At 58.8% G+C, this 96191-nt stretch carries 92 protein-coding genes, 2 tRNA genes, 2 pseudogenes and 2 riboswitches; of the genes and pseudogenes, 35 read left to right on the top strand and 61 right to left on the bottom strand.

Going from position 1 to position 96191, the window contains the following annotated elements; all coding sequences use genetic code 11:
- The 3 genes and pseudogenes from HHJ19_RS01625 to HHJ19_RS01615 form a co-directional block, all read right to left on the bottom strand.
- Window positions 1-233, bottom strand: a pseudogene (locus HHJ19_RS01625) (serine/threonine protein kinase); the annotation flags it as partial.
- Window positions 230-982: a metallophosphoesterase family protein gene (locus tag HHJ19_RS01620; RefSeq protein WP_296903494.1), complete on the bottom strand. Its 753-nt coding sequence runs from the start codon at window positions 980-982 to the stop codon at window positions 230-232. The gene HHJ19_RS01620 and the pseudogene HHJ19_RS01625, both read right to left, overlap by 4 nt.
- Before the next feature lie 319 nt (window positions 983-1301).
- The gene (locus HHJ19_RS01615; protein WP_296903493.1) at window positions 1302-1679 is read right to left on the bottom strand and encodes a carboxymuconolactone decarboxylase family protein; all 378 of its coding nucleotides are present in this window, start codon (window positions 1677-1679) and stop codon (window positions 1302-1304) included.
- 483 nt (window positions 1680-2162) lie between these two features.
- Here HHJ19_RS01615 and HHJ19_RS01610 point away from each other — a divergent pair, with 483 nt between their 5' ends.
- Window positions 2163-2792 carry a peroxidase-related enzyme gene (locus tag HHJ19_RS01610; RefSeq protein ID WP_296903491.1) on the top strand — a complete coding sequence of 210 codons (630 nt, stop codon included), beginning with the start codon at window positions 2163-2165 and terminating at the stop codon, window positions 2790-2792.
- A 72-nt stretch (window positions 2793-2864) separates the two neighbouring features.
- Here the strand turns inward: HHJ19_RS01610 and HHJ19_RS01605 are convergent, their stop codons facing one another.
- The 8 genes from HHJ19_RS01605 to HHJ19_RS01570 all read right to left on the bottom strand — a co-directional run bounded on the left by HHJ19_RS01605 (window position 2865) and on the right by HHJ19_RS01570 (window position 10093).
- Window positions 2865-4097 carry a beta-ketoacyl synthase gene (locus HHJ19_RS01605; RefSeq protein ID WP_296903490.1) on the bottom strand — a complete coding sequence of 411 codons (1233 nt, stop codon included), beginning with the start codon at window positions 4095-4097 and terminating at the stop codon, window positions 2865-2867.
- The gene (locus HHJ19_RS01600) at window positions 4094-4411 is read right to left on the bottom strand and encodes an acyl carrier protein (protein ID WP_296903489.1); all 318 of its coding nucleotides are present in this window, start codon (window positions 4409-4411) and stop codon (window positions 4094-4096) included. The genes HHJ19_RS01605 and HHJ19_RS01600 overlap by 4 nt, the downstream gene beginning before the upstream one ends.
- Entirely contained in the window at window positions 4408-5742 is a 1335-nt protein-coding gene (locus HHJ19_RS01595) for an NAD(P)/FAD-dependent oxidoreductase (protein WP_296903483.1), read from the bottom strand. Before HHJ19_RS01595 ends, HHJ19_RS01600 begins: the two co-directional genes overlap by 4 nt.
- Window positions 5742-6497, bottom strand: coding sequence for a methyltransferase domain-containing protein (locus HHJ19_RS01590; RefSeq protein WP_296903481.1), 756 nt, complete (start codon window positions 6495-6497; stop codon window positions 5742-5744). The genes HHJ19_RS01595 and HHJ19_RS01590 overlap by 1 nt, the downstream gene beginning before the upstream one ends.
- A 46-nt stretch (window positions 6498-6543) precedes the next feature.
- The gene (locus tag HHJ19_RS01585) at window positions 6544-7605 is read right to left on the bottom strand and encodes a 3-oxoacyl-[acyl-carrier-protein] synthase III C-terminal domain-containing protein (protein ID WP_296903479.1); all 1062 of its coding nucleotides are present in this window, start codon (window positions 7603-7605) and stop codon (window positions 6544-6546) included.
- Window positions 7606-7845: 240 nt separating this feature from the next.
- A complete protein-coding gene (locus HHJ19_RS01580) occupies window positions 7846-8268 on the bottom strand; it encodes a thioesterase family protein (RefSeq protein WP_296903477.1) in 423 nt (140 codons plus the stop codon).
- Window positions 8269-8293: 25 nt separating this feature from the next.
- Window positions 8294-9196, bottom strand: a complete 903-nt coding sequence (locus HHJ19_RS01575; protein ID WP_296903475.1) for a DMT family transporter — start codon at window positions 9194-9196, stop codon at window positions 8294-8296.
- A 114-nt stretch (window positions 9197-9310) separates the two neighbouring features.
- The gene (locus HHJ19_RS01570) at window positions 9311-10093 is read right to left on the bottom strand and encodes an SDR family oxidoreductase (RefSeq protein ID WP_296903473.1); all 783 of its coding nucleotides are present in this window, start codon (window positions 10091-10093) and stop codon (window positions 9311-9313) included.
- A gap of 123 nt (window positions 10094-10216) precedes the next feature.
- Here HHJ19_RS01570 and HHJ19_RS01565 point away from each other — a divergent pair, with 123 nt between their 5' ends.
- Both HHJ19_RS01565 and denD read left to right on the top strand, forming a co-directional pair.
- Window positions 10217-11923, top strand: coding sequence for an electron transfer flavoprotein-ubiquinone oxidoreductase (locus HHJ19_RS01565; protein WP_296903471.1), 1707 nt, complete (start codon window positions 10217-10219; stop codon window positions 11921-11923).
- Window positions 11924-12115: 192 nt separating this feature from the next.
- Window positions 12116-13141 (top strand): D-erythronate dehydrogenase, encoded by a 1026-nt coding sequence (denD, locus tag HHJ19_RS01560; protein WP_296903469.1) that lies wholly within the window; start codon window positions 12116-12118, stop codon window positions 13139-13141.
- Window positions 13142-13148: 7 nt separating this feature from the next.
- Here the strand turns inward: denD and HHJ19_RS01555 are convergent, their stop codons facing one another.
- Window positions 13149-14465: an MFS transporter gene (locus tag HHJ19_RS01555; protein WP_296903468.1), complete on the bottom strand. Its 1317-nt coding sequence runs from the start codon at window positions 14463-14465 to the stop codon at window positions 13149-13151.
- Between the two features lie 374 nt (window positions 14466-14839).
- A riboswitch (glycine riboswitch) is annotated at window positions 14840-14943 on the top strand.
- Window positions 14944-14964: 21 nt separating this feature from the next.
- Window positions 14965-15066, top strand: a riboswitch (glycine riboswitch).
- A gap of 137 nt (window positions 15067-15203) precedes the next feature.
- On the opposite strand from HHJ19_RS01555, the gene gcvT reads away from it, so the two are divergent.
- From gcvT to HHJ19_RS01535, 4 genes are all read left to right on the top strand, one after another.
- On the top strand, window positions 15204-16280 hold the full coding sequence (gcvT, locus tag HHJ19_RS01550) for a glycine cleavage system aminomethyltransferase GcvT (RefSeq protein ID WP_296903504.1): 1077 nt from the start codon (window positions 15204-15206) through the stop codon (window positions 16278-16280).
- A gap of 51 nt (window positions 16281-16331) precedes the next feature.
- Window positions 16332-16703, top strand: a complete 372-nt coding sequence (gcvH, locus tag HHJ19_RS01545; protein ID WP_296903466.1) for a glycine cleavage system protein GcvH — start codon at window positions 16332-16334, stop codon at window positions 16701-16703.
- Window positions 16704-16735: 32 nt separating this feature from the next.
- Window positions 16736-19630, top strand: coding sequence for an aminomethyl-transferring glycine dehydrogenase (gene gcvP, locus HHJ19_RS01540; protein WP_296903465.1), 2895 nt, complete (start codon window positions 16736-16738; stop codon window positions 19628-19630).
- 126 nt (window positions 19631-19756) lie between these two features.
- A complete protein-coding gene (locus HHJ19_RS01535; RefSeq protein WP_296903464.1) occupies window positions 19757-20167 on the top strand; it encodes an FKBP-type peptidyl-prolyl cis-trans isomerase in 411 nt (136 codons plus the stop codon).
- Window positions 20168-20192: 25 nt separating this feature from the next.
- Here the strand turns inward: HHJ19_RS01535 and HHJ19_RS01530 are convergent, their stop codons facing one another.
- From HHJ19_RS01530 to HHJ19_RS01495, 8 genes are all read right to left on the bottom strand, one after another.
- Complete coding sequence (locus HHJ19_RS01530; protein ID WP_296903463.1) at window positions 20193-21068, bottom strand: alpha/beta fold hydrolase; 876 nt, start codon at window positions 21066-21068, stop codon at window positions 20193-20195.
- Between the two features lie 36 nt (window positions 21069-21104).
- Complete coding sequence (locus HHJ19_RS01525) at window positions 21105-21998, bottom strand: NUDIX hydrolase (RefSeq protein WP_296903462.1); 894 nt, start codon at window positions 21996-21998, stop codon at window positions 21105-21107.
- Between the two features lie 447 nt (window positions 21999-22445).
- A complete protein-coding gene (gene arfB / locus HHJ19_RS01520) occupies window positions 22446-22850 on the bottom strand; it encodes an alternative ribosome rescue aminoacyl-tRNA hydrolase ArfB (protein ID WP_296903461.1) in 405 nt (134 codons plus the stop codon).
- A 40-nt stretch (window positions 22851-22890) separates the two neighbouring features.
- Window positions 22891-23346, bottom strand: a complete 456-nt coding sequence (gene aroQ / locus HHJ19_RS01515) for a type II 3-dehydroquinate dehydratase (RefSeq protein WP_296903460.1) — start codon at window positions 23344-23346, stop codon at window positions 22891-22893.
- 101 nt (window positions 23347-23447) lie between these two features.
- Window positions 23448-24233: an alpha/beta fold hydrolase gene (locus HHJ19_RS01510; RefSeq protein ID WP_296903458.1), complete on the bottom strand. Its 786-nt coding sequence runs from the start codon at window positions 24231-24233 to the stop codon at window positions 23448-23450.
- Between the two features lie 8 nt (window positions 24234-24241).
- Complete coding sequence (locus HHJ19_RS01505; protein WP_296903456.1) at window positions 24242-24640, bottom strand: carboxymuconolactone decarboxylase family protein; 399 nt, start codon at window positions 24638-24640, stop codon at window positions 24242-24244.
- A gap of 344 nt (window positions 24641-24984) precedes the next feature.
- Window positions 24985-26082 (bottom strand): chorismate synthase, encoded by a 1098-nt coding sequence (gene aroC, locus HHJ19_RS01500; protein WP_296903454.1) that lies wholly within the window; start codon window positions 26080-26082, stop codon window positions 24985-24987.
- Window positions 26083-26120: 38 nt separating this feature from the next.
- The gene (locus HHJ19_RS01495; RefSeq protein ID WP_296903453.1) at window positions 26121-26576 is read right to left on the bottom strand and encodes a CBS domain-containing protein; all 456 of its coding nucleotides are present in this window, start codon (window positions 26574-26576) and stop codon (window positions 26121-26123) included.
- Window positions 26577-26808: 232 nt separating this feature from the next.
- Here HHJ19_RS01495 and HHJ19_RS01490 point away from each other — a divergent pair, with 232 nt between their 5' ends.
- Together HHJ19_RS01490 and HHJ19_RS01485 are read left to right on the top strand one after the other, a co-directional pair.
- Window positions 26809-28110 (top strand): O-acetylhomoserine aminocarboxypropyltransferase, encoded by a 1302-nt coding sequence (locus tag HHJ19_RS01490; protein WP_296903452.1) that lies wholly within the window; start codon window positions 26809-26811, stop codon window positions 28108-28110.
- Window positions 28110-28928 carry an alpha/beta hydrolase gene (locus HHJ19_RS01485; protein ID WP_296903502.1) on the top strand — a complete coding sequence of 273 codons (819 nt, stop codon included), beginning with the start codon at window positions 28110-28112 and terminating at the stop codon, window positions 28926-28928. Before HHJ19_RS01490 ends, HHJ19_RS01485 begins: the two co-directional genes overlap by 1 nt.
- A gap of 93 nt (window positions 28929-29021) precedes the next feature.
- Here the strand turns inward: HHJ19_RS01485 and HHJ19_RS01480 are convergent, their stop codons facing one another.
- The 3 genes from HHJ19_RS01480 to HHJ19_RS01470 form a co-directional block, all read right to left on the bottom strand.
- Entirely contained in the window at window positions 29022-29372 is a 351-nt protein-coding gene (locus HHJ19_RS01480) for an HPF/RaiA family ribosome-associated protein (RefSeq protein ID WP_296903451.1), read from the bottom strand.
- Window positions 29373-29802: 430 nt separating this feature from the next.
- A complete protein-coding gene (locus HHJ19_RS01475) occupies window positions 29803-30009 on the bottom strand; it encodes a hypothetical protein (RefSeq protein WP_296903450.1) in 207 nt (68 codons plus the stop codon).
- A gap of 140 nt (window positions 30010-30149) precedes the next feature.
- Window positions 30150-30443 (bottom strand): GYD domain-containing protein, encoded by a 294-nt coding sequence (locus HHJ19_RS01470; protein WP_296903449.1) that lies wholly within the window; start codon window positions 30441-30443, stop codon window positions 30150-30152.
- Here HHJ19_RS01470 and HHJ19_RS01465 point away from each other — a divergent pair.
- A complete protein-coding gene (locus tag HHJ19_RS01465) occupies window positions 30442-30573 on the top strand; it encodes a hypothetical protein (protein WP_296903448.1) in 132 nt (43 codons plus the stop codon). The genes HHJ19_RS01470 and HHJ19_RS01465 overlap by 2 nt on opposite strands.
- 278 nt (window positions 30574-30851) lie before the next feature.
- Here HHJ19_RS01465 and HHJ19_RS01460 read toward each other — a convergent pair whose 3' ends face one another.
- On the bottom strand, window positions 30852-31247 hold the full coding sequence (locus tag HHJ19_RS01460) for a thioredoxin family protein (RefSeq protein WP_296903446.1): 396 nt from the start codon (window positions 31245-31247) through the stop codon (window positions 30852-30854).
- A gap of 80 nt (window positions 31248-31327) precedes the next feature.
- Window positions 31328-32542 carry a YihY family inner membrane protein gene (locus tag HHJ19_RS01455; RefSeq protein ID WP_296903444.1) on the bottom strand — a complete coding sequence of 405 codons (1215 nt, stop codon included), beginning with the start codon at window positions 32540-32542 and terminating at the stop codon, window positions 31328-31330.
- Window positions 32543-32575: 33 nt separating this feature from the next.
- On the opposite strand from HHJ19_RS01455, the gene HHJ19_RS01450 reads away from it, so the two are divergent.
- The 8 genes from HHJ19_RS01450 to xth are packed head-to-tail and all read left to right on the top strand — an operon-like array spanning window position 32576 to window position 37841.
- Window positions 32576-32965, top strand: coding sequence for a DUF2069 domain-containing protein (locus HHJ19_RS01450; RefSeq protein WP_296903442.1), 390 nt, complete (start codon window positions 32576-32578; stop codon window positions 32963-32965).
- A complete protein-coding gene (locus HHJ19_RS01445) occupies window positions 32962-34464 on the top strand; it encodes an FAD-binding oxidoreductase (protein WP_296903440.1) in 1503 nt (500 codons plus the stop codon). Before HHJ19_RS01450 ends, HHJ19_RS01445 begins: the two co-directional genes overlap by 4 nt.
- Window positions 34465-34491: 27 nt before the next feature.
- Window positions 34492-34761, top strand: a complete 270-nt coding sequence (locus HHJ19_RS01440) for a type II toxin-antitoxin system CcdA family antitoxin (protein WP_296903438.1) — start codon at window positions 34492-34494, stop codon at window positions 34759-34761.
- A 3-nt stretch (window positions 34762-34764) separates the two neighbouring features.
- On the top strand, window positions 34765-35079 hold the full coding sequence (locus tag HHJ19_RS01435) for a CcdB family protein (RefSeq protein WP_296903436.1): 315 nt from the start codon (window positions 34765-34767) through the stop codon (window positions 35077-35079).
- Window positions 35079-35912 (top strand): thymidylate synthase, encoded by an 834-nt coding sequence (locus HHJ19_RS01430; protein ID WP_296903434.1) that lies wholly within the window; start codon window positions 35079-35081, stop codon window positions 35910-35912. Before HHJ19_RS01435 ends, HHJ19_RS01430 begins: the two co-directional genes overlap by 1 nt.
- A 13-nt stretch (window positions 35913-35925) precedes the next feature.
- Window positions 35926-36423, top strand: a complete 498-nt coding sequence (locus HHJ19_RS01425) for a dihydrofolate reductase (protein ID WP_296903432.1) — start codon at window positions 35926-35928, stop codon at window positions 36421-36423.
- Between the two features lies 1 nt (window position 36424).
- Window positions 36425-37015 carry a DUF4337 domain-containing protein gene (locus HHJ19_RS01420; RefSeq protein WP_296903430.1) on the top strand — a complete coding sequence of 197 codons (591 nt, stop codon included), beginning with the start codon at window positions 36425-36427 and terminating at the stop codon, window positions 37013-37015.
- 43 nt (window positions 37016-37058) lie between these two features.
- On the top strand, window positions 37059-37841 hold the full coding sequence (gene xth / locus HHJ19_RS01415) for an exodeoxyribonuclease III (protein ID WP_296903428.1): 783 nt from the start codon (window positions 37059-37061) through the stop codon (window positions 37839-37841).
- A 252-nt stretch (window positions 37842-38093) separates the two neighbouring features.
- Here xth and HHJ19_RS01410 read toward each other — a convergent pair whose 3' ends face one another.
- The 13 genes and pseudogenes from HHJ19_RS01410 to HHJ19_RS01355 form a co-directional block, all read right to left on the bottom strand.
- Window positions 38094-39713 (bottom strand): gamma-glutamyltransferase family protein, encoded by a 1620-nt coding sequence (locus HHJ19_RS01410; protein ID WP_296903426.1) that lies wholly within the window; start codon window positions 39711-39713, stop codon window positions 38094-38096.
- Window positions 39710-39844 carry a hypothetical protein gene (locus HHJ19_RS17985; RefSeq protein ID WP_366929371.1) on the bottom strand — a complete coding sequence of 45 codons (135 nt, stop codon included), beginning with the start codon at window positions 39842-39844 and terminating at the stop codon, window positions 39710-39712. The genes HHJ19_RS01410 and HHJ19_RS17985 overlap by 4 nt, the downstream gene beginning before the upstream one ends.
- A 26-nt stretch (window positions 39845-39870) precedes the next feature.
- Window positions 39871-40303, bottom strand: a pseudogene (locus tag HHJ19_RS17980) (tripartite tricarboxylate transporter substrate-binding protein); the annotation flags it as partial.
- Window positions 40304-41119: 816 nt separating this feature from the next.
- Complete coding sequence (gene ntrC, locus HHJ19_RS01400) at window positions 41120-42643, bottom strand: nitrogen regulation protein NR(I) (protein WP_296903424.1); 1524 nt, start codon at window positions 42641-42643, stop codon at window positions 41120-41122.
- A gap of 47 nt (window positions 42644-42690) precedes the next feature.
- Window positions 42691-43788: a nitrogen regulation protein NR(II) gene (gene glnL / locus HHJ19_RS01395; RefSeq protein ID WP_296903423.1), complete on the bottom strand. Its 1098-nt coding sequence runs from the start codon at window positions 43786-43788 to the stop codon at window positions 42691-42693.
- A gap of 37 nt (window positions 43789-43825) precedes the next feature.
- Window positions 43826-44338: a hypothetical protein gene (locus HHJ19_RS01390; protein WP_296903422.1), complete on the bottom strand. Its 513-nt coding sequence runs from the start codon at window positions 44336-44338 to the stop codon at window positions 43826-43828.
- 197 nt (window positions 44339-44535) lie between these two features.
- Complete coding sequence (gene glnA, locus HHJ19_RS01385) at window positions 44536-45951, bottom strand: type I glutamate--ammonia ligase (RefSeq protein WP_296903421.1); 1416 nt, start codon at window positions 45949-45951, stop codon at window positions 44536-44538.
- Between the two features lie 234 nt (window positions 45952-46185).
- Window positions 46186-47010, bottom strand: a complete 825-nt coding sequence (locus tag HHJ19_RS01380) for a molybdopterin-binding protein (protein WP_296903419.1) — start codon at window positions 47008-47010, stop codon at window positions 46186-46188.
- Between the two features lie 17 nt (window positions 47011-47027).
- Complete coding sequence (locus HHJ19_RS01375; protein ID WP_296903417.1) at window positions 47028-47954, bottom strand: EI24 domain-containing protein; 927 nt, start codon at window positions 47952-47954, stop codon at window positions 47028-47030.
- 129 nt (window positions 47955-48083) lie between these two features.
- Complete coding sequence (locus tag HHJ19_RS01370; protein ID WP_296903500.1) at window positions 48084-49049, bottom strand: sterol desaturase family protein; 966 nt, start codon at window positions 49047-49049, stop codon at window positions 48084-48086.
- Between the two features lie 5 nt (window positions 49050-49054).
- Entirely contained in the window at window positions 49055-49933 is an 879-nt protein-coding gene (locus tag HHJ19_RS01365) for a polysaccharide deacetylase family protein (protein WP_296903415.1), read from the bottom strand.
- Window positions 49899-50927: a selenium-binding protein SBP56-related protein gene (locus tag HHJ19_RS01360; RefSeq protein WP_296903414.1), complete on the bottom strand. Its 1029-nt coding sequence runs from the start codon at window positions 50925-50927 to the stop codon at window positions 49899-49901. The genes HHJ19_RS01365 and HHJ19_RS01360 overlap by 35 nt, the downstream gene beginning before the upstream one ends.
- A gap of 289 nt (window positions 50928-51216) precedes the next feature.
- The gene (locus HHJ19_RS01355) at window positions 51217-51954 is read right to left on the bottom strand and encodes a 16S rRNA pseudouridine(516) synthase (RefSeq protein WP_296903498.1); all 738 of its coding nucleotides are present in this window, start codon (window positions 51952-51954) and stop codon (window positions 51217-51219) included.
- A 362-nt stretch (window positions 51955-52316) separates the two neighbouring features.
- Here HHJ19_RS01355 and HHJ19_RS01350 point away from each other — a divergent pair, with 362 nt between their 5' ends.
- Window positions 52317-53063, top strand: coding sequence for a hypothetical protein (locus HHJ19_RS01350; protein ID WP_296903412.1), 747 nt, complete (start codon window positions 52317-52319; stop codon window positions 53061-53063).
- A gap of 85 nt (window positions 53064-53148) precedes the next feature.
- On the opposite strand, the gene HHJ19_RS01345 is transcribed toward HHJ19_RS01350, so the two are convergent.
- Window positions 53149-53310: a hypothetical protein gene (locus HHJ19_RS01345; RefSeq protein WP_296903411.1), complete on the bottom strand. Its 162-nt coding sequence runs from the start codon at window positions 53308-53310 to the stop codon at window positions 53149-53151.
- Window positions 53311-53672: 362 nt separating this feature from the next.
- Here HHJ19_RS01345 and HHJ19_RS01340 point away from each other — a divergent pair, with 362 nt between their 5' ends.
- The 4 genes from HHJ19_RS01340 (at window position 53673) to HHJ19_RS01320 (ending at window position 60102) form a co-directional block, all read left to right on the top strand.
- Window positions 53673-55004: an integrase family protein gene (locus tag HHJ19_RS01340; RefSeq protein ID WP_296903409.1), complete on the top strand. Its 1332-nt coding sequence runs from the start codon at window positions 53673-53675 to the stop codon at window positions 55002-55004.
- The gene (locus HHJ19_RS01335) at window positions 55001-55414 is read left to right on the top strand and encodes a hypothetical protein (protein WP_296903407.1); all 414 of its coding nucleotides are present in this window, start codon (window positions 55001-55003) and stop codon (window positions 55412-55414) included. Before HHJ19_RS01340 ends, HHJ19_RS01335 begins: the two co-directional genes overlap by 4 nt.
- Before the next feature lie 437 nt (window positions 55415-55851).
- Window positions 55852-58188, top strand: a complete 2337-nt coding sequence (locus HHJ19_RS01325; protein ID WP_296903404.1) for a VapE domain-containing protein — start codon at window positions 55852-55854, stop codon at window positions 58186-58188.
- A 1101-nt stretch (window positions 58189-59289) separates the two neighbouring features.
- Complete coding sequence (locus HHJ19_RS01320; RefSeq protein WP_296903403.1) at window positions 59290-60102, top strand: hypothetical protein; 813 nt, start codon at window positions 59290-59292, stop codon at window positions 60100-60102.
- Between the two features lie 237 nt (window positions 60103-60339).
- On the opposite strand, the gene HHJ19_RS01315 is transcribed toward HHJ19_RS01320, so the two are convergent.
- Window positions 60340-61374: a TauD/TfdA family dioxygenase gene (locus HHJ19_RS01315; protein ID WP_296903401.1), complete on the bottom strand. Its 1035-nt coding sequence runs from the start codon at window positions 61372-61374 to the stop codon at window positions 60340-60342.
- Window positions 61375-61463: 89 nt separating this feature from the next.
- Here HHJ19_RS01315 and HHJ19_RS01310 point away from each other — a divergent pair, with 89 nt between their 5' ends.
- The 4 genes from HHJ19_RS01310 to HHJ19_RS01295 all read left to right on the top strand — a co-directional run bounded on the left by HHJ19_RS01310 (window position 61464) and on the right by HHJ19_RS01295 (window position 69570).
- Window positions 61464-62468 carry a hypothetical protein gene (locus HHJ19_RS01310; protein ID WP_296903400.1) on the top strand — a complete coding sequence of 335 codons (1005 nt, stop codon included), beginning with the start codon at window positions 61464-61466 and terminating at the stop codon, window positions 62466-62468.
- A gap of 6 nt (window positions 62469-62474) precedes the next feature.
- Entirely contained in the window at window positions 62475-65807 is a 3333-nt protein-coding gene (locus HHJ19_RS01305) for a UvrD-helicase domain-containing protein (protein WP_296903398.1), read from the top strand.
- 258 nt (window positions 65808-66065) lie between these two features.
- Window positions 66066-67130: a PIN domain-containing protein gene (locus HHJ19_RS01300; RefSeq protein WP_296903396.1), complete on the top strand. Its 1065-nt coding sequence runs from the start codon at window positions 66066-66068 to the stop codon at window positions 67128-67130.
- Window positions 67131-67434: 304 nt separating this feature from the next.
- Window positions 67435-69570, top strand: a complete 2136-nt coding sequence (locus tag HHJ19_RS01295) for a hypothetical protein (RefSeq protein ID WP_296903394.1) — start codon at window positions 67435-67437, stop codon at window positions 69568-69570.
- Between the two features lie 622 nt (window positions 69571-70192).
- Here the strand turns inward: HHJ19_RS01295 and HHJ19_RS01290 are convergent.
- The 4 genes from HHJ19_RS01290 to HHJ19_RS01275 form a co-directional block, all read right to left on the bottom strand.
- Window positions 70193-70810, bottom strand: a complete 618-nt coding sequence (locus HHJ19_RS01290) for a hypothetical protein (RefSeq protein ID WP_296903393.1) — start codon at window positions 70808-70810, stop codon at window positions 70193-70195.
- Between the two features lie 428 nt (window positions 70811-71238).
- Window positions 71239-72537 (bottom strand): Y-family DNA polymerase, encoded by a 1299-nt coding sequence (locus tag HHJ19_RS01285; protein ID WP_296903391.1) that lies wholly within the window; start codon window positions 72535-72537, stop codon window positions 71239-71241.
- Between the two features lie 11 nt (window positions 72538-72548).
- Window positions 72549-72989, bottom strand: a complete 441-nt coding sequence (gene umuD, locus HHJ19_RS01280) for a translesion error-prone DNA polymerase V autoproteolytic subunit (protein ID WP_296903389.1) — start codon at window positions 72987-72989, stop codon at window positions 72549-72551.
- A 77-nt stretch (window positions 72990-73066) separates the two neighbouring features.
- Window positions 73067-73999 (bottom strand): DNA/RNA non-specific endonuclease, encoded by a 933-nt coding sequence (locus HHJ19_RS01275; protein WP_296903387.1) that lies wholly within the window; start codon window positions 73997-73999, stop codon window positions 73067-73069.
- Window positions 74000-74104: 105 nt separating this feature from the next.
- Between HHJ19_RS01275 and HHJ19_RS01270 the strand changes: the two genes are divergently transcribed.
- The 4 genes from HHJ19_RS01270 (at window position 74105) to HHJ19_RS01255 (ending at window position 75730) form a co-directional block, all read left to right on the top strand.
- Window positions 74105-74398, top strand: a complete 294-nt coding sequence (locus HHJ19_RS01270; protein WP_296903386.1) for a hypothetical protein — start codon at window positions 74105-74107, stop codon at window positions 74396-74398.
- Window positions 74395-74646, top strand: coding sequence for a hypothetical protein (locus HHJ19_RS01265; RefSeq protein ID WP_296903385.1), 252 nt, complete (start codon window positions 74395-74397; stop codon window positions 74644-74646). The genes HHJ19_RS01270 and HHJ19_RS01265 overlap by 4 nt, the downstream gene beginning before the upstream one ends.
- Entirely contained in the window at window positions 74631-75131 is a 501-nt protein-coding gene (locus HHJ19_RS01260; RefSeq protein ID WP_296903383.1) for a hypothetical protein, read from the top strand. Before HHJ19_RS01265 ends, HHJ19_RS01260 begins: the two co-directional genes overlap by 16 nt.
- A gap of 86 nt (window positions 75132-75217) precedes the next feature.
- A complete protein-coding gene (locus HHJ19_RS01255) occupies window positions 75218-75730 on the top strand; it encodes a hypothetical protein (RefSeq protein WP_296903381.1) in 513 nt (170 codons plus the stop codon).
- Window positions 75731-75835: 105 nt separating this feature from the next.
- Here the strand turns inward: HHJ19_RS01255 and HHJ19_RS01250 are convergent.
- The 5 genes from HHJ19_RS01250 to HHJ19_RS01230 all read right to left on the bottom strand — a co-directional run bounded on the left by HHJ19_RS01250 (window position 75836) and on the right by HHJ19_RS01230 (window position 79687).
- Window positions 75836-75911: transfer RNA gene (locus HHJ19_RS01250), tRNA-His, on the bottom strand.
- 34 nt (window positions 75912-75945) lie between these two features.
- Window positions 75946-77883 (bottom strand): SurA N-terminal domain-containing protein, encoded by a 1938-nt coding sequence (locus HHJ19_RS01245; RefSeq protein ID WP_296903379.1) that lies wholly within the window; start codon window positions 77881-77883, stop codon window positions 75946-75948.
- 76 nt (window positions 77884-77959) lie between these two features.
- A tRNA-Val gene (locus tag HHJ19_RS01240) sits at window positions 77960-78035 on the bottom strand.
- Between the two features lie 17 nt (window positions 78036-78052).
- Window positions 78053-78325: an HU family DNA-binding protein gene (locus HHJ19_RS01235; protein WP_296903378.1), complete on the bottom strand. Its 273-nt coding sequence runs from the start codon at window positions 78323-78325 to the stop codon at window positions 78053-78055.
- A gap of 255 nt (window positions 78326-78580) precedes the next feature.
- The gene (locus HHJ19_RS01230) at window positions 78581-79687 is read right to left on the bottom strand and encodes a tartrate dehydrogenase (protein ID WP_296903376.1); all 1107 of its coding nucleotides are present in this window, start codon (window positions 79685-79687) and stop codon (window positions 78581-78583) included.
- 617 nt (window positions 79688-80304) lie between these two features.
- Between HHJ19_RS01230 and HHJ19_RS01225 the strand changes: the two genes are divergently transcribed.
- On the top strand, window positions 80305-81264 hold the full coding sequence (locus HHJ19_RS01225) for a LysR family transcriptional regulator (RefSeq protein WP_296903374.1): 960 nt from the start codon (window positions 80305-80307) through the stop codon (window positions 81262-81264).
- Here HHJ19_RS01225 and HHJ19_RS01220 read toward each other — a convergent pair.
- The 3 genes from HHJ19_RS01220 to uvrC form a co-directional block, all read right to left on the bottom strand.
- Complete coding sequence (locus HHJ19_RS01220; RefSeq protein WP_296903496.1) at window positions 81227-82111, bottom strand: DMT family transporter; 885 nt, start codon at window positions 82109-82111, stop codon at window positions 81227-81229. The genes HHJ19_RS01225 and HHJ19_RS01220 overlap by 38 nt on opposite strands.
- Before the next feature lie 46 nt (window positions 82112-82157).
- On the bottom strand, window positions 82158-82724 hold the full coding sequence (pgsA, locus tag HHJ19_RS01215; protein WP_296903373.1) for a CDP-diacylglycerol--glycerol-3-phosphate 3-phosphatidyltransferase: 567 nt from the start codon (window positions 82722-82724) through the stop codon (window positions 82158-82160).
- Window positions 82725-82863: 139 nt separating this feature from the next.
- A complete protein-coding gene (gene uvrC / locus HHJ19_RS01210) occupies window positions 82864-84804 on the bottom strand; it encodes an excinuclease ABC subunit UvrC (protein ID WP_296903371.1) in 1941 nt (646 codons plus the stop codon).
- Between the two features lie 42 nt (window positions 84805-84846).
- On the opposite strand from uvrC, the gene earP reads away from it, so the two are divergent.
- The 3 genes from earP (at window position 84847) to HHJ19_RS01195 (ending at window position 87675) form a co-directional block, all read left to right on the top strand.
- A complete protein-coding gene (earP, locus tag HHJ19_RS01205) occupies window positions 84847-85986 on the top strand; it encodes an elongation factor P maturation arginine rhamnosyltransferase EarP (RefSeq protein ID WP_296903369.1) in 1140 nt (379 codons plus the stop codon).
- Window positions 85987-86114: 128 nt separating this feature from the next.
- A complete protein-coding gene (gene efp, locus HHJ19_RS01200; protein ID WP_296903367.1) occupies window positions 86115-86669 on the top strand; it encodes an elongation factor P in 555 nt (184 codons plus the stop codon).
- Between the two features lie 142 nt (window positions 86670-86811).
- Window positions 86812-87675, top strand: coding sequence for a TIGR00730 family Rossman fold protein (locus tag HHJ19_RS01195; RefSeq protein ID WP_296903366.1), 864 nt, complete (start codon window positions 86812-86814; stop codon window positions 87673-87675).
- Here the strand turns inward: HHJ19_RS01195 and HHJ19_RS01190 are convergent.
- From HHJ19_RS01190 to HHJ19_RS01150, 9 genes are all read right to left on the bottom strand, one after another.
- Entirely contained in the window at window positions 87663-88889 is a 1227-nt protein-coding gene (locus HHJ19_RS01190) for an MFS transporter (protein ID WP_296903363.1), read from the bottom strand. The two genes, HHJ19_RS01195 and HHJ19_RS01190, sit on opposite strands and share 13 nt — an antisense overlap.
- 10 nt (window positions 88890-88899) lie before the next feature.
- Window positions 88900-90408: a DNA recombination protein RmuC gene (gene rmuC / locus HHJ19_RS01185; RefSeq protein ID WP_296903361.1), complete on the bottom strand. Its 1509-nt coding sequence runs from the start codon at window positions 90406-90408 to the stop codon at window positions 88900-88902.
- A gap of 7 nt (window positions 90409-90415) precedes the next feature.
- A complete protein-coding gene (locus HHJ19_RS01180) occupies window positions 90416-91402 on the bottom strand; it encodes a D-glycerate dehydrogenase (protein ID WP_296903359.1) in 987 nt (328 codons plus the stop codon).
- A gap of 31 nt (window positions 91403-91433) precedes the next feature.
- Window positions 91434-92846 carry a sodium:proton antiporter gene (locus tag HHJ19_RS01175; protein WP_296903358.1) on the bottom strand — a complete coding sequence of 471 codons (1413 nt, stop codon included), beginning with the start codon at window positions 92844-92846 and terminating at the stop codon, window positions 91434-91436.
- Between the two features lie 65 nt (window positions 92847-92911).
- A complete protein-coding gene (pncB, locus tag HHJ19_RS01170; RefSeq protein WP_296903356.1) occupies window positions 92912-94108 on the bottom strand; it encodes a nicotinate phosphoribosyltransferase in 1197 nt (398 codons plus the stop codon).
- An 86-nt stretch (window positions 94109-94194) separates the two neighbouring features.
- Window positions 94195-94551 carry an FKBP-type peptidyl-prolyl cis-trans isomerase gene (locus HHJ19_RS01165; RefSeq protein ID WP_296903354.1) on the bottom strand — a complete coding sequence of 119 codons (357 nt, stop codon included), beginning with the start codon at window positions 94549-94551 and terminating at the stop codon, window positions 94195-94197.
- Between the two features lie 36 nt (window positions 94552-94587).
- Window positions 94588-95229: an ATP-binding cassette domain-containing protein gene (locus HHJ19_RS01160; RefSeq protein WP_296903352.1), complete on the bottom strand. Its 642-nt coding sequence runs from the start codon at window positions 95227-95229 to the stop codon at window positions 94588-94590.
- Complete coding sequence (locus HHJ19_RS01155) at window positions 95222-95998, bottom strand: ABC transporter ATP-binding protein (RefSeq protein WP_296903350.1); 777 nt, start codon at window positions 95996-95998, stop codon at window positions 95222-95224. Before HHJ19_RS01155 ends, HHJ19_RS01160 begins: the two co-directional genes overlap by 8 nt.
- Window positions 95998-96191: hypothetical protein (locus HHJ19_RS01150; RefSeq protein ID WP_296903349.1), on the bottom strand; the 194-nt coding region annotated here is incomplete at its 5' end. The genes HHJ19_RS01155 and HHJ19_RS01150, both read right to left, overlap by 1 nt.

Raw genomic sequence — 96191 nt, 5'->3', positions numbered from 1 at the left:
GCCACTGGGGGGCCCTTAAACACCGTGAGGATTTGCCGCTCCACTTCAAAACCGACGATGTTTTCAGCGCCATCGCCCTGGGTCATGCGCGGCACTTTCATGACCATCGGAAAAGGCGCGCGCCGCGACGCATCGGCAAAACTTGCCTGATAAATGTGCGCCATGCCGCCAGCATGCAGGCAGTCCCCCACCAGAAAGCCATCCATGAGCGTGCCGGCTGTGAGCAACTTCACAATCCCTGCTCCAGCCTGCGGGCGAAAAATTCCGGCAGGCCCGCCGCGCGGATATCCTGCGCAGCGGCCAGGTGGTCATACGCGACCCGGTGAAAAGTCAGCTCGGCGCGGTCCGGATCAAACATGGCATACATGGCCAGTGGATTGCCGTCGCGCGGCTGTCCGACCGAGCCGATGGTGGCAATCCAGCGGCGGTGCGGCAATACCGGAATAGGGACTTCGGGGGTGGGCATGAAGCGCATGAGTTGCTGGCGCAGACCGCGAAAATAAAGCGTCTGGTGATGCACATGGCCGCCAAAGACATAGCGAATGCGCGCGTCCGCACAAGCCGCGTCAAGGCTGGCCGCCGCCCGGTGCTCATTGTCCACATAGTGCCAGCGCTGTGGCGCATCGGCACTGGCATGCACCAGGAAAACCGAATTGTCGCTCGCGGTCAAGGGCAGGCCCGCCAGAAATTCCAGCTCTGCCGCGCCGAGCTGCGCATGCGTCCAGGCGGCACCGCCCTCGTCAGCGGCGAGCGCCTGGCCGGACAAGCTGACGGCCAGCGCGTCATGATTGCCTTGCACCACCAAAGCGCCCGCGCGAGCCAGCGCGCGGACCCGGCGCACCACGGCGGCGGGCTGGGCTCCGTAACCTACCAGGTCGCCCAGCACGGCAAAACGGCTTGCGCCAGACGCCTGGGCATGCGCCAGACAGGCGTCGAGCGCTCGAAGGTTGGCATGTATGTCAGAAAGCAATGCAATTTTCATGATGCGCTCTGAAGTTGTTTCCACAATCGGGCGGCCGGCTGATACGACGCTTTCTGCGCCGAACGCAGACCGTCGTGAGCGGCTCCGCGTCACCCTGCTGAAGCCTTGCCCCGATGGTAGCGCCGCGAGCCGTTCCGGCGACCCGCCAGGCTGCCCTGACACCGCTGGCCGCCAGCGAACGGCAATTCCCCCAAAGGCGGTATATTGCTATAAATTAAATAGCTGAACATAGCCGTACTTGTTGGACCTGCGGCCAAAAACACTCCTAAAACCAGTCAAAGCCAGTGTCAACCGGTCCAAACCGGATCGCCCGGCTGGCTCATGCTTTTCGCGGACCATCCACCACCTCGGCAGCCGTCCTGAACGCTTCGACCGCCGTCGGCACACCGCAGTACACGGCGGCGTGCAGCAGCACTTCCTGCAACTCGGCAGGCGTTGCGCCGTTATTGAGCGCACCCCGCAAATGGCCCTTGAGCTCATGCTGCCTTCCCAGCGCCGTCAGCATCGCCACCGTGATCAGGCTGCGGGTTTTGAGATCCAGGCCCGGCCGCTGCCAGACATCGCCCCAGGCCTTGGCGGTGATGTGCTCCTGGATCGGCCGGGTGAAATCGGTGATGCCCGCCAAAGCATTGGCGACAAATTCCTCGCCCATCACCTGCCTGCGGGTGGTCAGGCCTTTTTCGTAGTCGGATTCCATGCGGCAATTGCTCCTGAAAAACTGCCAGCATAACGGCCGGTTTCAGGTGTTTGCTGACGAAAGCCTTAAATATTGACGGATGAATGCGCGCTTGCCGTGGCGAATGAGCCTGACCTCAATAGTCTTTAGCCAATAGCTTGAGTCCATGCGCAACAACCGAACCACCAGATTCCGGTCAACAGCAACCACCGCGATGGTGCGATGGTGCGGTGGCACGATGCGGGTCGGCAACACTAACGGCAGCCGGATTGGCGATGAACCCAACAGGCACGGTCGACCGCAGGAGCAGCCTGACTCTGCAGAGCCGCCATGCTCAATCGACGGGGCTGCCGACCCCTGGAACCACCCGCATTGACGACTATTATTATTGGTAAACAGACAAGCTGTTTTTACCGCCCTGCGCCTTTTTGTTGAACATGCCGCGCGCTTCCAGAACGTATCATGGCCAGACCAACTTTTGCCCAAACCGGAAAGAGACAAGACATGCCAGTTCGCTACCCCGCGCCCGATTTGAACGACCTGCCCGACGACATCAAGGCCAAGGTACTTGAAGTCCAGGAAAAAGCCGGTTTCGTGCCCAATGTGTTTCTGGCGCTGGCCCGCCGCCCCGCCGAATGGCGTGCGTTCTTCGCCTACCATGACGCGCTGATGCTGAGGGAGGAAAGCGGCAACCCCGAGGGTTCATTGACCAAGGGCGAGCGCGAAATGATCGTCACCACCACGAGCGCGGCGAACCACTGCCTTTATTGCGTGGTGGCGCATGGCGCAATCCTGCGGATTCACGAAAAAAAACCGCTGGTGGCCGACCAGGTCGCGCTAAACCATCGCAAGGCCGACATCACGCCGCGCCAGCGCGCCATGCTCGACTTCGCGATGAAGGTCTGCCTCGAATCCGAGCAGATCGAGGATGCCGATTTTGATACGCTGCAGGCGCACGGCTTTAGCAACGAGGATGCCTGGGACATCGCTGCCATCACCGCCTTCTTTGGCCTCTCGAACCGCATGGCGAACTTCAGCGGCATGCAGCCAAACCCGGAGTTTTACCTGATGGGGCGAGTGCCGAAAACGGCCAAGCCGGTGGCCGCTGAAACGGGTTCCCCCGCCAGCCATTGACGCTGACAGCGTGTCTGCCCTGCGGCAAAACGCCGCAGGCCCGGGCCAGAATCGCTACGCACCGAAAGGGCCTCAGGGCGCCGCCCGCAAGGCCAGTACCGCATTGGTGCCGCCGAAGGCAAAAGAGTTTGAAAGCATGGTGCGAATCGCAACGCCTTCGCGCGCCACATTGGGCACATAGTCCAGATCGCACTCGGGATCGGCAACCCGCAAGTGCATTGTCGGCAAGGCCACCGAGTGCCGCATCGCCAGCAGCGACAGGACAAGCTCAAGCGCCGCGCTGGCGCCCAGCAAATGACCATGCACGGCCTTGGTCGCACTGATCGGGATGCGAGGCGCGCGGTCGCCAAATACCGCCTTGATCGCGGCGGTTTCAACGCTGTCATTGGCCCGCGTCCCCGTGCCGTGCGCGTTGATCGCATCAATCGCGGACACATCAATTGCCGCGGAGTCAAGGGCCGCGCGGATCGCGGCCGCCTGCCCCGCCACGCTGGGCTGGGTGATATGGCCGGTGTCGGTGGTCAGCCCATAGCCCACCACCTCACCGTAGATCGATGCGCCCCTGGCCACTGCGCGGTCCCAGGTCTCGAGCACCACCACGGCGGCGCCCTCGCCCAGCACCATGCCGCTGCGATTTTTCGAAAACGGCTTGCACGACGTGGCGGGATCATCGGCATCGATGCTTGCCACGGTTCGAAGCGCTTCCCAAGCTTTCAGTGAGCCCAGCGTAAGCGGCGCCTCTGCGCCACCGGCAACGGCAAGCTCAAGATCGCCGCGCCCCAGTTTTTGCCAGGCCTCGCCAATCGCCACCGCCGATGAAGAACAGGCGGTCGAGTACGTCAGGTTCGGCCCCCCGAAGCAGTGCTCTATACCGATCCACGCCGCGGGCGCGTTGTGCATGCCCATGAAAATCATGAATGGCTTGATGCGGTCTGAGGCTTCTCCGTAAAGAGTCTGGTAACCGCCGTCCAAGGTGTTGATGCCGCCCATGCCCGTGCCGAGGAAAACGCCGGTGCGGGTGCGGTCGGCGGCTGAAAACCCGGCGTTCGCATCGGCAAGCGCGCGCCTTGCGGCCACCAGGGCGAACTGGCTGACGCGATCAAGCATGCGCAGCTTGGGCGGCTCGAAATGTTCGGCCGCATTGAACTGCACGGTCGCGGCGAGCGGAGTGACCAGCCGCTGCGCAAACGGCAGATCGAGCCGGTGAATGGCGGACCGGCCAGCGCGGGCAGCATCAAAAGCTTCCTCCGCGTCATGGCCGAGTGGCGAAACCACGCCGACGCCAGTCACCGCCACCCGCCTCATGACGGATCGGGCTTGAGCAGGCCGGTGTCGCCCGCTGACGGACCCGCCACACCCGGCTCCGGCGCATCCGGGCGAGTTTTGCTGGCCAGGATCAATGCGTCGATGAAGCGGACCACATCGCCCACCGTCGGCAATTCGACCGGTTCCGGCGGCAAAGTGATGCCAAATTCGTCCTCGACATTAAACAGCAGCTCGGCCATTCCGAGCGAATCTATGCCCAAGTCAGCAAGCGGCGCATCGAGGGCCAGCTTTGACGGTTCGATCTTGTATTCCGCCACCAGCATTTTGCAAAGCCAATCGTAAGTTTCAGTCATGAAATGCCTTCCTTGTTCACTGAGGTGACTTGTACCGCGTCGGGCCATGCCAAAACCGGCTCTGCCGGTTTGCCGGCCAGGCCAGCCGCCAGCCATGCGATGCTTGCCGGCGTGGGCGCACAGCGCAGTTTGCCGCTCCAGCGTGCACCCTGCGTCAGCAGCGATGGCCAATAGCTTAAGCCCGCCAGCAAAGGTGCGCAAACAGCAGGCCGCATCGCCAGCTGCGCGAACATGGCGGCCCAGCGCAGGCGGGATGTGAAATGGTGACGCCAGTCAGCGTTGTAGCGGACGCGCACGTCGCGCGCCCATTGCGGAGCCGGGGTGTCGGTTTTCCGCGCGGCCGGACGCAAAAGCCGGGCGCACAGCAACCAGGCAGACTGCATGGCCATGCTCATGCCTTCGCCGATGATCGGGTGGGCCTCGCCCGCGGCGTTTCCGATGCGAAACAAGGGGTCGTCATCGCGCAGCCGGATGCCGGGATCAATCGGGCCCGACGCCAGCCAAACGCCGCCACGCCGCGCGGTGGCCAGCGCCTTGGCAACACCCTGGCACTCGCGCTTCAGCATGGCCTCGACCGCCTCCCCCGCACTCAGTCCCGGTGCCGCACTGCGGCAGGCCTCCCGCCGGTCCTGGCGGATGCAGCAAGCGAGTGTCAGGGTGCCCTGATCGCCGACCACCATGCCGCCATAACCACCCTTGAACGAAAGCACTGGCAGCAAGCCATCGGCCAGGCTTGCGCCGCTGAAGTTGGCCTTGAAAGCAAACAGGTCAGCCGGCTTGCGGGCAAAGCGCCGGCTTTGCCGGCCTGAGGGCAGCGCTTCCCACGAGCCGTGGGCGGCAATCAGCACCGGCGCATGAAGTGTGTCCTTTTCGCCGGACTCCACGCAGCGGATCTCGCAGCGATGGTCACCTGCCGACCCGCCGAGCGCCTGCACCGACCAGGGCTGCAGCACCACGGCCCCAGCCGCCCTGGCCTGCTCCAGCAGCAGCGTGTCCAGCGTTTCACGCCCCAGCGCCCTGCCCCACGCATGACGGGGGTCACTGGCAGCCGGCAGGTCGGCCATGATGGCGCGTTTGCCCTGCATCAAGGCCACCCGCCGCAGGGGCGGCCCGGCCAGGGCATCGAATCCAGCGCCAATACCGAGCGCGTCAAGCAGCGGCAGATTGCTCGCCGCAATGCATTCCCCGCAAACCTTGCGCCGTGGAAAGCGCTGCTTTTCGACCAGCGCCACCGACCAGCCAGCCCGCGCCAGCAGGATGGCAGCCGTCGATCCCGCCGGACCGGCGCCCACGATAACGGCGTCGAAACGGCTTGGCCGGTCGTTTTGCATCAGAAGGTTCTCCCGTTTTGGTTCGAGCGCCGCAAGGCCGAAAAACAGTGACTGAAAAAGCCGGCTGAATAATCCTTCAGCATCCACTCGGCGCCGCCTGGCGGCCAGAGCGCCGAAATCTCCCCTTGCTGAAACCCGGCGTGAACGCTCAGTACGGCGTCTTCACGCGTGACGGCGTTGGCACCCATCACGCCGACCAAGTGGCTGCCAGCCAGTGCAAGCACGCCACGGCGCGGTTCACAGGCCAGGAAGCTGTTGGTGCGCGTCGCAATCGCGCCCAGCAGCGCATCCAGCTGGACGCCCTCGAAGTGGTGAAGGAACAAATTCACGATGATGACATCCCAGCGTGGCTCAGCCCTTGCATCGTGCGGTGCGCTGTCACTGGCAACCCAGTCGAACACGTCGCATACCCGGGCGCTGGCGTGCCAGCCCAGCGCGGCATAGCCTGCCAGCGTCGCAGTGCTGACAAGGTTCTGCCGATCCAGCAGTTCCAGCCGTGCGGCTGGCCCATTCTTTTTCAATGCGCGGGCAACACACCGCATCAGGGTGCCATCACCGGCGCCGAGTTCAAGCACGCGAAGTGGCGCGGCCGCGCGGCGAGAGGCCGTCAGTTCGCGCAGCGCCCGCGCCACGATCCCGCGCGTCCCCATCGCCAGGTGCACGCGCTGCAGGTCGCGCCTGGAACGGATCGCGGACGGATCGTCTGCGGCCAGCCCGTCCAGTGTTTCAGCAGCGACGACCCGGCGCATGCTCATAAAAATTCCCCATGTGCTGGCCAGCGTCCGGCTTGCGTCGGGCGCCTCAAGTTCGTACTTCCAACAATGCGCCATGACAGCTGAAGCCGGCGCCGAATGCTGACAGCCACCACCATCCGTCGGGTGCGTCGTCGGCCAGTGCGGCCTGCAGCACGAAATAGACAAAAGCGCTCGACAGATTGCCGTATTCGCGCAGCATGGCGGCGCTGTAACGCAAATCCTCGTGCTGCAGACCAAGGCTGCGCTCCAGCGTGAGCAGGACGTCGCGCCCACCGGCATGCATGATCCAGGCGCTCATGTCGGCGCTGGCTAGTCCCGCGCGCTGAAGCACCGTGTCGCGCACGCGGACGGCATATTGGCCAGCCAGCGCCGGCACGCCGCGGGTCAGGATGTTGCGCAGCATGCCGGCGCGCTGCTCGAACTTCAGCGCGTCGCGCTCGGCCGGCTCGATCAGCGATGCGTTGTCCATCCATTCAATACGTCGGCCGGACGCGGCTGGCGTGCGCGACAGCACGGCCGCGCCAGCGCCGTCACCAAAAAGGCAGGCGCTGATCAACACACCAGGATCGTTGTCCAGGTACATGGCCGCGCTGCTGACCTCAACGCAAATAGACAGCACATGCTCGCAAGCGCCCGATGCCAGCAGCGCGCGGCCCAGCTGCAGGTTGGGCAGCGCTGCGGCGCACCCCTGCCCGACCAGGTCGAAGGCCTGGATGTCGGCGCGCAGTCCCAGACGCTCGGCCACGTGACCCGACAGGCCGGGGCACACATAGCCGGTACAGGTGCTGACCACCACGGCGCCGATCTGCCGCGCGTCCAGCCCGGCATCGGCCAGCGCCCGTGTAGCGGCCTGGGCTGCCAGCACGGGTGCGTGATCGAGAAAGCGCCGGGAAAGCGTGTCCGGGTCAATGCAGAACACTTCGGCCAGCGAATCAACCGCCAGCCGGCGCGCCTCGATGCCGTTGTCGCGCTGAAGAACCGTTCGCGCGACCAGGTGGGCGCGCGCGTCGAGCCGATCGAACCAGTCGGAACTCTGAAACGCCTCCAGACATTCGGCTTTGGTGTAGCGCGTGGCGGGTGTGGCGGTTCCGATTCCGAGGAAGAACATAAGGATAAGCGCCTGACAGACAGAAAAGATTCGAGAATACACCGCGCCAAGATCTACCCGCGCGGCCAATACCGCGTCGCACAGTAGGAGGGGGTCGCCAGCCTTGCCCACTTGAAAAGAGCCTTCGCCGCGAGGCGCGGAAAGCCCGCTTCGCAATTCGCGCAGCCAACCAGTTTGCTATTTATTCAATAGCACAAAGTAACCATAAAAAATGGACATACACGGTATTTTTCCTAAAATTCATGATTCCACCAGCTGGCGCATCCAGTCAGGCAGTGTTTTGGCCTTTTGCGCCGGAAAATCGACCCAGATAGTGGTGGCACCTCCCGCCGCGCAGATCACGCCGGGCCGGTCCACGCGTTCCATGGTGGCCCAGCTTTCAAAGGTGGTACGGCCCGGGTCGCTGACAAACATCTTGATCAGCACATCGCCCGGATACTCCAGCTGCCTGTAGAAATTGCAAAAGGCATTGACGATGACCGGGCCTTCGCCTTGTGGGTCGGGCTGGCAGCCAATGGCGTACATCCAGTCAATCCGGACGGTTTCCATGTAACGAAAATAAGTGCCGTTATTCAGGTGGCCCATCGCATCCATGTCGCCCCAGCGGATGGCAATGCGCATTTCGTGGACCAGCTTTTTCTTCTCGGGTATTTCAATTTTCATGTTGCGGCAAGTAGTTTGCACGGGCTCAGCGGTGAGCCCGTATCGAGGCCAGAATGCCCAGCGTGAATAAGGCGCAGGCGGCGAACTGTGCGGGAGCGGGCCAGTGGCCATCCCAGGCAAAAGAATACAGCAGGGCAAAAATGGTTTCGCTGACGATCAGCTGACCGCACAGGCTCGCGCTGAGCCGCTGGCTGGCCATGTTCCACAGGATGGTCGCCAGCCAGGTTGAGCCAAAACCTGCCAGTGCGCAGAGCAACACAAATCTTGCCCAGTCGTCGCGCGCAGCCAGCACAGTCACGCTTGAGCCGGCCGCCAGCCACATCAGCAGCGCGCCGAGGCCGGTGGCCACGCCCAGCCAGTTGGCCCAGTCGGTGGCGTTGACCTCGGGGTGGCGCTTGAGCCATGCAGAATTGAGAACCGCAAACACCGTCCAGCACACCAGTGAGACCATGACAAAAGCAATGCCGCGCCAGAAATGCAGGTTGGCCCCGGCTGTCATGCGCTGCGTGGAGCCCATCATGAGCAGCAGCCCCGCCAGGGTGAGCGCCAGCCCGGGCAGCAGTGACGACCAACGCAAACCCTGCGGTTTGCCCAGCAGCATGATCCACAGCGGAATCGTGCCGATAATAAGCGTTGGCACTTCGGTGCCGGCATCGCGCACGGCCAGCACCAGCAAGAGGTAATAGCCGCTAAACCCAAGCACGCTCATGAGCAGCGCGGCTGCCGCCTGACGTGGGGTAGGAAGGCTGCGGCTGCGCAAGCCGATAAGCATGACGGCGGCGGCCACAAAGCCGTAAACGGCGAAGCGCCCGGCGGTGAGATCGACCGAAGAATAGCCGCCGCCGCCCATGGGAAGCATGCGCGGCGCAACGAACACCAGACCCCACAGCGCGCCCGCCGCCAGACCCGCCAGAACCCCGCTCAGCACTCAAATACCGCCATCGGCAGGGCGCTTGGCCGCCGCGCCTGGCCGTCCCAGGCAAGGCCAGCCCCCCCGGAAGGCAGCGCGGCATCCGAAACGACGGGCATGAGGGCCCTGTTGTCAGACCCCAAAACCGTCATCCGCAGCAATGATGGCGCCGTTGACGAAATGGCTTTCACCGCTGGCGAGGAGGACTAGCAATGCGTCCAGATCCTCCGGCTTGCCGATGCGCTTGCGCGGCAGCATCTGGACCAGCTTTTTGCCCTGCTCGGTTTCCCAGTGATGGTGGTTGATTTCGGTGTCGATGTAGCCCGGGCAAATGGCGTTGACGTTGATACCGAACTTGCCCCACTCCAGCGCCATGGCGCGGGTCATCTGCACCACGGCCGCCTTGCTCATGCAATACACGCCAATCTGCGGCAACACGCGCAGCCCGGCCATCGATGCAATGTTGATGATCCGCCCGCCCCGATAGGTGCCCGGAGCCGCACCCTTCGCGTGGGCCAGCATGCGTTTGCCAACTTCCTGCGCAACAAAAAAAGCGCCTTTGACGTTGGTGTTGAAAACGAAGTCAAAGTCGTCTTCATCGACATCCTGAAGCCGTTGCGTGGTGCTCACGCCGGAGTTGTTGACCAAGATGTCGATGGGGCCGACTTCGGTTTCGGCATGGGCCACGCAGGCCTTGATGCTGGCGTGATCCGTCACATCGAGCATGATCACATGGGCGTCGCCCCCTTCAGCCTCGATCTGGGCGCGCAAGTCTTTCAGCTTGTCGATCCGGCGGCTGGCCAGCACCACGGCGGCGCCGGCGCGGGCAAGGGTTTTTGCAAATTGCGAACCCAATCCACCCGACGCGCCCGTCACCAGCGCGACACGACCCGAAAGATCGATGCTGAAAGCCATTAGAGACTCCTCTCAATATTAGGAATGCATACAAGCAATCGTCCGCTGAGTTGCCGGTTCACGACATAAAATCAGTCGCGAGTCCGACAACCCGTTCTGAAATTCATTATCAGCGAGTCCCCGATGAAACCCCAAGAGATTCTGGCCCAGTTTGGCCCCCGTGAAGCAATGGAATATGACGTGGTCGTTGTGGGCGGAGGACCTAGCGGCCTCGCCACGGCGATTCGCCTGAAACAGCTGGCGGCTGAAAAAGGCAAGGACGTTTCCGTCGTCGTGCTGGAAAAAGGCTCAGAGCCGGGCGCACACATCCTCTCGGGCGCGGTGATGGACCCGAAGGCCCTGAGCGAACTGCTGCCAGACTGGAAAGCGCTGGGCGCGCCACTGAACCAGCCCGTTACCAGCGATGAAGTGCTGTTCCTGAGCAAGACCGGCACAGCCAGAACACCGGCATTTTTCGTGCCGGACTGTTTTCACAACAAGGGCAATTACGTCATCAGCCTGGGCAACGTGACGCGCTGGCTGGCACAACAGGCAGAAAACCTTGGCGTGGAAATTTTCCCCGGCTTTGCGGCTGCCGAAGTGCTTTATAACGACGATGGCGCCAAAAATGGAGGTTTTCCCTCGGTAAAAGGCGTAGCCACGGGCAATCTGGGTGTGGGCAAGGACGGCGAGCCGACCGACCACTTCCAGCTGGGCATGGAACTGCACGGCAAATACACCGTGTTTGCCGAAGGCGCGCGCGGCCATCTGGGCCGCCAACTCATCGCGCGCTACAAGCTTGATGAAGGCAAGGACCCTCAGTCCTACGCGCTGGGCGTGAAAGAACTCTGGGAAATCAATCCGGACAAACACCAGCCCGGCCTGGTTGTGCACACCGCTGGCTGGCCGATGGACAGCCAGACCTACGGCGGCGGCTTCATGTATCACCTGGAGGGCAACCAGGTGACGCTCGGCTTTGTGACCGGGCTGGACTACAGCAACCCTTACCTCAGCCCGTTTGAGGAAATGCAGCGCTGGAAAACGCATCCCGCCATCCGGCAATATCTTGAAGGCGGCAAGCGCATCAGCTACGGCGCGCGGGCCCTGACGGCAGGCGGCGCGCTGAGCCTGCCCAAAACCGTGTTCCCCGGCGGTGCGCTGATCGGCTGCGAAGCTGGCTACCTGAATGCCGCACGCATCAAGGGCAGCCATGCGGCGATCAAGACCGGCATGCTGGCCGCCGAGGCCGCTTACGCTGCCGTGACTGCAGGACGCCAGCACGACGAATTGAGCGCCTACCCCGCAGCCTACGCCAAAAGCTGGCTGGCCGACGAGCTGAACCAGGCGCGCAACTTCAAGGCCTGGTTCAAGAAAGGACTGTACGTCGGTGCGCTGATGACCGGCATCGAACACTGGTTGCTGCCGCGCCTGGGCATCAAGAGCCCGCCATGGACGATTCACCGCAACAAGCCCGACTACGCGATGCTGAAACCCGCAGCGCAGTGCCAGCCGATCGTCTACCCCAGGCCTGACAACAAGATCACCTTCGACCGGCTGAGTTCCGTGTTTGTATCCAACACCAACCACGAAGAAAATCAGCCGGCTCACTTAACGCTGAAGGATGCCAGCGTGCCGGTCAACATCAACCTGGCCATCTATGCCGGCCCCGAAAGCCGCTACTGCCCGGCCGGTGTCTATGAATACGTGAAGAACGAGGACAACTCCGATCGCCTGCAGATCAATGCGCAAAACTGCGTGCATTGCAAGACCTGCGACATCAAGGACCCGACACAAAACATCGTCTGGGTCACACCCGAAGGCGGCGGCGGCCCCAACTACAGCGGCATGTAGGCGCTGCAGACGCGCCTTTTACACGCGCAGCAATCCGAGTGCTACCAGCTCAGCCGCTGTCAACCTGGAGAACCTGGAGTTCCGGGTTTCCATGCGCCCGCAAGCGCGGGAGCGGCTAACCGGACTCTGCTCGCGCTAGACTGCACCGTGAACGGATTCCGCTCCACTGACTCACCAGGAGACACACTCACCATGAACATCGTGATCACCGGCGGCGCCGGGTTTCTGGGCGCGAGGCTGGCCCGCCAGCTGCTTGCGCAGGAGGAATTTTCGCTTGCCGGCAACGCCCCGCAAACCATCCAGAGCATTACGCTGGTTGACCGGGTGGCGCCCCCGGCGGATCTGGCCAATGAGCCGCGCATCCGCGCCGTGATCGGTGACCTCAACCTGCTTTTTGAACGAAATACGGCTGGGGTCCAGGTAATACGGTCACAAGACGCTATCATTTTTCATCTTGCGGCGGCTGTCAGCGGTGAGTGCGAGGCGGATTTTGATCTCGGCATGCGGAGCAATCTGGACGCCACGCGCGCATTGCTGCAAGCCTGCCGCGCCTTGAAAACCTGTCCTACCGTGGTGTTTGCCAGTTCGCTGGCGGTCTTCGGTAATTCGCCCGAGCAACCGCTGCCCGCCGTGATTGACGACCGTACTTTGCCGACGCCGCAAAACAGCTACGGCATCCAGAAATTCATCGGTGAGCAACTGGTGGCCGATTACGCCCGCAAAGGTTTCATCCGCGGCCGCAACGTTCGCCTGATGACCGTCAGCGTAAGGCCCGGCAAGCCCAATGGCGCGGCGTCCAGCTTTCTGAGCGGCATGATCCGCGAACCGCTGGTGGGTCTGAGGGCATCCTGCCCGGTGCCGCCGGAAACCGCCGTGGCGCTGTCGTCGCCCGCCCGCACCATTGAAGGCCTGATACGCGCCGCGCAAGCGAGCGACGCCGAGTGGGGCGCCCGTAGCGCCGTCAATCTGCCGGCGCTCAAAACCCCCGGGGGCGAAATGGCCGCGGCGCTGGAGCGCGTCGCCGGCATTGCCGCGACCGCACTAATCGACTGGACACCCGACCCGGTGATTCAGAAAATCGTCACCAGCTGGCCTGCACACATCAACGCAGCTCGTGCCGGCGCTCTGGGTCTGCTGGCCAGTGAAAGCTTCGATGACATCATTGACGAATACCTGCGCGAAAATCCGGCTGCCGCGACATTCGCGCGGCAACCGTAATCCAGGGCTATTTGTTGACAAGCCGCGCCGGCACGCTCAGTGTCAGCAGCGCACCCAGCACCATCGAGCCAGCCAGCATGTACATGCCAGTGTTCGTGGTTTGAGTCAGGTCCTTCAGCCAGCCGACCAGAAACGGGCTGACAAACCCAGCGAGATTTCCGAGGGAGTTAATCAGTGCTATTCCCGCGGCTGCGCCGGTACCGGCAAGAAACGCCGTCGGCAGGCTCCAGAACAAGGGCAGGGTCGTGAGGATGCCCATGGTTGCCACGGTCAAGGCAGTCATGGCCAATACCGTGCTTTGCCCCCAAACAGCACTGAGCACCAGGCCGGCAGCGCCCAGCAGCGCGGGAATGGCAATGTGCCAGCGCCGTTCACGACTACGGTCAGCACTGCGAGACACCAGAATCATCGCGACCACCGCAGAGCCATAAGGAATCGCAGTCAAGAAACCGATCTGCAGCGCGTCTTTCACACCAGTGGCCTTGATGATCGTCGGCAACCAGAAGCTGACACCGTAAAGCCCCATCACGAAGGTGAAGTAAATCAGGCTCATCAACCAAACGCGTGGGTCAGCAAACACGGCGCGAATTGACAGATCCTGCTTGCCGGTGTTTTCCACGACGATATTGCGCTCCAACAACGCTTTTTCCTCGCTCGTCAGCCATTTGGCTTGTTTGATGCTGTCATCAAGATAGAAAAAGGTGACGATGCCCACGAGGACTGAGGGCAGACCTTCCAGAATGAAGAGCCATTGCCAGCCCTTCAAGCCGTTGACACCCGCAAAGCTTTGCATGATCCAGCCAGACAACGGGCCACCAATCACGCCTGACAACGCAATCGCGCTCATGAAAAGTGCGGTCATGCGGGCGCGGCGGGCTGCCGGATACCAGTAAGTGAGATACAAAATGATGCCGGGAAAGAACCCTGCCTCGGCCACACCGAGCAGGAAACGCATCACATAAAAACTGGTTGCAGACTCAACAAACATCATGCCCGCAGAAATCACCCCCCAGGTCACCATGATGCGCGCGATCCACACACGAGCGCCGACCCGATGCAGGATCACGTTGCTCGGGACTTCGAACAGGAAGTAGCCAATAAAAAAGATGCCCGCACCCAGGCCATAAATCGTCTCGCTGAATTTCAGGTCTTGCAGCATCTGCAGCTTGGCGAAGCCAACATTGACGCGGTCAAGGTAAGCCACCACATAACAAATCAGCAAAAAAGGGATTAAACGCCACCCAACCTTGTTGTAGGTCGCAGTCTCAAAGCTGTCTGGAACTGAACTTGCCTCCCCCCCACTAGCACGCGAATTTATTTCCATGTTGTCTCCTCGTTGTGAAGCCATTGGGTAGAGTTCCACGATGGAGTGCCGCCCAACCGCCTAGCGAAGTCTACTGCCACTTTTTACTCTCCGCCCGGACGACGATCAGGTTAAGCATGGCCGCGTCGAAAAGTTCAAAAATAATTTTTGCGTCGGTCATTTTTGCGACTATTTCTAGGGTTTTCCCCTGCTTTAAGGCGATTCCCGCCGCTGCGCAAAACCGACTGAGGCTGCGCTATGCTAAAACTTGGCGCAAAAGCGCGTGAAAAGCGCCGACAGGCCTGTTGGCTGGTGGCTGACGGCAGCCGCTCTCTGCGGGAGTTCAGACTCTGGATTGACTGAGGCAGCGAACAGATGGCACTGCATCCGTTACACTCGGCCGGTCAGGAGAGAGTTTTCACCACGAAAACCGCCGAAGGCGCATGTGTCACCCTCAATGGTGCACTGAACGCTCAGGCAAAAGGACTGGCAACCGCCCTCCAGCGCACAGCGCCTGAGGGCGTTCCCTACTGGAGAGAGGTCGCTTTCAAAGCGGCCCACCGAAGGAGCAAACCTGCATCGCCAGGCGAATCTCTCAGGTAAAGTGGACAGCAGGGGCAGCGCATGGTTTGTTGACCATGGATCCATGTTTGCCCCCGGAGAACGCCAGTGTCCGATCCAGCGCCTACCCCCCCTGCCACGCCGCAAGATCTTCTACAGACCCCCCTGCATGACTTGCATCTGGAACTCGGTGCGCGCATGGTGCCGTTTGCCGGTTACTCCATGCCGGTGCAATACCCCGCAGGGCTGATGGCCGAGCATCTGCACACACGCAGCGCCGCCGGTCTGTTTGATGTGTCGCACATGGGCCAACTGCGCCTGGTCGGGCGTGATTCAGCCGCCGCGCTGGAGAGCCTGATGCCGGTGGACGTGATCGACCTGGCCGCTGGCAGGCAGCGCTACGGCCTGCTGCTCAATGAAAACGCCGGCATCATCGACGACCTGATGTTTTTCAACCGCGATTACGCCAATGGTGGCGACTTGTTTATCGTCGTTAACGGTGCCTGCAAGGTCGGCGATATTGCCCATATCCAGCAAAAAATCGGCGCTCGCTGTGAGGTCATTCCGCTGCCCGGGATGGCGCTGCTGGCATTGCAGGGACCGCAGGCCGTGAACGCCTTGCAGCGACTGGCGCCCGGCGTTGAAAAACTGGTCTTCATGAGCGGCGGCCGCTTCACAGTAGCGGGCTGCGACTGCTTCCTGACCCGCAGCGGCTACACCGGGGAAGACGGCTTTGAAATTTCCGTGCACGCCTCGCAGGCTCTTGCCCTGGCCCGCTCGCTCTTGGCGCAGCCCGAGGTCAAACCCGTCGGCTTGGGCGCGCGCAATTCGCTGCGCCTGGAAGCCGGCTTGTGCCTTTACGGCCACGATATCGACGCCAGCACCACGCCGGTAGAAGCCAGCCTGAACTGGGCCATCCAGAAAGTCCGTCGCACGGGCGGCGCGCGGACCGGCGGTTTTCCGGGTGCTGAAAAAATTCTTGCCCAGCTGGACCACCCAGTCACCACTTTGACTAGAAAACGTGTCGGCTTGATGGCCCTAGAGCGAATTCCGGTTCGCGACCAGACGGAGCTGCAAAGTACGGACGGCATGCCCATCGGTGAAGTCACCAGCGGGCTGCTCGGCCCCAGCATCAACCGGCCGGTCGCCCTGGGCTATGTGAAACCGGAATTTTCCGCCGTCGGCAGCCGACTTAATGCCATGGTGCGCGGCAAACCGGTAACCATGGAAGTGACGGCCACGCCTTTTGTCCCCAGCCGCTACTATCGCGGCTGATTTCGTTTTTTACCGTTTCATTTCCAATTCATCGAACCTGCGGAGAACCCCATGACTGTCAAATACACCGAAGACCACGAATGGCTCAAGATTGACGGCGACACGGCTACCGTCGGCATCACCGTGCATGCGCAAGACGCGCTGGGCGATGTGGTGTTTGTCGAGCTGCCCGCCGTGGGCACCGTCTTCGCGCAAAAAGACACCGCCGGCGTAGTGGAGTCAGTCAAGGCTGCGGCCGACGTCTACATGCCGGTCAATGGCGAAGTCATTGAGGTCAACGAGGCCCTGCGCGCCGATCCTTCCCTGGCCAACAGCGACCCGCTGGGCGGGGGCTGGTTTTTCAAGGTCAAGCTGTCCGATCCGATCCAGCTCGACGCCCTGATGGACGAAACCAGCTACACGACTTATTCGGCTGCCGCCTGATTTTTTGCCACTGCCTTACACAAGACCGCTCTATGTTGATGCAATCCGCCAAGCCGCTCGGCGAGCTTGAAAACCCCTCCGAATTCATTGCGCGCCACATCGGCATCGACGAGCAGGACGAAGTCCACATGCTCAGCGTGGTGGGTGCGGCCTCGCGCCGGTCACTGATCGACGGGATAGTGCCGCGCTCGATTGCGCGAAGCAGCGCCATGGTCATCGCGCCACCGGTGACGGAAGCCGCAGCGCTCAGGCAGCTCAAGGCGATGGCGGCGAAGAATCAGGTGTTCAAGAGCTTTATCGGCCAGGGTTACTACGGCACCTTCACGCCCGGCGTCATCTTGCGCAACGTGCTGGAAAACCCAGCCTGGTACACCGCCTACACGCCTTATCAGGCTGAAATTTCACAAGGTCGACTTGAGGCGCTGCTCAACTTCCAGACCATGGTGTGCGATCTCACCGGCATGGCCGTTGCCAATGCGTCAATGCTTGACGAAGCCACCGCAGCCGCCGAAGCCATGACACTGGCCAAACGCATTGTGAAGAGCAAAAGCAATGTCTTCATCGTGGCAGGTGATTGCCATCCGCAGACTCTTGAAGTCATCCAGACCCGCGCCAAGCCGCTGGGCATCGAGGTCAAGGTGAGCACCGCGCTAGCCACCGTGCCGCAGCTGATGGCCGAGGGTGGCTACTTCGGCGTGCTGGCGCAATACCCGGCCACCACCGGCAGCATTCATGACCTGCGGCCGCTGGCTGGCCAGGCACACGCCGACGGTGCCGCACTTTGCGTGGCGGCTGACCTGCTGGCGCTGACCTTGCTGGCACCACCGGGCGAATGGGATGCCGACATCGTGCTCGGCAGCACGCAGCGGTTTGGCATGCCGATGGGCAATGGCGGCCCGCACGCGGCCTACCTGGCTTGCCGCGACGAGTTCAAACGCTCGCTGCCGGGCCGCTTGGTCGGCGTCAGCGTGGATGCGCACGGAAACCCCGCCTATCGGCTGGCGCTGCAAACCCGCGAGCAGCATATCCGGCGTGAAAAAGCCACTTCCAACATCTGCACCGCGCAAGTGCTTCCCGCCGTCATGGCGAGCATGTATGCGGTCTATCATGGCCCGCTGGGACTGAAACGCATTGCCGAGCGCGTCGCCGCTTACACCGCCATTTTTGTGCGCGGCCTGCAGACGCTGGGTTACGAAATAACCAACTCTGGCGTGTTTGATTCGGTCACGATCAAGACGGGGGATGCTACTAATTTAATAGCTGAACGTGCCCGTCAATCAAGGACTAACTTGCGTTTCAGGTTAAATAATCACCTGGGTGTGTCGCTGGACGAAACCACCAGCCGCAGCGATATCGAGCTACTGTGGTCCTTCTTTGCCCAACCCGGCCAGACCGTGCCTGTGGTCAGCGCCTTCGAAAAAGGCATTGAGTCGCTGATTCCGTCCGACTTGCGCCGCACCAGTAAATTCCTGACGCATCCGGTGTTCAATTCCCACCATTCCGAAACAGGGATGCTGCGCTACATCCGCATGCTGGGCGACAAGGACCTGGCACTGGACCGCAGCATGATTCCGCTGGGTAGTTGCACCATGAAGCTCAATGCGACCAGCGAGATGATTCCCATCACCTGGCCCGAGTTTGCCGATATTCACCCGTTCGCGCCGCAGGACCAGCTGCAAGGCTACGCCGAACTCGACCAGCAATTGCGCGACTGGCTGTGCCAGGCCACGGGTTATGCCGGCATCAGTCTGCAGCCCAATGCCGGTTCGCAGGGCGAATACGCCGGCCTGCTGGCCATCAAGGCCTATCACGATGCCAACGGTTCAAGCCACCGCCATATTTGCCTGATCCCGGCTAGCGCCCATGGCACCAATCCGGCAAGCGCGCAGATGGCCGGGCTGCAGGTCGTGGTGACCGCCTGCGATGCCAGTGGCAATGTGGACATGGCCGACCTTAAGGCCAAGTGCGAGCAATATAGCGCCCATTTGGCCTGCGTGATGATCACCTATCCCAGCACGCACGGCGTGTTTGAAATTCACGTCAAGGAACTCTGCCAGCTGGTGCATTCACACGGCGGACGGGTCTATGTGGACGGGGCCAACATGAATGCACTGGTGGGCGTGGCGGCACCCGGGGAATTTGGCGGCGATGTGAGCCACCTGAACCTGCACAAAACCTTCTGCATTCCACATGGCGGCGGCGGGCCGGGCGTGGGTCCGGTGTGCGTGGTGGCGGATCTCGTGCCCTATCTGCCTGGCCATGCCACCGCGGGCCTGCCAGTGAATGGCGTGGGGGCGATCTCGGCAGCACCTTTGGGCAATGCGGCGGTTTTGCCGATCAGCTGGATGTACTGCCGCATGATGGGCCCCGAAGGCCTGAAGCAGGCTACCGAGGTGGCTATTTTGAGCGCCAACTACATCAGTTCGCGCCTGAAAGATCACTATCCGACGCTCTACGCCAGCGAAAATGGCCATGTTGCGCACGAATGCATACTTGATCTGCGATCGCTCAAGGACAGCAGCGGGGTGAGCGCCGAAGACGTTGCCAAACGCCTGATGGACTACGGTTTTCATGCGCCGACCTTGAGCTTCCCGGTGCCCGGCACGCTGATGGTGGAACCCACGGAGAGCGAAACTCTGGCCGAGCTGGACCGCTTCATCAACGCCATGATTGCCATTCGTCAGGAGATTCGCAAAATCGAAGACGGGCATTGGCCGCAAGACAACAACCCACTCAAGCACGCGCCGCACACCGTCACCAGCCTGATGGGCGCCGACTGGGAACGACCCTATTCCCGCGAAATCGGCGGCTTCCCGCTGGCCACGTTGAAGCAGGTCAAGTACTGGCCGCCAGTCGGCCGGGTGGACAATGTTTATGGCGACCGCAATCTGTCTTGCAGCTGCGTGCCGGTCGGCGACTACGCCTGATTCAGCAACACGCCGCGCTGTAGCGTTTCGTAACAGTGGTTCTCGCAAGATGGGGATAATTCAGCAGCACAACTTCAGTGCGCTGGCCCATCAATCACTCACCTTACCTGCCTAACCCCATTCACAATGAAAATCACAAAGACCTTGCTTGCCCTGAACGTTACCCTGCTGATTACCGGCACCGCGTTTGCCGCAGCACCTTCAGAAACACTGGCCTCGGGCGTAAAAATTGTCCATGAGGTGGACGGTAACGGCCCTCAGCCCAAGGCGTCGGACACCGTGCGTGTCCATTACCGCGGCACGCTTGCCGATGGCAAGGAATTTGACAGTTCCTTCAAGCGAGGCACGCCCGCCACCTTCCCGCTCAACCGCGTCGTACCCTGCTGGACCGAAGGCATGCAAAAAATAAAGGTCGGAGGCAAGGCAACATTGACCTGTCCGCCAGCCACCGCCTATGGCGATCGCGGCGCTGGCGGTGTCGTTCCACCCAACGCAACGCTGACTTTTGAAGTCGAACTGCTGGGAATCGAAAAATAAGCGCGGCCAAAAAAACCCGCGCCGACTACAAGTCCGGGCCAAGCACTGAGAGAAGCGCCTCATTGAAGGCGTCAGCCCGCTCGAACTGAACCCAGTGGCCTGCCCGTTCAATCAGCCTGAGTGATGCGAAACCAACGGCCTGCCGCAGGGCGGGCTCAAGGGCCTGCATGCGGCCCCTGTAAAGCGCATCTTCATTGCCGTAAATGGCATCAACGGGGCAACGCACCTGTGCCAAGCGTCGAGCCAGCAAGTCAGTGCGCGAAAGACTACGCCCTTTCATGCGGTCGCGCAGCAAGTTGGCCACATGCAGGCGCAAGGCCAGCTCGGTTATCGCCTCCGGACGATAGAGCATTAGCGCCGCCAGGTTGCTGCGATGAACGGCATCGCGCTGGGCCAGCTCAGGCAGGTGCCGCCAGGAACTCAGCCGGATGGCCTTCTCTGGCGCTATGCCCAGCCCGGGCGCCCCAACCAGAACCAACTGACTGGCGCGCGACGGAAACTGCGCGGCGATAAAACCTGCCACCATGCCGCCGAACGAAAAGCCCACCAGATCACACGCGCGATGACCAAGCAGAATTTTCAGACCCTGCTCGATCGGTTCAGGCACTGCATCAGCATCGGTGCCGAACAAGGGCATGGCCGAATCACCAAAACCCGGCAAGTCGGGCACAAGCACCTCGCGTCCCGACTGGACCAGCGCAGGAATATTGCGCAGCCAGTGCGTCCAGCTGCCGCTACCGCCATGAAAAAGCACGACGGGCGAGAGACATTGCCTGCAGCTTTGTTCACCCCAACGGTGCCAGACTACAACGCCTGATCCGCCAGGTGTTTCTGCGCGGGTAGCGAGAAGCAAAAGCGCTTGCGCTTCAGCGGGCAACGCCGGTTCTGTCAATCGACTCATATCTTGTTTATGCCCAGCGGCCAGTGCCCAGAGCCATTACAGAAACAGGGCATCAAAGCCGTCGACGGGCTCAAAACGCTTGTTGCGGTAACACAAACGGGTGGGACCGGGAAGCGCCTGCTCACGCACCGAATGGCATGCATCACCCGGATAGCAAATCACCCTGCTGCCCTCAAGCTCAAAAGGCTCAGGCTGGATCACCGGCGGCGGCCGGATACCCGCCGCCGCCAGCACGCTGCGCACATCGGCATGACGCGACAGGTGCGCCAGGCTCATGATCTGAGGCGGAGCCAGATCGATCTGGCCAGACCAGTATTGTTCAAGCGCCGTTCGCGGGCTGAGCCAGATACTTTCGGTGGTTTCAAAGTTGTCGTGGCGCGCTACCTGACCTGGCGGCATGGCAGCCACAAAAAATCGGGTGTCAAATCGTTTATTCATCACTGAGGGCGCGGTCGGCGTGATCCAGCGTGACCAGGGCACGATACTCCGGGTCTGCATGCGCAGCCCCGTCTGCGCCAGCACCGTGTTGAAAGCATGACCTGCGCGCAGCAACGCAGCTGCCCGCGAGAGCCAGTCTGCAGAATCAAGCGTTTGCCTGGTGGCCTGCTGGGCAAATAGCACACCGGACTCTTCGAAAGTTTCCCGCAATGCCGCCACATACAGCCCGCCAGCCGTGCGCTCGCTGATGTCGGCCTCGTTCAGCGTGGCATGCAGCCGGCGCAGGGGTTGGTCCAGATGAGCCGCCATGTCAAGCTCGGCATCCGCCGCATCGACCTTACCTCCCGGAAACACATAGGCCCCGCCCAGCACGTCGGACCGGCTGTGGCGTTTCATCAGAAACACCTGCAGTCCCGCAGCCACGTCTCGCAGCATCACCACGGTGGCTGCGGGGCGAGGTGCTGTGGTGATGATTTCCCGATTCAATTCCATGACCTGCTTTCATTGGGGCTGCCGCACGGGCAACTGCCACGCATCCTGCGCTGCATAGGCTATCAGATTCGCAGCCGCCGGCCAGGAACCGGAGACTGACGAAACCCGCTGGTCCAACAATCATCTGACATTGACTATGCCGCCAGGTCCTGCAGCCACTGCATAGGTTGCACCAATTTGTCGCTGGTGACTTCGCGAGCATTGTGAAATTCGCTTTAGCGCAGCGTATTCGGCAACGCACGGACCGCGTTGCGGATGGCGCGGGCACTGACTACCGGAATCACTTGGTCCACCACGCCATGACCAACCCCCAACTGCCTGCCCTCCAGCTAGCTGAGGGAGCCATCAGCGGGACGATCTGATCGAACACACGACCATGCAGCACTCTGGCGCGTTCGGACAACCGGGCTGGCGTAAGGCTCTCGGGCGCCATTCCAGGAAAAGGCCTCACCGCAGCTTTCCGCGCAGCGCCTTGGTGGCCGACCGCTGGCTTTTACCTTCCAGGCGGCGCTGTCTGGAACCGTAGCTTGGCTTGGTCGCGCGCCTGGCTTTGGGCGGATTGGAGACACCATCGACCACTTCCTGCAAGCGCGCGAGGGCATCACTTCGGTTCATCTCCTGCGTTCGATGCTGCTGCGCCTTCAGAACCAGTACGCCTTCCTGCGTGATGCGATTGTCGCTAAGGGCCAGCAGACGGCTTTTAATCTCTTCGGGCAGCGACGAGGCCGCGATGTCAAAGCGCAGATGCACCGCGCTGGAAACCTTGTTGACGTTTTGCCCGCCCGCACCCTGCGCCCGGATGGCACTGAATTCCACCTCGCGCTCGTCCACCAGAAACTTCAGGGGTGGCATGCGTCAGCGCCTGCAGGCTTCGGAAGTTCACTCAAGTGAGTCAGACTGTCTGTGTCAGCTCAGCCAGACCCGCGATTGCCAGGGCATAACCTTTGATGCCAAACCCGGCCACCACGGCCTTGGCGACGGGTGAAATATAGGAATGATGGCGAAACGCCTCACGCGCATGCACGTTGCTGATGTGCAGTTCAATCAACGTCACACCAGACCCCTTGATGGCGTCGTGCAACGCTACGCTGGTGTGCGTGTAGGCGCCAGCGTTGAGCACTACACCCGCCAGTGTGCCGGCCGCCTCGGCTCGCCCTGCGTCATGAATCGCCTCGATCAGTATGCCCTCATGGTTACTCTGGCGAAAATCGAGCTTGAAACCGTGGGCGGCGCAGGCCTTTAAACACAGCGCCTCCACGTCAGCCAGCGTTTGCGAGCCGTACACGGCGGGTTCTCGCATCCCTAGTAAATTGAGGTTGGGACCATTCAGGACAAGGGCTGTTTTCATGACAGAGTCTTTCAGTGTGTGATCGGATTCCAGGTCGCGCATGCCGGCCAACAGCGCCCTGATTATCCGCTGGCGCAGCCGCGCCGCGCCGCTCAACGGCATCAGCCGGCTTGCTGCATGCCCCGAAGAAAAGGCTCCAGCAATTGGACGAAGGCTTCAGGCTGCTCCACGGCACTGAGGTGGGCCGCCGCCATTGTGCGCAACTGCGCGCCCGCAATGCTGTCGGCAATGGCTTGCGACATCGCCAGCGGTGCAGCTTCATCACGCGTGCCGCCTATCACCAGCGCCGGACAACGGATACTTTGGTTGCTGGCGCGAAAGTCGATGCTCGCGACCGCCCCGCAACTCGCCGCATAAGCGGCAGCGTCTGTTTTTTCCAACCGGCTCCGCAAGGCTGCCACGCACCGCGCGCCGCCACTATCGGCCCGGAATTCCGCAGTAAACCAGCGCTGCATGGCGCCGTCGGCAATCGCTGCGACACCCTGCGCCACCACCGTATCGACGCGGGCCCGCCACATGGCGCGCGCGGCACCGTCGTACCAGCTGGCCGAATTGGCCAGCACGATGCTTTGAACCCTCTCTGGATACCTGGCCGCCAGGGCCTGCGCGGTCATGCCGCCCAGACTCAGCCCGACAAAATGCACCGGACCTGCTGCCTGGCTGGCAATCAGGTTGGCGGCATCATCTGCAAAAAGGTCGATGTTGTAGGGCCCGGGCGGTGCTTCGGATTGACCATGGCCGCGGTGGTCATACCGCAAGACGGTGTATTGATTTTTCAGCAAGGCGCTCACGCTGTCCCACATACCCAGGTCGCAACCCAGCGCGTGGCTTAAAACCACCAGCGGGCCCTGACCCTCCCGGGTCCAGTTCAAGACGGGTTTGTGCATGGTCTTGTTCAATCTGCGGCGGCCAAAAGGCCTTTTTCACGCAGAATTTCGCCCGCCACTGCAAACGCATGGTTGGCGGCGGGGACGCCGCAATAAATGGCCGCCTGCAAGATCACTTCCTTTATGTCCGCTGGCGTGAGCCGGGACTCCGGCGGACCACCCAGCGCGGCGCGCACATGCAAGGCAAATTCCTCGTGGGCCTTCAGCGCGATCATGGTGGACAGCACCATCAGGCGCCGCGTTTTGTCACCGAGGGCGGGGCGTCCCCAGATTTCGTGCCATGCATAGCGCGTGATCAGATCCTGGAATTCGCCATTGAAAGCATTGCCGCCAGCCTCCGCCTTGTCTACCCATGCATCACCAAGTACCCGGCGCCGGTTGACCATGCCTTTGTCGTAATCACTCATCCTCATGACCTCGTGCTTTCCTTGTATTGATCCGTTTGCCGGTGCGACGTTTCAAAAACCAATCCCCGGAGGTCGGAGCAGGTGTTCAGGTTAATCTGCAATAGCGCGGCTACGCCATTCCCCTACCCACCGCACCGCTGGCACGCCCTACCTGAATGCCGGTCTTGCCGAAGGCTGGACTGAACAAGGGCAACGTCACTCACATGCAGCAAGGCGGCGGCATTTTTTAAAGACTTTTCGCGCACCCATATTGCTATTTATTCAATAGCACCACAATGCCATACTTACTGGACATACTGCCGATTTCATCATAAACCGTTCCTTCTGGGAGCGGCCAACTGAAATCAAGCTCGCTGGTTCATGATGTCGGGCGTGCTGACCCGCACATCAGCGTTCTGTGCGCGGTGGCGCAGCGCGTGTTCCATCACCACCAGCGCCAGCAGCGCCTCGGCAATCGGGGTCGCGCGAATCCCCACGCAGGGATCGTGGCGGCCTTTGGTCACCACTTCGGCTGGATGACCAGCGGTATCTATCGACTGGCGCGGCGTGATGATGGAGCTCGTTGGCTTGATCGCAATCGACACTTCCAGGGCCTGCCCGGTACTGATGCCGCCCAGCACGCCACCAGCGTTGTTCGACATGAAGCCGCCGGGCGACAGCGAATCGCCATGGGTGGTGCCGCGCTGCATGACGCTGGCAAAACCTGCGCCTATTTCCACGCCCTTGACGGCGTTGATACCCATCATGGCAAAGGCAATATCGGCATCAAGCTTGTCGAATAGCGGCTCGCCCAAGCCCACTGGCACCCCTGCAGCGGTGACGCGAATGCGCGCACCGCATGAATCACCGGCCTTGCGCAGGTGATCCATGTAAGTCTCAAGATTTGATACGTCGGCCGCCGGCGCAAAAAACGGGTTGTGGGAAACATGATCCCAGGACTCGAAAGGAATCACAATGTCGCCAATCTGCGTCATGCAGCCGCGAAACGTCGTGCCGTACTTTTCAAGCAACCATTTTTTGGCCACGGCACCGGCCGCGACCATTGGCGCCGTCAGACGGGCGGATGACCGGCCACCGCCGCGCGGGTCGCGCAGACCGTATTTGTGCAGGTAGGTGTAGTCTGCGTGTCCAGGGCGAAAGGTTTCAAGGATGTTGCCGTAGTCCTTGCTGCGCTGGTCGGTGTTTTTTATCAGCAGGCAAATCGGCGTGCCGGTGGTCTTGCCCTGGTACACGCCCGACAGGATTTCAACTGCGTCGGGTTCATCGCGCTGCGTGACGTGGCGGCTGGTACCCGGACGGCGCCGGTCCAGGTCACGCTGGATATCGGACTCGCCGAGCAGCATGCCCGGCGGACAGCCATCGATTACGCAGCCAATGGCCGGGCCGTGGGATTCACCAAAGTTGGTGACTGCGAAGAGGTTTCCAAAAGTATTGCCGCTCATGGGATGGATTATCCCAGAGCGCGCGGCAGGCCGGCGGCTCAGCCGTCCTTGCCGTCTTCCTCTGCGGGCCAGTCGCGGATATAGGCTTTGAGCATCTTGTTTTCAAAATTCTGGCTGTCCACCACGGCCTTGGCGACATCGTAAAAACTGATCACGCCCATCAGCATCTTCTGGTTCATCACCGGCATGTAACGCGCATGGCGGTCCAGCATCATGCGGCGCACCTCGTCCATGTCGGTTTCGGAGGTGCAGGTCAGCGGGTGGTCGTCCATAGCCTTTCGCACCAGCGTCCCGCCGATTTCGCCGCCATTGTTAACGAGGCAAAGAATCACCTCACGAAAAGTCAGCATGCCGACCAGGTCACCATGCTCCATGACGACCAGTGAGCCGATATCTTTTTCGGCCATGATCTTGGCCGCCGTGGCCAGGGGTTCGTCCGGCTGGACGGTGTAAAGCGTGTTGCCTTTCACGCGCAGAATGTCAAGAACCTTCATCGCTTTCTCCTCGGTTGCTCTGCCAGATGGTTCTGCCAGCTTTTTTTCATGGCCCGGACAAATTGCTGCACCGGGAATGTCGACTCGAACCAACTTCAAATATAGCCCACAATCTCCTCAGCCGATGTAACGATTTCAACCACCTCCCTAGCTCGTCACTGGCCCGTCCCTGGGCATTTAAGCGCCATCCCGCGACGTTTTTATTTGTCTTTTTTGAACTGGAAACGAACCCATGCCCGGTTATTCAGATCCTGGTTTTGACACGCTGGCGCTGCACGCTGGCGCTGCACCCGACCCGGCCACTGGCGCGCGCGCCGTGCCGATTCACCTCACCACTTCCTTCGTGTTCGAATCGAGCGACCACGCTGCCAGCCTCTTCAACCTGGAACGCGGCGGTCATGTTTATTCGCGTCTGAGCAACCCGACCAATGCGGTGCTGGAGCAGCGCGTATCGGCATTGGAAGGTGGCATAGGTGCGATCGCCACTGCCAGCGGCCAGGCCGCGCTGCACCTCTCCATTGCCACGCTGATGGGTGCTGGCTCGCACATCGTCGCCAGCACCGCGCTGTACGGTGGCTCGCAGAACCTGCTGCATTACACGATGCGCCGCTTCGGCATAGCCACCACCTTTGTCAAACCTGGCGACATCGACGGCTGGCGCACGGCCGTGCAGCCCAATACCAAGCTGTTTTTCGGCGAAACCGTCGGCAACCCGGGCCTGGAGGTGCTGGATATCCCCACGGTGTCGGCCATGGCCCATGAAGCGGGCGTGCCGCTGCTGGTCGACTCCACGCTGACCTCGCCCTGGCTCATCAAGCCCTTCGATCTTGGCGCTGATCTGGTCTATCACTCGGCCACCAAATTCCTGAGCGGCCATGGCACTGTCATCGGCGGCATCGTGGTCGATGGCGGCAGTTTTGACTGGGACAAGTCAGGCAAGTTTGCCGAATTGACCGCACCTTACGACGGCTTTCACAACATGGTCTTCAGCGAGGAAAGCACCGTGGGTGCTTTCCTGCTGCGCGCGCGCCGCGAAGGCCTGCGCGACTTTGGCGCCTGCATGAGTCCGCACACTGCGTGGCTGATCTTGCAGGGTATTGAAACGCTGCCGCTGCGCATGGCGCGCCACATGGGCAACACTGAAAAAATCGTTGCGTTTCTGTCCCGCCAGCCCTTTGTGTCGCGCGTGGGCCATCCCTTGCTGGAGTCGCATGCCAGCCATGCGCTGGCCAAAAAACTGCTGCCGCGCGGTGCCGGCTCGGTGTTCAGCTTTGACCTCAAGGGCAGCCGCGAACAGGGCAAGGCTTTCGTGGACGGACTGAAGCTGTTCAGCCACCTGGCCAACGTCGGCGACTGCCGTAGCCTGGTGATTCACCCCGCCAGCACCACGCATTTCCGCATGAGCGATGAAGCGCTCGCCAGCGCGGGAATTTCGCAGGGTACGATTCGTCTTTCCATCGGACTCGAAGACCCGGACGACCTGATTGACGACCTCAAGCGCGCCCTGAAAACGGCAGAAAAGGCAGCTGCATGATGCATCTCACCGTCAACGGCCACAAAACCTACTGCTACACCGGCGGCAAAGTTTTCGATGCCAGCCAGCCCACTGCGGTTTTCATTCACGGCGTGCTGCACGACCACAGCGTCTGGATTTTGCAAACGCGCTATCTGGCGCACCACGGCTGGAATGTGCTGGCCGTGGACCTGCCGGGACACTGCCGCAGCGAAGGCGAAGCGCCGTCCACTGTGGAAGAAGGGGCTGACTTTGTGATGGCGCTGCTGCAGGCGGCAGGCTTGCAGCGCGCAGCGCTGATCGGCCATAGCTGGGGTTCGCTGATCGCGCTGGAAGCCGCGTCTAAGCTGAAGGATCGCGTCAGCCATCTCGTGCTGGTTGGCACCGCCTTCCCGATGAAGGTTTCTCAAGCACTGCTCGACAGTTCGCTCAACGAGCCTTTGAAGGCCCTGCGCCTGGTCAATGTTTTCTCTCGCAGCACACTGGCGCCTCCGTCTTCAGCAGTCGCTGCTGGCACGTGGGTGTATGGAGCCAGTATGGCATTGGGTCGCCGTGTGCTGGCCGGCAACCCCAAGGTCAATGTGTTTCACCGCGGTTTCAAGGCCTGCGACAGCTACGCCAATGGCGAGCAAGCAATTCAGCAAATCACCTGTCCAGTTCTGTTTGTGCTGGGCGCACAAGATCAGATGACGCAGCCCAAAGCGGCTCAGAGCCTGGTCACCGCAGCCCGAAACGCGGGCAAGTCAGTTCAAATTGCCAGTCTGCCTGTCGGCCACCACCAGATGAGCGAAGCGCCGGACGAAACGCTGTTTGCGATTCGGGATTTTCTCAAGCCCTGAGCCGTAAGCCCTGAGCCTGCCGTTGACACGGCAGGCCACCCTTTCAGTGAAAGGTGGAGCCTGCGCCATCAGTCCACAGAGAGGGAAAATTGCTCAGTCAAGCTGCTCACCGACCGTCGCGGTTCGCCCTTTCAAATCATGAAGCTGACCAAAGGTGCCGTCAAGCAACCGCTCCATTTTCTCGGCTGCGCCACTGATGGCGTGGTCAAGCGTTTCTGCAACATGCGTCACCACCAGCGGCTGCATTCCTGCAGGCCTGGCCTCCAGCACACACTTTTTGCTGTCCGTGCGGACTTTTTGACTGCTCTCGCCACTCAAGTGGGCCTCCACGCGGGTGATGTTTTCGCGAAAGCGGCTCAGTTTGGCTTGAAGCAGGGTCTGGACATGGAGGCCCAGCCTCTCGCCACCCTCGATATTCTTGTCGGTATGGGTGTGGATTTGCATATTGCGTTTTCCTTGCAGCGAAATGAGTCTGCATTTCTGCAGAATATCGGGATGCGGATCGCTTGAGTTTTTCCCTGACATCCCGGGTAAACCGAAATTCATCCTAACTCAAAGTTGTAGCCGCATGCAAGGCAGGGCGACCCGCATCGGCTTGCAAAATCGACGCACCGACAGGCGCCCGGCTTTTGGCGTCAAAACATGACCGCATGGGCAGGCTTCAAGAGTCAGCGGGGAAAAGCCCTGATGTTGGGGCACCTGGCGACCCATTTTTTGGGTTAACCCGCAAGGGGGGCCAGGGAACCCGAATGGTGCCCACGTACGCCGCAAAATCAGATACCTTGCGTCGCCGAGTTGGCGCAAATTGCGCGCTCAGCCGTTGAGGAAGTGGAGGTCCGGTTTATCCACGACGCCAACTTTCTGCATGTTTCCCTCAGATCCGCGGACTCGACAAGGCCTTGGAACGACTACGGTCCTGTGCCTCAAAAAGGAGGATGCCTTCGTTGGGATCCTGAGCGTCGCGAAGCAGGTACTTTTCCGTAAGACCAGCCTCAACGCATTTTGGCAGGTGAGCGTCGTAGCCGCGCGTCCATTGCGAAAAGTCGCTGACCTTGTGTCGGATGAGCAGGAAACTGGCCATGAAAGTTCTCCTGACGAATGAAGTGCTGATAAACAAAACAAGAAAGTACCGGGGCACGACCTACGCCCAATGACGGCAAGGCAAAATCCTCGCCGATGACGTCCAGCGGCCCCGCAAGTCACTGGGGAAAATGGGGCAGGCTAGGCCATCTTGCCGAGAATTCCGGTCATCTCGTCCTTGGTAAAGGCGCGCAAAGTCTGCATGCGGACATTGCCCCCGCCAGCGATGGCCAGCGCGAAAGCCGTGGCCGACTCGTCATCCGGTGCTTCGAGGGTCACGACCAGATCGTATTTGCCGAGCGTCCAGTAGATCTGGGTCATGCTGGCGCCGAACTTTTTGGCCGCTTCCTTGACGGCATCCGCGCGTTTTAAGGTTTCCTTGACGCTGCGAATACCCTGATCGGTAAAGCTGGAAAGTGCAATATACGTCCTCATGATTATTCTCCTTGTGGAAACTGGGACCTCGGACATCAAACCGGCCAGCGGCGGTCCCGATACGCTGGCCGGAAAAGGCGATTGCGCAATGGCCGATGCAACGCAGGACAGCCCACGCCTTGGCCTCTGACGGTGATGACAGGCTCAGTACAGAAAGCCATACAGCAGCTGAGTTTGTAGCACTGGCACCGGTGGCGGGCAAGGTGTGAAGAGCGCGCTGTAAAAGCGCCTTACAAGACTTACACCCGGTCTTGCCGATGAATCGCCATCCACCACAGCGCTGATTTTCCAGTCAAGCGACGGCCCTGCTCGCTATTAATACCATAGCAAACAACAGCGATAAAACATCGACAACAAGCAATTTTCGTGCAAAAACGGCGAAACTGCCGGGTGCCGCAGCGCGAAAGTTCAGTCCTTGACCCAGAACGCAGGCGCTGTCTGCACGGCGCCCAGCAACTGCCGCGTGACGGTGGAATGGGGCTGTGCCTGAAGGCCTGAGCGAGCCAGCGAGTCAAGCAGTCGCGCCAGGTTTTGTGGCTGCGGCGGCAAGGGGCCAAAAAACCAGGTGCCTCGCGCATCGGCCATTAGCACCGTGGGGAAAGTCTCCACGTCCAGATCACCGACCAGGTCTGCCTGGTCTTCAATGTCCAGCCAGACAAACCGGACCGAAGGGTAGCGGGCCGCCATGTCCTCGACCACGCCCCGGTAGTCGCGGCAAAGGCCGCACCAGTCCGCACACAGGCAGATTACCCAGGTGGGAACGGGCTCCGGCGGAATAATGGCTGGTGCAGGCAGGTGGCTCATGTGGATGTGAATTCAGGGCTTGGTGGCAGGTAGGCGGATGGCGGATTACGGATGCCTGGACCCTTATGAGCGCGCGTTTTTCATAGCGCATCGCGCAGACGAATCTGGGACCAGCGGGCTTTTTCCCATAAATTGCCGACCGATTGCGCCTTGTCCAGCAGCAACAGCTGCATCAGAGGCTCCAGCGCGGTCGCATCGGGGTTGACCAAAAGCAGATAGCGCGACTCGGCCTGCCCCTGGGCATCGTTGAGCTGGCCAACCCAGTCCAGCTCTACCAGCGTTTCCAGCACCGGCTCCAGCTGCAGCACGTCCACGTCAAGCAGTGCTGCCAATTGCGCGGCGCTCACGCCAATTCGTGCGGTAGCACGAGCCTTGTCCAGATGCTGCAGGATTTCAATGGACAACTGAAACAGCCAGCCATGGGCACTGCCGCGTCGCGAAACGCCGGCCAGCAAGCTGGGCAGGTACGCCGTAATGACTGCGCCCATCAGCACGATGACCCATGACACATAAATCCAGACCAGCAGGATTGGCAAGGCGGCAAAGGCACCGTAAACAAGGGAGTAGGTCGGCACCGCAGCCAGATAGATGCCCAGTATTTTCTTGCCAATTTCAATACCCGCGGCAACAAACACACCGCCAGCGAAAGCATGCGCCCATTTGACGTAGGTGTTGGGAACGTAGCGGTACAAGGCAGCCATGCCGCTGACGACCAGAAAAAACTGGGCCAGGTCCAGCAAAAAACGCAGGCTGATGGGCAAGGCGCCCACCAGCCCGCTGGAGGCTGAAACCACATACGACGTAACCGCCAGACTGACTGCCAGCACCAACGGCCCGAGCGTGATGGCAGCCCAGTAAATCAGCACCCGTTGCGCCAGCGGCCGGGGTTTTCTCACGCGCCAGATGCCGTTCAGGGTGCGGTCTATAGTCAGAATCAGAGCAATGGCCGTGACCAGCAGCACCGCCAGACCGGCACCGCCCAGTTTGCTGGCTTGCAGGCTGAACTGGGTCAGGTAACCCAGCACCTGGCGGGCAATGTTGTCGGGAATCAGGCTCTGGACGAGCCAGTTCTTCAACGCGCCCTGCAGCTTCGAAAACATCGGGAAGGCGGTAAAAATCGCCAGCGCGACTGTAAAGAAGGGCACCAGCGCAATCGAAGTGGTAAAGGTCAGGCTGCTGGCGGTCAGGCCCATATGGTCTTCACGAAAACGCTGGCGCAGGGTAATGGCGGTATCGCGCCAGGGAAAATGCGACAGCTCGTCGAGCAAAGCCTGCAAAGACTGCTGAAATTTCATCCCCGGTATCATGCCATTGACACTCTTATGAACATGAACAAAACAAACCGGATTGAAATGACACGCTGGCTGGCCCTGGGCAGCCTGGGCGGGCTGATCGTCCTGGGTCTGGCCTGGGAAATGTGGCTGGCGCCGATACGGCCTGGCGGATCGCTTCTGGCGCTCAAGGTGCTCCCGCTGTGCATTCCCCTGGCCGGCATTCTGAAAAACCGCATGTACACCTACCGCTGGGTCAGCCTGATGGTGTGGATTTACTTTACTGAAGGCGCAACGCGCGCCTGGAGTGACCGCCCACCGGGCAACTACCTCGCCATGCTGGAAGTGCTGCTGTGCCTGCTGCTTTTCACAGCCTGCGCGCTGCATGTGCGCATACGCCTTAAAAACTCGCCCGCCTCCGACGCTGCAGCGACGAGCCTGCCATGACCCGAACCGACGATTTTCTGCAAACCCTCGCGCAAATCACCGGCCAGGCGAATCTGCTGACAGGTGGCGACCTGAGCGCTTACACGCAGGACTGGCGCAAGCGCGCCCATGGCAAGGCACTGGCAGTGGCACGCCCCGGCAACACGGCGGAAGTGGCCGCCATCGTCAAGGCCTGCGCTGCTGCCGGCGTGAGCCTGGTGCCGCAAGGCGGCAACACCGGCCTGGCCGTCGGCTCCGTGCCGGATGAATCAGGCACGCAAGTCGTGCTGAGCCTGCAGCGCATGAACGCCGTGCGCGCTATGGATGCGGCCAACCTCACGGTGACGGTCGAAGCCGGCTGCATCCTGCAAAACCTACAGGATGCAGCCGAAAAGGCCGGCTTTCTTTTCCCCTTGAGCCTGGCCGCCGAAGGCAGCTGCACGATTGGCGGCAATCTGGCGACCAACGCCGGTGGCACGCAGGTGGTGCGCTATGGCAATGCGCGCGATTTGTGCCTGGGGCTGGAAGTGGTCACAGCGCAGGGCGAAATCTGGCATGGGCTGTCGGGGCTGCGCAAGGACAATACCGGCTACGACCTGCGCGACCTGTTCATCGGCAGCGAGGGCACGCTGGGCATCATCACCGCCGCCACGCTGAAGCTCTACCCGCAGCCCGCAGCCCGGCTGACGGCCTGGGCTGCAGTGCCGTCGATGGAAGCCGCCGTCGCCCTGCTCGGCCTGTCGCACCAGCACCTGGGCGCGGGCCTGACGGGGTTTGAAGTCATGGGGCAGTTTGCGCTGAGCCTGGTGGACAAACACTTTGCCCAGCTGCGCGTGCCGTTTTTCGAAGCGCCTGCCGCGCCGCCGGACCGCCCCGAGCAAGGTACGGCAACATCGGGGAGCAGCGAACCCAACGCAGTGCAGAGCGTGGGGCCCCCTTATTGCGTGCTGCTTGAAAACTCCGATCACGAATCCGAGGTCCATGCGCGCGCCCAATTCGAGCGGCTGCTGGAAACCGCCTTTGAGCAGGGTTGCGTCAGTGATGCCGTGGTGGCCGAAAACCTGACGCAGGCTGCGAGCCTGTGGCACATCCGCGAGAGCATTCCGCTGGCGCAGGCCGAGGAAGGCCTGAATATCAAGCACGACATTTCCATTCCGGTCTCGCACATTCCGCAGTTTGTGACCGACACCGATGCCCTGCTGCAGAAAAATATTGCCGGCGTGCGGTTGGTGAACTTCGGCCACCTGGGCGACGGCAATCTTCATTACAACGTGCAGGCCCCTGAAGGCAGCGACGCCAGGGCCTTTCTCAATGAGCAGGAAGAAAACGTCAACACACTGGTGTATGACTCGGTAGCCCGTTTTGACGGCTCCATCTCGGCCGAACACGGCGTTGGCAGCCTTAAAACCGACAAGCTGCCACGCTACAAATCGCCGGTAGCGCTATCGATGATGCGCGCTGTTAAAGAGGCGCTCGATCCGCAAAACATCATGAATCCGGGGCGAATCGTGCGCATATAATCCGCGCATGTTTCATGGAGTACCGTCATGCCGAACTTGAAGAATGGCGCCAAAAAGGCTACCAATCTTTCACTGAACTCGAAAGTGCTGGAGCTGGCCCGCGAGTTGGGCATGAATGTTTCGCAAACTGTCGACGCTCTGCTGGCTGAAGAGGTCAAACGACGTTATTGGGGAAAGTGGCGCGATGACAATCGCGAGGCGATGGACGCCTACAACCAGCGAATCGCGCAAGAAGGACTGCCGTTGGCGAAGTACCGCAGCTTCGCACGCAGTCTTGGTGACGGCCAAAAGGGCTGAGCCATGGCCCGATACGACGTGTACAACAATCCTGACGCGAACGAGCGTACCACCACGCCCTACTTGCTGGACGTGCAAAACAACTTTCTCGAAGTCGACACCCGTGTCATGGTTCCCCTGCATGACGCAGGCCGTTTCCGCTCAGCATCGGTGCGCGACCTGAACCCAGAGCTTGACTTGCAAGGTCAAGCCCTGATCATGAATACCGCCGCCATCGGTGCAATTCCTTCCAGTGATCTCCTTCGCCCCCTCGCCAGCCTTGCCAATCAGAGCGCTGTCATCCAGAACGCGCTCGACACCCTGTTTGGAGGCTATTGATGTCCGACCGCCCTGTCCGCTCCCAATACGAAGATTTCATGCGCCATGTCGCCGCGCAGGGCGTGTTCAAAGCCGACCGCACCGGCACTGGAACCAAAAGCGTGTTTGGCTACCAGATGCGCTTTGACCTGAACGAAGGTTTCCCGCTGGTCACGACCAAAAAGGTTCACGTCAAGTCCATCGTTCATGAGCTACTGTGGTTTTTGCAGGGCTCAAGCGACAACAACTGGCTGAAAGAGCGCGGCGTCAGCATCTGGGACGAATGGGCGCGAGAAGACGGCAGCTTGGGCCCGGTCTATGGCGTGCAGTGGCGCAGCTGGCCGACGCCCGATGGCGGCCACATTGACCAGATTGCAGAGGTCATCAAGGCGCTCATGACCAACCCCGACTCGCGCCGCATCATCGTCAGCGCGTGGAACGTGGCTGATCTGGACAAGATGGCGTTGATGCCCTGCCATGCCTTCTTCCAGTTTTATGTGGCCCCGTCTGAAGTGGCTGGCCAGCCGGGCAAGCTCAGCTGCCAGCTCTACCAGCGCAGCGCCGATATTTTTCTCGGCGTGCCTTTCAACATCGCCAGTTATGCCCTGCTCACGCACATGGTGGCGCAGCAGTGCGACCTGGATGTGGGTGACTTCATCTGGACCGGCGGCGATTGCCACATCTACAGCAACCACCAGGAACAGGTAGCACTGCAACTGAGCCGCGCGCCCCTGCCCTATCCGATGCTGCAGATCAGGCGCAAGCCGGCTTCAATCTTCGACTATCAGTTCGAAGACTTCGAATTTCTGGACTATCAACACCACCCGGCCATCAAGGCGCCGGTGGCGGTTTGACTGGCCCGCCATCATGCCCCGCATCAATCTGATTTACGCCCGCGCCGCCAACGGCGTGATTGGCAACAACAACGCCATGCCCTGGCACCTGCCGGAAGACCTGGCGCATTTCAAACGCCTGACCCTGGGCCATCCCGTCATCATGGGACGCAAGACCTGGGATTCACTCCCGCCCAAATTCCGTCCCCTTCCCGGTCGCGACAATGTCGTCATCACCCGGCAGCCCGACTGGCACGCAGCGGGCGCTGCAGCGGCCTCAAGCCTGGCCAGAGCACTTGAACTGTGCGCGCGGGCTGAAGAAGTCTGGGTCGTGGGCGGTGCGCAAATCTACGCCCAGGCCGAGCCTCTTGCAGACCGTGTAGAAGTCACGGAAATTGACCGTAACTTCGAAGGCGACGCGTTTGCGCCGCCGCTTGGCCGCCAATGGGGAGCAGTGGCGCGCGAAGATCACATATCCACCACAGGCCTGAAATTCAGTTTCGTCACTTACCAAAAACAATCGGAAAATTAATATGTCTGGACAAGAATTTCACGTACACGGGCCGCACGATCATGAACTGGAGCACGCCGCGCAGGGCGCACATGACGGACCCGACAAGGGCGGCATGATCGCGCAGATTGCGGTCGTCACCGCCATCATCGCCACGGTGGGGGCTTTGTTTTCCTACCAGGGTGGCGCCACGCAAGCCAATGCTGGCCTTTACAAAAACAACGCCGCCATCAAGAAGACCGAAGCGTCCAACCAATGGAACTTTTTTCAAGCCAAAAGTACCAAGCAGTCGCTGTCCGAATTTGCCCGGGACCTGGCGCCCGAAGACAAAAAGGTCGCCTACCAGGGCAAGATTGACCGTTACGAAAAAGAGAAAAACGAAATCACGGTGGCCGCCGAGAAACTGGAAAGCGAGGCCACCGTCTGGGACAAATCGTCCGACGAGCAAATGCACCAGCACCACCGCTGGGCACAAGCCACGACCGTGCTGCAGGTCTCGATTGCCCTGGCAGCGATTGCCCTGCTAACGCGCAAGAAGTGGCTGGAGTACGGCATGTTTGCGCTAGCCGGGGTCGGGCTGGTGCTGGGCGCTCTTGCGGCGCTACATATTTAATAGCTACTCATGCCGATTCTGATTGGACCTAAGCGCTAAAACAATGAAAATTGCCACCTGGAACGTAAATTCACTGGCGGTGCGGCTGCCGCAGGTGCTTGACTGGCTCGCGACGCACCCGGTCGATGCGCTGTGCCTGCAGGAACTCAAACTCAGCGATGACAAGTTTCCGCTGAAGGAGCTAAAGGAAGCTGGCTACCAGAGCGCGGTGTTCGGCCAGAAAACCTACAACGGCGTCGCGATTTTGAGCAAGACGCCAGCGCGCGGCATCGTGAAAAACATTCAGGGCTTTAGTGACGAGCAGTCACGCGTGATTGCCGCCACGCTGGACACACCCGCTGGCGAGTTGCGCGTCATCAACGGCTATTTTGTCAACGGCCAGGCGCCGGCAACAGAGAAGTTTGCGTACAAGATGAAATGGCTGGACGGCCTGCGCGACTGGCTGCGCGAAGAACTCGCGGCGCACCCGAAACTGATACTGCTCGGCGACTTCAACATCACCGTGGATGACCGCGACACCTATGACCCGCAAGGCTTGCGCGAAACCATCCACCACACCACCGAAGAGCGCCAGCACTTTCAGGCGCTGATTGACCTGGGTTTGAGCGATGCCTTCCGGATGTTTGAGCAGCCCGAGAAAAGCTACTCGTGGTGGGATTACCGGGAGATGGCGTTCCGGCGCAACCGCGGCCTGCGAATTGACCACATTCTGGTCAGCGAAGCGCTCAAACCACAGGTTCGCAGTTGCGTCATCGACAAGCTGCCGCGAAAGAACGAGCGGCCCAGCGATCATGTACCTGTCGTTCTGGAACTCGTTTCTCTATAAAAAAAGTATCTGCTTTCTCGCGTGGTGCCTGATAAAACGCCAATTTTCACCAGGTTTTGACCGGATCACTTTCCGAAACTCCAGCGCGGGTCCCGCTGTGCAGTCAGGCTGCAAGTCCCGGCTCGTCATGAAGGCCGCCAACACGAACAGGAGGCAGGCGAACGCGCGGGCGCAGCAAGCCGGTGAGAAAGCCGGAGCAGGCAGCCCAACGCGAGCAATTGGACAAACAGAATCGGCGCTATTCCCTTGACTTTAAAACGCCACGGCCTGGCCGTCCTTGCGCGGGTCTGAGCCTGCAATGTAGGCGTCGCCCTGCCTGAGCACCAGTTGCGCGCCCCCGAATGCGAACACGCCGCTGCCAGACTCGACAGTGACCTCATGCCCGCGCGCAGCAAGCTCGCTCGCCACACCGGCGTCAAAGCCTGGCTCGACCGCCACCTGACGGCCGCCAGTCATGCGCCAGCGGGGGGCGTCAGCTGCAGCCTGAGGATTCTGCGCGTAATGCAGCACGCGCAAAGCCATTTGCACATGACCCTGCGACTGCATCGGTCCACCCATCACACCGAACGCCATTTGCGGCGTTCCATCGGCATGCATGGCGAACGCCGGGATGATGGTGTGCGACGGACGCTTGGCGGGCCCAACTTGGTTGGCATGCCCCCGCTCCAGGGAAAAACCATGCCCCCGGTTCTGCAGACTGATGCCCGTCCCGGGCACGACAATGCCCGAACCAAAGCCCATGTAGTTGGACTGAATGAAGGAAACCATCATCCCGGAGGCATCCGCCGCTGCAACGTAGACGGTGCCGCCCGGCTTGGGCCTACCGTGGCCGGGGTCGCTGGCACGGTTGCGGTCAATCAGTCTGGCGCGCTCGGCCAAGTAGGCCGGGTCCAGCAGCGCGTTGGGCGAGACCTGCATCGCGTCTCTGTCAGCGTTGTACCGGTGCAGGTCGGCCAGCGCGAACTTCATCGCCTCGATCGACAGATGCACTGTATCGATGTGGTCGAGCGGCTGCTTGCCAACACCCAGGGTTTGCATCATGCCCAGCGCCATGAGGGCGGCAATGCCCTGCCCGTTCGGTGGCAGTTCGTGGACCACTGAACCGGCAAAAGGCTGCGCCAGCGTGCCGCACCAGTCGGCGCGGTGGTTCGCCAGATCGTCCTCGGTCAGCACCGCGCCATGCGCCCGGGCATGTGCCGCGATGCTTTGGGCAAGCGCACCGCGGTAAAACGCCTCGCCATGGCTGTCGGCAATGGCTTCGAGCGTGCTCGCATGGGCCTCGCTGCGAAACACCTCGCCGGCATGAGGCGCGCGGCCGCCGGGTAAAAAGCATTCGGCAAAGCCGGGCTGGTCGCCCAGCCGCGCACCGCCCATCGCCCACAAATGCGCGATGACGGGCGATACAGGAAAGCCGTTGCGCGCATAGTCAATGGCGGGCCTGGCCAGATCGGCAAACGGCAGGCGGCCGAAACGGCGCGAAAGTGTGCTCCAGGCGGAAACCGCGCCGGGTACGGTGACGGCGTCCCAGCCTTTGTCGGGCATGGCGCCGTGGCCGACAAAGCGGTCGGCGGACCAAGCTGCAGGCGAACGGCCTGAGGCGTTCAGCCCGTGCAGTTCCTTGCCATCCCAAACCATGGCAAAACCATCGCTGCCGAGCCCGCAACCGGTCGGCTCGACGACGGTCAAGGCCATCGCCGTGGCGATGGCGGCATCCACCGCATTTCCACCGGCCAGCAGCATGCGCAGGCCGGCCTGTGCAGCGAGTGGTTGCGAGGTGCTCACAACGTTGCGCCCCAGCACGGCAGAACGGGCGGAAGGGTAAGGATTGGTGAAGTTCATGGTGGATGAATCAGGCATCGGTAAGTTTTTCATTTCAGGGTTATCTTACGGTCGCGAATGATGCGCGCCCAGCGTTGGCTGTCGGCAGACACTATCGCGGCAAACTGTGCGGGTGAGCCCAGCAGGGCGGGTTCCACGCCGAGTTTGCCCAGACTTTCCAACATATCGGGCCGTGGGCAGCTTTTTCGAACGCGTCGTGCAAACGCCCCACCCATTCAGGCTTCATGACGCGCGGTGCATAAAGTCCGAACCAGGTCACTGAAGAGAAACCTGGAAGACCGTCTCGGCAACGGTCGGCAGTTCGGGCGCCAGGGCGGAACGCTTGGCTCCGGTGACGGCCAGTGCGCGCAGGCGACCGCTCTTGACATGCGGCATACCCGACGCAATGGCATCGATCAGCACTTGCACCGAGCCGGCAATCACGTCCGGAATCGCCAGTGCCGTACCTTTGTAGGGCACATCGGTGATGAAAACGCCAGCTGGGCCTTGAAGGCTTCGATCGTCAGATGCACGATGGTTCCGTTGCCGCTGCCGGCGTAGTTAAGTTGACCGGGGTGTTTTTTGGCATAGTCTATCAACTCAGCCACCATTTTCACCGGCAGCGACGGTGTCACCAGCAGCACACTCGCGGCGTCGGCCAGATGCGCAATCGGCGTGAAATCCTTGATGGAGTCGTAAGGCAAGGGAAAAAGGCACCACAAGCCGTACCGGTCTCTCGGGCCAGGCCTGCGCCTGGCTGACCGCAGATGCGCCGACCAGCAAGGCAGAACCCAGCATGCGGAGGCAATTGAACAAAAAACGCATGTGAATTTCCTTGATGGATGGGGCCAGCGATATCCCCGAAGTTGCCAAAAAGGTCAGGTTTGGAGGCATCATATGAAGACTTTAGCCTTATCACAACCAGAGATTTTGCAACGTTTCCTTGCCAAAACAGCAAACCAGAACGGGCGGACATATGCAACTGCCTGTTGATGATTTGTCAAAGTCGAACGGGCAACAATGTGGCGTCAAAGCACCAGACCCCCACCGCCTAGCACTGGCCGGACAGGCGTTGCTCGAGATGGTCAAGGAACAACAGCACGGCATGCGGCAGACTTCGGCCGGCCAGCGTCCGTACCTCAATGTCGCGGCAACTGTAAACAATGTGGTTTTTCGATGGCTCGCGTGCACTAGCCCATTGCTGACGCGCCGACGAGTGGCTGTACTTTCAGGCGCCGATTGACCGTCGCCGGGTCAGCTAAGCACTCATGCCAAGCGGCTTCAAAGCTGCGTTATCGACGAACTTCCGCGCAAAAACGGGCTGGCTTAATGACGCACTGCAGTGATGGTGGAACCCGTTTACAGGCCCGACGATCGGGTCAGACCGTTGACCAACAGAACTTTCTTGCTATACAAATAGCAGCATAGTGGGCCGGTCGCAGGTGTGCTGCAACCCTGCGTCATTCAAGATTTAACTCCTGGATCTTGCGCGTGATGGTGTTGCGCCCAATCCCAAGCTTGTGTGCCGCCTCAATGCGGCGGCCGTGCGTATTGGCCAGTGCGGTCTGGATCAGCCGGGATTCAAAGCGCCGCGTCAGCACATCCCATACATCGCTGCGCCCAGAGGCTAGCAAAGCTAGAGCCTCGGCTTCCAGCCCAATCTCCCACACGGCCAGGGTTTGCCCGCCAACACCGCGGTCCAGGCCGGCAGGCGCCTCGGGCATGTGCGCAGACGGCAGCTGTTCTGCTGTCCTTGCGGCTTCGGGCTTGGCAATCTCCGTTGCTTCGAACCGCGCTGGGGTCTGACTGTCCAGAGGCGCAGCGCTCAACACTTCAGGCGGCAGGTCTTTGGGCTCAATCACCTGGGCGGGTGCCATTACAGTCAGCCAGTGACAGATATTTTCAAGCTGACGCACATTGCCGGGAAACGCGAAATGACTCAGCCGCTGCAAGGCGGCGTCTGAAATACGTTTGGGCTCCACGCCCAACTGGCTGGCACTTTGCTGCAAAAAATGCCGCGTCAGCATAAAAACATCCTCGCGCCGCTCGCGCAGGGCCGGCAGGCGCAGGCGAATCACGTTGAGGCGGTGAAACAGGTCTTCCCGAAAGCTGCCTTCCTTGACGCGCTGCTCCAGGTCCTGGTGGGTGGCTGCTATCACGCGCACGTTGGCCTTGACCGAGTTGTGACCGCCCACGCGATAAAAGTGGCCGTCGCTGAGTACCCTGAGCAGCCGGGTCTGAAGGTCAAACGGCATGTCACCGATTTCATCGAGAAAAAGAGTTCCGCCATCGGCCTGCTCAAAACGACCGCGCCGCAGTGTCTGCGCGCCAGTGAAGGCACCGCGCTCGTGGCCGAACAACTCGCTTTCCAGAAGATCTTTCGGGATGGCTGCCGTATTGATGGCAATGAACGGCCCGTTAGCGCGTGGTGAATGTTTGTGCAGTGCGCGCGCCACCAGTTCCTTGCCCGAGCCTGATTCGCCGGTGATCATCACCGTCACCATACTCTGGCTAAGGCGGCCTATGGCGCGAAAAACGTCCTGCATCGCTGGTGCCTGGCCCAGCATTTCAGGCGCTGCGGCCATGCGCTCTTCGGCTACCTCCTCGCGCTGGCTTTCTTCGACAGCGCGGCGAATGAGCTCGACCGCCCTGGGCAGGTCAAACGGCTTGGGCAGGTATTCGAAGGCGCCGCCTTGAAAGGCCGACACGGCGCTGTCAAGGTCGGAGAACGCGGTCATGATGATCACCGGCAGGCCGGGCAACTTCAACTTGACTTTTTCGAGCAGGTCCAGGCCGGAGCCGCCAGGCATACGGATGTCGCTGACGAGAATTTGCGGCCCGTCTTCTTCGGTGGCACTTTCGAGCGCGGCCAGCACTTCACGCGGGTTGGTGAAACTGCGCGTCGGCAGGTTCTCGCGGAGCAAGGCCTTTTCCAGAACAAACCTGATGGACTGGTCATCGTCAACAATCCAGATCGGCTTCATGTTCTTGTCCTTTAGTACTAACGTTTAACTGAAAAAAAGGACAGATTTCAGGGCAGAGGAATCAGCAACTTGAAATCTGTGCGGCCAGGGACGCTGTCGCACTCAATCAAACCGTGGTGTTGCTGGACAAAAGTTTGCGCCAATGTCAGGCCCAACCCCGAACCGCCGTCACGCCCTGACACCAGGGGATAGAAAATTCGGTCTTTGATGGAGTCCGGCACGCCCGGTCCATTGTCAATCACATGCAATTCCAGTGCCAGGCGATAGCGCTGCTTGCCAAAAGTGACCTGGCGTGCGATCCGCGTCCTGAAAGTAATCTGCGCATCGCCCGCCGCAGTGCGCTCGGCCAGTACCTGGGCAGCGTTGTGGGCAATGTTGAGCACGGCCTGAATCAGCTGTTCCCGGTCACCCCGGAATTCGGGAATCGAGGTGTCGTAGTCCCGCGTGACCCGAAGTCCCTTGGGGAACTCCGCCAGAATCAGCGAACGCACCCGCTCGCACACCTCGTGGATATTCACATCGCCCACAAGATGGGGGCGACGGTGCGGCGCAAGCAGGCGATCAACCAGGGTCTGCAGGCGGTCCGCCTCATGGATAATAACTTGGGTATATTCGGTCAGATCCTTGCTGATGTCCATCTGCAGCAACTGCGCCGCGCCACGGATGCCGCCCAACGGGTTCTTGATTTCATGCGCCAGGTTGCGAATCAACTCCTTGTTGGCCTGGGCCTGATCCATCAGGCGCTCTTCACGATCCTGCTTGGCCTGCTGCTCCAGTGGCAACAGCTCCACAATCGCCTCGCCCGGCGTATCGGTTTGCGCCACCACCACATGCACCGGCAAGGGCTCGTGGTTCAGGCGTCTGAGCCAGGCGTCATAACGCAAGGCGGCAAATTCATTGCTGCCAGCCCCCTCCAAGGCGTGTTTGAGGATCAGGGGTTCGGTAAAACAGTCGGGTAGCTGCGAGCCTTCGATGGTGCGTCGCGAAGTCCCCAGCGCGTCTTCCAGCGCTGCATTGGCAAACACCACGCAACCATCCGTCTGAACCACTGCCACCAGCGTGGCCAGCAGGTCAAAGGCCTGAAAACGCAGGGAACCGGTTTTCGGAGGAGCTGATGAAGCTGTAGGAATGTGAGCCTTGTTCAACGCCTGTATTCTGGCGTAGACGGGTTGGAAGCCGCGCTCAATTTGCGGTGGGCAGCCGGGAAATTTCGCGTTTAAGACCTGCTATATCGCTTTGGTTGCGCGCGATGCTGTCTTTGAGATCAGCCACACGGTCAAGGTAACGCTGGTAATTGCGCCCCTCTATGCCCTGTTTTTCAGGCTCTCCGTTGTTGTACTCTTTTTGCTGATCGGCAAGTTTGGCTTCGACCTTTTTCAGCTCCGATTCAAGGATGCTGCGCGAGTCGCTGTCGCGCACACGTTGTTCCGGACCACTTTCGGTGCGAGGGCTGCTTGAACCAGCATTTGGCGCCACGCGCGGCGGCACTTTTGCCACGGGCGAGCCTTGCACCACCGTAACGTTGCCGCCAGAAACCAGCTTGCAATTGCGACTCTGGGCGTCCTTGGCGTTGTTGATGTATTCAGGCGCTCCACCAGCCACGCCGGCACAACGGTAAATCTGTTGCGCCGAAGCCGCACCACCGGCACAAGCCAGCAACAGGGAAGTAAGGGATAAGAATAAACGGTGTTTCATAGTCAACTGCCAGCCTGTAGGCTGCCTTCAGTGCCTTATCGGGGTCGGGGTGGTGCTCGAGTATGCGGCAAAGCGGCAAAAATACAAAATCGGCGCGGCCATAACTTTGTTTCCCATAAAAAAAGGACGGCCGGCGCCGTCCTTTCTTACAGCCGGCCAATTCAAAAAATGATCAGCCGGGAAACGAAAATCAACTTTTACAGGGAGTAATACATCTCGAACTCGATCGGGTGCGTCGCCTGGCGCAAACGCGTCACTTCACCCATTTTGAGCTCGATGTAAGCGTCGAGCATGCTGTCGGTGAAAACGCCGCCCTTGGTCAGGAAGCCACGGTCCTCATTGAGGCAATCCAGCGCCTGGTCCAGGCTGTGGCAGACGGTTGGAATCAGCGCATTTTCCTCGGGCGGCAGGTGGTAGAGGTCCTTGGTGGCGGCTTCGCCTGGATGGATCTTGTTTTCCACGCCATCCAGACCGGCCATCATCAGGGCCGCAAAGCCGAGGTAGGGATTCATCAGTGGATCAGGGAAACGCGCTTCAATGCGGCGACCCTTGGGGTTGGCCACATACGGAATACGAATGGAAGCCGAGCGGTTTTTGGCCGAATATGCCAGCTTGACAGGCGCTTCGTAACCAGGAACCAGACGCTTGTAGCTGTTGGTTCCCGGGTTGGTGATGGCGTTCAGCGCTCGCGCGTGCTTGATGATGCCACCGACGTAATAAAGCGCGAAGTCCGACAAACCGGCATAGCCATCGCCGGCAAATAGGTTTTTGCCGTCTTTCCAGATCGACTGGTGCACATGCATGCCGGAGCCGTTGTCGCCGACGATTGGCTTGGGCATGAAGGTGGCGGTCTTGCCGTAGGCATTGGCCACGTTATGCACCACGTACTTCATGAGCTGGGTCCAGTCGGCGCGCTCGACCAGCGTGCTGAATTTGGTGCCAATCTCGTTCTGGCCCGGGCCAGCAACTTCATGGTGGAATACTTCGACTGGAATACCCAGGGACTCGAGAATCAGCGACATCTCGGCGCGCATGTCCTGCGTGCTGTCCACTGGTGGAACGGGGAAATAGCCACCCTTGACGGTCGGACGATGGCCGCGGTTGCCACCTTCGAGCTTGGTGCCGGAATTCCAGGGCGCTTCGTACTCGTCAATCTTGAAGAAGGTGCCCGACATGTCGGTATTCCAGCGCACGTCGTCAAAAATGAAGAACTCTGGTTCTGGTCCGAAGTAGGCGGTGTCGCCCAGGCCGGACGCCTTGAGGTAGGCTTCAGCGCGCTTGGCGATGGAGCGTGGATCACGATCATAGGCCTTGCCGTCGCTGGGCTCGACCACGTCGCAGCTCAGGAGCAACGTCGTTTCTTCAAAGAAAGGGTCGATGTTGGCCGTGTTGGGGTCAGGCATCAACTGCATGTCCGAGGCCTCGATGCCCTTCCAGCCGGCAATGGATGATCCATCGAACGCATGGCCCGAGGCGAACTTGTCTTCAGTGAAATGAGACACAGGCACGGTCACGTGCTGCTCTTTACCCCGGGTGTCCGTGAAGCGGAAGTCAACAAACTTGACTTCGTTTTCCTTGACCATTGTCATGACGTCTGCGACGGTCTTTGCCATCAGAATCTCCTGTGCTGGGTGGGTGGTTGAAAAATCTCTATTCAGGCTTGATGAATGCACTTTCTGTGCCAAAGACAGGCGCTATTCAGTTTTTGACCAAGCCCCTGATTGTGCCGTGATTGTGTCGCTGGCCGATCGCTCTCCGACTTTTTGCTGATGCTAAATTTCGAAATAGCCGAAAATTGACGCACCACAAACGTGCAACATGGCCGCGCACCCGTAAAGTGCGTTTGATCAGCGCACCAATTCAGGGCCAAGCTTCAGCTTGAGCCCCTTCAATCCTGACAACAATTCAACATAGGCGGGGTTGACCGCTTCGGGTGTGCCTTTAACTCCAAGTTCAATATGGCGGCCGAATTCGGGGTGGTCCACACTGGGCAGGCTGAAGACTTTCACGCCCGCATGAGCAGCTTCAATCGCAAGCATGAGCGGCGTCAATGTGGCTTCCATCGCACCGGGTACGATCACCGATTTTTCAAGGTAAGCTGACTTTTGGTGCAGGAAAGCATAACGCTGATCCAGCACCCACTCCATCATCGGCCAGGCCATCACGGGAAAACCGGGCAAGAAATGTACCGCGCCCTTCCCCGCTTGGCAGCTGAAGCCCGGAATCTTGTTGTACGGATTAGGAATAATCGCGGCACCGACTGGAAATACCCCCATGTTCAGACGATGGATGTTGTCATGGCGGTCAGGCTCAAAGGCAACACCCTGCTCCTTGGCGGTATCGCGCATGCGGTCTTCTATAAGCAATTTGGCCTCGGGATGCAGCGCCAGCTCAAGCCCCTGGGCTCGGGCCGCGCACTGCCGGGTGTGGTCGTCCGGCGTGGCACCAATGCCGCCCGTGGAGAACACGACATCGCCCGATTCGCGCGCAGCGGCAAAAACACGTGCCAGCGTGGCGGTAATGCGTCCCGGATCGTCACCCACGTACTCGGCATAGGTTAGTTGCAAACCACGTTCAGCCAGCAGTTCTATGGTTTTGGGCAGGTGTTTGTCGACCCGTTTGCCAGAGAGAATTTCGTCGCCGATGATGACGAGTCCGAAGTGTGTGGTCATGTCGGGAAGGTGTTGATTCAGGACGGTGAGCCGGAGCGTCCGCCCAGCGAGCCAATGCGGCGCAACGGCTCGGGCAAGGATTCGGAAACCGGTGGGCTTACTATTAATTTTGTAGCAACATGTGCCGATAAATACTGGACGTCAGCGCTATTTTTTTTGCGAAGCTGCTCCAGTGCCGCCAAAGTGTAATGGGCAAACCAGAGCGATGAAAAGGCAAACACCAAAGTGTAAATCCAGATTGCAATGGGCACCAGAAGAGGCGCCATGGCAACAAACATGGCGCCTGATGCCCACAGCAGACTGGGCGCGGCCCCGAGATAACCGCTCAAGACGCCGATACTCAGCAAAGGAAGCCTGTTCTCCCTGAAAATCTGGCGCCGTTCATCGCTGCTGGCGTGCTCCACCATGGCATCGTAGGACATGACCCGGTAGGTCAGCCAGCCCCAGATCAGCGGCGGCAGAAGCAAGATCAGTGGCGGTATCAGCCACAGAGGAATCGACACCAGTAATGCAATGGCGGCCAGCACAGTCGAGCCGAGCGACCAAGCCACGCTGGTTAGAAAGGAACCGCCTTTTTTGCGCTCCAGTTGCGGAAAGCGCCGATCGGCCACCAACGCCACCATAGCGGGTGTCATGAACATCGCCACAAAGAGCAGCGTGGTGATGACGATCACGGGAATCGCCAGAAACAGCAGCAGCGCGGGCGCCAGTACCAGATGGAGATTGCTCAACCCCAAGCCCTCCAGCCAGCGGATCATGGTGTTGACCAGCTCGTAGCTTTCAAGGTTACTGCGCACCGCCCCAAGCGCGCTTTCCCAAAAGAAATAGCCGAGGCCGAGGAACAGGACGCCCATGATGACGACCGGCAGCACCGACAGCGCAATGACGCGTGGGTGCAAGCAGTACATCACAGCCCTCCAGAAAGAATCGAGAAGCTTACTCATAGGAACAAGGATAACGCCAATGTCCGGCCGACTGCTGGACAAGGCATTTTCCCGCCGGTCCGCTCCCGGGAAAAAAATGGTCCCTGGGCCCAGGGAGTGACCCGAATTGAAGAGCCATGGAGCCAAATTTCATGCACGTCCAAACAGTCGCTTCATCCCCAGCCACTGCTGGGACCAGAAACCACGGCCGTAATCGCGCTTGTTTTCGATCTGATCGCGTATGCCGGTGGCGTCATAGCGCTGTTCGAAATTGGCCGTGCCAAAAAGAATATCCCAGCACGGCAGCAGTACGCCAAAGTTGTGGCCCCCCAGTGTTGCCGGACCTTTGCTTTCATGCCCGATGCCAATGCTGTGATGCAGCCGGTGAAAGCGCGGGCTGACCCAGAGCCGCTCGCCCAGCCGGCCAAACCAGACCCGTACATTGGCGTGCTGGAAGCTCTCGCTGAGCTGGGTCAGGGCGACGATGACGATGAATTGCCCTGGTGGCACGCCAATGAGTTGGGCCACCACCACGATGATGCTATCGATCAGAATGCTGTCAAGCAGGTGATTGCGGTTGTCGCTCCACATCGTCATTTGCCGCTGCGAATGGTGCAGTGAATGCAGCTGCCACCACCACGCCAGCTGGTGCTGCCCGCGGTGCGCCCAGTAGGCAAGGAAGTCAAACATCACCAGGTAAATCACGAAACTGACCAACGCGCTGTCAGTCACCCCGGGCCACAGCTGGTCAAGGTGAAAGGTGCCAAAGCCAGCGGTGCGCAACGCGCCGAAAGCTTCGTCAAACCAGGGTTGCACGCTGAAGAACAGGGCAAGACGGAACAGCCCCAGCCGGTGAATCAGCGTGTAAAGAATATCCACGCGTATGCTCGCGCGGTCATTCGGCGAATCCATTACCTCGATTGGCCGCCAACGCTGCAAGGGGCCTACCACGGCCAACAGAACGATGATCTGAATCATGCCCACCAGAAACCAGGCGGTGGCCGCATACGCGTCCTCCAGGAAGTTGCCGATGCCCAGAACAAACATGACGGGCTCTACCAGCCCTTCAAACAGCCACGCCTGCACCCGTGAAAAAGTATTGGCCAACCAGTCCATCATGTCTATCTTGCCGGCTGAAGCGTAGTCAAGCCAGGCTGCGCTTCAATCCACGTCTTGTATTGGGGGTGTTCGCGCAGGGTTTTAAAACAGAAACCACGCGACTGCAAACCGGTAATCAGGGGCTCCAGCACCGCCGGCGCCCAAGGGTCCTTGCGTGACCAGATGCCGATGTGCGCCAGCAAAATATCACCGGGCTGGATACTTTTCAATGCCTTTTTCAGGAGCGTGTCGTTGGGATATTGGTCGCTGGGCAATTCATCGCCCAGAAAGCCCGCAGGCGACCAGCCCACATGGTCATAACCGCAGGCCTTGGCCGCGGCCAACAATTGCGGCGAAGTTTTGCCGCCTGGCGCGCGGAAAAGCGGCAGTGGTTTTTTACCCGTAATTTCCTGCAGCCGTGTGCTGGCATGGCCGATTTCTTCGCAGTATTGCCGCGCGGTCCAGGTCAGGTCTCTGCCCTCAAAAGGCCCTGCCGAGGGACGCATCCGGAATTGCGTTGCCTTCCCGGGCGCTCCCGGCACATCGGCGCGCCAATAGGTGTGATCGTAGGTGTGGGAGGCAAACTCGTGGCCCTCCGCAGCGCGTGCCTTCCACCAGCTGGCCCAGTACGCGCCCAGACTGCCGTCGCCAGTTTTGGTACGCTCATTGGCGGCAAAAAAGGTAACCTTGGCCTGATGCCGGTTCAGTATTTCGGCCACCATGGGCGCCACTTCCATGTGGCCGGTGTCCAGCGTCAGGTAAACCGGCTTGCAGGCTGCAGTTTGCGTGATTTTATTGTCGAAATAGCCTGTAGCCCTAGAAGAATCTATACAAGCAGCTATTACAAAAATAGCAAGTGAGGCCGGTTTAACGCGGCGCGTGATCCAGCGTCCAGACGCCATGAGGACTCCTCCCAACGTTGACCTGGCGCACCACCTTTCGGGTGGCAACGTCAATAATCGTAAGCCTGCGAATCCAGCGCGAGGTCACCAGAATCTGCTTGCCGTCGCGGCTCACGTCCATGCAGTCAGGCCCGCCGGGCGCCGGGTAGTTATCCACCACCTCCAGCGTCTGCAGATCAATTCTGCTGATGGTGTTGGCGACACGGTTACTCACCAGCAGATGCCGTTTGTCGCCGAAGGCGCGGAACGCATGGGCGCCGGCCGCGGTCTTGATGACCTTGACGCGCTTGGGCTCCTTGCCCGCCACGTCATAAACCTCGACCGCGTCGCTACCCGTAAGAGCCACCAGCATGAATTTGTCGTCCGCCGTACCGAACACGTCGGCCGGCATGGGACCGGTTTTGATGCGCCACTTCACGGCCTGCTGGGCCAGATCGACCGCAATCAACTCGTCGCTGTCCTGCATGGTGGAATAAATCGTGCTGCTTTTGCTATCAATCCACAAATGGCTGGGCGTTTTGCCTGTGGACACCCGCTTGGCCAAGGTCATCTCGCTGCCGTCCCAGCGGTAAATGTCAATGTGGTTCAGCCGATTCGCAGCCGTTACAAACCATTTCATGTCGGGAGAAAACCGCAACTGATAGGGATCAAGCACACCGCGCACTGTGCGCTGCACTTCGGCGGTTTTCGGGTCAATGAAGGTCAGCGAATCTGACAGTGCATTGGCCACGATCACCGACTTTTCGTCGGGTGTGAAGTAGAGGTGATGCGGCTGCTTGCCAGTGTCGATTCGCTTGATTTCAGACCAGTTCACCGGATTGATGACGCTGACACTATTATCTAACGAGTTGAGCACAAACACCGGAGTCATAGTCGCGGTAACTTGAACGCCGGAAACAGGCAATGGCGTCGCCAGTTGCGCCAGCAAAGGCAAGCTTATCAGGCCGGTAACAGCGCACAGGCCGGCGGCCAAAAAACGGGGGAAAACATTCACAAAAAAGAATCTTTCAAGGGTCGGTCGACTAGTGTATGCGTGCCGCGACGCCCAACCGACGGGCAAACTAACAAACGCGCCCTGCTTCTGCGCGCTTGGTAAATAATTTATCTGCGACAACAGTACACATCTGCCTTGAAGAAAAAACTTTTGCTATTTTTTTTATAGCAGTAGGTGACGAATATACCTGGACAGCAGACCATTTTCCATTATTTTAGGAAACTGACAGCCCGGCACAGCGCTCCTGGCGCATATTCTGTGTCTCTTCGCATAAGTGACGCCGACTAGGTCACGCCGTAAGCGGACGTGCGGTGGAAATAGCGACCATATCCTGCACCGTCAACCAGCGCCATTCACCCGGCCTGAGGTCAGCCGGTAGGGCCAGCCCGCCGATGCGCGAACGGTGCAGTGCATCCACCCGGTTTCCCACAGCGGCAATCATGCGCTTGACCTGATGGTACTTGCCTTCAGTCAGTGTCAAGCTGAGCTGCAACTCTCCGGTCTGCGCGCAGGCAGCAGCCCGGACCGGCTTCGGGTCATCGTCCAGCACCACGCCCGCAAGCAGCTTTTGAAGCTGTTTGTCGTCCACCGCATGCTTGGCTGTCACGTCATAGACTTTAGGCACATGATGCTTGGGTGAGCTCATGCGGTGAATGAACTTGCCGTCGTCCGACAGCAGCAACAGGCCCGTCGTATCCTGATCGAGTCGCCCCACCGCCTGTACGCCGGCCGCCGCGCCGCCACCGCGCTGACGAATCGGTGCAGGCAACAGGGTGTAGATGCTGGGGTAAGTGCTGGGCTTTTGCGAGCATTCGTAGCCAGCCGGCTTGTAAAGCATCAAATACGCTTTCTCATGGTATTGCCACGCTACATCCTGCACAGTGAAATGCAGGTTATCAGCCACGAATTCTGCGGCGGGCTCGGTGCACACAACACCTGCCACGGCCACAAACCCTTGCTGAACCAGACCCGAACAGATGCGCCGCGTGCCAAAACCTTGAGAGAAAAGAATTTCCTGCAATTTCATATGTGTGTTCGCCATCGTCTTATTGTCGCCGGGCCGTCCACGCCCCACCACTTGCCTGCAGACCGGCGTGTGGACTTGTTTAACAGTGCCGAACAAGCAACACTTGTCACTTATTTTTACATCCCCCTTACAACCCAATCATCATGTTCGGGCTTGGGTGATGACAAACGCATTGCAAGGCCCCCACCGCCACTATCTTTTTCCGTCCACTTGCTGGCGTCGTGGCGTACAGCGGAGCTGTCACCTGTCTGGCTCGCCGGTTTAAAACAAGTCTGCAAGAATCGAAACTTTGTCGATTAAGCCCACCGCAATATGCTGGCCCTGGTTTACATTAAGTAACAGTATGAATATGGGAGTGCTTCATGAACTCATCTTCAGCGTGGGTGTTCACCGTTTTGGCTGCAACCGTTGGGTTGATCGGCGGCTTTCTCGCTTTTGCGTGGCGGGCGAAAGTGCTGGCCCGCAGGCGCAAGCGCATTCCCAAGCGCTGGCCGCTTCATTCCCGCGTGATAGCCAATACCGAGGAGTGCAAGGTATGGGTGTGGCTAAGCAAGGTTTTTTATGATCACCACATCATGATCAAAATTCCCGTGACGCGCTTCACACTTCCCCGCTCAAGGGAAAGTGGTGCCCACTGGTATCAACTGCTCAGCGGTGTATATTGCACCTTCAATATCTGCGCGGCGGATGGTCGTGTGGTGGGTTGCGTGGATGTTCCCCGGGCACACGGCATATCAAGAAGCAACCGGCAACTCAAACTCACGCTACTGTCGCAGTGCGGCATTGCTTACTGCGTAGTCAATTCCCACAACCTGCCTACGATGGAAGAAATTCGCATCGAGTTTTTGGGGGAAATGCCGCAGGTAGCCGGAGACTCGGAAAGTGATGGCGCCACCATAGCTGCGGCGCGTGAAAAACTGCACACAGCCATCAACCTGCAGCGCAACAACCGCGCCAACGAGCTGGGCGCGCTTGCTCAGGACAATGCGCCAGAGTCGGTCAACAGTCCGGAAAGTCAGCATTTTGAAAGTGACTTTGGCGCGGGCGCCTGGCAGCTTAACAACTCTTTTGTGGCGCCACTGGACAGCCGGGCTGCACACCTGCCTTAAGCGAAATACCGGATCCGGGTCTTCCAGCAAGTTATCGAGCACATATCCAATCTATTGTTGATGGAGTGCTCAATCGTTCGTTCGTTCAGCGCAGGCGATCAACGGTGTAGAAAGAACTTGCGGCATTCATTGCATTTCTTGGAAAAACAACCGTGAGCCTTGTAACTACTTTGACGGTTCCTGCCTGAATTGAACTACGGACCTTATTCGGAGCGTAAAACTTGCCGCAAATAATCAGGCTCTTCACGTTGGGTTTTTCTTTTATTTTTCTTTTATTTAGTGCTGGCGCTGTATTTAATCAAGTTACCTAGAGATCGCCTACAAGGTCATCAAATGGAAAAGCCCGCTATTGAACTGATAGCAGGCTTTTTTCACTAAACTTGGGGTGGCTGATGGGGCTCGAACCCACGACAACAGGAATCACAATCCTAACTTTTTAATATTTTTCACTGTTGATTGATGTAGGTATAATTGTTTTAAATCAACGTGTTAGACCAACTATAGCGAACATTTCCCGGTTTGAATGTTGATTGAAATAGGTCAATATTCAGCAAATTGTCTTACATCCGCCCTTACATCCTGGCGATGTAAGGGCGCAAAGGGTTAGACATGGCAAAGATTGCATTCACCGCTGGCCGGGTTGCCGCGTTCAAATGTCTGACTGATAAGCCTCAGATTTTTCTGTGGGACGTGACAGCGCCGGGGCTGGGGCTTAGAGCAACGCCGGCCGGGAAACCTGCCTATGTGTTTCAAGGAGAGTTCAAGCAAAAAAGCATCCGTATCACCATAGGTTCCACCTCTGCTTGGAGCATTCCTCAAGCTCAAGAAAAGACCCGAGAGCTTCAACGCCTGATAGATGAGGGTAAAGACCCCCGCGACCTAAAGCGCGATGCTGTAGTAGCGACGACAACTAAGCAGGCCGCAGCCGCCGCCAAAGTGGAAGCCGACAAGGTATCAGCCCTGACCGTAGGCGAGGTTTGGGCCACATACATTGAAGAGCGCCGACAGTTTTGGGGTGACCTGCACTTCCGCGACCATATGGACAAGGCCAAAGCTGGGGGACTGCCATCTGGCCGTCGTGGAGGCGGCAAGCATCTGACAAAGCCGGGGCCGCTGGCTGGCCTGATGCCGCTACGACTAAAAGACCTTGATCAAGCCACAATCGAACGCTGGGCTGCTATTGAAGGCAAAGCCCGTCCATCATCTGCCCGGCTTGCATGGCGACTGCTGACCGTATTCTTGACGTGGTGCGGTGAACAGCCTGCGTACGCTGGACTGCTGCCTGCAAAAAACCCAGCCAAAACCAAGAAAGCCCGCGAAGCGCTGGGCAAGGCCGGGACTAAATCAGACGTTCTCCAGCGTGGGCAATTGACCGCATGGTTTGCCGTCGTGCAACAGATACAGAACCCGGTAATTGCCGCCTGCCTGCAAATGATGTTGCTCACTGGCGCGAGGCCCGGGGAAGTTTTGGCGCTGCGCTGGAAGGATGTGAACACCCAATGGAAGGGAATCAGCATCCGGGACAAGGTAGACGGAACCCGCGAGATACCTGCAACGCCATACATGCTGCTCCTACTGTCTGCCCTGCCCCGCCGCAATGAATGGGTGTTTCCAAGCCACACGAGCGCAACCGGCTGCCTCACTGAGCCAAACAACCCACACACCCGCGCGTGCAAGGCTGCTGGCCTTGAAGGGCTGACTTTGCACGGCCTTCGCCGTTCCTTCAAGAGCCTGACCGAGTGGCTTGAAGTTCCCGTTGGCGTGGTGGCACAAATTCAAGGGCACAAACCCAGCGCCACTGCCGAGAAGCATTACACCGTGCGTCCGCTGGAACTGCTTCGGGTTCACCACGAAAAGATTGAAGCCTGGATTCTGGAACAGGCTGGGATTGTGTTCGATGCCAACGCACTAGCCGGTGCGATTCGCGTGGTGGCAGCATGATCGATGATGAAGAAGTTGTAAAAGCCTTGGACGCGCTTTGGCACCAAGACCGTCAAGCCGACCACACACCGAACCGCAATGTAGTAGAGACAGTACTGCAGCGTGTGGCGGACGGCGGGACGGACACCGATGACATGCTGTTCATGCGAGAACTTGCACGGTGCCTACTGGCAGCGGGAGGCAAAACTGCCCCCACTGCACGCCGGGCTGATGCGGTTTTAAGGGCAGCGGGTCTAAGTGGAAAGTACGAGCATCACCGTGCATTTGCAGAAGTTGCCACAGTACTTCAAGGTTTTGAGGGTTACACAAAAGCCGGTGCAATCCATACGGCACGTATCGACGGGTCACTGCATGATGCAGTTGATGACAATACAGCGCGTAAGCGGATAGACCGCCTATCTAAAAAGTAGTGCATGGGTTGTGCGCTTCAGTCTTTCTATAGACACACCGGACATTTGGGGTATCAATCAGCACGGGCAAAAAGGAAACTCGCTTTCATCAACACGAATGGGAGCCTCTGAATGACAAACGCAATTACGCAGTTTCCAACTCTGGAATCTGTTACCCGTCCAACAGTGGACACTGCCGCCGCTGCTTATTACCTGAACCGCCGTCCGCAAACTTTACGCTGCTGGGCTGTCTATCAGGATGGCGCTGTGAATCCCATCCGTATTTCTGGCCGACTTGCCTGGCCCGTCGCTGATATCAAGCGTGTGCTGGGCGTGGCCTAACTGCGCGTGCAGCGCGACGAAACGACGACGCTGCCTAGCGCCGTTCGCATACCCAAAAGAAAAGCCTTCAGGCGCTGCGACCTAAGGGCTGTAAGAACAAAACACAGGAAACTACCGTGACTCCACTCACTGAAGCAGCGTCTGCCGACGAAAACACGAACTCGACAGACGATAAAGGGAATTTATTGAATAGTCGGGAGACTTTCTCGAAAAAGCATAAACGTGAATTACTGCGGGCCCTTACCGAGCGCGCCCGACAGGATCGATGTGCGTGTAAAGATCATGGCGCTATCCCGAAATGGGCCGATTACCCGCTTACGGAAAAGCATATCGACGCGCATCTCGACGGTCGCAGGGGTTGCGGTATTGGGCTAATGTCGCCCGGCCAGTCCACCACGAAGATTGCACTTCTGGACCTGGACAGCCACAACGGCGAAACCACATTCGATGACATGCTGCTAACCGCCGAACGGCTCTGCGCTGGCCTGAAGAATACGTGTTTGCGCCCTACCGCATTCCGATCGTCCGGTGGCGCAGGTATTCATCTTTGGATGATATGGGACACGCTGCAGGACGCGTACAGCGTTCGGCGCACATTGGTCACGGTACTTGCTATTGAAGGGTTCAGCGAAGGCACAGGCGGCATAGCTGCTGGCCAAGTTGAGATTTTCCCCAAGCAAGAACGCTTAAATGCTTCTGGCCCTGGGAGCAATGGGAACATGGCAATCTTGCCATTTTGGAACAAAAGCGAGCCGCTGGTAGACGAATTCGACCTATGCCTGGCAGCCGCGATTCCTGAGTCAGCACCGCGCATGGCCTGGCAGGTGTCGGATGGCGTCCCGCAATTGGCACAACCAGTCCATGAACTTGAGATGGCCGAACTCGCACCACCTGACCCTATCGAAAAAATCGCACGAGCGTTGGCGGCCGTGGCGCCACTGGCAACCGAACTAAGCACCACAAGCGCCGCAACAAATTACGATACATGGCGCAATTTGCTGTTTGCCACACATGAGGCCAGTGGAGGCGATGAAGAAGCTTTCGACCTTTTCAAAGAATGGGAAGGCCAGAACCCCGTAAACGCCGGTAGGCGCCCCACTCGGGCGACGTGGGATAGATGCCGAGACAACAAGGAAGGAAAACGCATAACGCGCGGCACGCTGTACGACATGGCGTACAAATTGAATCCTGAATGGAACGCACCGACAGCAGACGGTTTGCCCGACAACCTGCCTGCACCTAACGAGACAGAAGCCTGGCCTGCATTCCAACGCAATACGACTACGGGCGATATCAAGGCGTCAAAAGACAACATCCTTCAAGCACTCAGCCGTCCAGATATATGCGGTTATCAATTACGGCATGACGAGTTCAGAGATGAAACGATGCTCGCTGAAAACGGCACCGAGGGTTGGAGATCACTCAAGGACACAGACTACACAGAGTTGTGCCTTCGCCTGGAGCGTGGCAGATTTCAGAGCATCAGCAAGGAATTAATCCGCGATGTTGTCGCGTATGTCGCCGAAGCGAATTCGTTTGACTCTGCTCAGCATTGGCTTGACAGGGCGCAGTGGGACGGAAAACCGAGGATTGAACGGTTCCTACAGACCTATTTCTGCGTAGCCGACACCCCGTACGCGTGCGCTGTGGGCCTGTACTTCTGGACCGCGGCGGCGGGGCGTGTGCTGCAGCCCGGGATCAAGTGCGACATGGTGCCTATTGCCGTTGGAGCGCAGGGTATGCGGAAGTCGTCGGCGGTGGCTGCGCTGGTGCCAGCACCTGATTTTTACACCGCGATTGACCTTAGCAGCCGAGACGACGATCTGGCCCGCATCATGCGCGGGAAATTGATTATCGAGCTCGACGAATTAAAGGGGCTCAGTTCGCGAGATGCCGAATACATCAAATCCTTCATCACCCGATCACATGAGGAATGGACACCCAAATATAAGGAATGGACCGTGCGATACAGGCGCAGGAACATGTTCTTTGGCACAACCAATAAAGATGATTTTCTGGCCGATGAAACCGGCAACCGTAGATGGCTACCGTTTCAATGTGGGATGTGTGACCCCGACGCTATCGCGCGCGACAGAGATCAATTATGGGCAGAAGCGCGGGAACAATTTAAAGCACATGGCGTGCTTCACCAACAAGCAGAACGCCTGGCAGAAGACGAGCACGCGACCTTTGCCGAGCATGATGAGTGGGATAACGTCATCCATAAATGGCTTCGCGAACCCGACTTTGCAGGAAACCGCACGCCGTTTGAGCGCGAGTTTTTGACTGCGGGAGAGGTGCTGAGGGAGGCATTGTGCTTGCCCAATTCGCAAATAGCGAAACAACAACTGGCAAGGGTCAAAAAGTCGCTTATACGACAAGGTTATACCTATGTGAACAAGCGGGTCCACGGTGTGAAAAAGCGCGGCTTCTTGCCGCCTTCACTTTTCTGACGGATAGGTGGAACACATGGAACGCAAGCGGACCACTTCTGTCGGTTCCATCCAAAGCCCCTATCCATGCGGGTTCTGGCGGGGTAGAACACATGGAACACTTCTTTTATTAAAACTAATTGAAGTAGTTAAAAAAAACCACAAGGGACAGCCTGGGGCAAAAGGTAAAGGTAGGAAAACTACCATTCCATGTGTTCCAGTGTTCCACCCCCGCCGCTATATTGGATGCCAAGGCCAGCAGGCCTGGTGCTGCACAACTAGGAGTCGATCATGAATGAAGAAGAACGCGCAGAGTTCTACAAACGGTTCGGCATTACCCGGGTGACCACACCCACGCTCTGGACCCACCTGCCCGTTGACGAACTCCAGCGCTTGTGGCAACGCCTGATGCGGAAGGATCGAGCAGGACGTGCCAATCGCTCACCAGCGCCCCCCCCACTCCGCTGTACCGAGATATCCCGGAGTAGCCACGCCCATGCTGGTGCATGGATGCTGACCTTATCACGTACACGACCCAGCCAGCACATGCTCACGCTGGCCGCACACCCACGCTGACCAAGTCGTGCGTCCGCTTTTGTGTTTTCCTGCGGGTTGCAAAGCCGACGGGGACCCTAGGGGCTCGGAACGAGCATGCGGGGGCAAAGAGGCGCAACCATCGCAAGTTTCAAAAATCTCAAACCTGATTAGTTCAGACCTTACATTTTTTCGGTTCCGTACAGCGCGCAACCCTGCCCCATACCGGGTCACATAGGGTAGTAACTGTGCGCATTGAAGGTGAAGTCAGCCTAAGCACCCGTATCTGCTTTGAAGGAGGCGAAATTGTGCCGCAGTCATTGAATCACTAGTCGGCCTCATTATCTGGATATGCAAATCGATCACTCTCAAATTCCAGCCAGCGGGCTACTTCGCCTGGCTGCTGCCGCCCGCATGGCTGGCCTCACTGCCGAAAGCTTTCGAGCAGCCCTGTCCACGGGCCAGATTCCCTTTCGGTCAATCCACATAGGGAATTTGACGTTCATTCGAATATCAGAGCTTCAGGCTTGGCTAAGCTCTGGATCAGCTGCCGATTCACGCGACCTTTTCTAATTAAGGATTTCACCCATGAAAAATTCACAGCACCCAACTATCCAGGCAGAAATCGTCACTCTCCAACAACAGATCAAGCACTTGGACCTGCCCGGAAGCATTAAGCGTGAAGGCCGCACCGCTGCCCAAGTTGATACTTTTAAGGCAGTAAATTATCCGATTCAAGCATTGGGCGCTGCAGAGCGGCAGCTGTTAGCGCTGAACTCCGAGCAGCAACAGGCCCGGCAGCACCGTATCGACGCCGAGCGGGAAATAGCTTGCGTCACCCGTGACATCGACCACCTCAACCGCATGTTGAACGCAGATGTCCGAGCATCACAGGCACAAACAGCAATTGCAGAATTGGCACCGCTGGCCGACGCTGCCCAAAACGCCGTAGGCATCGCCCAATCAATACATGCCGAAATCGAAATTCTGGTGGCCACGGAAGCGCTGGCGCTCGACAGGGCTAAAAGTGATGCGGCCAGTGCAGTGCTATCGCAGATAAAGGCTGGCAAGGCGGGCACGCTGCCGTCTGTCAGCCGTGACCGACTGGACGCGCTGACCCTGGCGCAAGAGGCAGCTGCGGCTGAACTGCTGGATGCGCAGGAAGCCCTTGCCGAATGCGCGTTAAAGCTCGCTGATGCAAAGCATGAGCAAGCAGAAGCTGCAGCCGACCTTACAGGGCGAGCGCTGCACCTGGCATCGCACGAATTTGCGTCTGCCTGGCACCACCACCAAACTACCGCCGATGCGTGCGGCCGACAATTCGACGAGCCTGACGTAAACATCATGGTGCGCCAACTGGCGTGTGCCGAAGCGGCCGTGGCTGAACAGGATGCGGGGTAAGCATGACCGCTAGCCGCAACAGCCGAGACGTAAAGCTAAAACTCAGCGTAGTAACCGACGGTGCCGAAAGAGTCGGCGCCCTGTCCCATGAAATTGACAATCTCGACCATGCCCGCAAAGATGCCGCGTCAGCATTTGACCGCCTCAATGCCGAGCTTGAGGCTCTGCAAACCAAAACCAGCGAGTTCAAGAAAAACGGAAGCCGTGGCCGTACAGATGCATCATTAACGCGTCCAGTTAAGGGAAAAGCACGTGAGGAGGCTGATCTCCGAGGTGTCGCCGGCTGTCATCCAGCTCCGACGTATCCAACGCGTAGGTCCGCAGCAGCCATCTAGAATGCCCGCCGATATCGTCACCCACCTCGCCGCGACCGTGCAGGCAACGCCGATTGCTGACGAGCAGGACGTCACCGGGCTCGATAGCCACGGGCTTGGCGACTTCGCCGCAGGCCTTCGCAAAATTCTCAGCAGCCGTCTCTGCCGCCCCGCCAGACTCAGTCGAGAAAACATTGGAGTGGCTGAAACGAACAATTGTGCCGAAGGCCGCGTCCTTGAGGACCGGCTCATCAATGGCCGTGTGCACATCCCCCAGGATGTCGCTCATACCTTCTAGGAAAGTGGTTTGCGACCCGATGGAAAACTGCCCCTGCTTCAATTCGTGGACGTCCTCAGGCGACAGCTTGTCTAAGGCCTCGTCGAGCACCATCACCGTCGTCGGCACGGCCCTCGGATTTCGCAGCCCGACCAAAGTCACCAGGTCCGGCGAAGGTGCGATTCGCGAGTTTGAAGCGTCTGTTTCCCCGTTGAACGGAAAGCTCACCGCATCCGTGTGCCCGCGCAGCCCTCCCTGCGACTTGCGCGCATACTTACCCTTGCCCGGAATCGCCGTCAGGCTGACGAACAATTCACCGCTATTCTCTGACCCATATGACACGGTCTCCATGCCAAGGAATCCATGCGCAGCAGTCGCCGCAGCACGTCCCATTTGAGTGCCACCAGCGTCCGGAACCGGAGTGAACCATTCTGGCGTTTCAGGCAATTCACCGGGTTCGAACACTCCGGCAAGCAGAACGAAGGGCGCCGCGATGACTTCCTGACGAATCGCCATCGGGTCCTCGCCCGCGCTTTCCAGAGCTTCCTCGACAGCCTTGCCCAGGATGTCAGCGAGCTCACCGGGGCAAGCCAGGGCGTATGTTCGTTGGTCAAAGGTGGTAGCCTTTTCCCAAGCTGTGGCAGCGGCCCTGATGGCCGCTGCCAGCTTCGGTGCAGTCATAAAATCTCCGCGGGATTGATACATTCTTGATATTTGTCTATACTAGTGTTAAGGGGCTCGCGTACGCCCCGCAGTCATGGAAGGCGCAAATGCAAACCACACTCGACCCGGTTGCCCTTGATCAAGGGCAAGTGCTCTTGTCTCGGCTCCCAGACACATTCTCTAACATTCTTCGAACGGCCCAACTGGAGCCACAGGCTGAAGGAGGTGTAGCTGTCTCCTACGAAATTGCTGGCGTTGGGAAGCGTCAGGTGTCGGCCACTTCTCCCAACGAAGCGATTCGGCAGGCGCTCGTTGACCTTGCCTCCTTTCTCACGTCCACCGCCGAGCTAAGAGCAACTGTTCGAATGAACGCCAGCGAAACCAATCCTCCCTCGTCCGAGCGCTCTTTGTCCAAGACAAGGCAGCAGACTCTCGGGGCTACATTGCCTTTGAGCCTCAAGAAGCATCTCAATTCGATAGCGTCCTCAGAAGCGACGAGCTTTGCAGATGTGTGCCGACGATTCGTTGTTTTTGGATTTGAAGACTTCGTTGCAAGGTCGCTCTATGCGAGCTCGACTTCGCTATTCGAAACGCTTCGTCAAGAACTACATGAGTGGCACGATTCGAATACTGAGCAGGTAATGATTCGTTTGGACCCAGGCCATGCTGTTCGCTTCCGGTCAACTGCCAAGGAGTATGAGAAGTCAGTCTCCGAGCTAGCCGTGCTATGCGCAGCCCACGGACTTGCTATGCAGAAGCTGCTGGCCGCTCTCGAGCCAAGGGTCTCCAGTTGCAAGGGCGCCGCGATACGCAATCTGGTTTCGAAGCTTGAACTTCAGCCTGTTGCCACCCCTCTTGTCTCGAGCATCCTTGTCGGAAATGTACGAGCTCCGAGGAAGTTGCTCTCCAGACTTGCGGGGGCCTTTGAGGCTCCTGAGTCTCTGCTGTCGACATTATTCCGAGGCAGTTTTGACCGCAGATTGGTGCCTGCGTTTAAGGCGAAAGCTGGAAAGCCAATGCTCTCGACAGCACCCACAACTTGGACCGCCGCAGTGAAGTCGCTAAATCTGCCTGCTGATGACGCCAAGGCTCTTCTTGACTTCGGAGTCTGAGACGCAATGAACCCGTTCCAGCGCGCTCGAAATGAAGCCCATGCAACCAGAGCCAACCTGGAGCCCTCGCTTGCGCACGCCGCCGTTACGGCAAAGGACCTCTTACACAAAGTCGAATCCGTCCTGAACATTGCGATTGAGCAAGTACCGCCGTCTTACGCCGACTTAGGCGGTGGAACTGCCGTACTCCAGCGGGAGCAAATGTTCATTTACGTGAGCTCGGAAGTTGATGCGTGGAGTGCTGAGTTTTGTGGCCTTGTCGCACACGAACTCGGGCACTACTTTCTTGACGCAGCAAAGCCGGCAACTACCGTTGCCTACCTGAAAACACTGCTAGGCAGCGCTGGCAGTCCAGCTGTTCTCAAAGTTGAAGCCTACGGGGCACGGGAGAGGCAGGAGCTCCAAGCAAATTTGTTCGCGCGCGAGTTGTTACTACCGCGAGATGTCGCCCGTCAATTTGCTATGGCCGGTAAGGGGCCTGCAGAGACTGCTACGGAACTGGGCATCCCATTGGAGTTCGTCCGGCAGCAGATGCTCGACGGGCTGCTGCTTCCTGAAGCGACGGTTACGGCGAGTCCACTAAGCGAACCGAGTCCCGACCAGCTCGCCGCAGCGAGGGCCCCAGAGCGAGCCGCTAACGTGGTGGCCGGGCCAGGCACTGGTAAGACGACGACTCTCATCCACCGAGTGAAGTACCTGGTGGAAGAGAAGCAGGTCCATCCGAGCCAGATTCTGGTTCTCACGTTTACCAACAAGGCGGCGTTCGAATTAGTTGAGCGACTGCGTAACGCGGGGATTACGGATGCCTCCGCGATTTGGGCAGGCACCTTCCATTCGTTTGGGCTGGAGTTCCTGAGAAAGTATCACCAGCATTTCAGTTTTGACTCAAACCTTCACGTTTCAGACTTTATTAACTCAATGACCACCATGGTCAAGGCTTTACCTCAAGTGGAACTCACCCACTTCTTGCGCGTGGAAGACCCATATGACTGGCTTGGCCCTGTTGTCAGCGGAATCACGCGACTCAAAGAGGAGTTAGTTACCCCAGCGGCCTACAGGTATTTCGTTAAAGAGAACAAGGTCGAGGATGAGGAGCTTCAGCAGAAACGCCTTGATGTGGCCACACTTTTCGAACTGTACGAGACGCTGCTCAAGGAACGCCAGACTGTTGACTTCGTAGACCTCATCTCGAAGCCTGCATATGCCCTCCGAGAAGACCGAACGCCATTCGCAGAACTAGTCGATCGATTCGAGTACGTTCTGGTGGACGAGTACCAGGACGTCACGCGGGCCATGGTCGAGTTGCTACGCCAGTTGGCTTACAAGAAGCACATCTGGGTAGTTGGAGATGTTCGGCAGGCCATCCACCACTGGCGGGGTGCTTCGCTAAAAAGCCTACTGAAGTTTGAAACCGAATTCAAGGCCCACGCTGGTGGGACCGCAATCCAGCGCTACCCTTTAACGTACAACAGAAGAAGCTCGCAAGAGGTCGTCGACCTCACTCAACAGATTGGCCGCGAGCATGTTCTGCAAAGTTCTTTGAAGCTGGATGAGGTCTTCGCAACCAATGGAGCATCGGGCGTAATGCCCGTCGTTGTCAGCAGCAGCGAGAGCGATGCAATTCTCGGAGCGGTCTCCGAACGCATTCGCGAACTACAGGCCAGTGGGGTGCCGTTTGGTCACCAGGCCATCCTCTGCCGCAAGACTAGCGATGTAGAGCGGGCCGCAGAACTACTTGAGCATGCGGGCATTCCCATTATCTACATCGGTGACCTGACCGCCCGGGCTGAGGTGAAGCACTTGCTCTGCCTCATTCAGCTTCTCGTTGAGCGTCGCCCAAAGGCCTTAATTGGCCTATCGGGCATTCCAGCCCTCAACATGCCGCTGGCTGACGTGGAGGTTCTCCTAAACGCTGCCGAGAACGACTTGACCTTCCAGCGAGGCCGATGGATTCACTCCCCGCCGTCTGGCATGAGCTCTCGCGGCCTTGAGGTGACGGCCAATCTCCGCAAGCTCATAGGAAAGTTCCAGCATGGCTCTAATCCATGGACCTTCATTTGCGACCTCTTACTGGAGCAGCACCTCGGCCTCCCGTCCTTCGCGGACACAAGCGTCCGAGCTTGGGTAACCCGCATCGCTCTTTGGCAGTTCGCCTACAGCGTGAGAAACGGTGATGGGGAAATGAAGGAGGCGCGACTGTCCCGGTATCTCTTGCGCCAGCGCTTGCGCCAGAAAATTGGCGATTCCCAAGGTCAGCGCGAACTCCCCCCTGAAGCCGGTGTGCTCGACGGTGTCCAAGTTATGACGGTTCATGGCAGTAAGGGGCTAGAGTTTGAGGCCGTGCATGTAGGCTTCGTGAGCTCTGATAGCTACGGAAGCCAAGCACCGAGTTGGAGCCCTGATGGAATTCTCGACATCGTCCCACCGGAAGTGCTTGGCAGCAGCCTGGACGACTATAAGTTTGAGGCGTCAGTAGAACGGAACAACTTGCTTTACGTCGCGGTATCCAGAGCAAAGCGCCACCTCTACCTCTACCAGGACACCAAGTTCAGGAACTCGACTGCGCCTCAGCTAAACCACTACCCCAAGAAGTTCCAGCTCAAGACGTACACGGGCCCCACAATAACCAAGGCGAAGAGCGTCTCGAGCGGGGCGTTTGCGCAGCCGACGGCAATTACGTTCGAGGATTTCTACATCTACGCGACTTGTTCGCTGCGGTACTGGTACAACCGCGTTTTGGAGTTGCAGAGCGAATCTGACATCGACACATCCCTGCGGGCCAGATGGGCGGTGATGGATGCGCTCAAGGCGTTCTCCTCGAGGGTCAAAAGCGCCCCAGAAAGCGCGTTGGAAGATGAGTGGATAGCCCGAAAGTTGCCATCCCGGCTCGAAGATCCCTCCCTGTGGAGGGACGCGATTTTCGCGCTGAGACGAGGTAAGTCTCAGGTTCGCGCGCTGCAGAAGCGAGATGGCACATTCGCGCAGGCGTCGGCTGTCATCGGCGGATTGACGCTGCAGATGCCCTGGGGCTTTCGGATACCGGGAATCGACGGCGGTACCGAGTATGCAATTCTAAGATTCTCTCGCCGTGGCATCAGTGAGTACACGACCATCATGAAGCCGTTGCTGCAGGGGTTGAGCCTTCCCGGGCCTGCGTCCATTTCACTTCACCATGTGCTTTCGGACAAGACGGACGCAATTCCCGGTACTAGGGCAATCGAGATGACCAAGTCATACAAGGCCGCATTGCGTTTCGCCACCGGAAACAACAGTCCAGCCGTTGGCAACCATTGCACGCGTTGCGACTTCTCCACAATCTGCCCGTATACCCCAGTGTAGTTGAAGCATGAAGCACCGCAGAACACCACAGTCGGACGAATCGCGTTGTTAGCGCCATGGTCGATCACTTGGCCAGTTTCTCATGATCACTCCCGACTCCAGGCGTTTGATCGACCGCTTATATGCGTTGAATTCCGAAGGGCCGAAGATCGCTTTTAGTCGACAGTTGGACTTACCGCTGATTGACGCTACTGATGATGCGTTTGGTTATATATCGTTCGCTCCTACAATTCGATCTAGACTTTCAAATGGATAGATATGGCGGATAACGGACAACTTTACGTCCTGTGTGACACGAACGTGGGGGCGCGCGATGCTCACCTTTTTCGCAAGAAAGGTGGGCCACTACTCATTGATATGCTGCGCGCCAAGAAAGCCAAACTTCTGATGCCAGAAGTCCTGCGCATGGAGTACATCAAGCAATTTACGCTTTCCGGAGACGAGGTACTCCCGAAGGCTGTGAAAGAACTGCATAGACTAAAGACGCTTTGTGGCTATGACTTGTTTGAGCTGCTTCCCAAATCTCAGTTCGGGGAAGCCCAGGCTCTTGAGATCTTGGAGCAACTCGAAGACATCATCCATATCATTCCAACGACACCTGAGCTAAAAGTTGCTGCATCCGATCGCACGATCGAGAATAGGCGCCCGACTTCAAAATCGGACCATGGATATAAGGATTGCCTCATTTGGGAAAGCATGCTGACACTCCCACGCGGCTCAGAGGTGCTATTCGTGTCTCGTGACGAGGTCGGATTTTTCGAAAAAGGCGCTCTTGCAACTGGTCTTAAGAAGGAGGCTCAATCCAGGGGATTGGTGCTCACGGCTTTCAGCACCACCGCAGAAATGGGACTGAATCCTCTGGTCGAGGCGCTGAAGACTCGATTTTCTGACCTCGCTGCCATGGGCCCCGATGACATGCCTATGGGAGAACACCCTCTGGTTCAGGCGTACATGAAGACTGAGCGGATCGTGCCAGTGCTGCCCTTGGACCCTGCCGTGGTTACACCTCAACAAGTAATTGTCGAACCCGGCGAAATGGAAGCCCTGCTGGCGGCCCGTACAAAACATCTTGGTCTCATCGACATCAAGGCGCTCGGATTCGTTGGATTTTTGGAACGGACAGGCAAACAGGCGGTCATCAATATGCTTGTGGAATCTGGTGTGGCCGCTGATGCGGCTAGAAATGCCCTTGAGCGTTTAGCGTTGGCCGGCCTGATACGGGATACGGGCCACAACTATCTCGCTGTAGCGGGCGATCTGTTGAACAAGGCGATTCAACAAGCAGTGCCCGCCATGATCGCGCTCAACGGTTTCGGGGACTGACGCAGTGGACTCCGCGACGCGTATCAAAGTCCTTGGGCGCTTGGCTCAATCAAACACCCCTGCAGCGGATGAAGCGATCGCGCGTGCGTGCGAGCAGGCATTTACAACCCTTGCTGAAAGGACTGAGTACGAAGCCCTTGAGTTCAGCTTGGATGTGCTGCTCACGGTAGGGTCCCGACGAAGCAAGGACGTCGTGTCTGCCGCAGATAGCTTCATTCGTACTGTTGAGACTCGGCCTCTGATGCATTCGGATGAATATGGAGCGCAGCTAACGGCTATTTCCCGGTACCGCAACGCTTACAGCTTGATTTCCAAAGGCATCGACCTGCTCAATGCGCTGCGTTATTTGGAGACGTCGGCCGTTGTCGAGAGCCTGCTTTGGGCTTCGACACATGAAGAAGAGTCCGTGCGCAAGACGGCATCGTCAGATCTGAGCGGCCTGGCCAAGTACAACATCTCCGTGTACTTCGGTGATGGCACTCCCGGTGGCAGAGGGATCGGCTCGATGCCTCAGCTTCTGGTCATCGACACCCTTGAAAAGCAAACTGATGAGGAGCTGAGGAACCACCTGCGTGGCGTTCTTACTCTAATTGAGGGCCTACTTTCACCCTCCATGGAGTCGGCAAACTGGTCGTCGACGGCGGTGACTCTGTCCCGCGCTGTAGTCCCGGCTGATCAAGGCGTCGTCGAGGTCCGCAAGCGAAGCATCGCTCTCGTCAAAAGGCTCTACAAACTCGTTGAGACCAAGTCGCATAAGTTGTCTGTCATCAGAGCGATGAATGCGGCTGCGCGAGGGGATGGCAGAGGCGTCGTCGACAAGGCGTTTTCGGACATGATCTCCGCAAATGCTAGGGAGGTTCTCGGGTTCTTTGGTGACATTGCCAAAGCGGAAGAAGACCTGCAAGTCGTCCAGAAGCTTGAGCATGACAGCTATTGGATTCATTTCCACAGCGCCTCCGCAGGGGTAAGAGCAGCGGCGCTTGAGACGAAGGCGGTCATCGACTCCAGTGGAGAGTACGCCATCTACAAGACGCTGGTCGGTTTTGAGGGAATCTTCGGAGATTGGTCAAAGGACAGGCGGGATGACTCCTACACGCTGGGTTCTCAAGAATCCAGGCGCAAGGAAGCCCGTGTCATTGCCGCTCGCGTTTCAGCCGAAGGGTTCGATGTATGGCGTCGCAGGATTCTGAGATTTGCTCAGACTGAGTCCAATGACCTAGCGACCTTCCCTGTCTTCTATGAATTCCTTGCGGAGGTGGCGACCACCTACCCAGAGTTCGCGTTGGATCTTCTCGTCGAGGAGTCCGAACAGGTCTCAAGATTCCTTATACCGATACTTCGCGGACTCTGGGACGGCGAGAAGCGGGAGGAGCTCCTTCCGCTCATACTGAAGTGGATCGCCGAGGCCCGTGCAGACGAGACGTCGTTTCTCTACGCCTGCGCAAAGGTTTTCTTGTCGACTAAAGATGTCGATGCTGGCATCTTGGGAAGGCTGTTAGAAAAGGCAACCGCGCTTCGCGACGCTTTTGTCATGCGCCAAGTCGCATCTGTGGCCATCGGCAGGTCGGCAAAGGAAGAGGAACGCGGCGAGCTGAAGGCGTTGTTCCTGCGAGCTTTGCCTCGTCTTACCGAGCTTGGCGATGCGGGCTGGGTCAGAGAAATTTGGTTCCGAAAAGAGGCGACGGAAATGGTTGCCGAGTTCTCGCCCGAGGAGCGCCGCGTGGTACTGAGAAACCTAAGCCTCTTGCCGCAGATCGACTACCAAGCTGAGGATGTGCTTGCCGCTATCGCGGAGCGCGAACCTCGAGTGGTCGTCGAGTTCCTCTGCGATCGGCTGTATGAGCCAGCGCAGCACGTTGCGGCCTTTGCCGAAAAGGCAGGCGGAGAGTACGAGGAACTACCCTACCAGTTCCACACGTTGCAAGACAGCCTCTCCAGCGACCCAAAAATGGTGATCGAGAAAGTGTTGGACTGCTACGCCGAGGACGCGTCTCTCTTCGAGTTCAGAGGCGCGAAACTGCTACAGGCGATCTTTCCACAGTTCTCTGAAGGCTTCCAAGCAGAACTTGTGCGTCTAGTTCGCGAAGGTAGAGATATTGAGCTCGACTTCGCGGCTGGTGTACTGCGCGCCTACAACGGGGAGGCCTTCATCCAACCCGTCGCAAAGGAACTCATCAAGCGTTTGCCCAGGAGCAGCCCAGTCGTCGCCGAAGTCGAGATCGCTCTTCAGAATACCGGCGTCGTCTCAGGTGAATACGGGATGACGGAGGCGTATGACGAGAAGCGCCGTGAAGTGCTCGACTGGCTTCAAGATCCCAACGAGCGCGTCCGAAGCTTTGCTGCTAAGTACATCTCTCAGCTTGAGTCCATGCGCGATAGTGAGCAGCGGAGGGCCGATGAGTCCATCACTTTGCGTAAGTTTGATTACGACGAGGAATAGTGGCGTTCGACTATAAGCAACTGGCAAAGTCATATTGAGTTCGTATGAGGCATCAGCCATGAACTGACCCCCGAAAGTTGGACGGTTGACGTCTAATTCGAAGCGAACCGCATACGAACTCAATATGACTTGGCCAGTTGCTTACGAAGTGGTTCCTTCGCGGCATTTGCATTAAGCGCGACGAAAACGGTTCTGGCTAAGGTAATTCGGTCATCAGAGATTCGATTTCGAGAGCACTTGAATGTCGGCTTTGAGGCGATGAATTGAGGAGTCGGTTTGTCAGCAATGTCTTAAATCAGACCGAGCCTGACGATGTACGAAGGACCGCTTCCAGTCTGGGGCCGACGGTCAATTTTCTCCAAAGCAGTCGTTCAGATTGACGGTCTGTAACGGAGCGGGAGGTACTTCGGCAATGCAGCGGAAGCCGACGGTCGCGAATACCCGCCAATTGGCAGTCCAATTTCCTTCCGTTCTGACACGGCGAAGCGGCTATTCAATCTTGCTTGATTGACGGAAATTCCCCTTGCGGTTTAGACGCCTACACCGGGCGGTTCCGGGAGGCCCATATTCCCAAAAGTTAGACCCTCCCCTCAAAAACCGGGACGGCTCGTGCTAGATGTCATTAAAGGCTCTGCTTGAGGCTATCAAGCTCTCTGGTGGAGCCTCTATACATGTTGGAACCTATAGCCGACAGTTGGTTGTAGAAGAAATTGCCATCTGCTACAGGAACGTTGTTGAGGTCTGCCCAATTTCCGTAAAAGTAAAGATTTTTGGAGCTGTCCGAGGGGTACTTAATTGCAACGACCCATTCCCAAGCGCGCTCTGTCCACATGATTTTTTGGGGCAGCAATTGAGACTGCCCGAAAAATACATTTTGAGGAAAATACCTTGCTGTTACCGAATAGGAAATGATTCGACTGTTCGGGTCTTTATCGTTCAGGATGTCCGTATAAAACGTCACCTCCATTTTCACGGCGCATGTCACGCCAACACAATGGATACTAGGCTCGTCTTCACCGCCCGTAGTCTTGTCGGGTAGTGCCTTTAACGCGGAGAGGAGCATATCTCTGGTGAATACTTGGTAAGTGACTTTTTCTGCGAAACGCTCGAACTGTTTAGGAGCAGAAAAGTACCAGTTTGTCCAAGCAAAGATACCGAGGGCAAACGCAAAAATGCTCAGCATCCGCTTGTTTTCCACGACAAACGCTGCGACCTTTGAAGTCACACCACTCAAATTCATACTTTCCTCTCAAATATCTGGCCGCTTAAAGTCGATGCTAGCTTATTCAACCCACCTTCAACGAATGTGGGTTGAATCTGGTTATCCGCAACGACCGGTTTGGAGCAAGCAAACCGCAAACTGCTGTACCCCCTTGCAGGTCTAAAGCGGCTGTTTAAACGCCTCGCTAACCGAGTCGGCGAATCCGCCTCCACTAGCGATACACACACTGATAAAACGAGGCGCAGCGGCCCCAAAGTCTAGCTCGTCATCACACCACAAACCACGCGGTATTTCACGCGGGGAAAGTATCTCTCCTTTGTATAAATTCAACATCAGCAAATGCGTTTGCCTGTAGGCTGGGGGCAGAAAAAAGCCACCACATCGGCATTTGTCACTGAAGTGTGATCGTCCAACTCACCTACCAGCAAGTCAGCATTCGACGCCCGCTACGCCCGCACCACTGGCATATCCGCCCAGCAGGTCGTGTACCCCGGCGTAAGTCGTTCCTGCTTCATTGACCAAAGACGCCGGTCACCTCCCAGCCCAGCGCTGGCCAGCTTTACCGTGCCTCGTCCATAGCGCTGATTTAGAGCATCCAGCGCGGTCATGAGCCCGGCCTGTTCGGGTGCCTCATCTGGCTCCAAATCAAGTTCGTCCTGCAACACCAAGTTCGCCTGCAGCTCCAGCAGCATCACGCCGGCCTTGGCAAACTGGTAACCCGGCCGGTAAATTGCGCGCAACCCCGCAAGTGCAGCAGAAACGATGACGGCGCTGTGCGCACTGGGCCGGCGCAGCGGAATGCTCATCGAGCAGCTGTACTGGGGCGAATGCCGGAAGGGACTGGTTCGGATAAAGACCAGCACCATGTTGGCCAGACTCCCCTGCCTTCTCAGCTTGTGCGCCCCCCGGCAGGCAAACTCCGTGATCGCTTCCGTCAGGTCATTCAGGCTTGTCACCGGGTAGCCAAAAGACCGGGTACAGGCAATCTCCTGCTTATTGGCAGGCGCCAGTTCCAGTGGAATGCACGACATGCCCTGCAACTCGCGCACGGTGCGCTCCAGCACCACCGACCAGCGCCGGCGAACCGTCGCCGGGTCCAGCCGGGTTAGGTCCAGCACGGTCTGTACGCCCGCCTCGTTCAACTGCGTAGCAATTCGCTGGCCCACACCCCACACTTCGCCCACGGCTGTAGCGGCCAACACTTCGTCCAGCGCGGCCGGTGCCAGCTCCGCCAGGTTGCAGACCTGTGCCAGGGATGCCGGATAACTGCCGGGCTTACGCTCGGCGGTCTTGGCAATGTGGTTGGCCATTTTGGCCAGGGTCTTGGTGGCGCCGATGCCGATGCCGCAAGGAATCCCGACCCACTGCAGGATGCGTTCGCGCACCTTGTGGCCGCGCTCCTGCAGACTGCCGCGCACGCCCGCAAGGTCAATGAAGGACTCGTCGATGGAGTAGATTTCCTGCCCCGGTCCCATTCCGGCAGCCACGCTCATCATGCGGTCGCTCATGTCACCGTACAGGGCAAAATTGGCCGACAAGGCCACCAGCCCGGCGGACTGGGCCAGGTGCTCGATCTCAAACCAAGGCGCGCCCATGGCGATCCCCAGCGACTTGGCTTCGTTGGACCTGGCGATGGCGCAGCCGTCATTGTTTGAGAGGACCACGACCGGTTGGCCCGCCAGGCTGGGGCGAAAGACACGCTCGCAGCTTACATAAAAGTTATTTCCGTCCACCAGCGCGAACATGGCATCAGCCCCTAGACTGGAAACTGCTTGATGCTGGCCGTGACCACGCCCCAGACTTCAAGCAGCTGGCCTTCCTTGGGCACGATGTCGGCAAAGGTCGGGTTGGCAGCCTTGAGCCTGATGCGCCCGGCCAGCAGGTGCAGCTGCTTGACGGTGAAGTCGCCGTCCACCACGGCCACGACGATCTGTTTATGCCGGGCGGTCAATGCGCGGTTCACCACCAGGATGTCGTTGTCGAAAATGCCTGCTTCGACCATCGAGTGGCCCCGGGCGCGCAACAGGTAGGTGGCTTGGGGGTGCGTGATAAGCACCCGGGTCAGGTCAATGCGCTGGGCGCCCAGGTCTTCTGCGGGAGACGGAAACCCGGCGCAAATGCGGCCGAGGAACAACTGGACCAGCAGTGGCGTATCGGAAACTGGCACCGGGCCGCTGGACTGTAAAACACTGTTCATATACACAGTATAGGTGTCCGGCGGAACCGCGCAGCTCCCACCCTCCACTTTCAGGCGGTTTTCCTTTCGACTCGCCGTCAATCTGCCAGGCGCACCCCGGGCAGGAATTCAATGCCGGTACGCTGGACCAATTCGCCGTAGCTGATGGGTCGGGAGGCACGGGTGGCGTTGTCGTTCAGATGCCAGTGCGCCCAGGCGTGGTGGGCACTCTCGTCGTAGACGAGCTTGAACAGGTATTTGGGAACGTGTACCTCGCCTGCGCCAATGCTTGGGCTCTGGGCAATATCGGGTGCAAAGACCGGGCCGGTGATGACATACACATCGCCAACTGCCCTTGCAGCGTATTTCCGCGTCGCCAGCTCTACCGACTTGGCCCAGGCGCCCCGATTGTGCTCCGGGGCCTGCGGGACCATGTTGGCCAGCGAAAAGCTCTGGGCCATGGCCTGGGGCGTCGGCATGTCGCCCGCAGGCGCAAGGTGGCCCCGGTCAAAGCCGCTGCCCTTGTAGTCGACCAGCGTTGCCCGCTCAGCTGCCCGCAGCCTGGCGTCGGCGTAGAACTTGTTGGTTCGGGTTTCGTTGGCATCTAGCACAGAGGCGCGGTTGAGCTTTTCCGCAACATAGACCGCCGTTTTGCTTTCGCCCGAATGCAGGATGGCAAAGGCGTCGTAGCACAGGGCACGGTGCGTCGGGCGTGGTGCAACGATCGGCGGCGCGCCCGCAGCAAAGAATTGGCGACAAGCGGCGAATGCCGATGCGGCATCGGCTGTAGGCAACCTAGCGTCGGGAACACTGATGGGAGCCCTATCAACAGCGTCCGCTTGCTGGCGTACCGCAACTCCCAGCCCCTTGAGCAGCACCTCCAGACTTGCGCCGGCAGCGACAACCTCCTGCCTGGACGGAATTTCTGCGCACGAATGGCACGACAGGCCAAGCACCAGTGCCAGCAAGGTGTACAGCAGGTGGGTCTTATTTCTAGCTCGTGTGCGCGGCGAGGGTTTTCTTTGCTTCATTTAGGGGCGATGGGGCGACACAATGTTAAGTGACGAGTCGCCCCGAAATGGGCGCAGAGACTAAAAATTCTGCCTTCCAGCAACTTTACTCACTTGGACTTCAACATGCTGAATCCCGAAAACCCGTTCGCCACTTGCGCCCCGTTTTCTTTGGCCGCGTACACCGAAGCCCACCACCCCGACATTCGCGACCTGGCCGAAATAATCGGCTTGGCGACATGCAGCAGTGGCGCGCACAGCACGCTGATGGACCCTGAAGGCAGCCGGGCCGTGACGTTCATGAAATGCGTGAGACTGTATGCAGCCAACCACGGCATCACCGAGCGGGAATTGTCAAACGACTTGACGGACTGGGAACGCGTGGATGAAGCCGAAGTGCTTGCAGGTGCCACTGTATGAATCAATGTTACGACCTTGCCCTTGCCAAACTGGCGCACACAGCACAACAACTTGCAATGAACGTGCCCGCACCTAGCAAGGTACCGTTCCAAAATTCTTTTGTTTTTCGATACCAGGAAAAAACAATTCAGCAAGCGATTGTTCAAAAACTAGTCCGTGCAGTGAGCACACTTCACGCGACTCGCCTACTGATGGATAAGGGATTTTTTCAAGAGCAGGTGCGCTCCAACGAATGCTTGACGAGTTGAATGATGACATCACATTTTTATCATTTGCTCTCATAAACAATGACGTAACGCCACTACACACAAAATATTTGGAGGCGTTCTATGAAGAAGAATTTGATGAAGATTCGGCTCTAGCGTCAACGCAGAAACGTCCAACGATTGCGCGACAACAAATTTATGCCTACCTTGCACGACAAGCGTCACCCCCGCACGACCAAAGTACGGTGGTGGAGACGCTAAGATCGATTAGCAAGCTCTATTCAGGTTATGTGCATGGCGCATCACCACACATCATGGATATGTACGTCGGTCAGCCACGAAAATTTCAAGTTGCTGGAATGCTTGGTACCGAAGCCGAAGACGCCCATCGACAAGAGTTAACAAACTTCTTCCACCGGACCCTGGCAGCATCTGGGTTTGCGTCTATCGCATGCGGAGACGCCGAGCTTTCCAATCAAGTCTCCGACTTTGCAAAGGAGTTTCACCGTCGGTTAGGGCTGAGTTAGTGCCTACAGCCGTGCCCAGCTAGCCCGCCACGTGCGGGTTTTTTGCTGTCCGAGGTTGCACCACAATAAATTAATAGAGGGAATTCATGAGCAAAAATATGTGCCTTTTCGTAGCTGTCGTTTTACTTCACGCGCCAGCGTGGGCCATCAACAAATGCACCGAGGCTGACGGCAAGGTCAGTTTTCAAGATGCTCCGTGCCTGGGCAAGGGTGAAGCAATAAGCGTTCGGCCGGCATCTGGACAAGCGCCGCGCCAGCCAGTCAGCCCGTCAGGGGCTAAACCCCTTACAGAAGCGCAAAGAATTGAGGGGTTGGTAAGCCAAAGCCAGACGGAGCGCCGCACACGGGATTTACAGGAATTGTGGATTCCCAAAGCACAGGCCGATGTACTCAATAACAGGCAGGGGTGCGAGCAACGGACGAGGAAACTGGACTACGAAAAAAACCGTTCTAGCCAGACCCTGGCGGGGACAGTGCATCGTGCCTCAGTGACGAGCGAGCTTGCGGCTCACGTGTCAGTGTGCGATACAAAGGACAGGGAATTGAAAGAGGCTTTGGACACTCTGCAGACGGAGTGTAAAAAACTGGGGTGTAAGTGATTGGGATAGGAGCTCGATTCCAAAATCGTCTTACATCCGCCCTTACATCGTACAGACAAGAAAAAACCTACTATCGAATTAATAGTAGGCTTTCTATACTGTACTTGGGGTGGCTGATGGGGCTCGAACCCACGACAACAGGAATCACAATCCTGGACTCTACCAACTGAGCTACAGCCACCGCGTTCTCAATTATAACGGGAAACCCAGCTTATTCATTGCGTCAGGCGCTCTTCAATATTGGTTTTCCCCGTCCCGGGTTTAGGTACAAGAATTTCCGCCTTGAAGCGTTCCTTCAGTCCGTTGTAATAGGCCGAACTCTCGGCAGACGTCCACCACTGTCCATACTGGCTGCGCTCCTGTTTGGCAGCTGCTTCAAGCGGCGCATCGCGCGAGGCGACCTTAATGACCTTCACAATGGCGTAGCCCTGAGCACCCAGGTCAACACCCGAAAATGTCGGGAGCGCGCTGGTATCGGCTCGCAATGCAGCATCCACAATCGGTACCGGCAATTGCTGGGTCTGAATTCGCGAAATGAGCACTGCGGCCGGCAAGCTTGCCGTTGCGGGCGCAGCCTTCCAGGAAACAAGTTTTGCAGCCCCATCCTTGCGGGCTTCTTCCGCGCCACGCTGGGCCAGCCAACGCACACGTACAGCGGCTTTCACCTCAGCCAGAGGCAGGGTTCGCGCGGGTGTGTACTGCACGATACGACCGGAAGCCAGCTGACTGGAGCCGACCTCGATGGCTTCTGTATTGCGTTTCTTCTCAATCGCGTCAGGTGAAAACAAGGCGTTGAGAAATTTTGGATTGGCCAGCACACCCGTGGTACCAGGAGCCGGCTGGCGGGTGACCTTGCCAGCGGCTTTAACTTCAAGTTTAAGTCGGTCGGCAACTGGCTTGAGGCTATCGGACTGTTCGTACACGCCGTTGGAAAATGCTTCAGCAGTTTCCGAAAACTTCTTCAGGGCCTGCTGCTTTTTCAGATCGGCTTCCAGCTCCGGCTTCATCTCGTCAAAACTACGTTGCTTGGGTGCACGGATGTCGGTCAGCCGAATGATGTGAAAGCCGAAATCCGACTCCACCACATCGCTGGTGTCCCCTTTTTTCATCGCGAAAACAGCGTCCTCAAACTGTTTTACCATGGCGCCACGGGCAAAGAAATCGAGATCGCCGCCATTAGGGGCTGAGCCGGGGTCCTGCGAGTTCTTGCGCGCCACATCAGCAAACGTCTCTGGCGATTTATTGACAAGCACGAGCAACTCCTGCGCCTTGGCTTTCGCCTTTTCACGGTCGGCCGCCGTTGCCGCTTTCGGCGATGTAATCAGGATGTGGCTGGCTCGGCGCTCCTCGGCACCGCTCAATCGCTGGACGTTCTGCTCGTAATAGGTCTTCAAGTCCGACTCGTTCACCGTAATGCCTTTTTTTACACTGTCCATGTCAAGGAGCACATATTCAATGCTCGCCTGCTCAGGTGCCTGAAAAAGTTTTTCGTTGGACTTGTAAAACTGCTCGAGATCAGCATCCACCGGACTCAATTTGGCAGCATAGTCGGCGGCATTGAACCGGGCAAGCTGAATCTCGCGTTTTTCAAAGTAAGCATTGAGTGCCAGGTCGGAAACCGAATTGGCAGAAAAGCCGCTGGCAGCGATGGCGCCCAATACCTGACGATTTGACAAGTCCGCCCGCAAATTGGCTTCAAACATCTCTGGACTCAAGCCCTGGTTACCCAGCAATTGACGATAACGCTCCATATCAAGCGCGCCGTCGGGACGCCGTAGCGAGGCAATCTCAGGGCTTTGATGCAGCTCGCGCGCCAGACGCTGGTCGCTCGTCGCGAGCTTGAACTTTTCAGCTGCAACGGCGATAACGCGCTCCTGCACCATACGCTCAAGCGTGGCATATCGCGCCTGCGGCGAATCGAGCAGCTTGGCATCCAGCGTCGGCATGCTGGCCCGCAGCCGATCCACTTCCTTTAAATGTGTCCGGTCCCACTCAGGCTGCGTGATTTCTTTTCCATCCACCTTGGCCACCACTCCGCCATTGCCGCCGGACTGCCTGGAGCTATTCATGCCTACCAAAACAAAGGACGGAACTATCAGCAAAAAAAGCAGTGCCATGGTCCACTTGGTGTGCTTGCGAATGAAATCAAACATCTCGAATTTCCTGTACGACTGCCTTTTCGGCGCAACAATGAAAAAGGCGAACCAAGTTCGCCTTTTTTTCAGTGGGTGGTGGGTGCTGACGGGCTCGAACCGCCGACCTACGCCGTGTAAGGGCGCTGCTCTACCAACTGAGCTAAGCACCCCACTAAAAACTTCTACGTTAGTTCAAAGCGTCCTTGAGGGCCTTACCCGGACGGAATTTTGGAACCTTGGCTGCCTTGATTTTAATCGCATCGCCGGTACGCGGATTACGGCCGGTGCGCGCTGCCCTTTTACCCACGGCAAAAGTACCAAAACCCACCAGAGACACGGTGCCTCCTTTTTTCAGGGTGGCCTTCACCGCGCCAATGGTCGACTCCAGCGCACGCGTGGCGGCCGCTTTGGAAATATCGGCATTTTTGGCAATGTGCTCGATCAGTTCTGTCTTGTTCACAAGGAGCCCCTCGTTAATTGATAAGTTAATCGTTTGTCTCTAAAAGTCATTTCCCGGGACATGGCGGTAAGGTTGTCAGCGGGAGTAGCGTGTGCAGGCTATCTGCAGGATCCAATTAGAGCCATGGACCTCCAGCCTGTCAATATGGCGCAAGTTTTTAACGCAAGCGGTGGCGGATTCTAGTCTGTTTTTCTCCGGATTCAGGGCCTCGCGCAGAGGATGAACGGCAATTTACCCGCTTGACAAAACACCCATTCAAGCTTCATTCAAGGCTGCAGCGATGGCTTTGCCGACGTCCGCCGTACCAGCCTGCCCACCCAGATCGGGAGTTCGCGGTGAGCCGCTGCGAGGACTCAGCACTTTTTCTATCGCGGCAAGAATGCCATCGTGCGCTTCCTTGTGCCCCAAAAAATCAAGCATCATCGCGCCGCACCAGATCTGGCCAACAGGATTGGCAATATTGCGCCCGGCGATGTCTGGTGCGGACCCATGAACGGGCTCGAACAGCGAGGGGAACTTGCGCTCCGGGTTGAGGTTGGCGCTCGGTGCAATACCGATAGTCCCGGTGCAAGCCGGACCCAGGTCGCTCAGAATGTCGCCAAACAAATTACTGGCCACGACCACGTCGAAGAAGTCGGGACGCTGCACAAAATGCGCTGTCAGGATGTCGATGTGAAATTTGTCCAGCTGAATGTCCGGATAACGCTTTGCCATCTCCACGACACGCTCATCCCAGTAGGGCATCGAAATTGAAATACCGTTGGACTTGGTTGCGCTGGTCAGGTGTTTTTTTGGCCGTGACTGCGCCAGCTCGAAGGCAAATTTCAGCACCCGGTCCACGCCGATGCGCGTGAACACCGATTCCTGCAAGACAAACTCGCGCTCGGTTCCCGGAAAAGCCTTTCCGCCAATGTTGGAGTATTCGCCTTCGGTGTTTTCACGGACGATATAAAAATCGATTTCGCCCGGTTGACGCGGGCTGCCGTCGCGCCTGACGACGGGCGCAATGATGCCGGGCATCAGTCGCGCCGGCCGCAAGTTTATGTACTGGTCAAACTCGCGCCGGAACAGCAGCAGCGAGCCCCACAGCGACACATGGTCCGCAATCTTGTCGGGCCAGCCTACGGCACCAAAATAAATCGCATCGTGTCCGCCAATCTGGTCCTTCCAGTCGTCCGGCAGCATCTTGCCGTGCTTTTCAAAATAGTCCCAGCTGGAAAAATCAAAGTGGTCGAACTGAAGTTCGATGCCGAATTTGACCGCCGCCGCCTCCAGCACGCGAATGCCCTCGGGCATGACTTCCTTGCCAATGCCGTCACCGGCTATTACGGCGATTCTTTTTTTGCCAGTGCTCTTGTTCATGGTTTTTTCCTTCTGATTCAGGTTTCGAAAAAATTAATTGCTTCAGCCATCTGTTTGCAGATGCCCGTGCAGCAGCAGGAACTGCGCGCCGCAACCGTCCCGCGAGGTGCGCAGGGTTCCGGCGGAACCTTCGACGTCCGCTGTAGTAAACGCTCAAACATCAATGGGCCTTGATTCCCCCGCGAGCGATCAGCTTTTTCCAGCCTCGAGACTCGAGGCAGCTCAGCACATCCGACTGCTCCGGTGTTTGAGGACAGGCATCAAACCCTTCGCGCGCCAGGTGGCAGCGCGGTCGTCGACGATTTCGTGCGGACCAAGCCGTTTTCCTCATGCGTCGGCAATAAGTCGTGCCGCGAAGTCCGCGCAGCCGTCAGGCTCATTGGGCACAACCAGCCGGTCGGGTTTGTCGGAAAACGCCCGGCGCCAGGCGGGCTGACCTTCGCACATCGTCGCATGCAACATTGCAGAAGCTTTTAGTAGGCGTCGTGCATTTGTAATGCAAGAAAGTAATGGCATACAAGGTCTCCGCAATTTTTATGTTCTCATCCGATTTTGCAGAAACCGCGCATTTTATTCAAGCAATAATCTGGCAACTGATTATTTCTTTGAAGGCATGAATGGAGCGCAGTGATCTGGAGCTGGTACTCGCGATACGCGACTGCGGCAGTCTGACTGCAGCGGCGCTCAGGCTTGATGTGGCACCCCCGGTCGTCACCAAACGGCTGGCGGCGCTTGAGGGACGGCTGGGCCAGCGTCTGTTTCAACGCACCACCCGGCGCGTCAGCCCGACCGCTGAGGGTGAAACCCTGTGCGAGCGCGCGCTGGTATTGCTGCTCGGCTTTGCAACCCTTGAAGCGGAGTTGCAGGAGCAAAAGAAGGAACCCACCGGCCTGATACGGCTGGCGGCGACTTTTGGCTTTGGGCGCTTGTGGCTGGGGCCAGCGCTGGCGCGCTTTCAGGAGCGCTATCCGCGCATTGAAATTCAGCTGCAGCTGACCGAGCAATTACCGGATCTGGCGTTTGAAGGATTCGACGGTGCCATATGGCTGTGGTCGGTTCAGGGCCGGCGGGCAGCCCAGTGCGTTTCACGGCGGCTGGCACGCAATCAACGCGTTTTGGTGGCTGCACCGCACTACCTTCAGCAGCGCGGCGCGCCATCAAGGCTGGAGGCGCTGCAAGACCATGCCTGCCTGTTGGTGCGTGAAAACGGGGACGCCACGGGTCAGCGCTTCGATACATGGTCGCTGCACCGGGGCAGCATGAAAACACCTGAGCGGGTAAGAGTTCACGGCCCACTGTCGAGCAACTCGGGTGAGCTGGTACGCGATTGGTGTCTGCAAGGCCGCGGCATCATGCTGCGCAGCCTTTGGGATATTTCGCCCGAACTGGATTCGGGCCGGCTGGTGCGCGTGCTGCCAGGCTACGCCATGCCAGATGCTGATATTCACTGGCTGGCGCCCCAGCGCACGGATTCGCCGCGGCGTATCCGGCTGCTGATCGACTATTTGCTAGCGCAGTTTGAGGATGCACCCTGGAAAACTAGTGCTGTCGATTCGCGGTCCGCACCACCAGACTGACCCCCAGCGCAGTAAGTGCAGTGCCGGCGACGGTTGCCAGCGTGATGGCTTCGCCAAACAGCAGCCATGCCATCAGGGCGGTCGTGGGTGGCACAAGGTAAAGCAGGCTGGTTACCGACGTGGCCGCGCCACGCTGGATCAGCAGGTAAAGCAGAGAACTGCCGCCCAGCGTCAGGGCCAGAACCGACCACGCCATAGCGCCCATGAATTCTCGATTCCAGACAATCGCTTCGGTTTCCATCAAGGCAAATGGCAGAGTCACCAGCAAAGCCGCCGCCAATTGGATGGCATTGGCACTGCGAACATCGGTTGGCTGGACAAAATGTTTCTGGTAGAGCGTTCCGACCGTGATGCTGAACAAGGCAAACACAGCGCAGCCCAGGGTCAGCGCGGTGACCTCACTGCCGCTGCCAAATTTGCGGGCCACCACCAGCAGCAGGCCGCTCAGTCCCAACATCAGTCCGACCCACTGACGCGGCGTGACACGGGCTTGCGATTTCCCCTGGCTCGAATGCCCCGAAGAACCGGCCCATGAAATCCAAAGCGCCGTCAATACCGGCTGTAAGCCCACAATCAACGCCACAAGACCCGAACCCATGCCGCCCTTGACCGCTACCCAGACCCCGCTCAGGTAACCGCCATGCATCAACACCCCGGTCGCCGCCAGATGCAGCCACTGCCGGCGGCTGCGGGGCCAGCGCGCATGGCTGAACCTGATCCAGGCCAGAAAGCAGACGATGGACAAGGCGTAGCGAATAACCAGGAAGCTCAGCGGCGGCGCGAAAGGCAGACCGAACTTGGCCACGATGAAGCCGGTACTCCAGATCACCACGAACACGGCGGGCATGGCCCGAATCAGTGCGCTGGAGGGCTGCGCGGCGCTCAAAAAGGGCTCACTTGGTCCGCGCGCGAATTTCTGGAATGGCTTTTTTCAGGTAATAAGCCATGGACCAGATCGTCAAAATGGCGGAAATCCAGATGAGCCAGGTGCCCCACACCGGGGTATTTACCACCCCGAACAAGCGACCGTCGTAGAGGAGGAAGGGAATCGCAATCATCTGCACCACCGTCTTGACCTTGCCCAGCATGTGCACGGCGACGCTTCTGGAAGCACCGATTTGGGCCATCCACTCACGCAGCGCGGAAATGGCAATCTCCCGGCCAATGATGATGAGCGCCACGAACACATCGGCACGTTGCAGGTGCACCAGCACCAGCAGAGAAGCGCAAACGAGGAATTTGTCGGCCACCGGATCGAGGAAAGCCCCAAAAGAGGAAGTCTGGTTCAGCTTGCGCGCCAGGAAGCCGTCCAGCCAGTCGGTCGCCGCAAAGACGACAAACATCACGGTGGCAATCAGGTTGCGCTCGGCCGGCGCGATGTTCAGGTAAAAAACGCCCACAATCAGTGGAATCGCAACGATGCGGGTCCAGGTCATCACAGTGGGAATAGTCATAAACATGGTGTCGATTTTGGCATGAGCGGCCGGCGGCTAACCCGCAGCGCCTCCAGATGCCAAAAAATAGCCCAATTTCGTTGCCGCAGCGGGGCTGCCAACGCGAACACCGCGTCGGGAACCCCTTGGCCCCACTTAGATCGCCTCAATGCAGGGCGCGGTAAATTTCCTCGGCCAGCTCTTTTGAAATACCGTCCACCATCGCGATGTCTTCGACACTGGCCGATGCAATTCCGCGCACACCGCCAAAGCGCTGCAACAGGCTGGCCCGTTTTTTTGGACCGATCCCGGCGATGTCTTCAAGCCGGCTTCCGCCCACCCTGACTTTGGCCCGCTTGGCGCGCATGCCGGTGATGGCAAAGCGGTGCGCTTCATCCCTGATTTGCGCAATCAGCATCAGCGCGGCCGAATCGCGGCCCAGGTAGACCTTGTCGCGGCCATCGGCAAACACCAGCTCTTCCAGGCCAACCTTGCGGCCCTCGCCCTTTTCAACCCCGGCGATCAGCGCCAGATCCAGCCCCAGCTCGACGAACACCTCACGCGCCATGGACACCTGGCCCTTGCCACCGTCGACCAGCACCAGGTCCGGTAGTCTGGCCTCCCCATTTCGCGCAGCCTCGGCGAGTTTGGTGTAGCGGCGCATCAAGACCTGCCGCATAGCCGCGTAGTCGTCACCCGGAGTAATGTTTTCGATGTTGTAGCGGCGGTATTCGCTGTTCTGCATCTTGTGCTCCTTGAACACCACGCAGGAGGCCTGGGTCGATTCCCCGGCCGTGTGGGAGATGTCAAAACACTCGATGCGCAAATCGTCCAGCTTGTCCATGGGCAGATCGAGCGCTTCAGCCAGCGCTCGCGTGCGCGCCTGTTGCGAGCCTTGTTCGGCCAGCAGCCGCGCCAGCTGAAGGCCGGCATTTTTCTGCGCCATTTCCAGCCAGATGCGGCGCTGCTCATGCGGCTGGTGAATGGCAGTCACACGGCTGCCCGTCCGCTCGGACAGCGCTGCCATCAGGTCTTTGTCGACGGGCTCGCTGACCACCAGCGTAGGCGGCACCGGCACATCAATGTAGTGCTGCGCGACAAAGGCTTCGAGAATCAGCGACTCCAACGATTTCTCCTTCGCCTGAACCACTGAAGAATCGAGCCCGGCATCCAGCGCGGCCGCATCGGTGGCGTTCTCCACATGCGTCGGAAAGTAGGGCCGGTCGCCCAAGTGACGGCCACCCCGCACCATGGCGAGGTTGACGCAGGCTTTGCCGCCCTGCACTTTGACCGCGAGGATGTCCACATCCTTGTCACCGCCGATTTCCATTGACTGCTGGTGCAGCACCTTGGACAGCGCAGCCATCTGGTTGCGCAACTCCGCCGCCTGCTCAAACTCCAGCCGGTCGGCGTGCGCCAGCATTTTCTTTTCCAGCTCGCTCAGGATTTCCTGGGTCTGCCCCTGCAGGAAGCGCTCGGCGTTGGCTGTGTCGAGCGCATATTGCTCAGCCGACACATGGCCCACGCAGGGCGCTGAACAGCGCTTGATCTGATACAGCAGACAGGGCCGGGTGCGGTTGTTGAACACCGTGTCTTCGCAGGTGCGCAGCCTGAACACCTTTTGCAGCAGCAAAATTGTGTCCTTCACTGCCCAGGCGCTGGGATAGGGGCCAAAGTAACGGTGCTTCTTTTCGACCGCGCCACGGTAGTAGGCAATGCGCGGAAAAGCCGTTGCCAGCCGGGGCCCGCCCTCCTCCTTGATCTGAGCTGCGGTGAGCTTGAGGTAGGGGTAGCTCTTGTCGTCCCGAAACAGGATGTTGTACTTGGGGTTGAGCGTCTTGATCAGGTTGTTTTCCAGCAGCAGCGCCTCGGCTTCCGAGCGCACCACTGTGGTTTCCATGCGGACGATCTTGGTGATCATGTGGCCGATGCGGGTGCCGCCATGGTTCTTTTGGAAATAGCTGGTGACGCGCTTTTTCAGGTCGCGCGCCTTGCCGACGTAAAGCACGCCGCCTTCCGCGTCGAAGTAGCGGTAAACGCCAGGCAGCGCTGGCAAGGCAGCGACTTCGCTCAGCAGTTGGGGATCGAATTCGTGGATTTGGGTCATGTCGGCAATTGAACGGATGACCGTATTGTGGACAATCCTTCCATGAATCGCCGCCTGCAGTGGGACATTTTTTGCAAAGTCATCGACAACTTTGGGGACATTGGCGTGTGCTGGCGCTTGGCCGCCGACCTGGCGACGCGCGGTCATCGTGTGCGACTGTGGGTGGACGACGCGTCAGCGCTGCGCTGGATGGCGCCGGCCGGTTGCAAAGACGTTCAGGTACTGCCCTGGGAGGAGCCGCTTGACCTGCGAGCGGCCCGCCTTGCGCTGCAGCCGCCGGACGTTTTGGTGGCAGCTTTCGGCTGCGAAATAACGTCTGAATTCATAGCAGCTTGTGTCGATGTTCAGGGGAGAACAGGGCCGAAACCTGTATGGATCAACCTTGAATACCTGTCCGCTGAAAGTTATGTCGAACGCAGCCACGCCATGCCCTCACCGGTGCAAAATGGCCCGTCGGCCGGCTGGACCAAATGGTTTTTTTACCCCGGCTTCACGGCCTCAACCGGCGGCCTGCTGCGCGAGCCTGGTCTGATGCAGCGGCAAGCCCGTTTTGACTGCGGCGCCTGGCTGGCGGCGCAGGGCATCACGCGAAAAGGCCGTCCGGACGACGAAAGGCTGGTTTCCCTGTTCTGCTACGAACCCCGCTTGCTGGGCGCGCTACTGACCGGTTGGGCAGCGCATGGCCTTGAGGGAAGGCCGGTACGCCTGCTGGTGGCAGCGGGACGGGCAGCAAAAGCGGTAAAAACCTTATTTTTAGGCAAAAAGCCCGTCATGTCGAGTTTTTACGGTCACGAGTTGCTATCAATTTCATACCTTCCGCTACTCACCCAGTCTGCCTTTGATTCGTTGTTGTGGGCCTGCGACCTCAATTTTGTGCGCGGCGAAGACTCGGTGGTACGCGCCCTTTGGGCCGGAAAGCCCTTTGTCTGGCAGATTTACCCGCAGCATGACGAGGCTCACCTGCACAAGCTCGATGCCTTTCTGGATTGGCTGCAGGCACCACCCTCGCTACGAGTCTTTCACGCGGTCTGGAATCAGTCAAGCGAAGGGAGAGTGGCCGCAAGCCAGCCTCTGACGGAACTGTCGGCCTGGCAAACCTGCACCCTCGCCGCCCGCTCCCGCCTGCTGGCCCAAGGTGACCTGAGCAGCCAGCTGCTCGAATTTGTTGCAAAAAAAAGTTAAAATCAGCGGCTTTGCCGATCAGCCCAATGGGGCGAAACGCATAACCCGTCAATTACCGGTCATATAACCCGCCGCAGAACCTGCACATTCCTGCAACCGTTCCGCGGTCTACTCTCAGTAAAACTGCCATGAAAATCGCTCAAGAAATCCGCGTCGGAAACGTCATCATGAACGGCAAGGACCCGATGGTCGTGCTCAAGACCGAATACAGCCGCGGTGGGCGCAATTCCGCCACCGTGCGCATGAAGCTCAAGAGCCTGATCGCCACCTTCAACACCGAAGTCGTTTTCAAGGCCGACGACAAGCTGGACCAGGTCTTTCTCGACAAGAAGGAATGCACCTACTCCTACTTTGCCGACCCGATGTATATCTGCATGGATTCTGAATACAACCAGTATGAAGTCGAAGCCGAAAACATGGGCGACTCGCTGAACTACCTGCAAGACGGCATGGACCTGGAAGTCGTTTTCTATGACGGCAAGGCCATTTCCGTTGAAGTACCGACCAGCGTGCAACGCGAAATCACCTGGACTGAACCGGCCGTCAAGGGCGATACCTCGGGCAAGGTTCTGAAGCCTGCCAAGATTGCCACCGGCTTTGAAATCGGCGTGCCGATTTTTGTGGCGCAGGGCGATGTGGTTGAAATCGATACCCGCACCGGCGAGTACCGCAAGCGCGTCTAAGCCCGGGACCTGCCCCGGCGCGTGGCTCATTGCCAAAAAGGCTCCTCATGGAGCCTTTTTTCGTACCGGCCGGCTCCTGATAGGGGCCGACACTTGGCACGCGGTCATCGTAAACCTGCTTTCCCTTCTTTGAAAATACCTCATGGAACAAACACAAGATTTATCCGAAGACCGCTTGGCGAATGCTTGGGCTGAGCTGCACGCGCTTTCAAACGACTCGACGCCTTTGCGGCCCGATTCCAATCGGCTGGCATTTGCCGATCCGGAGTTTTTACTCAGGCGCGAAACCCGCGGCATCCGCATCCAGCTTGAAATGCTCAAGCCGGAAATTGATCAGCAGGAGCAGGGAATTGAAAACACCATTGTGGTGTTCGGCAGCGCCCGCTTCCCTGCCCCCGAGCAGGCCGACGCGGCACTCAAGCTGGCCGCGGAGAGTGGTGATGAAGCCGCGCTGAAAGTGGCCCAACGCCATGTACGCAACGCTTACTACTACGACCAGGCCCGCCTGTTCGCGCGCATCGTGGCGGGTTACAGTAACCCGCGTCACCCCTCGGAGCAGTTGTTCATCTGCACCGGTGGCGGCCCCGGCATCATGGAGGCGGCCAATCGTGGCGCCCAGGAAATGGGCGCCCTCACGGTGGGGCTCAACATCGTATTGCCACACGAGCAATCATCCAATCCCTATATATCGCCATCGCTGAACTTCAAGTTTCATTACTTCGCCCTGCGCAAAATGCATTTCATGATGCGCGCCAAGGCGCTGGTGGCCTTTCCCGGTGGCTTTGGCACACTAGACGAGCTGTTTGAAGTCATCACGCTGGTGCAAACCCGCAAGGCCAAGCCGGTGCCCATTATCTTGTTTGGTTCCGATTACTGGAAACGGCTTTTTAACTTTGAGGTGATGATCGAAGAAGGCGCGATTTCGCCCGATGACCTCAAACTCTTCAAGTATGTCGATGACCCGCAACTGGCTTGGGACGCCATCAAGGCTTTTTACGAACTCTGACTTTTGGCGTTTGCAGCAGGAGCGACGGTCTGGTTCTTTTCAGGTAGCTTCATGCTGTGCTTGAGAAGCCAGGCGAGTCGCGACCCGGCTCCCACCATGGCGCCGGTGACCCAGAACACGCCGGCTATGCCTATCAGAGCGCCGGCCGAACCGAACAGCATGGGCATGAGCACGCTTGAACCGTTGATCGCCATCAGCCGCAAGCCCAGCGCCTCGCCGTGCCTTTCCTCGGGCGTGATCTGGTGCAACATGCTCATGATCATGGGCTGCACCATACCCAGCGAAAAGCCCAGCAACACCGAACATAATCCCATGGCCAAAGCCGTTGGCATGAGCGGGTAGACCGCAAAAAGCAGCGCAGTGGCGAGCATGGAAAACGCCAGTACACGCCACTCGCGCAGGTGCGAAGCGACTAGCGGCATCAACATGCGGATGACCGCCGCAGCCACCGCAAATGCGCCCAGGATGGAGCCAATCACCGACGCGCTGATGCCTCTTTCAAAGCCCAGCACCGGCACCACAAAAGTGTGCACATCCCAGCAGGACGAAAGCAGCCAGTTGATCAGCATCAGCCGGCGAAACATGGGCTGTTGCAGCAGATCCCAGGCTTTCGGACGGGTGCTGGCGTCTGCGGTGACCAGCGGGGGCAATTCGCGGGTGTGACGAACCAGAAACCAGGTAGCAAGCGGCAGCACCGCCATCATGAGAAAAGCCGCGCGATAACCCCAGAGGCTGCCCGGTGTTGAGCCTGCATGGTCAATCAGCAAGCCGGCGGAAAATGGTCCTATAAAGTTCGAAATTGCCGGACCGATCGCCAACCAGCTGAACACCTGCCGGAGCCGAAGACCGCCACCCGCGGCACGCCCGACATGGCGTTGCAGCGAAATGGTGGCAGCACCGGTGGCGCCACCGGTCATTAACGCCGCCAGGCAAAGCACCGGAAAAACAGGAAAAACCACCGCAGCTCCAGCACCCATAACCGCCGCCAGCACGCTGTAGCTGACAGGACGCCTGAGGCCGTTCCGATCAGCGTAGCGACCGGCCGGCAGCGCCAGAAAAACCTGAGTCAGTGCAAATAGCGCCAGCAGCACACCGACAGCCGCCGGACTGTAGCCTTCACGCAATGCCAGCAGCGGCGCGGCCATGCGCGTACCGGCCATGCAGGCGTGCAGAAAGATTTGCGCAAGAATCAGTCGGGCCAGCTCGCGGGTCATAAATTGCGGTTCACGCCTGGTCCAGCTCTTTATCCATGGGAATCAGCCGGGCCGAATCAGCCTCGGGCAGCGCCTCGACATTGCGCAGGGCCTTGCCCATCACGCGGCTGCGTTGCTCGGCGCTGCTCAGCGTATTGAGCACGCTCTCGGTCTGCGATTTGACTTTGGCCAGTACGTCGCCAAACTTGCCGAACTCGGTTTTCACCGCGCCCAGCACCTGCCAGACTTCGCTGGAGCGCTTTTCCAGCGCCAGGGTCCGAAAACCCATTTGCAGGGAATTGAGCATGGCCAGCAGCGTGGTAGGCCCGGCCAGCGTGATGCGGTGGTCGCGCTGCAGGGTCTCCATCAGGCCGGGACGGCGCAGCACCTCGGCATACAAGCCCTCGGTTGGCAAAAAGAGGATGGCAAAGTCGGTGGTGTAAGGCGGCTCAATGTACTTTTCAGAAATCGATTTGGCCTCAAGCCGGATTCGCATTTCCAGCGCCTTTCCAGCTACTTCTGCCCCCGGTCCATCGGCGCGCTGCTGCGCATCGAGGAGGCGCTCGTAATCTTCATTGGGAAACTTCGCGTCAATGGGTAGCCACAGCGGCTCGCCCGAGTCGGAGCGCCCGGGTAGCTTGATGGCAAAATCGACCGGGTTTTTTCCACCGCGCCGCGTCACGACCTGAGCCGCGTACTGGTCGACGGTGAATACCTGCTCCAGCAAGGCCGACAGCTGGGCCTCGCCAAAAATGCCACGCGTTTTCACATTGGTCAGCAAGTGTTTGAGATCGCCCACGCCCTGCGCCAGCGTCTGCATTTCGCCCAGCCCCTTGTGTACCTGCTCCAGCCGGTCGGCAACCTGCTTGAAACTTTCGCCCAGGCGGGTTTCCAGCGTGGTTTGCAGCTTTTCATCGACGGTGGCGCGCATCTGGTCGAGCTTTTTCTCATTGCCCTCCTGCAACGCGGCAAGCCGCTGCTCAACCACCTGGCGCACTTCTTCCAGCCTGCGCTCATTGCCTTCGGCCAGTTGCCGCAGCTGATCGTTGAGACCGTCGGCAAAGCGCTTGAGCGCCATGTCCTGGGCTTCCCGGGCCTGCATCAGCCCGCTAGCCTGCGCTTCGCGGGCCTGTGCCAGGGAAGCTGCCACGGCTTCGCTGCCCGACCGGGCCTGCTGTGCCAGGGACTGCGTGGCCGTGTGCAACGCCTGCGAGACCTGCTGCTGCATGGCGGCGAGCTGCACCCGGAAGGAGTCAATCTGCTCATTCTGCGTGCGCGCCACATCGCACGACTGCGCCAACAGCGCTTGCTGGAACAATGAGAGGCCTTGCGTCAATTCACCACGGATGTCCCGGGCACTGGTCTTAACCTCGTTGCGAAGTTCGCGCTCCAGGCGCTCGTTGGCAGTTACCAGGATGCCTAGCTCCGCCAGCAGCTTCTGTTGGCCAGTTTCGGGAGGCTGACGAAAAAGCAGCCACACCAGCAACAGCAGGTTGACAAGCGCAAGAGCCGCCAGAATCAGGGGAACGTAATCCGTCATGCGCTATTTATTTCAAAACAAGAACTTCAGGATTCAAGGGAGTCGGAGGCCTGTTACCTGCAAAAAATTCGATCAGGTTGCGGGCTGCCAGACTGGCCATGGCAAGGCGCGTAGGCAGGGTGGCGCTGGCAATGTGCGGCGTCAGCACCACGTTGGGCACGGTCAGCAGGCCGGGGTGCAGCGCTGGCTCGCCCTCAAACACGTCAAGGCCTGCCGCAGCTATCGTCCTGTTGCACAGGGCGATAGCCAGTGCCGCGTCATCCACGATGCCACCACGGGCGATATTGACCAGCGTTGCGGTGGGTTTCATCAGCGCCAGTTCGGCCGCGCCAATGGAGTGATGCGACGCCGGCGAGTAAGGCAGCACCAGCACCAGATGGTCAGCGGTCTTGAGCAACACCTCCTTGCTGACGTAGCCAGCCTTGCATTCGGCCTCCAGCGCAGCGTCCAGCCTGGAACGGTTGTGATAAATCACTTTCATGCCAAAGCCGTGCGCGCCCCGTTTGGCAATGCCCTGCCCGATGCGGCCCATGCCGAGAATTCCCAGCGTTGCGCCATGGATGTCGGAACCGGCAAACATGTCGTAGCTCCACTTGTTCCACTTGCCGGCGCGCAGGAAATGTTCGCTCTCCGTGATACGCCTGGCTGTGGCCATCAACAAGGCAAAGCCAAAATCGGCGGTGGTTTCGGTCAGCACATCAGGCGCATTGGTGGCGAGCACACCCGCAGCTGTCATGGCCTTTATATCAAAATTGTTGAAGCCGACTGCCATATTGGCGCAGATCCTGAGCTGGGGGCAGGCGGCCAGCAGTTCGGCATCAATGCGGTCGCCGCCAGTTGTGAACGCGCCCTCTTTGCCTTGCATGTGTTCAATTAGTTCAGCCCTGGACCAGCTCTCATCGTTCTGGTTGGATTCAACTTCGAAGTGTTGATCGAGGCGCGCAATCACTTCCGCAAAGATGGCGCGCACCACGAGAATTTTGGGTTTGCTCACAGGAATATCTCCGCTCTTTAGTTTTCTCTTTTTACCTGAACCAGATCAAAGTCATGATGATGAACAGGGGAATCAGCACGGCGCCCGACCACAGCATGTAGCCAAAGAAACTCGGCATTTTCACATTGCGGTCTTCGGCAATGGCCTTAACCATCAGGTTGGGCGCATTGCCGATATAAGTGTTGGCACCCATGAACACCGCTCCCGCTGAAATGGCGGCCAGGGTGGAGGCAAAAGTAGTCATCAGTGACTGAGGGTCGCCACCGGCGGTGTTGAAGAACACCAGATAGGTCGGCGCGTTGTCCAGGAACGAGCTGAGCAGCCCGGTGGCCCAGAAGTACATGGCTGGGTCAGGCGAGCCGTCAGGGCGCGTCACAGCCGACACCACCGCGCCAAACGGGCCATTCGTTCCCGCCTTCAGCATGGCGATCACCGGAATGATGGTGAGAAAAATGCCCGCGAACAACTTCGCCACCTCAGCCATCGGTCCCCAGGAGAACTGGTTGTCGGCATGCACCTTGCTGGATGTGATTTTCAGCGACAGGAAGGTAATCATGACCAGCCCGGCATCACGCACTAATCCGGGCAGACCAACATTGGTTCCGGTAATGCTGAAAACCACGGGCGATTTCCAGAAACCGCTAAGCAGCACCAGGCCAGCCACGCCGCCCAGTAGCCAGAAGTTGCCGGCGCCGTCAAAGCCGATACGCCGGGTGCCGGGCGCCGGATTAGGCTGCCGGATTTCTTCGCGATGGCGATAAAACCAATTGTCCAGCAGGTAAAAAATCGCCAGCAAGGCAAGCACCAGAAACAGCGTTTCTGGAAAAATATGCCCCATGGTCCAGAAAAAATCAACGCCTTTGAGGAAACCAAGAAACAGTGGTGGATCGCCTAGCGGCGTCAGCGAACCGCCGGCATTGGAAACGATGAAGATAAAGAAGACGACGACATGCGTTTTGCGCGTACGGTTGTCATTGGCGCGAATCAGCGGTCGAATCAGCAGCATCGAGGCGCCGGTAGTGCCCATAAAACTGGCTAGTAGCGCGCCTGTCGCCAGGATGGCCGTATTCAGCCACGGGCTGCCTTGAAGGTTGCCACGAATGTGAATGCCACCGGCCACCGTGTACAGCGCCGTGAGCAGGAGAATGAAAGGAAGGTATTCCTCCAGCAACGCGTGCATGAAGCCAGAGGCGGCCAAGCCCGGGCCATGGATAAGCGCAAAGGGCAACAAAAATGCCAGCGACCAGGCAGCAGAGATTTTGCCGAAATGGTGGTGCCAGAAATACGGCGTAAGCAATGGCAACAAGGCAATCGACAAGAGCAGGCCGGCAAAGGGAACGCCCCACAAACCCGAAAGCTTGCTGCCATCCAGCTCGGCGGCAAATGAAAGTCCGGGGAGCAGACATAGCAAGGCCGAAGTGGCTGTCCAGCGGAAAGCTTTCATCAGTGTCTCCATATTGCGCGCCCCCGCCGCCGGCCGGCGCAACTCCCCATTATCGAGCCCGAGGATCACGTCGGTGAGGGAATCTCAAAGACCTGGCGCAGGTAAGCCAAATATTTTTCGTCGTCACACATGTTTTTAGACGGCGTGTCGGACAGTTTGGCCACGGGCTGCCCGTTGCAGCGAACCATCTTGATGACAATCTGCAGCGGCTCATAGCCGAGGTCATTGGTCAGGTTGGTGCCAATGCCGAAAGCCAGCTGGCAACGGCCCCTGAACTGGCGGTAAAGCTCAATGGTACGCGGCATCGTCAGCCCATCGCTGAAAATCAGCGTCTTGGTTTTCGGGTCAACGCGATTCTTGACGTAGTGCGCCAGCATGCGCTCGCCCCACTGGAATGGATCGCCGCTGTCATGCCGCGCACCGTCAAACAGCTTGCAGAAGAAGAGATCGAAATCACGCAAAAAAGCGCTCATACCATAAACATCTGATAGCGCGATGCCCAGGTCACCGCGGTACTCCTTGGCCCATGATTCGAAACCAAACACCTGACTATCACGCAAACGTGGCCCGAGCGCCTGACAGGCCTGCAGATACTCGTGCGCCAAAGTACCCAGAGGGGTCAAGCCCAGCTTCATCGCCAACAGCACATTGCTGGTTCCGGCGAGTTGACCGGATACGCCGATTCCCAGCCGCGTTACCAGTGTGCGCAGGACTTCTTCGTGCCAGGCCTTGCTGAAACGGCGGCGCGTGCCGTAGTCGGCAATTTTGAGTTCTGCGAGGTTCCTGATCTGCAACTGCCCGATTTTTGTCTCCAGTCGCTGGCGACCTTCGGTCAAATCGGGCTGCTTCTGCGTGTTGCGGAAATAGACCTCATTGATGATGGCCAGTACCGGAATTTCGAACAGTATGGTGTGTAGCCAGGGCCCTTTGATCAGGACCTCGAGTTCACCTGAAGGCAAGGCCTGGACACTGACATATTTTTCATTGAGCTTGAAGATGCCCAAAAAGTCAACGAAGTCACTTTTGATGAAACGCATCGCCTTCAGGTAAGCCAGTTCGGCATCCTGAAACTGCAAATTGCAAAGCCCGCGGATTTCTTCACGAATCTCCTGAACGTAGAACGAAAGATCTCCGATACCGCGCGCGCCAGCATTGCGGCATTTGAACTTGTACTCGACCTCGGCACCCGGAAACTGGTGCAACACCACCTGCATCATGGTGAATTTATACAGATCGGTATCGAGCAGGCTGGTAATGATCATGGTCAACCCAAGGGGTCCGTGGCAGGTAATCCGGTGCGCAGGCCCGCTGCCGGGTCTGCCGCTTATTTCAGATCGTCGCGGTCCTGTCAGGTCCCGAGAAAGTCAACCTCAAACAGCAACGTAGCATTGGGAGGAATTGCTCCGCCGGCGCCACGCGCACCGTAACCCAGTTCGGCCGGTATCACGAGGCGGCGCGTGCCGCCAACCGACATGCCTTGCACGCCCTCGTCCCATCCGCGAATAACTTCACCCGCGCCGAGCGAAAACTGGAAAGGCTGGCCACGGTCCTTGCTTGAATCAAACTTGGCGCCCTGCACGCCGTCGTTGTAGAGCCAGCCGGTGTAATGCACCTTGACGTATTGACCGGCCTTGGCAATGGCGCCGGTGCCCAGCACGGTGTCTTCATATTGCAGGCCTGATGGCGTGGTGGTGGGGGTGGTCATGGCAATGTCCCTTTAAAAAATGAATTGGAAACCGAACTAGCCGCGGTAAAACCCTGGCTGTTGTTCAGGAATCCCTGACTTTACCCGCAACCAGCCACAACAATCGGTCAGCGCGCGATGCCAGCACGCGATTTTGCTCGACCACCAGCAGCGCCGTGCCTTGGCGTTTGAGGGCAAGCAAGGCATCGCGAATTCGCACGGCTCATCGAGCAACAGGATTTTTGGGCCCGTCATCAGCGTGCGGGCGATCGCCAGCATTTGCTGCTGGCCGCCGCTCATCTGCGCGGCAGGTCGCCTGAGCAGCGTCTTCAATGCCGGAAACAAGTCAAGCACCCGCGTTTCTTGGGCGCTGACGTCATGGCTGGCTGCCACATGGAGATTCTCGTGTACTGTGAGTCCGCCAAACAGCCGGCGGTCTTCGGCCACAAATCCCAGTCCGGCTTGCGCGCGCCTGTAAGTTTCCAGGCGCCCGATATCCACCGGCCCTGACGGAGACTGGCAAATTATGCCGCCCTGGGTACGCACTTCAAGGCCCATCAAGGCCTTGAGCAGTGTTGATTTTCCTGCGCCATTGAGCCCTTGCACCACAACCATCTCACCGACTCGAACTTGCAGCGAAACCTCGAACAAGGCCTGCGCCTGGCCATAAAACGCATTAAGTTTGTGCACTTCAAGCATGAGCCATTTCCCCACCTTCGCCATCACTGCCACCGCCACCGTCACCCAGATAAAGCCTTCGCACCGTGGCATCGCGGGACACCTCTTCGAATGAGCCTTGTGCGGCCAGCCGGCCTTCAATCAGCACCAGCACGCGGTCGGCCACCCCTTGCACCGCGTCCATGTTGTGCTCGGTGTAAAGCACGGCCATGCCCTGCCTGGCAAGCTCCTTCACCAGCAGCATCAGGCTGGCGCGCTCTTCTTCAGCCAGACCTGCAGCCGGTTCGTCAAGCAGCAACAGCTTGGGGCTTGAAGCCAGGGCAAGCGTCAGTTCGAGCCTCTTTTTTACGCCATAAGGCAGGCTCAGCACATCCTCGCCCGCCAAGGCATGCAGGCCGGTTCGCCCTAGCAGCGCAAGAGCGGACCCGCGCGCCTGCCAGTCCAGACTTTTGAAGGCCGAAATAGCCCGCGGTCCAGCAGATGCCTGTATCGCCAGCTGCACATTTTGTAGCACTGTGAGGACTTCGAAAACCTGCGCCACCTGAAACGTGCGTGCCACGCCCTGACGCAATCGGACCGCCGGAGCCAGCCCTTCCAGCGACTGGCCGTTCCAGAACACATGGCCAGCCGTCAATCCGTACTGACCGGCGATGCAGGAAAAACAAGTGGACTTGCCCGCGCCGTTGGGCCCTATCAGCGCGACGCACTCGCCCGCCGATACTTCAAAGCTTACGCCGTCGACCGCATGGACGCCGCCAAAATACTTGACCAGCTGTTGAACCTGCAGCATCAGCGGCCCTTCCCGCTGGCGCCCGGAAATCCCATGCCAAGGCGAGAAAGCAGTCCGAGCAAGCCCGATGGTGAGGCCACCATGATCAGCATGATGAACACGCCCAGCAGTCCGCGCCAGTAGGTGACCTCACGCCCCAGTTCGGCGCTCGCATAGGTCAACACCGCGCTGCCCATCACCGCCCCCCAGAGCT

Origin of the sequence: Polaromonas sp., assembly GCF_012927415.1 — a bacterium.
Lineage (GTDB): Bacteria > Pseudomonadota > Gammaproteobacteria > Burkholderiales > Burkholderiaceae_C > Polaromonas.
This window is presented reverse-complemented; position numbering and strand designations above follow the sequence as displayed.

Coding starts and splice junctions, on each gene's coding strand:
- HHJ19_RS01620 (WP_296903494.1), bottom strand. CDS start 982: ATGAAAATTGCATTGCTTTCTGACATACATGCCAACCTTCGAGCGCTC.
- HHJ19_RS01615 (WP_296903493.1), bottom strand. CDS start 1,679: ATGGAATCCGACTACGAAAAAGGCCTGACCACCCGCAGGCAGGTGATG.
- HHJ19_RS01610 (WP_296903491.1), top strand. CDS start 2,163: ATGCCAGTTCGCTACCCCGCGCCCGATTTGAACGACCTGCCCGACGAC.
- HHJ19_RS01605 (WP_296903490.1), bottom strand. CDS start 4,097: ATGAGGCGGGTGGCGGTGACTGGCGTCGGCGTGGTTTCGCCACTCGGC.
- HHJ19_RS01600 (WP_296903489.1), bottom strand. CDS start 4,411: ATGACTGAAACTTACGATTGGCTTTGCAAAATGCTGGTGGCGGAATAC.
- HHJ19_RS01595 (WP_296903483.1), bottom strand. CDS start 5,742: ATGCAAAACGACCGGCCAAGCCGTTTCGACGCCGTTATCGTGGGCGCC.
- HHJ19_RS01590 (WP_296903481.1), bottom strand. CDS start 6,497: ATGAGCATGCGCCGGGTCGTCGCTGCTGAAACACTGGACGGGCTGGCC.
- HHJ19_RS01585 (WP_296903479.1), bottom strand. CDS start 7,605: ATGTTCTTCCTCGGAATCGGAACCGCCACACCCGCCACGCGCTACACC.
- HHJ19_RS01580 (WP_296903477.1), bottom strand. CDS start 8,268: ATGAAAATTGAAATACCCGAGAAGAAAAAGCTGGTCCACGAAATGCGC.
- HHJ19_RS01570 (WP_296903473.1), bottom strand. CDS start 10,093: ATGGCTTTCAGCATCGATCTTTCGGGTCGTGTCGCGCTGGTGACGGGC.
- HHJ19_RS01565 (WP_296903471.1), top strand. CDS start 10,217: ATGAAACCCCAAGAGATTCTGGCCCAGTTTGGCCCCCGTGAAGCAATG.
- denD (WP_296903469.1), top strand. CDS start 12,116: ATGAACATCGTGATCACCGGCGGCGCCGGGTTTCTGGGCGCGAGGCTG.
- HHJ19_RS01555 (WP_296903468.1), bottom strand. CDS start 14,465: ATGGAAATAAATTCGCGTGCTAGTGGGGGGGAGGCAAGTTCAGTTCCA.
- gcvT (WP_296903504.1), top strand. CDS start 15,204: ATGGTGCCGTTTGCCGGTTACTCCATGCCGGTGCAATACCCCGCAGGG.
- gcvH (WP_296903466.1), top strand. CDS start 16,332: ATGACTGTCAAATACACCGAAGACCACGAATGGCTCAAGATTGACGGC.
- gcvP (WP_296903465.1), top strand. CDS start 16,736: ATGTTGATGCAATCCGCCAAGCCGCTCGGCGAGCTTGAAAACCCCTCC.
- HHJ19_RS01535 (WP_296903464.1), top strand. CDS start 19,757: ATGAAAATCACAAAGACCTTGCTTGCCCTGAACGTTACCCTGCTGATT.
- HHJ19_RS01530 (WP_296903463.1), bottom strand. CDS start 21,068: ATGAGTCGATTGACAGAACCGGCGTTGCCCGCTGAAGCGCAAGCGCTT.
- HHJ19_RS01525 (WP_296903462.1), bottom strand. CDS start 21,998: ATGGAATTGAATCGGGAAATCATCACCACAGCACCTCGCCCCGCAGCC.
- arfB (WP_296903461.1), bottom strand. CDS start 22,850: ATGCCACCCCTGAAGTTTCTGGTGGACGAGCGCGAGGTGGAATTCAGT.
- aroQ (WP_296903460.1), bottom strand. CDS start 23,346: ATGAAAACAGCCCTTGTCCTGAATGGTCCCAACCTCAATTTACTAGGG.
- HHJ19_RS01510 (WP_296903458.1), bottom strand. CDS start 24,233: ATGCACAAACCCGTCTTGAACTGGACCCGGGAGGGTCAGGGCCCGCTG.
- HHJ19_RS01505 (WP_296903456.1), bottom strand. CDS start 24,640: ATGAGTGATTACGACAAAGGCATGGTCAACCGGCGCCGGGTACTTGGT.
- aroC (WP_296903454.1), bottom strand. CDS start 26,082: ATGAGCGGCAATACTTTTGGAAACCTCTTCGCAGTCACCAACTTTGGT.
- HHJ19_RS01495 (WP_296903453.1), bottom strand. CDS start 26,576: ATGAAGGTTCTTGACATTCTGCGCGTGAAAGGCAACACGCTTTACACC.
- HHJ19_RS01490 (WP_296903452.1), top strand. CDS start 26,809: ATGCCCGGTTATTCAGATCCTGGTTTTGACACGCTGGCGCTGCACGCT.
- HHJ19_RS01485 (WP_296903502.1), top strand. CDS start 28,110: ATGCATCTCACCGTCAACGGCCACAAAACCTACTGCTACACCGGCGGC.
- HHJ19_RS01480 (WP_296903451.1), bottom strand. CDS start 29,372: ATGCAAATCCACACCCATACCGACAAGAATATCGAGGGTGGCGAGAGG.
- HHJ19_RS01475 (WP_296903450.1), bottom strand. CDS start 30,009: ATGGCCAGTTTCCTGCTCATCCGACACAAGGTCAGCGACTTTTCGCAA.
- HHJ19_RS01465 (WP_296903448.1), top strand. CDS start 30,442: ATGATTATTCTCCTTGTGGAAACTGGGACCTCGGACATCAAACCGGCC.
- HHJ19_RS01470 (WP_296903449.1), bottom strand. CDS start 30,443: ATGAGGACGTATATTGCACTTTCCAGCTTTACCGATCAGGGTATTCGC.
- HHJ19_RS01460 (WP_296903446.1), bottom strand. CDS start 31,247: ATGAGCCACCTGCCTGCACCAGCCATTATTCCGCCGGAGCCCGTTCCC.
- HHJ19_RS01455 (WP_296903444.1), bottom strand. CDS start 32,542: ATGAAATTTCAGCAGTCTTTGCAGGCTTTGCTCGACGAGCTGTCGCAT.
- HHJ19_RS01450 (WP_296903442.1), top strand. CDS start 32,576: ATGAACAAAACAAACCGGATTGAAATGACACGCTGGCTGGCCCTGGGC.
- HHJ19_RS01445 (WP_296903440.1), top strand. CDS start 32,962: ATGACCCGAACCGACGATTTTCTGCAAACCCTCGCGCAAATCACCGGC.
- HHJ19_RS01440 (WP_296903438.1), top strand. CDS start 34,492: ATGCCGAACTTGAAGAATGGCGCCAAAAAGGCTACCAATCTTTCACTG.
- HHJ19_RS01435 (WP_296903436.1), top strand. CDS start 34,765: ATGGCCCGATACGACGTGTACAACAATCCTGACGCGAACGAGCGTACC.
- HHJ19_RS01430 (WP_296903434.1), top strand. CDS start 35,079: ATGTCCGACCGCCCTGTCCGCTCCCAATACGAAGATTTCATGCGCCAT.
- HHJ19_RS01425 (WP_296903432.1), top strand. CDS start 35,926: ATGCCCCGCATCAATCTGATTTACGCCCGCGCCGCCAACGGCGTGATT.
- HHJ19_RS01420 (WP_296903430.1), top strand. CDS start 36,425: ATGTCTGGACAAGAATTTCACGTACACGGGCCGCACGATCATGAACTG.
- xth (WP_296903428.1), top strand. CDS start 37,059: ATGAAAATTGCCACCTGGAACGTAAATTCACTGGCGGTGCGGCTGCCG.
- HHJ19_RS01410 (WP_296903426.1), bottom strand. CDS start 39,713: ATGAAAAACTTACCGATGCCTGATTCATCCACCATGAACTTCACCAAT.
- HHJ19_RS17985 (WP_366929371.1), bottom strand. CDS start 39,844: ATGTTGGAAAGTCTGGGCAAACTCGGCGTGGAACCCGCCCTGCTGGGC.
- ntrC (WP_296903424.1), bottom strand. CDS start 42,643: ATGAAGCCGATCTGGATTGTTGACGATGACCAGTCCATCAGGTTTGTT.
- HHJ19_RS01390 (WP_296903422.1), bottom strand. CDS start 44,338: ATGAAACACCGTTTATTCTTATCCCTTACTTCCCTGTTGCTGGCTTGT.
- glnA (WP_296903421.1), bottom strand. CDS start 45,951: ATGGCAAAGACCGTCGCAGACGTCATGACAATGGTCAAGGAAAACGAA.
- HHJ19_RS01380 (WP_296903419.1), bottom strand. CDS start 47,010: ATGACCACACACTTCGGACTCGTCATCATCGGCGACGAAATTCTCTCT.
- HHJ19_RS01375 (WP_296903417.1), bottom strand. CDS start 47,954: ATGAGTAAGCTTCTCGATTCTTTCTGGAGGGCTGTGATGTACTGCTTG.
- HHJ19_RS01370 (WP_296903500.1), bottom strand. CDS start 49,049: ATGGACTGGTTGGCCAATACTTTTTCACGGGTGCAGGCGTGGCTGTTT.
- HHJ19_RS01365 (WP_296903415.1), bottom strand. CDS start 49,933: ATGGCGTCTGGACGCTGGATCACGCGCCGCGTTAAACCGGCCTCACTT.
- HHJ19_RS01355 (WP_296903498.1), bottom strand. CDS start 51,954: ATGAAATTGCAGGAAATTCTTTTCTCTCAAGGTTTTGGCACGCGGCGC.
- HHJ19_RS01350 (WP_296903412.1), top strand. CDS start 52,317: ATGAACTCATCTTCAGCGTGGGTGTTCACCGTTTTGGCTGCAACCGTT.
- HHJ19_RS01340 (WP_296903409.1), top strand. CDS start 53,673: ATGGCAAAGATTGCATTCACCGCTGGCCGGGTTGCCGCGTTCAAATGT.
- HHJ19_RS01335 (WP_296903407.1), top strand. CDS start 55,001: ATGATCGATGATGAAGAAGTTGTAAAAGCCTTGGACGCGCTTTGGCAC.
- HHJ19_RS01320 (WP_296903403.1), top strand. CDS start 59,290: ATGAAAAATTCACAGCACCCAACTATCCAGGCAGAAATCGTCACTCTC.
- HHJ19_RS01315 (WP_296903401.1), bottom strand. CDS start 61,374: ATGACTGCACCGAAGCTGGCAGCGGCCATCAGGGCCGCTGCCACAGCT.
- HHJ19_RS01310 (WP_296903400.1), top strand. CDS start 61,464: ATGCAAACCACACTCGACCCGGTTGCCCTTGATCAAGGGCAAGTGCTC.
- HHJ19_RS01305 (WP_296903398.1), top strand. CDS start 62,475: ATGAACCCGTTCCAGCGCGCTCGAAATGAAGCCCATGCAACCAGAGCC.
- HHJ19_RS01300 (WP_296903396.1), top strand. CDS start 66,066: ATGGCGGATAACGGACAACTTTACGTCCTGTGTGACACGAACGTGGGG.
- HHJ19_RS01290 (WP_296903393.1), bottom strand. CDS start 70,810: ATGAATTTGAGTGGTGTGACTTCAAAGGTCGCAGCGTTTGTCGTGGAA.
- HHJ19_RS01285 (WP_296903391.1), bottom strand. CDS start 72,537: ATGTTCGCGCTGGTGGACGGAAATAACTTTTATGTAAGCTGCGAGCGT.
- umuD (WP_296903389.1), bottom strand. CDS start 72,989: ATGAACAGTGTTTTACAGTCCAGCGGCCCGGTGCCAGTTTCCGATACG.
- HHJ19_RS01275 (WP_296903387.1), bottom strand. CDS start 73,999: ATGAAGCAAAGAAAACCCTCGCCGCGCACACGAGCTAGAAATAAGACC.
- HHJ19_RS01270 (WP_296903386.1), top strand. CDS start 74,105: ATGCTGAATCCCGAAAACCCGTTCGCCACTTGCGCCCCGTTTTCTTTG.
- HHJ19_RS01265 (WP_296903385.1), top strand. CDS start 74,395: ATGAATCAATGTTACGACCTTGCCCTTGCCAAACTGGCGCACACAGCA.
- HHJ19_RS01260 (WP_296903383.1), top strand. CDS start 74,631: ATGCTTGACGAGTTGAATGATGACATCACATTTTTATCATTTGCTCTC.
- HHJ19_RS01255 (WP_296903381.1), top strand. CDS start 75,218: ATGAGCAAAAATATGTGCCTTTTCGTAGCTGTCGTTTTACTTCACGCG.
- HHJ19_RS01245 (WP_296903379.1), bottom strand. CDS start 77,883: ATGTTTGATTTCATTCGCAAGCACACCAAGTGGACCATGGCACTGCTT.
- HHJ19_RS01230 (WP_296903376.1), bottom strand. CDS start 79,687: ATGAACAAGAGCACTGGCAAAAAAAGAATCGCCGTAATAGCCGGTGAC.
- HHJ19_RS01225 (WP_296903374.1), top strand. CDS start 80,305: ATGGAGCGCAGTGATCTGGAGCTGGTACTCGCGATACGCGACTGCGGC.
- HHJ19_RS01220 (WP_296903496.1), bottom strand. CDS start 82,111: ATGCCCGCCGTGTTCGTGGTGATCTGGAGTACCGGCTTCATCGTGGCC.
- pgsA (WP_296903373.1), bottom strand. CDS start 82,724: ATGTTTATGACTATTCCCACTGTGATGACCTGGACCCGCATCGTTGCG.
- uvrC (WP_296903371.1), bottom strand. CDS start 84,804: ATGACCCAAATCCACGAATTCGATCCCCAACTGCTGAGCGAAGTCGCT.
- earP (WP_296903369.1), top strand. CDS start 84,847: ATGAATCGCCGCCTGCAGTGGGACATTTTTTGCAAAGTCATCGACAAC.
- efp (WP_296903367.1), top strand. CDS start 86,115: ATGAAAATCGCTCAAGAAATCCGCGTCGGAAACGTCATCATGAACGGC.
- HHJ19_RS01195 (WP_296903366.1), top strand. CDS start 86,812: ATGGAACAAACACAAGATTTATCCGAAGACCGCTTGGCGAATGCTTGG.
- HHJ19_RS01190 (WP_296903363.1), bottom strand. CDS start 88,889: ATGACCCGCGAGCTGGCCCGACTGATTCTTGCGCAAATCTTTCTGCAC.
- rmuC (WP_296903361.1), bottom strand. CDS start 90,408: ATGACGGATTACGTTCCCCTGATTCTGGCGGCTCTTGCGCTTGTCAAC.
- HHJ19_RS01175 (WP_296903358.1), bottom strand. CDS start 92,846: ATGAAAGCTTTCCGCTGGACAGCCACTTCGGCCTTGCTATGTCTGCTC.
- pncB (WP_296903356.1), bottom strand. CDS start 94,108: ATGATCATTACCAGCCTGCTCGATACCGATCTGTATAAATTCACCATG.
- HHJ19_RS01165 (WP_296903354.1), bottom strand. CDS start 94,551: ATGACCACCCCCACCACCACGCCATCAGGCCTGCAATATGAAGACACC.
- HHJ19_RS01160 (WP_296903352.1), bottom strand. CDS start 95,229: ATGCTTGAAGTGCACAAACTTAATGCGTTTTATGGCCAGGCGCAGGCC.
- HHJ19_RS01155 (WP_296903350.1), bottom strand. CDS start 95,998: ATGCTGCAGGTTCAACAGCTGGTCAAGTATTTTGGCGGCGTCCATGCG.